Genomic DNA, 115,343 nt, shown 5'->3' on the forward strand with positions numbered 1-115,343 from the left:
ATTTGGTATTATTACAGTCTTTTGTACAGGTTTTTCATTTATGACTTCTGCGTCTGCTTCTTCCGTTGTCTCTGGTGGTAAAGGATTTGCTCCAGAATAAGCCGTTCCTAATTGTTTGGCCGCTAGCTTCGAAGCATAAGAGTCGCGCAAGATACCAGCTAAGTCTTTTCCAACTTCATTACTAAATGTCGCTTCTATGGTCCTATCAGTGGATGTCTCATGTAAACGAAAAGTATTGAAGTTATTAGGGACACTATTTTTAGCAGTATTAATTTTTGGTGTACCGCAATTTGTGCATCCAGCATAATCTACTTCAAGTGGCGCGTCGCATGATTTACATTTAAATTGCGTCAGGCAACCCCCACAGAAATAGCCCGTTAATGGCAATGGATTAGAACAACTTTTACAATTTTCCATTTGATTTTCCTTAGTGTTTGATGAATGAGATGACTATATACTATTGCCAGATATTTGCGGTTCTGGCATTGTATAAGTGAATTTTTTTAACTCTGAATTTGCTTTTTATTTTCTCAATCTGGGCAATGTCCGCATCTGAATATACTCCAATATAAACACTATATAGCCTCTTGTCTTTGGACTGTTTGGCCGCGGCATTAATGGCCTCTATCACGTGGGTATCATAATCACCAAAATTAAATCCAAAAGTTACTAAAGAGCCGCCTATCGAAGATAACGTCTCATAGCAATGTGAGAGATACTTGTTATGCATGATATTAGTAAGTTTCTCATTCCCATTACCCGCAGTAATAAAAATAGGATATTCTCCCCGGTTCATTCTTTCATTTATGTTTTCCATGAGAAGATGTTCACTGTTGTAAACTTCTTTTATAATGTCGACCCCCGTATCAAAAATCGGCAATGCACCATGTAAATAGAAAACATTTTGCCCAGCTTTATTAACTCCCCATATGAGGTCGTTCGAATACTCTCGTTCAGAGTTAAAATCATCTGGGTCGCTTAAAAGTTCACGACCAAATCCATCATTTGGATGGACATCAGCGGCATCCTCTGTGGCACTATTGCGCATTAGTACCCAGTATGGGAGTAAGTCGTAGTTGGTTGAGAAAACAAAGCCATTTTTTGCTAAATACTCTTTTAGGAATCGGTGGCACGCCTTGGATTTGTGTTCTGGGATTGAAAATACATGACCAGGATGTAGAGAGCGAACTGCATCAATAAGACTTGTCTTTAGCTTTTCATTAGTAGCTTTTATTTTTTCAATAATGTATGCGTCAACCTGAAAAACTTCTGCGATTTCTGCGAAACTATCGAGTTGTTGCATGATTGTTTCGAAATTTTTAGTTTTCAATCTCTCAAATAAAAGTTTCAGCAACTCATCATCTATATTTTGAATAAATGAACTGAGTGAATTATAAGAGAAAATGGTTGGATCATAGGACATACTAAAGCCATTCCCAAAAAGAAGATGTTTAACCCGATTCTTTTTGTTCAAGGTTTCAATTATTTGCTCGTAAGTAGGTAAAGAGTTAATATCCATAATTCAGCTTTATGAGGCAATTTTATAAAAATATATTATTAAACCATCAAATTATATACCATAAACCATAGATTGACAATCTGCCGGAGGTTAAGACATTATGACAGATTTGATTTTAATAAGTTCTACAAAAATGCTCTTAGGAAAAAATTCCTTGACAAGGGTTTCCCAATGGAGTATTAGCAAATAGGATCGCCGCTACTCTCTTCATTTCAGCCCTGCCAAAAGCCGCGGAATGTAGACGGCGAACTTTGAGGCCAGTCATTTATTGACTGGCTTTTTTTATGAAAGGAAACGAATGAACACACCTTCTTTACCAGAAGAATTCCTTAGACTACCTGACGTTCTAAGACGAATTAAAATTAGCAAATCCACATTCTATCGCTATATCAAACAAGGCGCTTATCCCAAGCCTGTTTTCATTTCTCCGGGAGCCAAAGGCTGGAAGGTTCAAGAGTTAGAGGCGTGCTTTGAGAAGCTGAACTCTGAAAAATTCATGTAGTCGACTGATACCTAAAAGTCACAACAAAGGGCGGCATTGGTCAGGGGCTTCGGTTTCCTGAGCGATGCTGCCCTTTCTGTATGTATGTCCTTGTTGGTTTCTACAGGTTCATACCAAGGCCGCTCGCGTCACCAAAAGGAATTTTCGCCGCGCTTTGCGCTCCTCGCCCTACCCAAAATTCAATTTGGTTTGCTCGCTTAAACCTTGGTTGTTCATGCCCCTGTAACCAACAACTCCAACAGAAAGGTCAAACAATGGAAACCGTTACAACCCCATCCCAAAAGCAACCAGAAACAACTCGTTTCGATATCCACCAGCATGTTACCGACATCATCATCAAACAGCTTGAAGAAGGCACAATCCCTTGGCAGCGGCCATGGAAAAGCACAGCCGCAAGTTTCAAAATCCCGCAAAACGCCCTCAAAGGGGTTCCGTACCGGGGTGTCAATATCGTTCTGCTTTGGGGAGCGACACTTCAAAAAGATTACGCCAGCAACGAATGGGCAACCCTCAAGGACTGGAACAAGATGGGTGAACGCATCCGTAAAGGCGAAAGCGGCACAACCATAGTCTTTTACAAAGACATCGAAAAAGAAGTTGACGGCGAAATCGTCAAGATCCCGTGCCCGAAGTACAGCAAGGTGTTCAACCGTGCCCAGCTTGATAGCTATCAACCAACACCGGACACACAATTACTTCCTGAAAAGCCGTTATTTGACCGTCTGGCGCATGTTGAGGCCTTTGTCGATAACACCAAGGCTATCATTGAATACTGCCCAAATGAGGCATCCTACAACCGCCTGACCGACAAAATCAAAATGCCTTATCCGCAAACCTTCATTGACCAGGAACATTGCTCTGCCCAGGAAGGCTACTATAGCACCCTGATGCACGAGATGGTCCACCGCTCAGGACACCCTTCACGTCTGAACCGTGAGTTTGGCAAAAAGTTTGGCGATAAAGCCTACGCAGTCGAAGAACTAACTGCGGAACTGGGTGCGGCGTTCCTTTGCGCCGAGCTGGAGATCACGACTCCAGCCCGCAAAGATCATGCCGCCTACATCGCTAATTGGCTGACAGCATTGCGTAATGACAAGCGCTTTGTGTTTTCCGCGGCAAGCGCCGCGAGCAAAGCGGTCGATTACTACCAGTCTTTGCAAAATAAATAACAACCGGAAGGGCTGCATGCAGCCCTTCCTTCAAGGTCAACAGAAAGGAAAAATCACGATGCACCTCTTTACCGAGCAACAACAACAGCAATTATCGTTTAATGGAGCTCCAGAGAACAGGGACAACGATCATACTCCCGTTGTCCGGCTTTTTGTCGCTAATACGTCAATGGTCTGGCTGCTTAATGAGCTGGACCCTGAGAGACCAAGCGAAGCATTTGGGCTTTGTGATTTGGGTATGGGTTTTCCTGAGCTTGGGTATTTGGATTTAGAAGGTGTATCGGAAGTATGCTCGCGCAATCAATTCAGTTTGGAACGCGATCTTCATTTCAATGGCAAATATCCAATGTCTGTTTACGCAGAGGCTGCCCGTCAGCAGCAACGCATTACAACCGATGAGCGTGATCTGATGCTCGCATTGCAGGCCTTATGCAGACCAAAGCCGCGACCATAGTGAATAGGTCAAATCCCTTATTAACTCGGTAACTTTACAGAAAGCAATACAATGAAAATTAATGATGCCAAAGCGATACCTCTTTCCCTCGTAGTCGAAAATTTGGGGGCGCGATTTGCCCGTAAGGGCAGGCGAGGGGAGCTTTGGTATCATTCGCCGTTTCGCCCTGAAGAACGCACGGCTTCTTTCAAAATCGATGAAATAACCAATCGTTGGCATGACTTCGGTCTTACAAATAATGCCAGAAATTCGGGCGGAGACATTATTGATTTATGGTGCGATTACCACAATATCGACAGGAAGAGCGGCGTCAAAGAGGCGCTTACTGATCTCGAACGTTTTTCAAATAGCGTGCAGTCTTCGTATTCCAAAAACACACACCAAGTTACGAGGCTAAAGAAACAGCTTCCATCGCCAACAACCGAACCTCGGTTCAAGATTCTAAAGCTGCACAATGGGCTGTATTTTGATAGCATAAAGACGGAGGTTGCACGTCGCAAAATATCCTTGCCATTGGCGGCAAAATATCTCAAGCAAGTCTATCTTTCAGATGCTGATAAACCAGATCGTAAAATGAACGGCTTTGCTTTTAAAAATGATAAAGGCGGTTATGAGATTTCAATCCCTAATCCGCACACCGGAAAAAGTTTCAAGACTAGCACCACACCGAAATGGTTTACGTCTATCCCCGGAAAGGATGAGAGTGTTGTTTGCGTGTTTGAAGGGTTTTGGGACTTTCTTACTTGGATGGAAATGGAGAAAGTCATTACTCCACCCAATACTGCTTACGTACTGAACTCGGTTTCTTTTGCAGGGCAATTTGCACAAGAAGTATTGGCCCGTGTATCACACCCTAAGACCCTTAAACTTTACATGGACAATGATAATGCCGGAAGAATGGCAGCGGTTCAAATAGCGGAGGCGTTGGATGGCTCTGGCATTACGATTGGAACGATGGAGCAACGGTACAGCGACTACAGAGACCTGAGTGATCTTTGGATGTCTAGATCATAAAGTAGGGTGATAAATTGCCCTTGTTGTAGCAGGTTTGGAAAAGGAAAATTATATCCGATTGTAACCTTTCTATCGAAGGCCTACAATTATATGTGTTTAAAAAAATAAAATGATATTTTGTTAATGTATGGAACGGTTTTTGATGTATATCTGACAAATCCATTATTATGACTCCAGAATTTCACGTTCGCCAACTAGTTACAGCTCACGGCGCCTGGGCACTTTCCGCTGGTTTATTCGCAGGTAGCTTCCTTTTCGCGTTCCTAATAGCTCATTCAAGGCGGTTTTTGTATTTCTCGTATATCGGATTTAGCGCTTACGGATTACTTAACGGAAGGCTATTTTTTACAGATAAATTCCATTTTTCTCAAACATCTACAAGGGCCTCTGCAATTTTTTTTGCCGCGCTTATTGTTGCGTTCTTATTAGGCTTTCCTATTGCTTATTTCCTTTTTTATTTGCCAATAAAAAGGTCATTAGTACTATCTGGTGCAAAGGTTCCAATGTCCTTTGGGCATTACCTAATTGTTGGCCATCATAAATTTTATAAAGAGGCAAATCTTTACATTATTAACAATAAAGACATGCATTCTAACGCGGCTCTACTCGCATATGCATCTAATAGCGAAATTGACCTCGATCAACAACGTACCCATAAAAACTTGATTTCCAAATCAGCTAATTTAGAGCTGGTGAATCAGTTAGCTATTTTTGTTAAAAACTTACGAGAAAGGGCAAGTAAAGAAATTTCAATTAATGCTAGTAAAGAAGAAAAACTAAAGTCATGGAGTTTTTTTTTAATGGATGCATGTCACGGGTTAGTTAAAGATTTTCCGGATAAGTCAGCTTTAGTTGTTATCAGAAAATACGATTCAAAAGAAGATAAGATGTTGACGATAGCCTCCTCAAACAATATCACCACCTTGGTAACACCGAAGGAGGAGGAGCTTATAAAGCAGTCATTTCACCAAAGGTATTCCTTAATAAGGCTCTCTCCGACAAGTAAAGCAAGTTTGCCTCTGCCTTCAGAGGGTGATAAAAGCGAAATAGTCGTAAAATGCATTAATGGAGAAGACGGGCCAAATCTTAGTTTATATATGGCCATCAAGGGAGAAAATGCGGAAGATCTCGTTGATTTAATCTTAAAATTTGAAGTTTTAGATGACTTTTGTATTGCAATTGATGAGAAATATGGTAATGTTCATTTACCAAAGGGAAATAACTCAAAGACGGCAACGACTAATGTGGATTATATGAGAGGATAGCATGTCTAATTTTACTTCATTTATCATCGATGATTTCATAGAAGCTAGAAATTATGTTTGTCAGCCACTAGAGGGATATAGAACACCTGTTATTATTACTAAGTTTTCAACTCGACGAATGACTAGTATTGGTGTAATCGAAGGTGATATTAACGAAAAAAGCAGACTATTTATTGAACTGCTTGAGAAAGCAATTAAGGACCCATCTATCGATGTTATGGAAGAGGTAGATAAAATTAAGGAAAGAGCAAATGTGAAGTACGGAGTAATCAAAAGAGGTGGACATTCTATCGACCCCATTGATCAACTTACATGCAACTGATCCCCGATAATAAAAAGCCCGCATTTTTAGCGGGCATTTTTAATGCTTTGAAAATTTAGATGTAAGGATTAGCCTCATAAACCGCGTGTCCATCCGGATGAAACCTCTCCATCTGGTAATAGGGCAGCTTTGGATATACCAGCGGCGGTTTATCGCCAACGAACGTAATGCTGTCTGCGCCTGATGTCCGTCGCACTTCATCCGGTGCCATAAGGGGCCGCGCAGTTGTTTCGTTTTCGTCCGGGTCGTCCGGCTTTTTCTTGACCTTTGCGAACACGTTCGTTTTCGTGCCCATCGCATCGCTCAGGTATTTGGCCGTAAAGTTGTCGTTTATGCTGAAGAATGTCCGAACGGTTGCATTCGCAACGAAGTTCTCCCAGCTCTTATCGTAGACTGATTTCAACTGGATGAGTGATTGCAGAATAGGCCAAACCGTGATGCCGTATCCCGCATAAGTACCAAGCGCAATCTCAATCTCAGAAAGATACCCGAGCGCAGAAAACTCATCGAGCAGGAAGCACACCTGTTTGTCTTTAACCGGGTTGCGCACCACTGACCGCATAAGGGTCATCACCACCAGTCGCAGCCATCTGGAGTGGCTGGTCAACTTATCGGCAGGAATAACGACGTATAGCACAGCATTACCTTGACGCAGCAACTCGGGGTTAAATTCCGTTTTCATGGCTTCCTGCAAAGCGGGGCTTTTGATAAAGTCTGTTGATTGCAGCATCGTGGTCAGGATAATGCCCCAAGTTTTTTCCCCGGACTTCATCACTTTCCGGATTTCTTGCGCGATCACAGAAATCAGCGTGCCGTTTTCGGTGCCTTCAACCTTGCAGGCGTACATGTCAACAAGCACTTCATCCCAATCCGCTTCTTCCAGACGCAGGTATTTATATAAGGTTATAAGTGTCTTTTCGGATTCATCCTTGGTATAGGCAATATAGGCAATCAGCCCAGCCACAATCGAACGCGCCGTATCAGTAAAGAACTTCTCATGCTCTTTCGGGTCTATCGGGACCAACATTTCTGCGATCACCTGGGCGTCATCTATGAGGTGCAAGCTTTCTTTATCGGCCAGCAATTGAAACGGGTTATAGGCGCTGGATACCGGGATATGCTCAGATAACAAACGCCAAGGATTCAGAACAAAAACATGCTTACCTTGTTTCTGCTGGTAGCGCCCCGCAATGGCCACGGCTTCCCCTTTGGGGTCAACAACTACCCAAGAGCCGGAGTATTGACCTATGCCGAGCATATTGGGGATAACAAGGTTGGTTCCCTTACCGCCGCGCGTTCCGGCAATGGAAAGTAAGTGGCCCTTGTCGTTGAAATATAGCCCGCCGCCAAAGTAGATACCTTTCCCGGACTCATAATACTCCTGCACATCGGCAATCGTGCCCAGCCGAGCCGAACCAAACTTCTGCGCTTCGTTTTTGTCGAGCGCTACCTTATAGCGCTTCCCGTTAAAGGTCAGGACAACGACAATCATACCGATAGTGTTCGCAAACAAATAAACCATCAATGCGCTGGGGCTAACGATATCATATTGCACCAGCGCAACCCCTGTCATGCAAATGACCAGAATAAACACCCAAATCAAAATCCCGCCGATCACGAGCCCGGCTCGAGTATGTCGGCTCAGGGGCGAGAGTAGGGGTGGAATGCCCTTGGGTGCATCGTATCGGTAATAGGCCCGCATAAAGCCCATAAACATCCCTATAAGCGTGATAAAGGTGGTCAGCGTGCCGATCAGGTAGAACAGCATTTTCATCCTGCCCTCGCGGTCACGCCTCGGGGCAATGATGCCCCAGACTTCAAACATTGAGACCCCGCACGCTTTGAAAAAATACGTATCGAAAGTCAATGCCAGTTTTTGTAATCGGCCGTCTTTACGCAGCCATTCCATTGTGCCCATGCGACTAAATTAAAAACAAAAACAATAAATTTGTTTTTAGATAGAATATTTTCATTCATGCGTAATTTACTTTTTTGAAAACTGTGATAGAATGAAACGACAAAACGGCAGCGTCTGATTTATCCCCGGACGACATGATACCGATACAGACCCGAGCGGATAACAACACCAAAACGACACCAAACCCGGAAACGTCGAAACGGCTTCAGTACCCTGAAACCGTCCCTTCGCGTTGCCGATTTTCCAAGGTTGCCTTGCAACTGTTTTCTTCTTTTCTGGCATTACAAGGGAGAACGATGCAGCAGCCGGCAAGGTGAAGAATAGGTCAAAGTTGTGGCCCGCTCCTTAAGTCCAATGGGTGTTCATAAGTCTGGGCTGCAAGACGTGGGCTGTCAGTACAAAAACCCTTTGGGGTTGTTTGTCCCGCCAGCCCGTCTTGCAAAGGAGATGGCTGCGCTCTCCCTTGACCCTCATGCTCTAAAATTGAAAACAATGGCCAGACCACAGAAACCGGATACAGAAAAATCCGGTGGCAAAATCCAGTTCCGGGTAAATGCCGCCGAGAAAGAACGCTTCGAAACGCTTGCTGCAAATGCGGGAGTTTCGATCACGGATTTAATCAAAAAGACAGTTTTGGGCGCGGTGCCCAAAACCCGCAAGCCGACTCCAGACAGAACCCTGTTTTTAAAGGCGCTGGCTGAACTCGGAAAAATTGGCAGCAATTGTAACCAAATTGCCCGCGCGCTGAACCGCCGCGACGGTGAAGGTTTAAACACCTTCCCGAATGAAATTATCGAACACGCCTTGCAGGGCGTTTCGATGATGACCCGGCATTTGAGGCAAGTTTTGGAAAACAACACAACGGATAAATAGCACCATGGTCATTCGCGGCAACACAAGGGGGAACGGTCGGCAATTAGCCTACTATCTGCTTGCGCCCGGTGAGAATGACCATATCCGGATACTGGACGCAGACGGATGGGATGAGATGAGCGAAGTCGAGTTCTCCAATTTGCTTTACGATATGTCGGTAACGGCTGAATTGACCAAAAGCAAAAAAGGGCTTTACCACGCGCAGATCAATCCTGCCATCGGGGAGGATAAGCTTATGGATGATGCCAAATGGTTTCAGGCCGCCGATATTCTAGCTAAGGAGCTGGGACTGGAAAACCAACGCCGTGCCATCGTGCTGCATGAGAAGAAGGGCCGCATACACGCCCATTGTGTCTGGGAGCGCTATGACCATGATAAAGGCAAAATGGTTTCGGACAGCTTTTCAAGGCTTGCTCAAGACCGCGCCCGGATGGAAATGGAGCGCATCCTTGAACAAGAGAAAACTCCTCGTCGCAATAAGAACCGCCCGGAGCTGAAAGCGACCCTTACCGAACTCTGGCAGAACACCAAAACGTCTAAAGAGTTCATGCGGGAAGTGGATAAGGCGGGCTATATGCTGGCTGAGGGAACGTTACGGCATCCGTTTATGGTGGTGGACGAGAACGGTAGGACTTATGACCTGGTTCGTCAGCTTAAGGGGGTACGGATTAAGGAGGTGCGCGAACGGATGAGGGGAGCAAAGCTTATCCATGAAAAGCAGGCAATTGAAATCATGCGTGCCCGGGGCGAACAAGATAAAGGCGATACAGGAGACAAGGGAAGGGAAAAGCAAAAAGCTGATGGTCTGGGAAAGCCAAGCCCTGAGCGCCAGATGGAAAACAAGGCCGACATCACCAAAGACAAACGGGCAATGGAAGAAATTGCCCGCGAGTTTGCTGCCAACAGGAAAGACACCTTCAGGCTGGAAGAAGACCAGATCCGCTATAACGAGGCCAAGGATACCTATGATGGCAATGCAGGAGATATGACCCGCAGAGCGGATGGGAGCGCGAAGGATGCCGCCCGGAAATTCCGGGATAATAAGCGCGACGTTCAGGACGATCTGACAACAGAGCAGATGAAGGTGCTGGAGCGCGAACGCCTGAAACAGGAATTCAGGGAAAAACAGAAACAGGACAAGGAACAAAAGGAACGCAACCGCGGCAGAGACAAAGGCCGCGATTACGAATACTGATTTTCAAACCACTCAATTTATAGTTATGCTTACAAACGAAAAATTGGAGGAAAGACTCTGGGACGAGGACCATCAATTTATTGCAGCCCAATCACAGGCCAGACGGGAATATGAGGCCATATACGACAAGTATTACAAATCAGGGCAGCAAATTACCAATGACCAACGGGCAGAAGTGCGCAAAGCATTTGCCCAGTTTGATGGCAGATATGGCGAAAAGCAGGAAAAGGAAATGCTGGCACGACATCAACGGGAACGCGAGGAATACAACGCCGAAGCTTACATGAAATGGACAAAGCTGGAAGAGAAGCGCAGTGAGTTAATCAATAAATATTTCGGCAAAGACGAAGTGCCAAAAGAACTTTGGGATAAATATAAAGAAGAGGTCCGTGAGTATGATGCTGAATGGGGTCCAAAGGGCAATCAGATGACCGCCATGCTGGAGGAGCAGCAATGGGAACTTAGTGATTACCAAAAGGCAATGTACGAACGCTACGAGAAAACTAAACTGTCGCCGTACCAGCAGACCATCCGCACGCATATGAAAGAACGTATCGAGTTTAATGGCAAGGTCGCTGACAACTGGCGACAAGTTGAAATCTTCCGTGAAGAACTTGTGAAGGAATATAATGACTGGAATAACGTTCCCGATTACCTGAAGGATGCGCATAAAAGGAACAAGCAAGAGTTTGAACGCGTCTGGGGTGAGGACGGTCTACACAAACAGGAAATGCGGAAGCGCCATCACAAAGAAATTTCTGCCCAAATGCGTGTAGAAACCGAGAGATATCGAAGCAAGGATAAGCAAGCTGATCGTGATAGGGAAAAGGAGTAAATTGAATTTAAATTGATGAGTATGACTGAATATTGGGACTTGCTAATTGCTCTTTTGAGAAAGCCGAGCGTTATTGCATTTATGACTGTGGTAATCAGTGCAGTGACTTTTATTGTAACGTGGCGGTATAGAAGAAAAGATTTGTATAATCAGTTATTAAAAGAACAGATAGCCGCAGGGTATTCGATCGTCAACGATATGACCAAGCTAAATAATCTATTTAATGAGGGTTATAAAGAAGTGGTCGGGCAAGAGCTAAGTAAGCATTTGATGTCGGGTAAACCTCTCGAAGCTTTTGAATATGAATTTCTCCAAACCAGCTTACTTGTTAAGCTTCAGCCTGAGTATATGACGTTATATGGGCAAATAAGTTCAAAGGCCTTTATCTTCCCGGAATCAATCCAAGAATATATTGTCGCACCCTTGAAAAAGATTTCTGACCTTTTTGAAAATGACAATGATGAAAATCTAGGTTTGGAACTTATGAAGCTATGGGATAATACGGCGGATTTGGTCGATGCATTGAACCATTATTTCAAAATCGACAAACTCTCAAAGCAATTGAAACGTCATCTTTAGACGAAGCATATTGTAATTAAAAGGCCCCGAAAATTAGGGGCCTTACTGCTTTATGCGGGGGATTATTCGTCCTCGGTTATTTCATAGTTCAACGCTTCGATCTTGCTTAGGAAGTAGTGATAATTGTTCCGGACACGGCCAGTATCCACTTTAATCGGATTCGTGACCCAGCCCAGATAGATAGTGACGCCGCAGCTATCCGGTGAGGCAACAATCCGTTTGTATACCTGTTTGGTACTGTCATTATACACTTCAAAAATTGGCTGCCCTTTCAAACTGTCATTAAGGTAAAAGGTGAAGAATTCACCGCCGAGGGGCCCATCGTCCTTGTAGACCTTTTGGGGGTCGATGAGACGAGCCTTTCCGATATAGCGGATTTTATACGGCCCATTATAGCTCGCTTTAGAAGCCCATAGTAGCATTTTATCTTCTGGCCACATGCCTATACCGTTTATCTCACGCTTTTTGTAAAAGCCCACATCTTTCAGATCATTTGTAGTATCAAATGCGTTCCAAGCCTCAAGGACGACTTCATTTGCTACGCTGTCCAAGCTTTTCGGCTTAATATCAATTTTTTTGTTTTCGGGTTTAGTACAGGAAAACAGCATCGTTGCGGCCATACAGGCCATTAATGTTTTTGTGTGTTGCATTGTATTTTAAATTTGGGATGAATGTTTATTGCTGAATGTATATCGCCCCGCACTTGTTACAGTGCCAGGAGTTCCGCCATTCCTCACGCAGTCCGGGATAAACGTTCTTGTTGTAGCGGTAATCTTTGCGACCTAAAAACACGCCGACACCAGCCGGGAGTAAAAAGAGGATAAGGCTCCCTGATGCCCAACCAATAAGTATCCCTGCTACTATCAGGATAGAAGCGATTTTAAACTTCTTTTTATCCGGAGGAGAAGCTTTGATGGCCAAGTAAGATTGTGCGGTTCCACTGGTATTGGTGGTGGCGATACCTCCACCATACCCGGAACCAATACCTCCGCCATAGGTGTTGCTGGTCGTGTTGATGAGCTGTGTGCCTGACTGATAAATCACGCTCAGGCGTTGCGTGTTGTCGGAATGACATTTAGGACATTGCATTGTATCTGATATTTTAAGGTGAATTATTGTTTGTCAATACGCAGCAGCAGGCGATGAACACTGCTGACGTGCCAATGGCTGTTTTGCTGGTGATAGGTCGGGACATGAAGGCGATTGAGTTCGGCGGTAATGGCGCGAACCGTCTTGATGCCGCGCTGACGCAATCGCTGGATAACGGGCTGCATTTGTTCGGCAAAGACTTTCGCACGTTCCCGGTTTCTTGCGGACAGTACATTGCGGCCAAACTTGCCCAGCACCACCCCACGGGCTTTGGCTGCGGCTAAAGCGGCTATCGTCCGGGCGCGTATATCGGCCAGTTCTTTTTCTGCGACTGCCGCTAGAATATGCAGGGTGAAACGTTCCGCATATGGATTATCCACCACCTTGAAATCCACTTTGGCTTCCATCAATGCCGAGATAAAAGCCACGCTGCGGCTTAGCCTGTCCAGCTTGGCGATCAGCAGGACGGCATCCTGTTTCTTACATTCAGCCATTGCGGCTTTCAGCCCGACACGTCCATTCCTTGCGCCGGAATTGAGTTCGATAAATTCTTCGACCAGCTTGTAACTGTTGACAGCGGCAAAGCTGGCGACAGCTTGTTGCTGCGCTTCCAGACCTAGGCCGCTTTGTCCCTGCCGTTTAGTCGAAGCACGATAATATGCGATTGCTTTTTGCATGGCTTTTCCTGTTGTTTTATGCCCCCGTTGTTCATGGGTAAACGAAGGTTTACCTTTGAACAAATCAAGGCGTGTTTTAAGAATATCACCCTAAAACACTAACAACAAAACCCTTGCAGAACAAGGGTTTTGAAAATGCAATCGCTCAAAAAATGGAAAAAATAAGACGGCTTTTGTTCACACACATACCTTCGTATGTATGTAAACAAGTTTTAGACGATTAATTTACGCTTTCGAGCAATTGCTGAAAATTTCTATATAAAAATGGTGGTTTTAACGTATAACGTTCTGCTTATTCGTTAAAATAGAATGCAAATTAATCTTCGATATCAGTTAAGCTGAAATGCGCATTAAATTTTACAAAATCAAAGTTTTGCGGTATAGTCGTACCCACTTTTAACTCTTAAAGTATAAGTGTGGATTATGGTTTATTTTTACCGCATTTAATAAAGGGAGAATCCGGACCATGCTTACACTAGTTGATAAAAATAGAAAGGAAGCAACAGCTCAGCTTAATGCTTCGACTAGGGGAGCGTTAGGTCAATTTATGACTCCGTCCTCAACCGCAAAATTCCTTGCATCACTTTTTGAAGTTAACTCTAGCCCAATTCATTTGTTAGATGCAGGTGCAGGCGCAGGTTCGTTAACTGCTGCATTTTTGGATAGACTTATCAATCATGAGCCATGGGGAAAAGCCCCTGTAAAAATTAGCGCATTTGAGATAGATCCTGTATTGCTCCCATACTATGATAAAATAATTAATTTGTACAGCAGCGTTTTCAAAGAAATCAATTGCTCTTTAAACTCGATGCTAAATCATGGTGATTTTATAGAGATTGCTGTCAAAATGATAGCTGATAATCAAGTCTGTAATTTTTCACATGCCATTTTGAACCCGCCGTATAAGAAGATAAATAGTCAGTCCAGACATAGGAAGCTATTAAGTTCAATTGGTTTTGAAACCGTAAATTTATATTCGGCTTTTGTTGGCTTAAGTATTCATCTTCTCAAAGAAAAAGGAGAGTTAGTTGCAATTATTCCGAGAAGCTTTTGTAATGGGAATTATTATAAAGGGTTCCGGAAGTTGATTGTTGGTAATACATCGATAAGACAAATTCACTTATTCGACTCTCGTGACAGAGCATTTAAAGATGATGCTGTTCTGCAGGAGAATATTGTTATTCACTTAGTAAAAGGGGCCTCACAGGGGAATGTATTGATTTCGAAATCTACAGATGACACCTTCAATGACTTGAGGTCTTATTCTGTTCCCTTTAATCAGGTTATTAAGTCGAACGACGACGAGATTTTTATTCATATACCTGAGGAAAATCAGTGTGAATTAGAAAGTTCAAAATTAGTTATTCATACACTTGAGGATCTCGGAATATCGATCTCTACAGGACCAGTAGTAGATTTTAGAGTGAGAGATTTTATTTCTCATGAACCTAATAGTGACACGGTGCCATTATTGTACCCCAGTCACTTTAATTGTAAGGAAATTGATTGGCCGAAGAATGGTAAAAAACCTAATGCGATTGTGTTAAACGAAGCAACAAAGAAAATGCTGTATCCATCGGGATATTACACCGTTGTTAAGCGCTTTTCTTCTAAAGAGGAAAAGCAAAGAGTTGTTGCAAGGGTCATTAATCCAGAGATGCTTGATTCATCTTTCGTTGGTATTGAAAATCACCTTAATGTCTTTCATCATAAGAAGTCTGGCATTTCTGAAGATCTTGCTTATGGTTTAGCTGCATATCTAAATTCATCCTTTGTTGATACCTACTTTCGTAGTTTTAACGGTCATACGCAGGTCAATGCAACTGATTTAAAACAAATGCGCTATCCCTCGCTCAATGTTTTGAAAGATCTAGGAAAATGGGCCAAATCTTTACCTTTATTTGATCAGAAGCTTATTGACGAGAAAATTGAGATCATCCTATGAGCAATATAAATAACGCAATTGAAATATTAAAATCGCTCGGGCTTCCCAGAGAGCAGCATAATGAAAGAACTGCGCTTTGCTTATTAGCACTGCTCAATTTACATCCTGATCAAAGCTGGAATGAAAGCCAGTCTCCGTTGATTGGAATTACTCCTATGATGGATTTTGCAAGGGATGTTTATGCGAAAACATATGCGCCTAATACACGCGAGACTTTTCGTCGTTTTTCTATGCACCAAATGGTTGATGCTGGACTTGCACTTCTAAATCCTGATAAACCAGATCGACCCGTTAATAGCCCTAAGACTGTTTATCAGATCGAACCTTCAGTACTTGAACTCTTAAAGTCGTTTGGTACGAAGGAATGGGATAGAATGCTGGAAGTTCATCTAGCTTCCATTGAAACATTAAGAGCTCGATACGCAAATGAGAGAAAAATGTTGCAAATCCCCGTTCACTTGGCAAACGGAAAAGATATAAAGCTTAGTCCTGGCGAACATAGCTTATTGATTAAAGCTATCATAGAGGAGTTTGCTTCGCGTTTCGTGCCGGAAGGGCAACTTGTCTACGCTGGCGATACAGGGGATAAATGGGGATATTTTGACGAGGAATTACTTTCAAGGCTTGGCGTCAATATCGAATCTCATGGTAAAATGCCAGATGTTGTACTGTTTTATCCCGAGAAGAACTGGTTACTATTGATTGAATCTGTTACTAGTCATGGTCCCGTTGACGGTAAGCGTCATGAGGAACTTCGCAAACTATTTAAGCAGTCATCGGCTCCGTTGGTTTATGTGACCGCCTTCCCATCACGTCGTGTAATGGCTCCCTACTTAGGTTCTATAGCTTGGGAAACAGAAGTTTGGTGTGCGGATGCACCAACGCATTTGATACACTTTAATGGTGTTAGATTTCTCGGTCCGTATGAAACATAAATTCGTAACCGCACAGATAAGAAAATGAAAAGACAGCCTACTCCACAGCATATCACATGGTTCTTAGATATGAACCGAAACGGTCAACTTGACCTTGATCCTCCTTATCAACGCAAAAGCGTTTGGACCCCGAAAGATCGAAGATTTTTTTTAGACACGATTTTTAGAAATTATCCTGCACCACCAATTTTTGTACATAGAGAAATCAATGATAGTGGATTTGCCATGTATCATGTTGTGGATGGCAAACAACGCTTAGAGACAATACTATCATTCGCAGATAGCAAAATAGCGATTAGCAGTGATTTTGGTGACGAAAACTTAAATGGCAAAAAGTTTAGAGATCTGGATACCGAACATAAGCGTAAATTTTGGGATTATGTTCTTGTTGTTGATTTCATTGACAGCATCGTAGGTACAAACATAGAAGAGGTATTCGATCGAGTTAATAGAAACTCAAAAAATTTACAGCCACAGGAATTACGTCACGCGAAATATGACGGATGGTTTATCACTGAAGCAGAAACCGAGAGCGATACAAAGTTTTGGTGGGATTTAAAAGTTACCACAAGGGCTAAAGAAAAGCGAATGCGAAACATTCAGTTCGTATCTGAACTGCTTTTAATTGTTATTGAAAATAAGATAGTGGGTTTTAGTCAGGACTACTTGGATGCTATGTATGCCAAATATGACACTATAGATGAATTGGAGGAAGAATATCAATTGGATGAGGGTTTTGATGTCGAATCCTATATCGTGAAAAAGGAAGATATCAAACAGGTCCTAATGGAAATGAATAATTTCAACCAATGTGTAGATGCCTATGGTAAAACAGCAAATAATCTATACACGTTGTGGGCGCTTATTGCATTTAATTTGGATAACCTACCAACAATCGAAGAGTTGGCCGCAAGATATCTGACATTTATGCATGTAGTAGATAATTTTGTAAACGCGAAAGCCCCGGAGGACGTTGAACCAAATGATAATCTCGCTCAGTTTTCGTACTTCAGAAATTCCAAAGGAGCCAGTACGGAGTTGCCTCAAAGGACTGCAAGATTGAGGGCACTGGAAACCATTCTTCAATAGCATGAAGGTAATTCAGTCCATAGAGGCCATTTATGAAGAGCAAAAGGAAATTAACTCGGTTTTAAAAAAGCGAGTTGATGATTTGCTCATTTCATTAAAAAGAGATAATTGGCACTATTTTAGTAGATTAAAGCAGTTGGAGAGCTTCGCTTTAAAGCTTGAGACAGGTCGTTTTGTCAATTCTAAAGCTTTAGAAGATTTTTTTGCTTGTACGATTGTCGTTGATAATTTGGAGCAGATAAATAAGGCAAAAGCTTTAGTTCGCTCTAAATTCAATATTGTTGATCAAAAGCCAAGAAATCCAAAGTTTACCCATAAAGAGCCGTCATCTTTTCAATTTGATGATTTACGGCTTTATTGCACATTAAAGCAACCGGAGAATATGCCAGAGGAACCGATTGCTAAAATACCTTTCGAAATACAGATTAAGACATTTATTCAGCATGCGTGGACACTAGCTACACATGATTTGATTTACAAATCTGATGAAATTAATTGGTCGAAAGAACGGATTGCGTTTCAAATAAAAGCAGTGCTAGAACAGGCTGAGGTAACAATTAGTGGTGTAAATAATTTGATTAATCTGCCTGAGGTTTCTAAAGATAATAAGGACACGAGCGAGTATAAAAAGATTCTCAAGTTTTACCGGGATCTTTTTACAAAAGACGATCTACCATTGGATCTGGTGCGTCTTTGCAAGAATACGAAGGAATTATTGCTCAACCTTGAGATCAAGTTATTCGAAGCCTGAAGTATTATTAACAGTGAAACGACAATGGGGCGAGGGACGAAAATTAAAAATCTCTCACCTTACTTAGTATTGCTTCAATCAATAATTAATCAGAAGAAGGAGGTTGTTGAGAATTATTTGAATAATCCAGAAAGCAAAAAATTTAAGCTAATCCTTCCAAAGGAATTAGATATTTCTTCATTAAGTATCCAAAATTTTGATAACATAGTAAAACTGTAACGAATGCTTTAAGTGCCTTTATTAGCTCTTTCCTTTCTGCGTCTACAGTTTCTCGGGACCACGTCGGGCAGCTCGCCTTCAAAATATTCCAAAACTAAGCGGCCTTGAACAAAAAATGTGATTGAATCGTGTTTGTCCACAATCAATATGAATAACTATTTTTTCTAGATAAGGAGCTGCTGCCTACCTTAGTTCAAAATATAAATCATGGAAGCAAGTAAACTTAGAAAAGTCTTTATAGACGGATTACCTCAAGAATTAGTGTCAAAATTGACTAAAATTCATCATCAAATTATTGATGAAGGAATAGAGAAAGTTTTAGACGGTTCTATAAATTTAAACGGATCGATTCCTAAAACCGATCATGAAATTTTCGTAGCGTTAGGTCTACATTTTGTTACAGCCGCAACATCACTTGAGGGCGTCATAAAAGGAGTACGAGAAGCATTCCCCAATGAACCATTGAATATTAATATCAATTATCGAGATGAAACTCACGAGTTTAAATTCGATAGCCTCAACAGTTAATTTGTTGTATTTATCACCGCATCTAGGGCTTCATCGGCATCTTTGTGGATAAAGTTGGATTGATAACCGATTGTGGTAGAAACATTGGAATGGCGATAAAGTTTCTGTAGCATCTGAATAGGTATTTTATCTCCGGAAAGGTTCCCGAAAGTATGGCGAGCAATATGCATCGTCAATTTGTGTTTAATGCCAGCATCGGCGGCAACACTTCTCAGCGCTTTGTCAATATTTTTTACAGCATAAGAAGTTTTCCGTTGTACGGTGTAAAGATCGTTAAGATCAGGTACAGCTTCTAGATCTGGGAACAATAGATTATGTTCGCTATTTGCAGTCCTGACTGTATATTTTGAAATAATGGCTTGTGCTTTATCGGGGATTTTCAGCGAACCACCTTTGTCATTTTTCTCCATCGCGTAGAATAGGCGATTGTTTTTGAAATCTGACTTCTTGAGCAGTAATACATCAGCGGCACGCATACCAGCAAAATAGAAAGCTAGTAGCCACACATTACGGGCATGATCGAGCCGACCGTTGTCTGAATAGTCAAGCGCCTCGATTGCCCGTACATCTTCGGCACTGAGACCGATCTTGATGGATTCCGGAAACTTTATCGAAACTTTGTCCTTTCCGAAAGGGTAGTACTTAGGGTCAGTTATCCCGTCTTGTATCGCTTGGTTGAATACTGTACGAATAACAACCAGATGGTTGATAATAGTCCGTTCTTTTACTTTACGCTCGCCCTGTAAATAAGCCCGGAACCTTTTTAGCAGTGGGACTGTAATGTCGGAGAATGAAATATCTCTTCCATCAAGAAACTCCCGGAAATGTTTCACTCTTGGAGCGTCCGCGACAAATCGATTGTATTTGCCTGCCGTCTCAAGACTTTTTAAATAAAGGTCAGCTTGACTAAAGAATGTTTTTCCTCCTTTAGGTTTGATTTTTTGCTTTACGGCCACCGAGGTTACTTCATCTTTGTTTGTTTCGACTTCCAAAGATTTTTCCTGAGCCTCCCAATATTTCTTGGCAAGAAAGTGATTTAACTGGGTTGCATTTGGGTGAGATTTCTTGACCTTTCCAGCGATCGCGTCCCAATCCTTGGCAAAAATATTTTTGTCCAAATGTATAAAGGAAGCTTTTCGGTCCTGAGTTATCCGTATTGCAAGCGGCTGTGTGCCGTCTTTATTCGTTCTTGCTCTGAGAACGATTTTTACTGTAGCCATACCGAGGGATTTATAAGGTAAAGTTACAAATTTTGGTACAACAATGGTACAACATTTATCGGTTTTTCATGCTTCAATACGATTTGTAGTTTTTCAATAATGCAGTAAAATAAGCCATTTCAAAACATATTAAGCCATATAAAACCAATAATCGCAGGATTCATAACCCTGAGGTCTCGGGTTCAATTCCCGATCTCGCTACTAAAAGACCACAAAGCCTTTCAGTGAACAGCTGAAAGGCTTTTTTGTTTTAGGCCTGATTTTCATGAACATCAGATAATCTGCGTTTCAATAATTTCCACAAGCAAAATAAAAGCCTCCCGGCATATGCGGAAAGGCTTCTTTATATAAAACCTGCTTCATGCAGGCAGATTATTATGGGTATTGTAATAGCCTTGTCTCCGTTCTGTTTTCAGATTTTGGATTTAATATATCTGCCTCCACGCCTTCAAAAACATCAAAGTCGGTGCTGACAGAATTCACATTATACTTATCGCTTTTCTGCCAGATCATGCAACCTGCTTTTTTCCAGGCATCGGGTATTTGCGGCCGAATGCTCCCGGAGTATTCGGCCAGCCACAAAGGGTACGCTGCATAACGTTCATCGTCAAAATATTTATTCGCGAATGCGTAATCCATGTAAATAATCGGCTTTCGTTTAATCCTGCGCTCTACTTCTGTCAGAAACTGATCTACATCTTCCTGTAGTTTATGTTTGTTGACACCTTCGCGGGGCAGGCTCAGTTCCTCTACATCCAGTACGAGCGGAATATCGTTCTGCTCCAGCGGACCTACGGTGTTGCAGAAATGGATCGCCTGCTCAACAGGGTTGTCTGCATACAGGTAAAAATGATATGCTCCGCGCAAAGCGCCTTTCTGTCTGATCATTGTCCAATTATCTGCAAAGTCGGGGTCCACACCGCTTTTCCCTTGTGTGGCTTTGCAGATCAGAAAGGAAATATGATCCAGCGCGGGAATTTCATTGACAATATCTCCGTCCCAATGCGAAATATCCAACCCGTACAAATGTGATTCCGGAAGATCGGGTGAGGGTTGCCGTCCCGATTCAAACACATTTTTGATATCGTCTAATTTGCCCGTCAGTGTTGCATGCATTGTCTGTTGTGCCCGGAAATTTCGTTCCAGCTTCACAAATAAGACAATCAGAGCGCCCGAAAGGCAGACCAGGAACGCCAATACTGATTTTGATAGAAAGTTCATAATCTGGAGTGTTTACAAATGATTTACAATTTTATCCGGGTATCTGAGCCCGCAATACTTTTTCATATCCTTCAATGATGCTGCGCAGACCTTCCGTACCCTCAGTGGGTTTGAGCACCAATTCCACTTTGGCAAAAGACGACTTGCGCTTTTTTGCAAACAACCCTTTTCCGTCGGCTTCTTCCTCACTGCAAAAGCTCACCAGCAATTCGTCTGCATCCAGTGAGATTTCCAGATTTGTTGTAAACCTCAGTTCGTCTATCCGGGTAGCTGAAATAGGCACTACAGTTATCAGCGGCACTTCCACCCGTGCCGTTTCGATCGTATTGTCTTTGGTTTTTACAGGGTAGTTCAGCGAAACGGTTTTCGCCGTATAACTTCCGTCCTGCTTATTCTGATCGAAATATGTCTGCATGATGTCATTGTGACCGTCTACCAGGCTGGAGTTAGCAATGGTGGTCGCATTATAAATGGCCTCCATTAATTTGTCGAATTGTATCATAGCGCTTAGTTTTTAGCGAGAGCATTCTTTTTCAGTTCAAGATATTTGTCGTAAGAGGCCTTTACATCCGGGGCGCTTGATCCCGCCAGCTTTACATGCGCACTGCAATGAGTACAGGTAAAACTGGCTCCTGCAATCAGCAGCGGTATGGAAAAAAAGATGTCCGAATTACAGGAGGGACAGGCCATTTTTTGTTCAGCGATCATTTTCAGGAAGTTTTAATGTTTTTGGAATAAAAATCTATAAGAGTGGTGAGGCCGGGAGGAAGAGGGATGGTCCCCCCGTTTATTTCTACAGACATTTTTGACTGGCGTCTTTTCGATGCAGCGCCGTTTTCTTTGGAATCATAGCTGATATTGCCATGCAGGGTGCATTTTTCTTTTCCCTGATCATCTTTTTCCGGCGTTGCGTTGCTGCCCGTATACGCAACAATTTCCATATCGAATTTCATCGACATGTCTGTGATGCAAAGCGAATTGAACGGAATAATGGTGATCAGCGGAAGTTCAAATTGTAAAGTATCTTCTTTACCGCCATTGTTTGCAGATGATCTGGTCATCGAGAGGCTTACCATTTTGGGCCGGAACGAATCTCCGTTCTGTTCAAAGCAGGTATCCATCAGAAATTTAGCCTGTTCTCTTGCCATTTTTGCATTAGCATCTGCTGCTGCTATGAAGGGCGCAGCCATCAGCTTTTCAATGGAAAGCGCCTGATGACTATAGTTTTGATTATTATTTTCCATGATCTGATTTTAATGGTTTGGAAAATAGGCTTCGGGACTTTTTACGGCCCCGAAGCTATTATGAGCAAAGCCTGATGCAGACGTTATTTTCCGGAATCTCCTCCTGAATTGCTTGCCGTTACAGGCATTTCAATAGGTGTTACGTTTTTGGCGTAAGCATCGATGATAGTTGTTACTCCCAATGGTAAAGGCAATTGTCCCGCATGCACTTTAATCGTGTATTTCGCAGAATTGCTTCTGGAATAGTGATTGCTGTGAGTGGATGATTCTTTCGAGTCGTAGCTGGCGTTCCCATGGATAGTGACTGAAAACGGCCCCCAGCCGGCTTTTGCTTCAAAGCCTACCTGTGCCGACTTCTCAGTGCTGGAGGTGTCTGTTTGTTCCTCACCAGCGCTGGACTTAACCTCCATTTCAAAATCCACGTCAAGGTTGTCCACCGCAAGAGAGTTCAGCGGCATGATGGTCATCAGCGGGAGGTTGAAAACGGTCGATACACTCTGGATGTTGGTGGACTTAGCTGGGGGAGTGCCGTTAGGGCCGGCAGGTGTTCCCGGTGTAAGCACACCCCTGATCAGCTCCATCTGAATCATAATCGGCGTGTAGTTCGTTACCGTCTTGTCGCCGGAGCCTGTTACGTTTTTGTTGAAGCAGGTGTCCAACAGGAATTGTGTTTGTGTAAAGGCCATATTTGCGTTGGCCTTAGCCGTTGCAAGCAAGGGGCCTGCAATTAATGAATCGATAGGCAGACCTGAAAACTGCTGCGCCATCGACACTAAACCTGGATTTTCCATGATATGTGTTTTAAAAAATAATTCCTACTCTGTTCAGGCTTTTCGGATACCGCCTTTCTGTTGTACATCACGTACCGTTAATGGCACGTTTGCGCTTAGATCTCGCGGTAGTTCGGACCCGGATCAGGAACCCCTTGCTGGTCATTATTGCGATCGACAATAATATTTCCCGCGTAACCGTTATTTCTGATTCTCGTAACGGAATCCTGTACCGCGTCGCCGATCAGTGTATTCAGTTCTACATGTGTGTCCACGTTTCTTCTTTTGTAGTTCTGATGATACCCTGTCGGATCGAAGGTGATCGTAATTGCTCCCCAAGCCATATGAATTGCTTTATGTGGTTATCCCTACTCTTTTTAAGGCTTTTCGGGTTATGCCTCCTGCTTTAAGTGCCTGTGCAGTCAGGAATTTTGCTTCGGAAGCATCGTCGTTCGGAATGCTGCCTCGGCGATCAAATGCGCGCAGTTTGATAGCACAAAAGTTGCACTTAACTGCTTAGCGCAAAAGAGGATAAATATGCGTTTTTGAAAACAGGTATTTATCACCGCTTTTGCGAGGCTCCCAGGTAGAAATACCTGTAATACAGGTGGCCAAAAGCAGATTTTTAAAAAAATCATTTTCTTTTTACCTTTGGTCATCTTCTATATGCACTGAATTCTAATCAAATAATTATCTTGTATTTCAATCTATTAAATAAAAAAATATGAAATTAACTGGTTACTCCATTGTGTGTATTGCAGCGCTCATCACTATTTGTTCGTGTGCGAAAGAGAGGAAACCGGAACATCTTTCCGTAGCCTACGATCCTGAGATCGAAGACGTACTGTATCCGGCTGATTCAGCTTGCAGAGATATTGCAGCATTCGACAGCCTTTGCATGGCACATTTTCATGGTGATGCGCCTCCGGCAAAAGCGTTTACCATTCGTGCCATTGACTTGGTTAGCGCGCTGGGCTTGCCTTATGATTCAAATAGCTGCACTTTTAAGCATGTACGTGTGTACATGGGTTACAATCCGGAACATCAGTTTAAGCTGTTTGTCGTGCCGGTAAAGGGTGCTGAACTGAGTCCGCCCAATATCAATGCGGGTCAGGATTACCTGTTGAATAGTGAAGGACATGGAGTACCGGTGCAGCCGGGTCCAACCGGTATCCGTACGCAATATGTGCTTGACCTGAATACACCCTGTCCCAGCACCTGCGATATGAGCAGTCCGCTGATGCAAAAGCAATAATAAACATCGTGACCGCTCAGCGATTTTTCATCTTATTATCTGATCTGCCTGTTTTGGCTACCGTAATTTGCGCGATAAGTCTGACTCCCCGATGCGGCAGGCCGTTAAAGCAGTTTTGCAACTATATTTTTTTATCCGGATTCGTTCATTTTGTGTCTTTACTATTCTGGATGGCCGGTAAGAACAATATGCCGCTGCTGCATCTTTATGTATTGCTGGGTTTCCCCTGCCTAAGCCGGTTTTACCGGAGCGTACTGGAGGGGCAGATTCGTAGCCGCATCATCCGTTATGTTACCGCGGTTTTTTTGGTATTCACCGTTGTCAATTCTCTTTTTGTTCAGCAAATATTCCGCTTCAACTCATATGCATTGGTGCTGGAATCCATGCTCATCATCCTGTTATCCCTGTACACTTTTGCGTTCTTGCTGAACAATACTGCAAGCGGCATACCTATACCCGACAAAAGCAGCATCAGTTGGATCAATTCAGGACTTTTTATCTACCATGTTTCCTGTCTGCTGATATTTTACTTCGGAGATACGATCCTGTTTTGTTTTCCGCTTGCATTGAGCAGGTTTACCTGGGCTTTCCATGCGCTTTTTTCTATTGTTATGAACTCTTGTTTTTTAGTCGGTTTATGGAAACGATCCGGGATGCTGCATTTGTCCATGCACTGATCACATTTGCAGTGGTCATTTTCGCTGTAGGTATCGGTGTTCTGTTGCTTTATGCCAATTTCCAGAAAAATCTGCTGCAGCAGCAACTCAGAGAGGTAACACTGAATACAGTGCATCAGCGCGAGTTGTTGCGTGGCAATATTGAAGCACAGGAAGAAGAGAGGAAACGTATTGCTCAGGATTTGCACGATGAACTGGGAGCCGTTCTTTCTATTATCCGGATGAATCTCGCAATAATGGAGCGTAGGGTGGGAGATGCGCGTCTGCCTGCGGTTGCGGATGTAGGCAACCTGCGTCATCTGTCGGAAGTGGCATTGAAAAATATGCGCAACATCAGTCACCGCCTTATGCCCCCGCAACTGGAAGCGTTCGGGCTTGTGGAGGCATTGAGGGCAATAACGGATCAGGTGGCGATAACAGGTAATATAAGCATTACGTTATCCGGAGATATACCGCAGCAACGGATTCCGAATGTAGTGGCATTGAGCGTTTACCGCATTGTAATGGAATTGATCAATAATACCCTGAAGCACGCCGGAGCTACTTCGGCATGCATTTGTTTTGATCTTTCCGATGAATCCCTCACCTGTCGCTACATGGATAACGGGAAAGGAATCAGCGGTGCGCAGGACAATCACCGGGGCATTGGTCAGAAGAGCATTGATACCCGTATCCATGCTTTGCGCGGCACTTTCGAAATAGACAAGGCCGCTCCGGGATATGATGCACGGATATGGATACCACTTGCAATAATTTAAAACGATTGTTTCACGATGCAACAAATGATAAAAGTAGGTTTGGTGGAAGACCAAATCCTTTTCCGGGAAGGAATAAAAGCGATTCTGGGCAACTGGCAGGATATCTCCGTGGTATTTGAATCGGCGGACGGCTACAGTGTTCCGGGAAAACTGGAGCAATGTGCTGAACTGCCGGACGTAATGCTCGTAGACCTTTCATTGCCGTCCTCCGGGCATACGGAATATAACGGCCGGCAGCTTACGGAATATTTGATCCGGGTATACCCCGCTATGAAGGTCATCATCCTTTCTGTGCATGATGACGAGAACTTTATCAACCAACTGATAGAATGCGGTGCTCATGCCTATCTTGTAAAAGATACTGATCCCTATGAAGTATATGATGCCATCGTGAGTGTCTTTCACAGAGGTTCTTATATCAATGAGCGCACCCTGAATGCAATTCGCAGAAACATGGGCAAAAAGCATACAGCGAAGAGACCGCTCACGACCATCACCCGTCGTGAAGAAGAGGTGCTGAAGCTGGTATGCCAGCAACATACGGCGGAGGAGATTGCTCAGATACTTTTCCTGAGCGTAAAGACCGTTAATGGCCACAGGAATGCGCTGTTACAGAAAACCGGATCCCGGAACGTTACGGGGCTGGTATTATTTGCGATAAGACATCATATTATAGCGCCTGTGTAAGATCATACGCGTATTTTAATGTCTTACTTTTGAATCGTATTATGTCGCTGATTCTTGAACAATACCTGCATGAAAAAGCTGGCCTGTCCGATGCGGACGTGGCCCGTACGCTCGCCGCTGTACAGGCCCGCAGCCTGCAGCGCGGAACGATGCTGCTGCAGGAAGGCCAGATTTGCCGGTACAAGATATTTGTCGCAGACGGATTACTGCGCAATTACGCGGTGGCTGCAGACGGTTCTGAACATATCCTTCAGTTTTGTCCGGAACTGCACTGGACGCTCGATGTGGAAAGTTACGACCACCAGACGCCTGCGCGGTTCAACATCGACGCGATAGAAGCGTCCGAAGTATATCTCTGGCCAAAAGACGCTTTTCATCAATTGCTCCATGAAATTCCGGCGCTTGAAGCTTTTTCGCGCCAACTGGTTTCCCGTAATATTTACAGTAGCCGACACCGGCTGGTATCCGCCCTCAGTGCCACTCCTGAAGAAAAATACCAGGAGTTTGTCAACAGCTATCCGGGCTTATTGAGCCGCGTTCCGTTGCGTATGATCGCCTCCTACCTCGGTATTTCGCTCAAAACGCTTGGCCGTATCCGCCAGGCATCTGCACGGCATTAGCATTTAAAATGCGTCAAATGACCTCTTTCTTTTATTGCCGACGGCTGAATTTTGTAAGCTCAAAATGAAATCAGCAATGAAAGTATTTGTTACAGGAGCCTCCGGATTTGTAGGCTCGGCAGTTGTTCAGGAGTTATTGCACGCAGGTCACAGCGTAACCGGTATGGTGCGGCGACCGGAAGCGATGGCGGCATTGGAACAAATCGGCGCAGCCGCAGTAATCGGAAACCTCGATGATCCCGAAAGTATCGTGTCTGCAGTAGCTGACAGCGATGTCGTGATCCACACCGCATTCAATCACGACTTCAGCCGCTTTAAAGAAAATTGTGCCACCGACCGTAAAGTAATCGAAGCGTTGGGTAAGGCGCTGGCCGGAACCGGGAGACCGCTTATTATGACATCCGGTATCGGACTTATAAGAAGCGAAAGCATGATCACCGAAGACATGAAAGCAACCCTTTCCGAGTCTATTCCCAGGGCAGCGTCTGAAGAAGCAGCTATGGCGCTGAATGCCGCAGGCGTACCGGTGTACATCGTACGTTTACCGCCAACAGTACATGGTCGCGGAGATCACGGATTTGTGCCGATGCTTATTGCGTTGGCCAGGGAAAAAGGAATTTCCGCGTACATCGGAACAGGTGGCAATCTGTGGCCTGCGGTTCATCGTCTGGATGCAGCACGTCTGTACCGTCTGATCGCGGAGCAACAGCCGGAGCAACGTGTGTTTCATGCTGTAGCCGAAACAGGAATTCCGTTCAGGGCCATTGCGGAAGAGATCAGTGCTGGTCTGGGTGTTCCCGACCGGAGCATAACCGGAGAAGAGGTGGCCGCGCATTTCGGCTGGTTTGCGCACTTTGCGGCGATGGATTGTAAAGCTGATGCCGCTCAGACAATGCGGGCAACAGGCTGGTCGTTTTCGCAGCCCGGACTACTGCAGGATATGCAGGAGGCCTATTTCTGATCATTTCGGTTGCGAAAGGCGGCTGTCGCTGATCATGTCTTTATCTGATAACGTTTTCAGGAATGCGATGATGTCTGCTTTTTCATCGTCCGTCATCGCAATTCCGCCGGTAAGTGAAGTATCCAGCGTCGGAGATACGACGATGCCCGTGCGGTAATGCTCCAGCACGGCATCCAGTGTGCGGATACGTCCGTCATGCATGTACGGACGGCTCAGGTCTATATTACGCAGCGACGGGACCATGAATTTGTACAAGTCATCCGGATTGCGGGTCACCAGTGCCCTGCCGCTGTCGTTGATCGCCGCAGAAGGGCTAAGTCCGTTATTGCGGTAAGAATAGTCGGTAAACAGCGGTTCCTTATGGCAGGAAGCGCATTTTTGCCTGAATGCATTCAAGCCCCTCGTTTCCTGTTCGGTAAAGGTTCCGCCTGCTTCACCGCGTACATGCTTGTCGTACCGGGAAGTTGCGGATATAATTACCACCATGAACTGGGAAAGCGCTTTGTACAATTGTTGTGCCGAAATGGTGTCCGTTCCGAATACAGTTTTAAAGTCTTTTCTGTAGCCGGGATCTGCGTTGAGCCGGGACACGGCGTCTGCAACCGGAAGGTCCATTTCTACCGGGTTTTCTATCGGGTGCATCGGCTGGTCTTCCAGCTTAGTCACATTGCCGTCCCAGAAGAACGCGGGTTTCCAGGCAAGGTTACTGAGTGAAGGAGCATTGCGGGTTCCGAAAAGACCGTAAATGCCGTGACTGAGCGGATGATCCAGGTGGGAGAATGCAGAGAACTGCTCGTGGCAACTGTTGCAGGAGATCGTTTTATCGTAGGAAAGCACCGGGTCATAAAAAAGCTTTCTGCCCAGGCTGATACCTTCCGGAGAAAGTTCATTGCCGGAAAAGGAATAAATGGGTTGCGGCCAGCCTTCAGGAGTGTAAAAACCAAGAGGAGCCTGTGTTTCCGGTGGGTCGAGTGACGGATCGGGATGGCAGGCGGTAAAAGCGATCGATAATGCGATCAGTAATACTCCGGTACTGAAGACAGTTTTGCTCATGTGCTTAAAAAGAGAACGGGTGTAACGATTGATGTTACACCCGTGTTTTAATTATTGTCCTGAAGAGCTCACGTAGAACATGGTCGCATAATTGTCAGCCATTGCTCTGGCTGCTGGGCCGGGCATATGTATTGTCGTTGTGACAGCAAAATCGATCTTGTTCGGAGAACGGAACAGTTGCGCCACATTGGCGGTCAGATTGATTTTAGGAGTGTTGTTGTCTCCTGTGTAGATCGGATTCGGCAACTGAAGTTTCACTGTTTTCAACACGTTGTCTGCCCCCGAAAAGCCGCCGCAATGGAACATGAGCTGACCTGCGGTAGTAGGAGCCTGCGGAGAATTTCCTTCAAACTTCAGCATGATATAGCCGGAAGTCCAGGACCAGAAATTGCCCAATGCAGGATCAAGATCACCGCCCTGTGCGCCGGAAACATTGTGCAGACTGTCTACTCCTATCATAAAGCTGATGCCTTCGTACGTACCGGCAGGCACCGAACCCAGACTGATGCTCATTTTGCTTCCGTCGCTGCTGTGTTCAATGAGGTGATAACTGTCTTTTTCTGCGAAATCCGCTGTATTGTACGCGCCCAGCAGGGTGACGTTTGTAATGTAGTAGTTGAACTTACTTACCGTAAATGAATCGCCGTTAGCATTCTGATACCATTTTGTATCGAGTACCAGGTTGTTGCTGTCGATCTTGTTGGAGAAGTTCAGCGTTACAGGGCCGGGATTCGTAATAGTGGTAGGTTCTTCTTTTTTACAGGAAGACAGGCCTGCAGCTGCAGCCAGCGTAAGCAGGGCGATTGAGTTTTTAAGATTCATTTTTTGCTTTTATTGAGTTAAGATGGATAATTGAATAGCGGACCGGCAACCTGATATTCTTTTTCTATGTTTGGCACAGGTGCCGGTGTTAATCCGAACTGCGAACCGGAACAGGATTTTGCATTCCGCTTTGCATGTATCAGGAAAGTATAGCCGGAATAACGGGCAGTTTACATGCCGGGGACGGCGGATGAAAAAAAGCGCTGATGCTGATCTTATCGAGCAGGCGCCTGACGCGGGGTATTCTCACTGCCGGAGAAGCGTCCGATATGCAGGAGAGCGTTGCCTGCGAAGGAATGAAATACACTAAAAAATCAGGCTTTTCGATTTTCTGTACTCCTTCTTTATCGGCTTGCGGTGCCGGGCTGACCTTTATCATCTGCTTTTGCAGATAGCATTTGCCGCAACAGACATTATCTGCCCGGTCTTTCTGTTCACAAAGGTAGGTGGCAATGTAATCCTTGCGGATTTCAAACAGAGCCAGTACGAAATAGTGTGCCATACACTGGAAAAACAGCGCAGCCATGATCACTATGACACTGGTATGTTTCAATCTTATAGCGGAATGTGTATGGTTATTCACCTGCTGCTGCTTCTGGCCGGAAACACATAAACGCAAAGATTGCACTGTATAAGTGGTTGTCCAGGATGTCTGTTTTCCTTTATTAGCGGCAGTCGGACAACAAAGTTATGCTTTTCTGAAAGAATCCAAAGCAGCCAGTTCGCGCTGGATTTCCTGGCCTTTGTCTTTATTGTACCATTGCTGAATCGCTGTTTTCATCTGCCCAAAGTCGGCATTTGCAGCTTTCAGCTCGTCGTACACCTGCTGGCATCCGGCGGGCCGGGGTCCCCATACGGCAAGATCTTCACCGGCTTCGTTGCGGATGATCAGTTTGGGAATGGATTTCGATCCGTGCGTGAGGTATTGTTCTATACGGAAGGGTTCGCTGTCTCTCAGCTCATAAGAAATGCGGATCAGCGGGTTTTGCGCTGCGGCCATTTCTATAAACGGCACCGAGTGCGCGGCGTCTCCACACCAGGGTTCGGTGATCACGATCCAGTATTGTTTTTCTGCAATTTCTTTGAGCTTGTCTGACAGGGCTTCTTCGATATGCGCTGTTTTCAGCCAGCGGTGCATACGTGCCCAGTTCAGCTTCGTGTATTCAAGGTAATCCGGATTGTTGTACGGGGCGTTTTGCTCTGCTGCGCTTTTGTGCAGCAAGGTCTCGAAATATTGGGTGTATTCCTGAAAGGTCATTGGTAATGATTGGTTGTTTACATCGGCTTAACTGCTGCAAAATTAGCATATCACAAGGTATCTGCGCATACCGGGATCTTCCGGCGACCGGGCTTGGGAAAACTTTAGGAAAAACATTGAAGCGTGTTTATTGCAGGGGTTGCGGCAGCTCCTACTTTTGCATCGTAAATCGTATCAGATGAAAGTCATACTCACAGGGGCCACAGGGATGGTCGGAGAAGGTGTATTGCGCACATGTCTTGCCGATCCGCTGGTAGAAGCGGTTCTGAGCGTATCGCGAAAGCCGCTCGGTATTGTGCACGCGAAGCTTTCAAGCCTCATTGTTCCTGATCTGACTGATGTTTCCGATCAGGAAGAGCTGCTGCGTGGTTATGATGCCTGCTTTTTCTGCGCGGGTGTAAGCTCGGTGGGAATGAAAGAAGATGCTTACACAGCCGTTACTTACGAGCTCACTTTGTCTTTCGCACGCAGTTTGCTGCGACTCAATCCCGGCATGTATTTCACTTATGTATCGGGCGCCGGAACCGACAGCTCGGAGAAAGGACGGATCATGTGGGCCCGCGTAAAAGGACGCACTGAAAATACATTATCACGTATGCCCTTTAAAGCTGCATACCATTTCCGCCCCGGGGTTATTTTACCCTATCCCGGCCAGCAAAACTGGAAAGGCCTGTACCTTTTCATCGGCCGTTTGATGAAGGTCTTTTCGCCTAAATCGGTGCTTCCCGTGGAAAGTATCGGAAAAGCCATGATACATGCGGTAAGCCGCAATGACCCCGGTCGTGTGCTGGAAATAAAAGATATCCGTGCACTGGCAGAAGCCGAACCCCGTCCCTGATTTTTATGATCCAGATAATTTTTATTGCAATTATTTTATTTGCTACACTGGTATACGCTTTTATGCAATTGCCCCGGTTCGGGGCGTTACCACGCGGTGAGCGTTTGCAGCGTGTAGCTGCATCTCCGAATTACCGCAACGGCCGTTTCCGCAACCGTATCGAAAAGCCCGCTATTTCCGAAGGGTACAGCATCCCCGGCGAGATGTACAAAATGTTGTTCCGGAAAAATCCCCGCAGGTATCCTTCCGTGCCGCTTCCTTCCGTGCAAACAGATCTGCGTGCGTTGCCGAAAGAACAGGACCTGATGGTATGGTTCGGGCATTCTTCATTCCTGTTGCAGATGAGCGGTGTGCGTATGCTGGTGGATCCGGTGTTCAGCGGTAAGGCGTCTCCGTTGCCCGGCAGCGTGAAGGCGTTTGCCGGTACCGATGTCTACAATGTGGAAGATATGCCCGATATCGATTACCTCATCCTGTCGCACGATCACTATGATCACCTGGATTACCCCACCATAAAGGCATTGCGCACAAAAGTAGCGCATGTGGTATGCGGATTGGGTGCCGGTGCCCATTTTGAACGCTGGGGATATGACGGAAATATTATTACAGAACTGGATTGGAGTGGCTCGATACAGTTGTCCCCGGAATTACAGCTCACTGCAGAATCTGCGCAGCACGACTCCGGACGTGCTTTTGCGCGCGGGCGCAGTCTGTGGCTTTCATTCCTGTTCCGGAGCGCAGCGCGTAACCTGTATTACAGCGGGGACGGCGGCTACGACGACCGGTTTCGCAATATTGCAGATAAATACGGACCGGTGGATTGGGCCATTAGGGAATGCGGACAATACAACAAAGCCTGGCAGTCGGTACACGAACTGCCGGAAGAGATGGCACTTGCCACGCGCGAACTCGGTGCAGCCGCAATGATACCGGTACACCATTCCAAGTTCACATTGGCACATCATTCCTGGGATGAACCGCTGGAGAAGGTAAGCGAATACGCGGCGGCCGCTCCTTACCGTCTGGTAACCCCCATGATCGGAGAACCGGTGTTTCTTTCCCGTCCCGACCAGACATTCAGCCAATGGTGGAAGGGGCTTTCGTAAAGCGCTTTCCCGACGCGGAAAATCTATACCATGTAGCAGGAAGTTTTTCAGGTTGTACAGCACAAAGCCTAATTTTAGGGGGACGCCTTTACCCGGCACTTGTGTTTTATGCAACAGATATACAGAATTGTAGCCGCGCTGATCGCCAATAAACAATTTGATGAACTGCGCACGCTTCCTGTGTCGCAGCCGGAATATTTCAATTGGGCACAGGAAATATTTGAGGGTATTTACGTGCAGGAGCAGCCGGATGCGTGTGCCCTTTTATGGACAGACGGTGAGCGTGACCTGCGGGTTTCTTACCGGCAGATGGCCGCGCAGGCCAATCAGCTGGTCAATTTCCTGCGTTCCAGAGATGTTGCGGCTCAGGATGTGCTGCTGATGCAGATGGCGCTATTGCCGCTGAACTGGCAAACCATCCTCGCATCCGTTAAAGGAGGCTTTTGCCTGACCCCGGCCGCTACTATTCTTGGGGTACAGGATATTGTATATCGCTTCGGTAAGCTGATGCCCAAGGTGGTGATAGCCGACTCGGAGAATGCCCCCAAAATAGATGAAGCGGAGCAGATATCCGGTAAATCCGTGGCAGTGAAAATAATCGCAGACGGAACACGCGACGGATGGTATTCCCTTGCCGACATTGATAGTCATCCGGTCGAAGCGGTTGCCGCACGCACGAAATCGGATGATCCGTTATTTTTATTTTTCACTTCCGGCACCACCGGCATGCCTAAAGTGGTAACGCACACGCACCTTTCGTATCCGTTCGGGCATCTCACTACTGCATCGTGGATAGGACTGCGTGCAGGAGATATTCATTACAATATATCACAGCCCGGTTGGGCCAAATTTGCGTGGAGCAGCTTCTTTGCTCCCTGGAGCGTAGGCGCCACGATCTTTGCCCATTATCAGCCCGGCCGTTTCCACGCGCCCACCACGCTGCAAATGATGGAACGCTATGGTATCACCACATTCTGTGCTCCGCCTACAGTCTTGCGCCTGCTGATCCTCGAAGATCTCGCCGGTTACCGGTTTCAGTTGCGCGAATGCGTGGCTGCCGGCGAACCCCTGAATCCCGAGGTGATAGAGCAATGGCAGAAAGGCACCGGAATGCTCATCCGCGATGGCTTCGGTCAGACAGAAAGTACCTGTATGGTCGGCAACCTTCCCGGAAGCACCCCTAAATTTGGTTCCATGGGTAAATCCCTGTTCCTCTATGATGTGGTGATTGCGGATGAGGAAGGCCGGATACTGCCCGATTCTGAAGAAGGAAATATCTGTGTACGCATGGACACTGGTAAACCGAACGGTATTTTCTCCGATTATTTCGGTGATCCGGATAAAAAGGCCACAGTGTTTCGGAACGGACTGTATTATACCGGAGACAAAGCTTATAGGGATGAGGACGGATTTATCTGGTTTGTAGGCCGCGACGATGATGTGATCAAAGCCTCAGACTATCGTGTAGGCCCGTTTGAGGTGGAAAGTGTATTGCTCGAACACGATGCTGTTCAGGAATCCGCAGTAGTAGGCAGTCCGCATCCCATTAAAGGTTTTGAAGTAAAAGCCTTTGTGGTATTGCAGCAGGGTTACAGCGCAGACGAAACCACAGCACGTGAATTATTTGCGTTTTCCCGTAAAAACCTCGCTCCGTACAAGATGCCGCGCCTGATCGAATTTGTGAGTGAATTGCCCAAAACCATCAGCGGTAAGATTCGCAGGGTGGAACTGAGGGCCAGGGAAGCGGAGGGCAAGGCGAAAGGCGTGCAACCGTCAGCGGAATTCCGTTATGAAAAGTAGTGCGGTGCCTGTGTGCGGTTATGCCGGCTGAAAACGCAGCAATGCTCCCGGTTCCAGCTCATAAGGTTCCCGGTCTTTGAGGAATATACGTGTGAGGCAAGTGCCTTCGGTAGTGACTGTATCACCCTTTACGCGGATCCAGTTGCCTTCTCTCAGTCCGACCACCGGAATGTCATTCTGCGTATGAAATTCACGGATGCGCGTCTCCCTGGTTTCTCCGTTATGTTTGAGATCAGGGTTGGGATCGAGGTAATGCGGGTTCAGATTGAACGGAACCAGTCCCATAGTCCGGAAATCAGGGGGATACACAATGGGCATGTCGTTTGTTGTCTGCATATTGATGCCGCCGATGTTGCTTCCCGCACTTGCACCCAGGTAGGGAATGCCGCTTTCCACGGCTTCTTTCAGCACAGACATCAATCCGAGTTCATGCAGTTGCTTTACCAGCAGGAACGTATTGCCACCACCTGTAAAGAAGCCTTTTGCATTGCGGATCGCTGATGCAGGATTTGCATAGGTGTGCAGCCCTCTTACTTCGATGCCTGCTTCTGCAAATGCGGCAGCGGCTTTTGCGGTGTACTCGTCATGACTGATGCCGCCGGGGCGTGCGAAAGGGACAAAAATAATTTCGTCCACATCCCGGAACAGATCACGTAATGCCGGCTGCAGATAGGCCAGGTAATTTTCACCGAAAAGGGTAGAGGTGGAAGCAAGCAGGATGTTTTTCATAACGTAAAGCGCGGACGCGAAAATAGCATAATCCTTTTTATGCCGGGGCTGACGAATGTCGTTGATCATAAAGCTGCCAACCTATTCGTTTAAATCACCGTCTGTGCGTATTATTACATACTCCATCCTATGAACAGAATAATTACTTCCTTCATCATCGCTTTCACCTTATGCACCTTCCAGTCTGTAAGGGCACAGAAGCCGGTGAATATACTGCTGATCGGAAACAGCTTTACGGCAGCAAACGACCTGAAATCAATTGTGCAAAACTTTTATACCGCGGGCGGTACGATCGCAAACGCGGTGGCTTATGCACCCGGCGGCATTTCTGTCGGCGATGTCTCTATGGGAAGCGCGGCGCATATGAACAATCCGGAAGTATTTGACCTGATCCGTAATACGGAATGGGATTTTCTGGTGTTGCAGGATAACCAGGGGCGCTTTGCACTGGATTCCGGAAAATTTCCGAACCCCGCACTGAGCAAAGTGGTGGAGGGACATCTGATGATCCGCGACTCGCTGCATTATTATCATCCCTGCGCCAAGATGATCTGGTTTTCCGGCTGGGGATTCAAAGACGAAGACACAAGTATGATCGACAGTATCACTGCGAATTACCGGGTGCTCAACGATTCTGCGAAAGATGTAATTGCACCGATAGGACCGGCCTGGCGCCGTGTGATACTTGAGAGACCTGTATTGGAACTATGGAGCCCCGACGGTGCGCATCCTGCCATGACCGGATCTTTCCTCACGGCTGCGGTAATCTATGGTACCACCAGCGGTAAAGATGTTACGATCAATCCGTTTAACGGAGCGGTACCGCCGCCGGATGCAATGTATCTGAAACTCGCGGCACAGCAAACGCTGGCAGATCCCAGAATCAGGGTCAAAAGCAATGTGGACGGTGTGAAAAGTATACCCGTTACCTGGGTGGATCCCGAACTCATCGGCCCAGCAGGACATAAAGAATATCGCTGGTACCTGGGTAATAAACGCCAGGCGACCACTACTTCCGAGATCTGGCGGCCCTCGAAATCCGGCAATTATACCGTTTGGGTAAAGGATGCGCTGGGTTTTTGGTATAAATCCTGCTCTGTACCGGTAACAGTGACCACAGCTGTTGACGAACAAACTTTACCGGGCAGATCGCTGACCATCCGGCCCAATCCGGCTTCGGCAATGGTTACGGTACTTTTGCCCGAAGGCGACCAACATCAGAAGGTTTCATGTTTCGATTGGAATGGAAGAGAAATTACAGCGCCCGCATCACCGGTGTCGGGTGGACTGCAACTGGACCTGAGTCAGCTTGGTGCAGGAATTTACCTGTTACGCACGGAAGGAGGAGCCAGGCAATTGCTCGAAGTAGTGCATTAAAAACACGAAAAGGATGCGTAAAAAAGGTGGCTGCGGCCGCCTTTTTTTTGAGGTGGGGTATAGGAGAAACAGTGCAGGTTGATACCATTAATTCCATAGGAATAACTGGATGCTTTTGCGATATAATTGTATTTATCTATACTTTTTTTGTCAAAAGCTATGTGAAAATTGGATTAAGTTGTAACTTTCGCCAACCAATAACCAATATACACGAATGATTTATCAGGACACACCAGACTCCCCCCGGAGCAAGGTCCGGTTTCTGATTGCAGAAGACACAGCCATCAACCGCAAGGTGATGGAAATGCTGTTTGTGCAACGCGGGCTGGACGCTGTTTTCGTCGAAAACGGGCGACAAGCCGTAAAGCAGCTCGAATCCGGCAAACACTTTGATATTGTTTTAATGGATATCGAAATGCCTGAGATGAATGGCCATGAGGCCACGCGTTACATACGCAGGCATCTTAAGATGGATATTCCCGTGGTAGCAATGTCCGGTCATTCCGATGAAGAAGAGAAACGTAAAAGTAAAGAAGCGGGCATGAACGATTATGTAACCAAACCGGTAGACATTAACCGTCTGTTTGGCATCGTCGACCGCTTGTGCAACGCGCCTCAGGAATTACCGGCTGCAGAACCGGTTTTCGCGTTTCCTAAGGAGGCTCCCGTTCTGGATCTGTCCTACCTGCAATCCCTGTCCCGCGGCAATTCTGCTTTTGAAAAGCACATGCTGAATATTTTTATGGAGGACATACCACCTCAGATGGAGGAACTGCGTACCGCTGTAGCTCTGGCCAATGCACAGCAGGCTTCAGACGTAAGTCATAAAATGAAATCGTCCTTCAGGATGCTTGGTATCGGGAAGGGGGCGGAACTGTTGCAACAGATAGAGGATGAGACGAAGAACGGAAATATTTCATCCATGACACCCGAGCAGGTGCAGGAGGTTTCGGATATACTGAACCGTTCGCTGGCCGAAATTGATCAATTACTGGGCGTGACCCGATAGTCGGGGAATTTGCATTACCGGATGGTTCCGGATCACCTTTACCTTTTTGTATATGCAAACAGTGCCAACGCGTTTCGTTCGTTTTTTAACTATCCTGCCGGTTGTGATATCCCTGTTGGTGCTGTTTGGATGGCGTAACGATTTCACCATCCTGAAAAGTTTCAATGCAGGATACACCACCATGAAGGCCAACACGGCATTGTGCGTGTTAGGTACTTCCATTGCCTTAATGCTGCTGTCGCTTCAGTCCGCTGAAGCCGTGTTCCGGAGACTGGTCCTGCTCTGCCTTGCGATTCCCGGAATCATTTCGGTGCTCACCTTATCCGAGTTCATTTTTGAAGTTTCTCTTGGTGTCGATCAGTTTTTTATCAGAGATAAGACGCCTCCCTCCGAACATGCGCCATTTCCCGGCCGTATGTCGCAACTCACGGCGCTTTCATTTCTTGTATTTACGCTCAGTATTCTTGGTATGAACCGGAAAGACCGCTGGGGGAGGGTTTCTCAGGTGTTGTTCCATTGTATTACGTTAGTGGCTGCTATCGCCCTCATGGGGTACGCATTACGGGTACCGCGTTTCTACAGTCTCGCGTTTTTCTACTCGATGGCTTTACCCACTTCCATTTGCTTATTGCTGTTGTCGGTCGCTGCAGCTGCTTTACTGCCGGAATACGGTTATGCACGCTTATTCCTGAGTTCCGGAATCGGTAATGTGGTTGCGCGCCGGTTTTTTCCGTTCATGTTCTTTTCGGTACTGGGATTGAGTCTGCTCTGGCTCGAAATGTATCGCCTGCAGGCCGTGAATATCGAAATGGGAGTAGGGATTACCGCACTGTTCTTCCTGCTGGCAACACTGGTGCTGATCGACAGTACCACCGGTAAACTGAACATGATCGACAAACAGCGCTCGGAGGCAGAACAGCGGCTGCGCAACTGGAATACCAATCTGGAGGAAATTGTGGCCGACCGTACGCGCGAGCTCACCGAAAGTAACAGAAGGAACCAGATATTCGTGAACGGAGCTCCCAGCGCCATCGCGATGTTCGATACCGAGATGCGCTATATTGCCGCTTCCGAACGCTGGGTAAAGGATTACAAGCTCGAAGGCCGCAGCCTGATTGGCGTTTCGCATTACGACGTATTTCCCGAAATAGGGGAAGACTGGAAGCAGATTCACAGGGATTGTCTGGCCGGCGAGATCAACCGGAGCAGCAGTTCTCATTTCCTCAGAATGGACGGTACGGAAATGTGGCTGATGTGGGACGTGCGCCCCTGGTTTATTTCGGAAAACAAGATTGGCGGACTGCTGATGTACACCGCCGATATTACGGAGCTGAAGCTTAAAGAGCAGGAAATACAGTCGCTGCTGAATGTAACGCGCGACCAGAACGAACGCCTGCGTAATTTCGCACACATCGTATCACACAATCTGCGCTCGCACGCCGGTAATATTTCGATGCTGCTGGATATCATGACCCAGGAACATCCGGGAGTATCGGATTGGGAGGTAGTGAAACTGCTCTATCAGTCTTCCGAAAACCTGAAAGAGACAATAGGTCACCTGAACGAGGTGGTGACGATCAGTTCGAGTGTTCAAACCAACCTGCGCGGTGTCAATATCCGTCAGCATGTATACCAAGCCATGCAGAGCGTGTCTGCGCTTGCACGCGAACGGAATGTCACAATATATAATGAAGTGGACGCCGAAATGGTGGTGGCCGGATTTGAGGCTTATATCGAAAGTATTATACTGAACATGCTCACCAACGCTATTAAATACAGCGATACCACAAAGGAATCATTCGTGCGCGTATACGGCAGCAAGGAACAGGCTTACTGTAAGATCTGTTTTGAAGACAACGGCATAGGAATGAACCTGCAGGTGGTGGGAGAGCGTTTATTCGGTATGTATAAAACTTTTCACGATCATCCGGATGCCAGGGGAGTAGGGCTGTTCATCACCAAGAATCAGGTGGAAGCGATGGGAGGGAAGATAGGAGTGGACAGTGAGGTAGGAGTCGGAACAACATTTAAAGTCTATCTGAAATGCAACAAAATATGAGTGCTGCCTCTCTGGCCTGTGTGATAGACGACGATCCGATCTTCGTTTTTGCCACGCGCAAACTGATGGAAATGTCCGGTTTTGCGGATCAGATCATTGTGTACCGCAACGGCCAGGAAGCCCTTGACGGACTGGCAGAACGCCTGCGCGAAGGTCGGCCTTTGCCCGATGTGATACTGCTCGACCTGAATATGCCTGTGCTGGACGGTATCCAGTTTCTCGAACGCTTTTCGCAATGGGAATTACCCGTACAAATGCATTTATACCTTGTCACTTCGTCCATTAATCCTGAAGATATCAAAATGGCGAACAGCTTCTCTGTGGTAAGGAATTATATCACCAAACCCCTGTCGCTCGATATTATAGAGGGACTTGCGGAAGAGCTGCGCCAGGCTAAGAAATAGTGTGGCAGTGTGAAGGAATTTACAGTCCCGACAAAGGTTGATTCAATTAGATTTTACTTTATACAATATGTAATTTCTGCAGTATATTAGTGATTTGTTAAAAAAATCTTCCCGGCGTAGCAATATGCTTTGATGTTTCTGCGCTTTTTCTACATTTGTTTACCCGGGTAGAGAACCTGAAACACTCTCTGTGCGGTGATTGCAGCCTGCATTGATTTGTGGTCTGCAATACGACAACCAACCAACCGTATATAAAGTAAATGAAACGAATCCTCATTGGCGGACTAACGTCTGTCTATGCGCTGTATGTACCTACTGCAGGCAGAGACAGATCGGCATTCCTTCGCCCGCTTTTCTGGGCATTGTTAGCTGCTTGCTGGCTGGGTATGAATTATTTGCCCAGCACTTATCTGGACGGTTTTCCCATGGACAGTAATCTGCCCTATGGCCGCCGCGATGCGAAAGTAGAACCCTTTGATCCGTTTGTGGCACAGCGATTCCGCAGCACCGGAGATTTGTACAAGTATGTGGTTGCTCAGAGTAAAACCCATGATAAGCGGGAGATGCTCAACGTGGCGGCAAAACTGCTACGCTTCCGTTTCATACATGCTTATGGCGTGTACACACTGCAGGAAAACTGGATTGCAGTGCTGATGGGACATTATATCTGGCGCGATCTGTCGGCCAAAGTGATCGCGGACGATATTATGAGCGGCGAGGCCGCAGCCTGCAGCCAGGTAAGTCTTGTGTTTATGGACTTTTGCTCGAAGCTCCATGTTCCTACCCGTAAAGTGGCACTGAAAGGGCATTATACAATGGAGGCTCTGGTGGAAGGCAAGTGGTATTTCTTTGACCTGGATATGAAGCCTGATTTTGCTGCGATCGGCGGACGGAAAAGTCTCAGGGAGGTGCTCAGCCATAACGAGCAATACCAGTTGTATGCCAATACGATAGCCGACTCCGCTGATGTACGCCGCATATTCTCTTCCGTACAATACGGAGCGATAGACGAAACGCCGGCTCCGCGTGCCGCAATTTTCCATCAGATCACAAAACATCTTTCTCACTGGGGCTGGATCGTGCCCCTCCTGATTGCACTTACCGGCATTTACCGGATCGTACGTTATCTCTTCTGATACAACAGGATCAGTTACCCCGGAACGGGCATCGACGACAGATCGATGCCCGTTTTTTTTTGCGTGGACTCAAACCCTGCTCTATACATATTACAATACTGATCTCGCAGAAGGAGCGTAGAGAAAATACCAGACATCGACTGACGGGACAATTTTCTTTTTCGACTTTCAGCTAGCAAATGGAAGCGGGGAAAATCGGGTCTTTGGACATATAGCATTTATCACCCCATTTTGCGTTGAAAAACAATATTTTAAGAATTGAATATTTTTAAGGAGATCTGAAAAAGATTTCTGGTGCAGATTCGGGGCGGGCATGGATAGACATTCTGTATTTTTTTCGTGTGACTTATCCTAAAAAGCTCATTATTAGTATTAAATATTTGGGTGGTTTATTTTAATAAAGATTATTTATAAATAAAAATAATTACTTATTCTTGGTTTTTAATTTGTTAGATTTGTATAGAGCACGTGCCACTTCTTTTTATTTACTGATAATCAACTGTTTTTGAATAATGAATTGGCCGGCTTTCAAATAAATTAATTTATAAAACGTGAATTATATGTAATTGTATAGCTACACTCATTAACAAACTCTAAGAAACCAATCCACATATTTATGAAACTACTATACTTCAGGCTGTTCAGCCTGGCGGGGATGCTTTGTGCTTTTTCCAGCCTGTTTGCCCAATCCTCAACGTTAACCTGCAATACCACCGAACGGCTTATCCCTTCGACGCATGCCTCTCTTAGTCAGACCAACAGCGGCGGATCTTCCGTTACCTACGCTGTTCTCGGAGGTGTACTGAATGCCGGTAATGTAATAGATGCAGATACCGCAAATTTTGCCACTCTCGGACAGGTAGTCGCATCCCTGGGCACAAAGTATATCTCTGTAAAAGATGGTGCCGCAGGCTCTTCCGGTTACGCTGCCGGTACGTACGCCGGGTTTGAAGTAAGCTTTTCGTCATTACTCAGTGTGAGCCTGCTGAGCGACATATCGATATCAACTTACCTGGCCGGATCGCTGCAGGAAACCAAAGCAGCCGGTGCGCTACTGGTCTCGTCCTCCTTGCTCAGCGCCGGTACCCGTGGTAAGATCGGCTTTGTGACCACTTTGCCCTTCGATGAAGTACGTTACAGTTCGAGTGGCGTCTCGCTGTTGCCCAGCGAGGCAAGTGTATATAATGTGGTATTGGAAAAATTCTGTGCAGGCCCCTCGTTGAACTGTAATACAGCAACCACCCTGGCAAAGCCCTCTTACCCGCTTACTATCGACAATGCCCGGACGGGGATCAGTGGCGCCGCGTGTGTCGCGTGTGCGGTAAGCAATCCGGAGTATGCCATCGATAACAGTACCGCATCCTATGCAGGTATTTCGCTGACGGTGGGCGTACTCGCCTCGGGTTCTGTTGCTGTTACAGACAATGTAAGCACGTATGCTGCAGGAACATTCGCAGGTTTTGATATTGAGTCTACTTCGTTGCTTACGGCCGGTGTGCTGAACAATCTTACAATTACCACATATAATAATGGGGTAGCCACAGGAGACGTCGCTTCAGGAGCTTCGCTTGTCAGTGCCGGCTCTTCCCTGTTGTCCGGCAGCGGTCGTCAGGTGATTGGCTTCTTTACCACACAGGCTTTTGATGAGGTGAAGATCACCGCTGCAAACACAGTTTCCGTTTCGCTTGGGTTGATCAGGGTATATGGTGCCGTAATGGAGCGTTTCTGTCCGGCAGCTTTACCGGCCTGCAATACCCTGACTGCTCTGACCAATCCCGGATATCCTGTGTATGTGAACGGTCAGCGCACAGGCGTGAATGCTGCGCTGTGCGCGGCCTGTACCATCAGTAATAGCCAGAATATCATCGACAACAACGCGTCAACTTATGCAAGCGTGGATCTCACTGCAGGGGTGGCCGTGGATGCAGATTTCTCTGTGGCGAATGCCCTGGACACCTATCCGGCCGGCACTTTTGCCGGATTCGATCTGGAGACGAATTCGCTGTTGCTGGCTTCCGTAATCAGCACGGCTACCATTAAATTGTACAACAACGGAACATTGGTGCAGACGGGTTCCGGCAATGCACTTATCGTGGGCGCTTCCACAAGCCTCTTGTCGGGCACTTCGCGTCAGACTGCCGGTATTGTGAGCACGGTCAGCTTCGACGAAGTGCAGATCAGCTTTAATCAGTTGGTAGGCGCAGATCTGGGAACCATAAAGTTGTATGGTATGCAGATCGAAAAGACCTGTGCGCCCACATTGCTGTGTAATAAGACGTATTATCTGAATGCTCCGGATTTCCCGGCTGTTATCAATATCGAACGTACAGGTGCTTCGGGAGTCGCTACGGTTGATGTCACGATTGAAAATCCCTGGAACGTGGTAAGCGCCGGTAATACAGACTACGCGCGTATTAATAACACGGCAACCGTCCTTGCCACCGGCAGTATATCCGTTCTCGATCCGACAATTACCTATCCTCAGGGTACTTTTGCCGGTTTCGTGATCCGCACCAGCACCGCACCGCTTGTGCTTGCCGACCTGTTCAGTGCTGTAACGATCCGTACCTATAATAATGGTGTATTGCAGGAAACCCGTTCCGGTGGAAGTCTCGTAAACCTCACCGTACTTGCAACACTTCTGGGTACCACACCATCCGGCGCTGTGTACAATGTAGGTTTTTACACCACGCAGGCGTTTGACGAGATCCGCATTTCCGTCGGCAGCCTGCTGAGTGCGGGTCTGCTCGATAATTATGTGGATGTGTTCGGTGCATTTGTGGACACCCGAACTTCCGTTACCGGTTCTTCCGCCGTTACCTGCTTTTCCACTTACCCGGATGTCAACCAGACCTACCTGGGTCAGAGCGTAAGCGGCAGCCTGAGCACAAACGATGTGATCACGTCCGGTACCCGGTATGGCGCCGCATTTGCAGTTCCGGGAAATCCTTCTGGCAGCGCTCCCGTGGTGAACAGCGATGGTACCTATACCTTCATAAGCTCAGTTTCGGGAACATATCATTTTCTTATCAGCGTATGCGCTACCGATTCCTCTATCAATTGTCCGCAGGAGCGGCTGACGATCGTGGTGCTACCGAGCAGGATCGGCATCGGCAATCCGCCGGTTGCCAACACGGACTATACTGCTACCTCGTACAATACACCGCTGACGGTCTACATGCTGAGCAATGATGCACCCGGCACGCTCACCGCATTCCTGGACAGTACCAGCATCTCGCTTACAGATATGAATGGCGCTGCAGCCGGGAATTCCGCGCGGGGCGGAACAGCTACGGTCAGTCCGTCCACAGGTCTGATCACTTATACGCCGGCAAGCGGGTTCTCCGGAACGGATACGCTTCAATACACGGTCTGTGATAATCAGCCATCACCGCTTTGCGCGTCAGCTTATGTAGTTATTACGGTCTGGGCTTCCGGCGCGTCCAATACCACAATGGCTATGGACGACTATGCGCAATCCCTTTCCGGTGTGCCGTTGAACGGCAATCTGAAAGTGAACGACCACGACCCTGAGGGCGACAACCAGACGGTTACACCACAGAGTATTACCACCGCGAATTATACATTCACGCTGGACAATGCGGGTAATTACACCTTTTCACCGGCGGCATCTTTTGCGGGTCCTGTGGAAATCGCTTATACCAACTGTGACAACGGTACACCATCTGCCTGTAGTCAGGCCACGATACGCTTCCTGGTCGCCATGCCCTGGAAAACAAATGCCGATTTCAATGCGGGATTTGCCAATACGGCTATCTCCGGTAATGTGGCCACTAACGACCAGATAGCTTCCGGTTCGAGCTTCAGCGGCATTGTTGCCGATGGGGCCAATCCTTCCGCCACCGTACCAACGCTCAGCACATCGGGCAGCTACATATTCCTTTCTTCCGTGGCAGGTGTCTATCATTTCTACGTTACTGTCTGTCCGCCTGCGCTGAGCTCCGGATGCCCCGTTGAGCGTCTTACGCTGACCATCATTGATACCTCGGCCACAGCCAGCAACCCGCCGATCGCCAATACAGACCTGGCGACCACAAAATTCAATACACCTGTTCAGGTACGCAGCCTAGCCAACGATGGCGGCGGTATGCCCGGTGTGCTGATCGATACCGCCAGCGTTACGCTCTTCGATCTGAATGGCGCAACTGCCGGAAATACTGCGCGGGGCGGAACCGCTACAGCTGCCGGAAATGGTGTGATCACGTACACACCCGCACTGAACTTTGTGGGACTGGATACGATCCGCTACCAGGTATGCGATAATCAGGCGGTTCCACGCTGTGCGAGCGCATTCCAGGTGATCACCGTATTATCTCCGACAGCAGCGAATACCACAACTGCCTCCGACGACTTTAAAACATTACTGGTCGGAACCACTATTTCCGGAAACGTGCGGCTCAACGATATGGACCCGGAAGGCGACTGGCAGACGATAACACCGCAAACGATCACCACCGCTTCCTATACATTCACCCTGGATACTGCGGGTAACTTCACATTCGCTCCGCTCGGCTCAATGTTCGGGCCACAGGACATCAGCTATCAGACCTGTGACAACGGATTTCCGCAAGCCTGTGCCAATGCCACGATGCACTTCCTTGTTTCCGCTGCAGCATTTGCGCTTCCGCTGGATCTGCTGCGCTTCACCGTTCACGAAGCGGACTGCGAAACGTATGCTGAATGGGTGTACGGATCGGCAGAACAAGCAGGATCTGCCACGCTGTTGCGTAGCCCTGATGGAAAGACATGGGAGAAAATAAATGAGGGCACAAGCATAAACGGCAATACAGAAGCAGTCCGTTTCCCTTCTTTCCCGGGCAAAAGTTATTACCGCTTACGCGCAGGCCATGAGCATTATGAGTATACAGGTGTGCAAAGCATTCAAAGCAATTGCGGTACTGTAAGCACCTCGGTCTATCCGAACCCCGCTGCGGAACTGGTGCAGTTGCGGATAAGTGAAGGATGTGCCGGATGGCGGATCAGCGATATCACGGGTCGTGTGCTCCGCTCAGGCCAGTCATGTGCACCCGGCGAATCAATCAGTCTTTCGGGAATGTCAGACGGAACGTATAGCATCAGCCTGTGTCCCGACGCTGGAAGCGAAACAGTTTTCAGGCTCGTAAAGATCTCCGGACAATAACGCTGTTTCATAGGTGGGAGCTTCCTGCTCCTTTGCCATAAGCCTCCCTCCGGGGAGGCTTATGTGTTATATAGATATATGTTGGCTTTATCCTAACAAACTATATGTTGATGTTGGCGTAACTTGCCGTTCACCCGCTATGAAAAAAAATATACTGTTACCCGTTTTACTCCTGCTCGCAACGCTGAGCGCTTTTGCCCAGAAAGAATGGACGCTGAAGTCCAACAAAGACGGTATTAAAGTATTTACCAGGACGGATCAGAATTCAGGACTGAAAGAGATCAGGGTACAATGCCAGGTACCGGCCACGCTGTCTCAGATGGTGGCACTGGTAATGGATGTGAATGCAGGTAAGGACTGGGTATATGCGACCAAATCGAGCACCTTACTGAAGACTGTAAGTCCATCCGAACTGTACTATTACTCCGAAGTGGATATGCCCTGGCCGCTGAGCAACCGCGATTTTATTGCGCACCTGATCGTTTCTCAGCATCCGCAATCGCATGTGGTGACGATCGACGGGCCCACTGTGGGCAATTACGTGGCCGAAAAAGAAGATATCGTGCGCGTAAAACGTTCCAGCGGTAAATGGACACTTTCACCGGTTGCTGAAAACCTCGTGCATGTGGATTATACGCTGAGCGTGGATCCCGGAGGAAACATCCCGATCTGGCTCGTGAACCTGTTTGCGACCAAAGGCCCTACAGAGACATTTCGTAAGCTGAAAACGCAGATTACGAAACCAGTGTATGCCCGCGTGAAATTGCCGTATATTGTTGACTGATTTGTTAGAAATATTCCAGTAGTATGAAAAAAATTATTGTCGGATTGAGCCTGATGCTTCCCCTGATGGTACAGGCACAGGAAAGACTTAGTACCACGCCCGTGGGAGCAAAGGAAACGCCGCCGGGCCGGGAGATGATCCCGACATTTGTTTATGTAGAGCAGATGCCGGAGTTCCAGGGCGATCTGCAGGCATTTCTCAGGAAAAACCTGGTATACCCGGATTCGGCCTTACACGAGCGTATTGAGGGGACCGTGCATATAAAATTCGTGGTGAAGGATGACGGTTCGATAAGCGATCCACAGATCATGCGCAGCCTGAGTCCGGACTGTGACCGGGAAGCGCTCCGGGTGATCGGCTTAATGCCTAAGTGGAAACCCGGTAAGCAGAACGGCGCTTCCGTAAATGTTTTTTACAATCTTCCTATATCGTTTAAGTTGGAAAACTAAACGACAGTCAATAAAAAAGAGGACTTTAAAATGTCCTCTTTTTTTATCGGTAATTATTTCTGTTCGGTTTCTGCAGGAGCCTTCGCCGGTTCTTTGTCTTCGGTGATCGGATCTGCAATATTACCACCGATCACATGCCAGTTCTGAATGGCAGGCGTCGGATCTTTTTCCTTATAAACGACTTTTTTCGTAGTGCGTTCTTTTTCCAGCAGTGCAGCTAAACTGTCCTTGGCCCTGGATTGCTCGGCCTGCATTTTTGTCTGCGCCTGTGCGAGTCCTTCGGCTATTCCTGCTGCATTACCTGCTGCTTCGCCTTTTTTCGTTCCTTCAGCCATACCTGTATCGTAAGCTTCCTGTTTGATTTTCGGAATGGCAGCTGTGTAACCGATAATGCCCGTTATCACGGCACCGATCACGAGGCCCAGAATGAAGTTTTTCATAGATTGTTGTTTTGTTCCTGACTAAAATACAACAATGCGGTCAGCTGAAAAAAATATTTGTCATAATTAAGACAAGCGGTTCATCTTGTGCGGATCAGACACTTATCTTTGGTCATGCAGCAAGTAAAACATTACCGCATTGTTTTTCTGACGGGTATGCCCGGCAGCGGCAAATCTTATTGGTCGCGACAGCTCGCAGCACATCATGGACTCGCGCACACCGATCTGGATAAAGAGCTCGAACAACGTACGGGTCTCACACCTCCTGTTTTTTTTGAGCAATACGGTGAAGCAGCCTTCCGTGAAGAAGAACGTATGGCGCTGAATGCACTCATTGCGCGGGAACGTCAGGATATTGTTGTTGCCTGCGGAGGAGGCACTCCCTGCTTCTTTGATAATATGCAGCGTATGAAGGACAATGGGGTGGTGGTGTTTGTGCATCCCCCGAGGCACGTGCTCATCCGTCACCTTGAAGAAGAACAGCATCTGCGGCCGCTGTTGCGCGGAGGCGAACTTGAGGCGGTGCTGGACGCATTGTGGGAGCGCCGCGCGGCAGATTACCGCCAGGCGCACTTTCAGATAGAAGGCAGGGAATTGTCGCTGGCTGATTTCGAGCCCGTTATGGCGGCTGCACTTTTATAGGCGTCATGATTTATATTTGTCCCCTCATTTACCGATATGGATTTAACATTCAACAAAAATGACGATGCCATGCGCCTTGCGCTTGGAGCCATGAAACAAAAGGCTGGTCAGATCGCACTCGGCGGCGGAAAAAAGACAATCGAGAAAAACCGTGAGAAAGGCAAGCTCACGCCGCGCGAGCGTATTGAATACCTGATCGACAAGGGCACGGAGTTTACGGAGATAGGCACTTTCACCGGGTACGAAATGTACGCGGAGCATGGCGGTTGCCCGGCGGGCGGCACTGTGGGCGGACTCGGTTATGTAAGCGGTCGTATGTGCATGATCATTGCGAATGACAATACGGTAAAAGCAGGGGCTTGGTTCCCGATCAGCGGCAAGAAAAACCTGCGCCTGCAGGAGATTGCGATGGAGAACAGGCTGCCGGTTGTATATATAGTGGACAGTGCGGGTGTGTACCTGCCGATGCAGGATGAGATCTTCCCGGACAAAGAACACTTCGGGCGCATCTTCCGAAATAACGCGGTGATGAGCGCGATGGGCATTACACAGATCGCTGCCGTAATGGGCTCTTGTGTGGCCGGAGGTGCTTATCTGCCGATCATGAGCGATGAAACGCTGATGGTGGAAGGCAACGGCTCCATCTTCCTCGCGGGTCCTTACCTGGTGAAAGCCGCGATCGGTGAAGACATCGACCTGCAGACGCTGGGAGGCGCGAAAACGCATACGGAGATCAGTGGTATCGCCGATTACAAATTCAAAACAGAACAGGAGTGCCTGGATCAGGTGCGCCGTATCATCGATAAACTGGGCGTAAGCGAGAAAGCCGGTTTCGACCGCGTGAAAGCCGCCGAACCGGCACGCGATGGTAAAGATGTATATGGTATCGTGAGCGTGGACAACAACAAACCATTCGATGTGGTGGATGTGATCAAGTGCATTGTGGACGATGGCAGTTTCGATCAGTTCAAGGAAGATTACGGCAAGACCATCGTATGCGGCTACGCACGCGTGGAGGGATGGGCGGTAGGTATTGTGGCCAACCAGCGTAAGATCGTGAAGAGCGGGAAAGGTGAAATGCAGATGGGGGGAGTGATCTACAATGACAGTGCCGATAAAGCTGCGCGCTTTATTCAGAATTGCAATCAGAAGAAAATTCCGCTGGTATTCCTGCAGGACGTGACCGGCTTTATGGTGGGCTCCCGTTCAGAGCATTCCGGCATTATCAAAGATGGCGCCAAGCTGGTAAATGCGGTTTCCAATTCCGTGGTGCCGAAGATCACGTTTATCATCGGCAACTCATACGGAGCAGGTAATTACGCCATGTGTGGCAAGGCTTACGATCCGCGCTTTATCTACGCTTGGCCGAATGCGCGCATTGCGGTAATGGGTGGGGAGCAGGCAGCCAAAACACTGCTACAGATACAGGTGGCCTCTCTTAAAGCGAAAGGCGAAGAGATCACGCCCGAGAAAGAAGCCGAACTGCTGAAGACGATTACCGACCGGTATAATGCACAATCCACTGCGTATTATGCTGCGGCGCGTTTGTGGGTCGACGAGATCATTGATCCAGCCGATACGCGGAAGCTGATTGCACGCAGTATCGAGGCTGCGAATCATGCACCGATAGAAAAAGAATGGAAGGGTGGGGTATTTCAGGTGTAAAAAATGCAGAAAATAAGCTGAAAACGATTACTTTTGCAACCCCAAACGGTCCGGTAGCTCAGTTGGATAGAGCATCAGCCTTCTAAGCTGAGGGTCATTGGTTCGAATCCAATCCGGATCACAGGCAAAAGCCTTCAGGAAATCTGAAGGCTTTTTTATTTTTTTGAGTAAATGAGCGTTTTTGTGATCATGTAAAAATTCCTTTCAAAAGCATCATTTTGCGACCTTTCCGTTTAATCTGCTTCCTCGGAATTCCACACTGTAACTATTTATAAGACCACGAGTCCAGTAAAGATAGTCTGCAGAGTTGCCAACTGAAAAGGTCTGCGCTCCGTTCTGACGGTTTGCGGTGAAAAAATCCACCCTGCAGGTGGTATTTTAACCTGGAAACCCGCCGGATTGATAGCCTTAACTGATGGGGATTATCAAAAGACAATGGAAGGTTTTGCCTGACAACTTGAAAGGGTACCTTTAAGTTGTTAAAAAATCTGTCTTTTTATTATATTTGCCAAAAAAGGATTATTCATGAATTGGACAGTAGTCGGCGGAGTCACTGCTATAATCTCTATCATTCTTAATATACTTCAGTTGCTACAAAACCAGTCACTGAAGAATAAACTACATGCTCAACAAACGGTTGGCAATAATTCAAACCCAGTTCAGCAAACACATTCCGGACACGGGCATAATGTTAATGCTGGTGGCAATGTTCAGTTGTAATTTTGTTATGACTGTTCAAAATCATTCTGGTGTCGGCCACAATATTATTGGTGATTATTACGATCAGTTAGCAAAACATCCATCGCTGCTTTCTGATGTCATAAACGTACTTTCTTCTTCTATGGACGAGGGAGCAATAGAGCCGCTTGACCAATTAGACGAAATAGTCATTTCTGAAAAAATTGCTTATAATAATCTCGAGTCATTTAAAGAATATATTGATGATTTTAAGATTTTTCAGGGTAAAATCGACATGATATATACTGTTGCGGAAAGCAATGGTTCAAATAAAAAGTCGCTAATTTTGCGCAGCATTCGTGAGAAATATCTCAAGGTTAAAGCCGAGTTATTGCCTAAACATCAAATGGAAGGAGATACTGCTATTGATACCCTCCGACGTTGCGCTGGGGAAATCTTTTTAAAGGTGCAGGAAAAAATTCGGAATCAAATAATTACCTCGAATAATATAGCGGTTCCACAAGAAGCGCTTGATTTAGCATTAGGCATTGTCATCGTCGATGCTTTTATTCGTTGTAAAATAATGGAGGCACCTTTATAATGGTATTATCAAAAGACACTAATCCAGCATTTAGCGTGTACCATATTGGCGCACTTTTGTTACATGTCCTGCAAGGTAGGGATCATAGAGAAGTGGATTTTATTGAAGCGTATAATGACCTGAATTCTATACAGTCAGTGTCCATGCAGCTTTATATGTTTGCTATAGACTGGCTTTATGTATTGGGTATAGTTGACCTCGGCCCGAAATTGTCGATTAGAAAATGTTTTTAAAAAATCTCACAATAGAATGTGATGGTCACATCATTAGGAATATCCCCTTCAAAAAGGGGCTTAATCTTATTGTTGATACTACAGTAAGTTCGGAGAATAAAGAGTCTGGCAATAACGTTGGAAAGACCACAGTTTTGCGCCTTGTCGATTTTTGCTTCAATGGTGACGGGAAAAATATTTACTCAGATACAGAATTTAAAGAAAAACGCAACACTACAGTTGAACAATTTTTGACGCAGAATAATGTCATCGTTACAATTACCTTAAAACAAGACTTAGATGATGAACATTCAGAAGAAGTCGTAATCAGAAGGAATTTTTTAAAACGTTCTGAAAAGATTTTTGAAGTTAACGGCGAAAGCTATAAGGTTCCAGAATATGATAAAGTTCTAAAGGAGCTTATTTTTAACACCGATGTAGATAAGCCGACCTTTAGGCAGATCATTGCGCGAAATATACGGGATGAAAAAAACAAATTAGTAAATACTATACAGGTTTTGCATCCAACTACCACTTTCGAGGAATACGAAGCCCTTTTCTTTTTCTGGTTTGGAATTGAAACTGATGTTGCTGGAAAGAAACAGAAGCTCCAAGAACAAAGAAAAGCGGAAGAAAAATTTCTCACTCGCTTGAAAAAGCAACTTTCTGAATCGGAGATACAACAAGCCTTAGCTGTCATTAACCGCGATATTCAAACTTTGACTCGGTTAAAGGATGATTATATCATTGACGATGATTATCAAGACGATTTAAACGCCATTAACGCAATTAAATCAACAATAAGCAGTATAGCCAGCGCCATTGATAAATTAGCTCTTCGCAAGGAAATCATTGAAGACAGTAAACGTGAGTTGGAAAAAGGTCACGTTAGTATTGATAACGACAGACTTCGCGAAATTTATGCTACAGCCGAGGTTTATCTTCCTGAAATGCATAAACGGTTTGAAGATTTGGTTGCCTTTCATAATAGAATGCAAAATCAAAAAATTGCTTTTGTTACAGAAGAGCTTCCAGCCGTTGATGCAGCATTAAAAATTGAAAATACAAACCTAAATAAAGCTATTAAAGAGGAAAGAAGACTCTCTGAAAAACTGCGTAAATCCACCGCGAATGACGAATATAACAGAATAGTCAAGGAATTGACTAGAATGCATGAGCAGAAAGGACACTACGAAAATCAGGCACTTCAAATCAGTCAGGCTAGAGAAAAAATTGCTCGCCTAAAGTCTGAAATCGAAGGAATTAACAACGGACTATCCTCTAAAGATGATGACTTCAAAGCACAGGTGGAAGAATTTAATAAGTATTTTACAACTTTATCAGAAGCGCTATATGACGAGAAGTTCTTTTTGTATGCCGAAAAGAATGACCGTGCATATCAACTAAAAATATCGAGTATTGACGGGAATCTTGGTACGGGTAAAAAGAAGGGACAGATAGCAGCTTTTGATCTTGCCTATATTCAGTATTGCGACGCAAATGATATTCCTTGCTTGCACTTCTTAATGCAAGATCAAACTGAGAATATTCATGACAATCAGATTACAACACTTGCGGCTTTAACAGAAACAATGCACGTTCAATATATTATACCAATTCTCAGGGATAAAGTACCAGATAGCATTAATATTAGTGATTATGCAGTTCTAGTGCTTTCGCAAGACGATAAGCTATTCAAAATTTAGTTTCTCTTGTTATGTTTCAACAATTGAATAGAAAAACTTCTTTAAAGATCGCAAAGTATCTAACAATCCTGCGACAAGAAAAGTCGTGCATGTGGGAGAATTTCCCGGCAAAAATTTTTTAAATGATTGTAGGACCAAAATAATCTGAGATAAATATTTTTAACGCAATGGAAGCGACAAATGAGCAACCACAAATGGAGCAGGAACCTACAGGGAAATTGTACGGCTATTACAGTGGTATTGAAGATGAAGAGCAATCGGACAACGAACTAGAGGCCGACCCGTTTGATCCCGATGAAATTTCTATCGATCCCAAAGTAATCACGATGGAAACCTATCTTCGACGACTGATACAGCATACTATCAAACTTAATCCAGATTTTCAGCGGGCGGAAGTTTGGGATGCCGTTCGCAAATCACAGCTTATCGAGTCACTAATGTTGAAGATTCCGTTGCCGATGTTTTACGTTTCGGCAGATGAAAAAGGGAATTATACAGTAGTAGATGGTTTGCAGCGGCTTAGCACTATCCGAGATTTTGTATTGGGTGATGCGTATATGTCATCATATAATACCCAAACAGGCATTTATGATGAAAATAAGCGAGGGCTAGGTTTCCGGCTGTCTGGTCTAGAGTTCTGGAAAGACTATAACGGCCGCAATTACGCAGAACTGCCCGTCAATATCCGTAATCGGATCATAGAGTCTGAATTCCGCTTTACTGTTATTAATCCAGGTACGCCTGAATTGGTACGTCGCAATATCTTTAAGCGGATCAATACAGGCGGAATGCCGCTTAGCGGCCAAGAGATTAGAAATGCTCTTTATCTGGGTAGAGCTACTAAACTACTCAACCGCCTAGCCAGTCTCCCTCAGTTCAGGCAAGCCACAGGTGGTTCTATCCATGGAAACCGCATGGAAGACAGAGAACTTATACTTCGTTTTGTTGCCTTCTTAATTCGAGACTATACTACTTACCGAAAGACGGTGACGATTGATAGTTATCTAAGCGACACGATGATCATTCTGAATGCTATGCCGGATTTAGCTTCAAAGGATTTTAAAAAAATTCAAAAAGCAAGCAATATTCAGTTATCTGACATAAAAATCATGGCTGATGATGAAATTGTTGAAAGATTTATTACCGCTATGACTTGGGCCCGTAACATATTTGGAGATCATGCCTTTCGCAAAAGTTTTCAAATTGACCGCAGACGAACACCTATTAATGCCGCATTATTTGAAACTTGGGGAGTGATACTTGGTAACATGAATGCGGCCACCTTTGATCACCTAATTACTAATAAAGGTGCATTCCTCGCAGATTGTAGACAGTTAACCCAAAGCTATTATTTTTTGAACGCAATCTCCCGTGCAAGTATGCTGGTACCGTCCGTCAAAACGCGGTTTGAAGGGTTCAACTTAATTGTCAACAAATATGCATTATGATCACATCTATTGAATTTGAAGGGTTCAAGTCGCTGCTAAGTGCCGGAATATCATTCGGCCAACTTACAATGCTGACTGGTTTAAATAGCAGCGGAAAGAGCAGTGTTATTCAAGCAATTCAGTTGATAGAAAAAGCCGCCACCTTAAATAATGATGCACTTTATCTTCCTGGGCATGGTGCACTAAGAGAAAGCCGAAATCCATATCAAGAAGGGAGCTTTATTATTAGAGGATTATTTAGCGGGGACAGAATGATTGAAATCAATGAAAATAGTGCACGTGACACTGCATCGAACGGCAGTTTTCCAAAGATAATACACATCGCCGCAGACCGCTTTGGTCCTGAAACTTCAGTTTACGCAGATCCGAATAATGTTAACATTGGAAAGCGGGGAGAGAATATTTTTAGAGTAATTAAAGCTTTTGAAGATAAAGAACTTCCTGAAAGTGTAAAACATCCACTTTCTCAAGCCATAACTTTTGAGTTTAATTTAAGAGCTTGGCTCAACATTATATCGCCAAATATTGATTTTAAGAGTGAAGTTGTAGAGCAAAGTGATAGTTCTTACAGCACCTTTAATGGCTATCGAGCTAAAAATGTAGGCTTTGGCTTGAGCTATGCTTTGCCAATTATCACAGCATTGTTGGTAGGGGCAACTAAGCCGGATGATTATTTAGTTATTTTGGAAAATCCTGAAGCGCATTTACATCCGAGAGGCCAAACAGCCATGGCAGAGCTGATATGCCGTTGTGCGGATGCTGGGCTACAAATTCTTATTGAAACTCATAGCGATCATTTGTTTGACGGAGTTCGCCTTTATGCAAAGAATAGTAACGTGGGATTTAACGAGAAAATAAAAGCATACTGGTTTGAGCTGGACGAAAACCGCAATACTGATGTTATTACTGTGGTAATAGATCAGAATGGGCGTATCGACAACTGGCCAGAAGGGATGTTTGATCAGTTTTCTATCAACGCTAGTAATCTGCTTGCTTAATGTCGCACCAGTTTTATCTTAATGACTGCTTTCCATCGCAGGTGTCCGAGGCATCGTTAATTACTAGCCTTATGCTGACTATAAAGGAATTCAGGAAGCTGTGCGAGAAAAGACCACATGACGTGACTAAGCAGATTATCACGCACAAGGTACCAGCAGAATGCAGGCTATATGGTGAATTAACGCTCAATCATGCATTGGATAGACTAGAAAGCCGAGATGATCGGGTTTATGCCTATTCTTTGTTTAACCTGTATCCGATCCATGAGTATTTTAACGATGATAACATCGACTTTTTACGCTACCGCCTTGTTATTGGGGCGGAGAGTATAGAGGCTACTAATCTGGCAATTGCTGGAGGATCGGACGCATTTCTTTTTACAATCGCTGTGCACGATGATCTAAAAAATAATCCATTAGAACTCGCTATTATTGATGGAAGCGAGCCTCCATTGGATAATATGTTATTGCCCAGCCTGTTTGGAGATCCGACGAACACAGATCAAATTTGTGTTGAGATTGATGCTAGAAAACTGGCAGCATCAAGTCTTTACGATCAACTCTTGCAGGTCGTAGGGGAGCATCGTGTATCTAAACAATTTCCTCGTGATTTTAACTCTTTAACGTCTGATGCACAACAACAAATAGTCGAACATTTTTCATTAGCAAAATCACGTACGACAAGTATTACTCCATTTTTCTCTGATGGAGATTTGATTAAAGATGTCACGCCTAATCGGTCAAATTATCCAGTAAGTGAATTACGGGTATTTAAAGGAAAGGCCACACGTACATATTTTTCTGAATATAATGGCATTATGTACTTGGTGAATATTGGCTACAAAAACAGCGGCGATCAAAGCAATGATATCCAAACGGCAAAAGCATCCATTGAAAAACTCATCAAAGTAGGGAAATAATACTTTTTTCGCAGTGTGGGTTAGGGCTGATTAGTGTCTCGAAGCAAGTCTCAATTGTAACCCTCCCCAAAGTAGAACCGGTTTTAAACTAACAATTCAAAGCTAAGCGATTCTTCAAATTGTTTCGGAGTTAACCCGTTTAATGCTTCATGTGATCTTTGGTTATTATAGTCATTGATCCAATCCTCAGTGATCATTCTGACCTCGTGGATACTTTCAAACAGGTAAGCGTCTAGTACGTCTTGTCTGTAAGTCCGGTTAAATCGTTCTATGTATCTTAAGTGCCGAGGCTATCTGGGCCTCGCTGTGTTTGGACTTTTTCATATCGACTATTTAAAGGTAAAAAATCATACTTTTAAATGGTCCGATTTTTAGGAGGGGTTACACAATCTCTAGCAAATCTGCCTCTAAAAAGTTCGAACTTTGCCCTGTCGCCTTCACAGGCAAAAGCCTTCAGGGTCTGAAGGCTTGGCAAAAAGTCGATTAAAAAAGTATTATCCAAAACATCCCCGTTCATCCTACCAATCCGATTTCTGTTTGGCGAGGCCTTTCTCGGCTTTCGCGATAAAAGCCGGGAAGCTTTCGTCAATCTTCTGGTTGATCTTCTTTACCATGCCTTTCTCGTCTTCGTAGGTTTCGAGCGGACTGTTCTTAATACCGAGGTTGGATGAAGTGCCTATTGCCGAATAATTGAAGGCCCCTGCACTGAACCGGGCTTTGTTGTCTTTTACCTGGATCGTGAACTTAAACGAAAGCGTGACGTCCGTATAGAATGTCCACAGATTGCCGAGCGGCAGCGATACATAGGTGATGATTTGCGCCTGATTGGCATCATCGAACTGTGTGTTCTTATCCGCTGTGGGTACATGCGACAATACCCATGTCTTCATGGATTCGTAAATGTCTTTCTGCGGTGTATTGGGCACTTCGATTACTTTCTCGAAACTCCATTCCGCATCCTTCAGCTGTAAAGACGCAGGTGCCAATTTTGTTTTTGCATAGCTCAGGGTAACCGATGAACACAGGATCATCAAAAGCGCAGCGATTCGTTTCATGTATAATACAGGATTTTGATTAAAGGTACAGCTCAGACAGACTCCGACAAAGCGCGGCGGATAGCTCTGATTTCTGTCGTACTGCTTTCCTGCCATTCGTCGGTGAAATGCGGTTTGGTGTAGGATGCGTCTGACGACACTTTGCCTTTTGCGGTGGCATGGATCTCCTGCACTCCGCAATAATCCACGATCATCCGGGCGTTAGCAGCAGTAACGCCGCAGCCTGGCATAATGGTAATGTGTTTGCCGTATTCCTGTTGCAGGGCTCTGATCATTTCCTTGCCCTTATCCACGTTAGCTTCGCCCCCGCTGGTCAGTACGCGGTCGAAACCCATATCGATCAGTTGCCGCAGACTTTCGTGCAGGTTTTCCGCTCTGTCGAATGCTCTGTGAAAGGTGACCTTCATTCCCTTACAGAGGGATAACAGCTCTTTACACCGGGCCGTATCGATGCGTCCCTGCCTGTCCAGTATGCCAAAAACGGCTCCGGGAAACCCCAGTTGCCGGCACATATCTATATCCCGGCGCATGATTTCGAATTCCTCAGCGGAGTAGATAAAGTCGCCTCCGCGCGGGCGGATCATCACATATGCCGGTATGCTCATGCGCTCTTTCACAAGCGACAGCATACCATAAGAGGGGGTGCAACCGCCTTCCGGCAGGTTCTCAAAAAGTTCTATCCTGTCGGCGCCTCCATCCTGTGCCGCGATGCAGGAACGGAATGAGTTTGCGGCTATTTCCAATATCGTGTTCATGGTACTACAGGATGTGTTTACTCATAAATTTCCGGTTGGCATGTTCGTGGCTGTACACGGCATAGTCGAACTGGTCGTGAATTGCATAAGCACCGAAGTCACCGTATTTATTGATCGCAAGGAATCCTACCTGTAAGTCCTTAAGGTCTTTACTGCTCTTTCGCATAATGCGCTCTACAGCCTTTTTGCAGGCTATTTCCGGACTGTAGCCCTGTCGCATAAATTCCACCACGAGGTGCGAGCCGCAGATGCGTATCACTTCCTCGCCGGTACCCGTAGCAGTAGCTGCACCCACCTCATTGTCCACATAGAGGCCGGCGCCGATGATCGGAGAATCACCGATACGCCCTCGCATTTTATACGCCATACCGCTTGTGGTGCAGGCTCCGCTCAGGTTGCCCTGTGCATCCAGTGCGATCATACCGATGGTGTCGTGGTTGAATTCGCCGGATTTTAATACAGGCGGTGCCGCAGCATCTTTGCCATCACCGCGCTCAATGTTCATAACGGGATGATACTTCGATTCTTTGAGCCATTCTTTGTAACGCTTTTCTGCTCCCGGAGATAAATCCAATCCCTGCAAAGCAAATCCGTTTTCCACGGCAAACTTTTGTGCTCCCTGTCCGACCAGCATCACATGCGGCGTTTTTTCCATCACGAGTCGTGCAACGGATATCGGGTGCTCTATCTGTTCGAGCGACGCCACGCTGCCGCAATTGCTGAATTCATCCATGATGCTTGCATCCAGTGTCACAATGCCGTCGCGGTCGGGATTTGCGCCCAATCCCACGCAGCAATTACCGATCTCGCTTTCGGTGACCTTTACGCCCTGTTCGACCGCATCAAGTGCCCTGCCGTTGGCAGAAAGCACTTCCCAGGCTTTTGCATTTGCGCTGGTACCCTGATTGTACCAGGTGCTCAACACAATGGGTTTTCTGACGTTCTTTTTTGAACCGGCCCATACATCACCACGAAGCGCGACGAACGCAGAGCCAAGCGATATCGTTTTAATGAATTTCCGGCGGGAGTTTTGATCCATATTACAGATTGTAGGGGGGAAAGTTAGCATTATTGGCGGTAATGTAAAGACTGGATTTAAAGAAGAATCGCGGTGATCGTGGGTTGCGGCGGGGAGTATGTTTCCATTTTACGGTTCCGTGCATCAGTGGACGCGACAACGTTTATCCGGATCAGATGTGCGACAATTGAAATGGTTTTATCTTCGCGCCTTCCATGAGAAAAATGTCCGCTGCAATCACTCCGCCCTGAAAGGCGACTTGCTGTTCCTGTATATCTGTAATGCGGGAGCGGGACACTATTTTTTTCTGTATTGCATTCTGATCTAAAAAGCCGTTGTTGATGAGGGAAAGCCTGAACCTGTTTCGTTTCAAACAAAAAATAAACTATAAAAATGAAGTGCTGGCCGGACTTACCGTAGCAATGACGATGATACCGGAGTCGCTGTCTTTCGCCATCCTGGCCGGGTTCCCGCCATTGGCAGGCCTGTATGCCGCTTTCATTATGGGTTTGGTAACTTCTATATTGGGAGGACGACCCGGGCTTATTTCGGGCGGCGCCGGCGCCACAGTTGTAGTGTTAATAGCGTTGATGCAATCGCACGGTATAGAGTATGTGTTCGCAGCGGTTGCACTCGCGGGAGTGTTTCAGATTATTGTCGGCATTTTCAGGTTGGGTAAATTTATCCGGCTGGTACCGCAACCGGTGATGTATGGATTTGTCAACGGTCTCGCGGTGATCATTTTTATGGCGCAGCTGGAGCAGTTCAGGCATGTAAACAACGGTATGACATCGTGGCTAACCGGGACACCATTGTGGATTATGGCCGGTCTTGTCGCGCTGACGGTCGCTATTGTGGTAGTGCTGCCGCGGTTCACAAAAGCGTTTCCACCTTCATTGGCAGCTATCATTGTAGTTTCGCTTATTGTATCCGGATTCGGAATCAGCACCAAAGTCGTCGGTGATATAGCTTCCGTAAGCGGGGGCTTTCCGCCGTTTCATGTGCCCGTTGTTCCGATGAACCTGGCGACATTAGGTGTTATTTTACCTTACGCAGCAATTATGGCGGGCGTGGGACTCACGGAAGGCTTACTGACGCTTAATTTAGTTGACGAGATAACGGGAACGAAAGGAAACGGAAACCGGGAGAGCGTGGCACAGGGAACAGCCAATATCCTGAACGGTTTTTTATCCGGAATGGGCGGTTGTCCCATGATCGCGCAAACGCTGGTTAATCTGTCTGCCGGAGCCAGAGCCAGGCTATCCGGAATAATTGCCGCTTTTACGATACTCGCAATTATTCTTTTTGGGGCACCGCTTATCGATCGCCTGCCCATGGCGGCTTTAACCGGCGTAATGATTATGGTTGCCGTTGGTACATTTGAGTGGGCGAGTTTCCGGATTATTAATAAAATGCCCGCACAGGATATTTTTGTAGGAATTGTCGTCGCAGCAATCACCATATACCTGCATAATCTTGCGCTTGCCGTACTGATTGGTGTGATTATTTCCGCGCTTGTATTTGCCTGGGAAAGTGCCAGGCGTATCAGGGCAAGGAAGTATGTGGACGAAAACGGTATTAAATACTATGAGATCTACGGACCTTTGTTCTTCGGTTCCGTTACTGCTTTTACAGAGAAATTCGATGTAGGCCAGGATCCTGAAACAGTAATTGTAGACTTCAAAGATAGCCGGGTGGCAGATATGTCCGGAATCGACGCACTGCATAAGCTTACAGAGCGCTACAGGCAGGTCGGCAAGCAACTGCATCTGAGACATCTCAGTGAAGATTGCAGGCGGCTGTTACAAAACGCGGCTTCAGTCATCGATGTAAATGTAATGGAAGACCCGCATTATACGGTTGCGGCAGATTAAATATCTGCGGGTAAATATCCGTTTGGCAACCGGTTTCAGGCCGCTTTTTCAATCGGTTTATTGCTGCAATAGCAAACGCTTTGTTCCCGACTCTCAGACAAACGAATAGCAGGAATAACAGCTATCTGTTCAGAAACCGCTCCATCAGCGGAACCGCAATATCGCTTTCATCAAAGTCCGCTCCGACCGTAGTCACTTCCCCGATGTAAGTGCCGTGGATACCGGGGAGGATCGCAAGTTCGGAACCTTCAATCCGGCGATGCAGCTCCAGCGCATGTTCCGGCGTGATGATGTCTTTATCGGCTACGATAATCAGCGTTGGTTTTTTGATCGCACCGATCAGTTCGTCCGGAATATCTCGGAAGTGTACCATACGCCGCGCGTCCCTGTCGTGCATTACCTGGAGTCCGGCCGGATCGGGCGCCACTTTCAGGTACCCGGCTTTCAGTAATTCCGGAACCTGCTCCAGTGTGGCCTGCTGCATAAAGTCCCAGAACCAGGAAGGGATGCCGTTGCGCTTTGTGAGCGGCGATCCGAGTATCATTTTACGTACGATGTCTGGATGCCGGATCGCAATTTGCAGTACGGTTGTCGCACCATTACTGAAACCGAGAAAGTCTGCTTTACCGATAGCCAGCTGCAGCAGCAGTGCCGTCACGTCATCTGCATCCTGCTCAAAGCTCGAATCCGCGTTGCGGTCCGAAGTACGGCCATGCGCCTGCAGTTCAAGAGCGATTACTTGCCTGTTGCGTGCAAACGCCGGGATCACGCGCTCAAAGCTGGTTTCTATTGTGGAGCCGCCACCATGCACCAATACCAGCGGCTCGCCCGCGCCGTATATTTCATAATACATGTTGATGCCGTTTACGGCAGCGTATCCTTTTTGCGTAGTTGTAGTCATCCGGGTCCTGTTTAATGCCCTAAGATACAAAACTGCCGCCGCCCGGAGCAAGAGCGGAAACTGCTTTTCAGAAAATGCAGAAAATATTTGGTGAACTAATTTTTTAGTTTAACTTTGAACTAAACTTTTAGTTTAATGAAACAACTTACGAAGGCGGAAGAGCAGATCATGATGGTACTCTGGGAGCTGGGGGGAGGCATGCTGATGGAAATCGTTACAGCAATGCCCGAACCGCAACCGCACAAGAATACGGTGGCCACCATATTAAAAATTCTTGTGGAGAAGGAGTTTGTCCGACTGGAACCGGTAGGGCGTTTTTACCGGTATATGCCCCACGTGTCCAAGGAAGCATACTCCAACCGTACTTTATCCGGTTTTGTTTCTGATTATTTCGGAGGTTCTTTCAGCAGTGCCATTTCCTTTATGGTCGAGAAGAAAAAGCTTTCGGTAAAGGATCTCGAATTATTACTCAAACAACTTAAAAAAGATGCACAATGATATTTTCATTCTTCACCTGGCTGCTTAAGACCGGCATTTGTTCCGGCTTATTCTATGCCTATTACCACGTAATGCTGCGTCAGCGCAGAAGCTTTGTATTCAACCGCATGTACCTGATCGCGGCCACATTGTGTTCTGCCATTATTCCGTTGATGCAGATCCCGTTTTTTTCATCACCTGCTCCGGCGGCGGTTTTCCCGCTGCTGGAACCTGGCGCATCGTCCCTGATGCAGGAGCACGTTGACGCTGCCGCAAAGGGAGTATTTCCCTGGCAGCATTATATCCTGCCGGCATATGCGCTGGTGACTTTCCTGTTACTGATGCGTATCCTGGTCCAGTTGTTCCGTGTGTACCGATGGAAGCAGACGGGGCATTGTGTTTCTTTTCAGGGCGCTGTGCTCGTGAAAACGAAGCATCCCGGTGCTCCGTTCTCCTTTATGCATTTGCTGTTCTGGCCTGAGTCGCTCGACACACAGTCCGCGGAAGCCCGTTGTGTGCTGCTGCATGAACAGGCGCATATCGATCAGAAACATTCGCTGGACAAGCTGTTGATGCAGCTGGTCTGTGCTGTTGCATGGCTCAATCCTTTTTATTGGATCATCGAACGACAATTGCAGTTGCAGCATGAATTTCTTGCCGACGAAGCTGCCGTTGCACCTGCCGATGCCGATGCTTTTGCACGCATGCTGCTGCTGGCCGGCTTCGGCGCACGGCAACAGCACATCGTGCACCATTTTACACAGTCGTCGGTAGCAAAACGACTGCATATGATCCGTAAGTCAGCGGACAAACGTTTATCGTTTATGCACAGGGTCGCTCCCGCTATGCTGGCGCTTCTCACCATTGTGCTGTTCTCTTTTACCTCGTCGCGTGATACGCCACGGGCCGGCAGGAAAGTAACAATCGTATTGGATGCAGGACACGGAGGGGTGCAGGATAAAGGTGCGGTATCTTCCGGCGGACAAAGTGAAAAGGACCTGATGCTGTCGCTGGTGCAGGAACTCAACTCTCTTTCAGCCGAATATAACATCACTGTAGTCAGTACCCGGTCGGCAGATGAATTCGTTCCGCTGGATACGCGTGTGCAGCGTGCCGCAGCGAGCGGAGCGGATATGTTTATATCGCTGCATATGGATAAAACGGAGGGGCAGGGCCAATATGAACTGGGTATAGCGCCCAAAAATGTGCAGTATCAGCAAAGCCGTGTGGCCGCTTCAGCATTGGCCGATCGTTTTCAGAAAGATTTGCAGTTGCCGGTAACGCTTACCGATCAGGGACGTATCCGTGTATTGCGCGACAATAAGCTTCCTGCTGTATTGCTTAGCTGCGGCAACATCGGCAATCCGCAACATGTGACGATGATGAGTGACCCGGCGCAGCGTGAGCGCTTCTGCCGTGCAATTCTTTCGGGTATCGTCAATTATGCGAATAGCCGATAGGCAGGTGTTATCATTGATCGACGCAGCGGTATGAATTTCATGCCGCTGTTTTTTTATCCGATCGTTTCCGGTGAGCAATTGCAGGGTCCTGTGAGATGTAATACCACTGAGTGCTCTTTTTTATCGCTAATGCTTAGCGTGACGCGATAGAACCATTCTTCGTTATTATTCGCATCAGAAGCCTCAAATTCGGCCCTGAGTTCGTACTGATCGCTCACCGCGCGCAATGTTATCCCGTTTTTTTCAATATGCCGCAGCGTATGCCGGAACTCAATTAGCTTTCCGTTAATTTTCATAAAGCAACGGTTGTCGAAATAATTAACCAGCAGAAATTCGCGTCTGCGCAATGCGGAGGAATCGGCTGCAAAATAGCAGGCACAACCCTGGTGCACATCCGGAAGCAGTTGCAGCGGAATCGTATCTACCTGCAATGAGGCGGATGCATAGGTTGCAACAGCCGCAGTAGCAGAAGGTTGTTGCACATTGTCGCCGGAACAGGCCGAGAGCAACTGCACGCCTCCTATGAACAGCGCACTTTGCCGGATATAATGGTTGATGATGTTGGCTGGCATTCGTGGCAAGATAGTGTGATGCCGGTGAATATGTTTATATTTAAGCAGTTTAATGTTGTATGATAGAGCACTTTCCATTTTATTTAGGTCTTTTGATATTGATCGTTTTGCTGATCATGCTCGCCAATACCATCCGGGTTGCTTATCCTGTGATCCTGGTTGTGGCGGGACTGCTGATCTCATTTTTTCCCGGTGTGCCGGTATTGCATATGGACCCGGAGTTGATTTTTGCATTGTTCCTTCCTCCTTTACTGTACGAGGCGGCCTGGGTGATCTCGTGGCGGGAACTGTGGCGCTGGCGGCGCATTATCGGAAGTTTTGCGTTCGTGGTGGTCTTTCTCACCGCGATGTCTGTTGCGTTTGTTGCGAATAAATTCATTCCCGGTTTTTCACTCGCACTCGGTTTTTTGCTGGGCGGGATTGTATCTCCGCCTGACGCGGTGAGTGCCAGTGCCATCCTCAAATTTGTAAAAGTACCGAGACGGATGTCGTCGATACTGGAAGGGGAGAGTTTGCTGAACGACGCATCTTCGCTGATCATTTTCCGTTTTGCATTGATTTCCGTCGGCACCGGGCAATTCATCTGGCATCAGGCTGCGCTGAGTTTTGTATGGATGGTGGTAGGCGGGGTAGGGATCGGACTGCTGGTAGGATGGATGTTTATGATGGCGCATAAGAAGTTGCCTACAGATGCGAATATGGATATTATCATGACGATCATCACCCCTTATTTTATTTATATCGTTGCGGAGGAAGTGCATAGTTCCGGTGTATTGGCCGTAGTGAGCGGCGGTCTGTTCCTGTCACATTTTCAGCACCGGTTTCTCAGCAGTACTTCCCGTTTGCGGGGGGTGAACGTCTGGCAGAGCTTTGTGTTTGTGCTGAACGGGCTTGTTTTCCTGCTGATCGGCCTCGAACTTCCGGAGATCACGGCGGGGTTGCGTGCCGACAATGTCAGTTTTAATGAAGCGATCGGCTACGGATTGCTGATAACGGCTTTGCTGATCCTGGGTCGGATACTATCTGCATATGGCGCTGTAATAGTTACGATAATCGCAAGGAACTTTATTAAGGTGGCAGATCCGAATCCCGGCTTTAAAGGCCCGCTGTTGTTGGGCTGGACGGGTATGCGAGGTGTGGTGTCGCTGGCGGCAGCACTTTCGATCCCGGTACAATTGTCCGACGGTAGCCCATTCCCGCATCGCAACCTGATCCTGTTTATCACTTTTGTGGTTATCCTCACCACACTGTTGCTTCAGGGGCTTACATTACCGCTGATCATACGCCGCATGAAGCTTGGCGCCGACAAGGATTACCTGCCGGAAGAAGAAGCACATGAAACGATACGCAAAGGACTTGCACGTAACGGAATACACCATCTGCAGACAGATTATGCGCAACACCTGCAACGGCACAAGTCGTTGCAGCAAATGGCCATTAAGTGGAATGCAACGCTTACGGAAGAGCCCGACCCCGCTATGTCCGCAGAATGCAAGGCCGTCTGTATAGACCTGCTGGAGCGTCAGCGCGTGTGGCTGCTGCAAATGAACCGTGACGATCAGCATCTCGACGAAGAGATGATACGCGCCTATCTGCGGCAGATCGATATCGAGGAGGAAAAGCTGCGCTTCCTGTAACGCATTAGCTGAATCAGTAAATAATACCATTTTTTCATTGACGCGTACAATACGCTTAACACAGGTGCCGGTATCTTTGCTTATCGATGAAAACGGTAAAAAATACAATTCCGGTATATGACATCTGTTCGCTGAAAGGAGGAGATCCGGGCAGTGCTGATGTAGTAGCCGCCACTTTCACGGATTACCTGCGCGATCACCCGAACCTGCACTGGCCGCACAGGCATTCTTTTTACCATATAGTATTATTTACTGCCGGGGGCGGTTTTCATACAATCGACTTCGAGCGTTTTGATGTGAAAGCCGGACAGATGTACGTTATGGTACCGGGGCAGGTGCACACCTGGGATTTTAAAGGTGCTATAGAGGGATACGTGCTTAATTTCTCAGAGCATTTCTTCGATCAGTTCCTGTTCCGGCATCAGTATTTTGAGCATTTCCCGGTAATGCAGGGCATCGCTTCGGAGAGTGTGCTGCGATTGAACAGGAAAGATCAGGAGCAGGCAATTACGCTGCTGGACCGGATCATATCTGAATTGCAGCAGGGTGCTTATATGGCTCCGGATATGATCCGTACCTGCATCCTGCAATTGCTGATACTGGCCAGTCGCTCATCCCGCCCCCGGAATGAGGCCTCCGTAACACCGCATAACAGGTTGTTGCTGGCGCAGTTCCGCAAACTGATCGAATTGCATTTTGCCGAGAAACGCCTACCGAAAGACTATGCGGAGTTGCTCTATATAACGCCCAACCATCTGAATGCACTGTGTAAAGACACCGTGAATAAAGCAGCGGGCGAGCTGATACGTGATCGCATACTGCTGGAGGCCAAACGCCTGCTGGTGAATGCCGATACGTCTGTCGCGGAGATAGCGGGCGGACTCAGCTTCACCGACAACTCACATTTTACGCGCTTTTTCAAAAAGAACACCGGCTATACTCCTGAAGAGTTCCGCCGCACTTATATCAACAATCATTAAATAATACAAACTATGTGTGCTGTAAAAGATGACGCCCGGCCCAATGCCTTGCTGAGCATCCTGAATAATCGCTGCCCGCGCTGCCGCCGCGGAAAATTGTTCACCCGGTCAAATCCTTACAATTTCGGCTCCGCGATGGAAATGCCGGAGCACTGCCCTGTGTGCGGACAGAAATTTGAATTGCAGACCGGCTTTTATTTCGGTACCGGCTATGTGAGCTACGGTCTTTCTGTTGCAGCTCTGGCCACTGTTTTTGTTGCCTGGGCAGTATTGTTCGGATTGTCCTATACAGATAACAGTATTTTCTGGTGCCTGGGAACGGCTATTGTGCTGTTATTGCTGATACAACCCCTGTTGCAGCGACTATCGCGCTCTATATGGATCGCTTTTTTTGTGCGCTATGATCAGAACTGGAGATCGGAAAAGCACAGTCAGGTGCATCCGGCCTAAGTTTTCAGCTGCTTACTGTTACATTTCTGCGCCGCGCAAAGCGGCGCTTTTTTTATGATAACGCGCTGCACTGTGTGCACCGGAACAGGCTGCAATTCAGGATTTAAGTGCAGTGCAACCATTCAATGCGATATAGCTAATGTTCTGACAATTACTATTTTTTAACAAACGGCAAAGACCATACATATCAAACTTCTGCTAATTTTGACATCGCAATGAAATTGCTTCTGCGTTTTTTACTTTCACTCAGCCTGATATTTTTCGGCAACTCATCTCCCTTAGGTGCGCAACAGCACCCTGACGGGGGCCGCCATATCCTGGTGAATTTACCTGAGCGCATTGACAATACCCGTGTATTCACGATCGTTGATCTCCCGCTTTCCGAATTAAGAACGGTTTTATCCGCAAATCCCAGGGGGCATGAGGAAATAGTTACTTCTGATAATGAGAGCGAGGATGATGAGGATGACGAAGAATTCCAGTCATTCAAAAAGTCTCCCGGCGCCGACAATTACTTCACATCTTTCTTTTACGCATCTCAGCAGCCCTTTACGGCTGATCTTTTCACATCTCCGCTGGCTGGAGATATTGCAGCAGATATAGCTGCTCCCAAAGCTTTTATTCTTTTCCAGGTATTCCGTATCTGATTTCATCCGCCGGATCATTGCAACGCAGTTTTCCGGTAAACGTGTACTCCCCGGTAACCACACCTGCCGGACGGAGCTTTTCTGCGTATGTTTTGTACGCGTCTCTTTGTTCATTAACAATCACCCCCAAATATCTGCCTTAAGGCAATTATTATGAAAAGAATGCTCGTGCTTATGGGCTTATGTGGCTTGTTGGGCCAGGTAAGCTGCCGCTCCGGAAATGAAGGAGAAAAAGAAGAAGTAAAGTACCTTGTTACCACCCCTGCCCGCATGGATACTGCGATCTCCAAAGACTATGTTTGTCAGATCCATGCTATCAGTCACATCGAACTGCGTGCCCAGGAACGCGGTTACCTCCAGGAAATATTTGTAGACGAAGGTCAGTTTGTAAAGCAGGGACAATTATTGTTCCGTATCATGCCCCGGCTGTACGAGGCAGAACTGCAGAAAGCAAAGGCCGAAGCCAATTTTGCTGAAATCGAATACCAGAACACCAAACGCCTTGCCGACAGTAATATCGTTGCTCCGAATGAGCTGGCTATGTCGCGGGCAAAACTCAATAAAGCCAAAGCCGAACTGTCCCTGGCAGATGTACATCTTCAGTTTACAGAGATCCGTGCTCCTTTTGACGGTATCATCGACCGTTTTCACGTGCGGCTCGGAAGCCTCGTGGACGAAGGCGAGCTGCTGACCACACTTTCTGACAACCGTCAGATGTGGGTTTATTTCAATGTTCCGGAAGCAGAATACCTGAGCTATAAATCCAGCACTAAAAAAGACAGTGTGATGAATGTACAGCTCCGTATGGCGAACAACCAGATGTTCGATCATTCCGGAGTGGTAAAAACAATTGAAGCTGATTTCGATAACGAGACCGGGAACATCGCTTTCCGGGCAACTTTCCCGAATCCTGACGGACTGTTGCGTCACGGAGAGACCGGCAGCATCCTGATCCCTATCCCGCTCAGAGGTGCGCTGGTGATCCCTCAGAAGGCCACTTTCGAGGTACTTGAGAAAAAATATGTGTATGTAATCGACAAAGAGAACCGCGTAAGATCGCGTGAGATCGAGATCGCAGCGGAACTGCCGCACATATTTGTAATCAAAAGCGGACTGGCTGCGGATGATAAGATCCTGCTGGAAGGTCTGCGCCTCGTAAAAGAAAATCAGAAAATAGCATATAAAGTGGAAAAGGCTGACTCCGTAATGGCGCACCTGAACCTGTATGCTGAATAATTGGGCCTTTAAAAAGAAGAAGCTATGTTTAGTAAATTCATCCACAGGCCCGTACTGGCGATCGTCATATCGATCATTATCGTCTTTATGGGTACGCTGTCCATCGTACAGCTGCCTACGGCGCAGTTCCCGGAAATTGCGCCCACTACAGTAAATATATTTATCGCATACCCCGGTGCAAGTGCCGATGTATTGGTAAAGTCTACCCTGATCACACTCGAAAATGCGATCAACGGGGTTCAGGATGCCCGTTATGTGGCCACCGATGCCACGAGTGCGGGTGAGGCTACGATCCGCGTTATTTTTGAACCGGGTGTGGATCCGAACCAGGCCGTTATCCGTGTGAAGACGAGGGTCGACCAGGTAATGCCGCTGCTGCCGGAACTCGTGCAGCGCGAAGGGGTGGTGATCACACCCATCCAGCCCAGTATGTTGATGTATGTAAACCTGTACGCCACAGGGAAGAACATGGACGAAAAGTTCCTGTACAACTACGCCAACGTAAAAATGATCCCCGAGATCAACCGTATCAAAGGGGTGGGTCGTACGCAGATCCTGGGTAGCCGTACTTACGCGATGCGTATCTGGCTGAACCCCGATCGTATGCGTGCCTACAATGTTTCTGTCGATGAGGTAATGAAAGCCCTGGGCGAACAGAGCATCGTGGGCCGTCCCGGTCGTATCGGTCAGAGCTCCGGTATCCAGGCGCAGGCACTGGAATATGTACTGACGTATAAAGGTCGTTTCAGTGAGCCTTCGGAATATGAGAATGTGATCATCCGTGCAAATCCGGAAGGGGAAGCCATCCGCCTGAAAGACATTGGTCGTGCAGAGCTGGGCAGTGAGTTCTTCGATATCTATTCGAACCTCGACGGTCACCCTTCTGCTTCTATTGTATTGAAACAAAACTACGGTAGTAATGCGAGTGATGTAATCCGTGATGTAAAGGCGAAGCTGGCCGAAATGAAGGAAAGTTTCCCGCCCGGTCTTGATTATAAGATCAGCTACGACGTATCCCAGTTCCTGGATGCATCTATTGAACAGGTAGTGCACACACTGAGGGACGCGTTCATTCTCGTGGCTATTGTGGTATTCATCTTCCTGGGCGACTGGCGATCGACGCTGATCCCGATCCTCGCGGTACCGGTATCGCTCGTAGGGGCGTTCTTTATCATGCAGTTGCTCGGGCTTTCGATCAACCTCGTAACATTGTTCGCGCTGGTACTTGCGATCGGTATTGTGGTGGATGATGCGATCGTCGTCGTGGAGGCGGTGCACGCCAAATTCGAAGAATATCCCAAGATAACGCCGTACCAGGCCGTGAAGATGGTATTGGGTGAGATCAGCGGTGCGATTATCGCGATCACGGCGGTAATGGTGTCCGTATTCCTCCCGATCTCTTTCATGTCAGGCCCCGTGGGTACCTTCTACCGTCAGTTCTCTATTACCATGGCAAGCTCCATCGTGATCTCCGCGATTGTGGCACTTACGCTTACTCCGGTACTTTGTGCGATGCTGCTGCGTAACCATCACGGACATGAGAAGAAAAAGAATTTCCTGACGAAAGGTCTCGATAAGTTCAACAAAGGCTTTGATAAGATGACCGGCCGTTATGTAGGCCTGTTGCGCCTGATCGTGAACCGGAGACTCGTAACTTTTCTGGTATTGGCCGGATTCTGCGTAGGTACGTTCTTCATCAATAAAGTGCTGCCTTCCGGGTTTATTCCGAGTGAAGACCAGGGTACTATTTATGCGATCATCCAGACACCTCCGGGTTCTACACTGGAAACAACCAACGCAGTATCCCGTCGCCTGCAGGCCATATGTGAACATATCGATGGGGTGGAATCCGTGTCTTCTCTTGCAGGGTACGAGATTATGACGGAAGGCCGCGGTTCCAACGCCGGTACCTGTCTGATCAACCTGAAGCCATGGCACGACCGCGATCACAATGTGCGGGAGATCATGGAAGAGATGGAACATAAAACAAGGGATCTCGGTGCGAAAATTGAGTTCTTCGAGCCGCCTGCCATCCCCGGTTTCGGTTCCTCCGGCGGTTTCTCCCTGCGTTTGCTGGATAAGAACACCACTACGGATTACCGTGACTTTGATAAGATAAACAAGCAATTTATGGACGATCTCGGAAAGCGCAAGGAGCTTGCAGGTCTGTTCACATTCTTCGCTGCCAACTATCCGCAGTATGAGCTGCAGATCGACAACAACCTTGCGATGCAGAAAGGCGTTTCTATCGGGGAAGCGATGGAGAACCTGAATATCATGGTAGGTAGTACCTACGAGCAGGGCTTTATCAAGTTCAACCGTTTCTTTAAAGTATATGTGCAGTCGGATCCGAAATTCCGCCGTCTTCCTTCAGACATCCTGAACATGTTCGTGAAGAACGATAAAGGAGAGATGGTGCCTTACTCGGCATTTATGAAGCTGGTGAAAGGGCAGGGACCGAACGAGATCACGCGTTACAACATGTATAACTCGGCTGCCATTCAGGGTCTGCCTGCCAAAGGATACACCACGGCAGATGCGATCCAGGCTGTGCGTGAAGTGGCTAAGGAGCTCCCGAAAGGATACGATATCGCCTGGGAAGGTTTGTCTTTTGACGAATCACGCCGCGGTAATGAATCGATCTACATCTTCCTGGTCGTGCTGGCATTCGTGTACTTCGTTCTTTCTGCGCAGTATGAAAGCTTCATCATACCGTTGGCGGTAATCCTGTCGCTTCCTGTGGGTGTGTTCGGTACATTCTTCATGCTGAAAGTAATGGGATTGGAGAACAACATCTATGCGCAGATCGGACTGATCATGCTCGTGGGTCTGTTGGGTAAGAATGCGGTACTGATCGTTGAGTTTGCGGTGCAGAAGCGGCATGAAGGAGCGACGATCCTGGAAGCAGCCATTGAGGGGGCTAAAGTGCGTTTCCGCCCGATCCTGATGACCTCTTTCGCGTTTATCGCGGGTCTGATACCGCTGATTGTTGCGAGCGGAGCGGGTGCGATCGGTAATAAGACACTGGGAGGCGCCGCCCTCGGTGGTATGTTGTTTGGTACTGTTTTTGGTGTGATCATTGTGCCCGGCCTTTACTACATATTCGGCTCTCTTGCCGATGGCAGAAAACTGATCCGTTACGAAGACGACAATTCTTTGTCCGAATCGCTGGTGCACCAGATCGATGATTTTTCACATTCTGAAGAACCCAATATTCCCCACTAAAACACAGACAGAACAACATGAACAAGCAAATAGTTTATAGAAGTCTTGCGGTTGCAATAGTGGCCTTAAGCTTCACCAGATGTAAAATACCGGCAGCAGTGAAACCGCGCGAGGAAAAACGCACGGTGCCTGCTTCCTACAGTGGTACATCCGAAAGTGATACCAGTAATATGGCGACGCTGCAATGGCGGAATTATTTTTCCGATCCTTACCTCGTCGCTCTGATCGATACTGCTTTGAAGAACAACCAGGAGCTGAACATCACCGTTCAGGAACTGGAAATCGCACGCAACGAGATCCGGGCGCGCAAAGGAGAATACCTTCCTTTCCTCGGATTACGGGGCGGTGCCGGCGTAGACAAGGTAGCGCGCTATACGAATATCGGCGCGATGGAAGCCAATACTCAGATCAAGCCGGGCAAAGAAATGCCGGAACCTCTTCCGGATTACATGTTCTCGGCTTATGCAAGCTGGGAAATCGATATCTGGCGGAAACTGCGTAATGCCAAGAAGGCTGCGTCGCTGCGCTACATCGCATCCATGGAAGGCCGGAACTTTACGATCACAAACCTGATCGCGGAGATTGCAGATAACTACTACGAACTGCTCGCACTCGACAACCAGCTGGAGATCGTGAAGCGTAACGTGGAGATCCAGAGCAATGTATTGCGCATCGTAAAACTGCAGAAGGAAGCCGCGAAAGTGACGGAGCTGGCTGTGCGCCGGTTCCAGGCTCAGGTACTGAACACGCAGAGCCTGCAATATGGTATTCAGCAGCGTATTGTGGAGACAGAGAATGAAATCAACTTCCTGCTGGGTCGCTTTCCGCAGCATGTGGATCGTGACGTGGCTGGATTTGAACGCCTTACTCCGGCGGCGGTGCGGGCAGGATTGCCGGTGCAGCTGCTCGACAATCGCCCGGATATCCGTCGTGCAGAGCAGGAACTGGCTGCGGCGAAGCTGGACGTGAAGGTGGCAAAAGCCCGCTTTTATCCTTCGCTTGGACTCAATGCTCAGATCGGCTACCAGGCTTTCGATCCGGCTTATCTGCTGAAAACGCCTGAGTCTTTATTGTATTCGATTGCAGGCGACCTGGCTGCGCCTATTGTAAACCGGAACGGAATCAAAGCGGCATACTACAGTGCAAATGCGCGCCAGATGCAGGCGGTGTACAATTATGAACGTACGGTCCTGAACGCCTACATCGAAGTGGCAAACCAGGTGTCGAACATGAAGAATCTGGACAGTGCTTATTCGATAAAATCCAACCAGGTGGAAACGCTCGCACAGTCAGTAACAATCTCCAACGACCTGTTCCGTTCTGCCCGTGCAGATTACATGGAAGTGCTGATGACACAACGTGACGCGCTGGAAGCCCGTTTCGATCTGATCGAAACAAAAATGAAACAAATGAATGCTACCGTGAACATCTATCGTGCGCTCGGTGGCGGCTGGAAATAATTAGGTGGTGGTGAACAAAGAGGGATGGCTGTCTTCCGCGAGGGGGCAGCCTCCTTCGATTTAAGGCCTTCCCGTCACTTTATTTCTTCCGGCATGGCAACATGTTTGTAATTTAGTCGTGTCCCCAAACGGCAGTTTATGTTTTCCGGATTTCATCAATATATCTCGCAGGTCGTATCCTTCACCGATAAGGAAAAGGAGCAACTGGAAAGCGCCTTCAGTTTCAGACAGGTGCCGAAGAAGTTTAAACTCGCAGAAGAAGGAAAAGTGGCGCGTGAACTTTTTTTCATCGTCAGAGGCCTTGTGCGATTGTATTACACCAAGGACGGACAGGAGATCACCGGTTTCATTTTTCGTGAAAACCTGTTTGCCGCGGGATATGACAGCTTTCTGCGTCAGGCTTCCGGTATTCAGACGCTCGAAACAATGGAAGACTGCGATCTGCTGGTCATCAGTTATCAGCAAATGCAGGATCTGTATGCAACAATGCCGCGCATGCAGGAGCTCGGCCGGAAGATAGCCGAGCAGCGTTTTATCAATGCCCAGATGATCCTTTCTTCTTTTGTACTAGACACTCCTGAAGAGCGCTATCGCAGATTCGAAGCGCAACACGGCGATTTACTGCTGCGCGTCCCGCATCATATGATTGCTTCTTTTCTGGGTATGACACCTGTGTCGATGAGCCGTATACGCAAACGGCTTGCGAAGTAGACATTCGCTTCATTTCTTTACAATTGTTAACGCACGACAGCCTGCGTAGCCGGTATTTTTGTGCAGTTAAACAAACGTAATTATGAGCCGGCAGATTCAAACCGAAATTATTATCAACGCCAGTGCAGCAAAAGTCTGGGATATCCTTACCGATTTTCCCGCATATCCTGCCTGGAATCCGTTTATCGTGAGAATAGACGGACGGGCTGAAGCCGGTACTATATTGCGGAATACAATGCTGAACGGAGGTAAGGAATATGTGTTTCGGCCGCGCATCACCCGTTGCGAACCTCTTAAGCATTTTGCCTGGCTGGGCAGCCTTTTCGTAAAGGGCATTTTCGACGGACACCATTATTTTGAGATAGAGGCACTTTCCGGAAACAGCGTTAAACTCACCCAGGGAGAGTCCTTTTCGGGAATACTCAGTTCTATGATCCTGCGTAAGATCGGCGATGATACACGCAACAATTTCATTCGTATGAATCAGGCTCTGAAACAGCGGGCCGAATCTTTTTAACGATCTCTTCCTGCCTGCATCAGGAGGCTTTACGTATTTTTGCCGTGCAGGCGCATGTCTGCATATAATCAGGCATAATCATGAACATAGAGATCTGGTCCGACGTATTCTGTCCTTTCTGTTATATCGGGAAACGCAATTTTGAAACTGCCCTTGCGCAACTGCCCTGGAAAGACGAGGTGAATGTTCAGTGGCGTAGTTTTCAGTTAATGCCGCATGCTCAGTATGTACCCGGTCGTGATGCACACGAAGCGCTCGCACAGCATCTGAAAGTGAGTTATGAGGAAGCGAAGGCAATGAACGCGCGCGTCAGTGATATGGCCGCAGCTGCGGGTATTCGCTTCAATCTGGACAGCATGATCTGGTGCAACAGCTTCGACGCGCACAGGTTGATTCAGTACGCAGGCACATTGCAGAAAGGCGCAGCTATGGAAGAAGTGCTGTTCCGGTCGGTTTTTACAGACGGGAAAAATATATCTGATCCTGCAGTTCTTGCCACACTTGCTGCTGAAGTGGGCCTGCCCGCAAATACCGTGCAGGAATTACTTGATTCGGCATTGTTTGCGGAAGAGGTACGTCAGGATATCGCAATTGCGCAAACAATAGGTCTGCGTGGTGTTCCGAGCTTTCTCGCCGAAAAACAGATCCTGTTCAGCGGCGCACTGCCTGTTGCCGATTTTCAGCGTGCACTGGAACAGATCCGGACTCAGTTGGGTAACAGCAATGCTTCGGAAGAAGGTTACACAGCCGGAGGTGCCTGCAGCACCGATGGTTGCGATTGTCATTAATCTTGCGCCGGTAGGGGTTCGCCTGCTGGTTTCGCCTGCAATTCCTGCTCCGGTTGTGTACGGTAGGTCATCAAACCAAACATCATAATCAGCGCATTCAGGATGATCACCTGGATGATGAGCGATTTATTCGCCAACGGGATCATTTGTCCGGCGGGAATAGACAGGAACAGCAATATCGTAATCAGACCGCGGGGTGCAAGGAACAGCAGTGGCTTGCCCGGCATACGGAATAGTTTCAGGAACACAAACCGGATCACATAAATTCCGGCACAGATAGCCAGCGCCCATACAATCGTATCGGGATTCAGCAGTTCCCGTGTTTCGATCAGGAAGCCAAACAAAAGGAAGAACAGCGCACGGATCAGGAATGCAATTTCCGTCGTGAGTTCTTTGAATTTATCCACCTCCCTGTCCAGGGTCTCCGGATGCAGGCGATGAATAAACGGAACGGATTGCCAGTGATTCAGGTTACCCAGGAAAAGTCCGAACAGCAGAATAAAAAGAAGAGAGGGCAGGTGATAGGTTTTGGCGATCGTGTAGATGAGTACCACTGCCAGTATGATGGGTACGAACTTTACATGGTGTTTGATCTTATTCAGCAGGAATGCGAGTCCGGCGGTTGCAAGCGCACTGACGATCAGCATTACCACCAGCTCCCAGGTAAATTCAACGAAGGAATGTACTCCGATTGTTTCGTTCAATGTGATAAAGTTGAACAGGATCACACCGATAATATCCGATATGCTGCTTTCATACGTGACGAATTCTTTTTCACGTGCAGGAAGATGGTGAGCGCTCGGAATAGCAATAGCACTGCTGATGATCGCGAGAGGAATTGCACTGGCCAGCGCAATTTTCATAGACACCAGTCCGTAATAGCTGAAAGCCCAGGCAAGACCAAAGCTGAACAGGATCATCGGTACTGTGGCAATGATTGTAGCCTTACCTACGAGCGGCAGCTTTTCCCGGTTCAGCTCAAGTTCCAGTGATCCTTCCATAACAATCAGGATGAGCCCCACGGTTCCGAGTATCGGTAAAATGGAGTTAAGGTTCGGAATGGGAATTTCCAGAAGCATGGTCCCCTGACGGAAAATCCATCCCAGCGCGAGCAGCAGGATCACAGAAGGGATTTTGGTTTTTGCCGCGCTGAGATCGAAGATATAGGCGAGCAGCAGCAATACACATATAGTGATGATTACGGGATTAGTCATTGTCTCTTTTTTTAATGGTGCAGACCGGCAATGGATCTCGTTACGACCGAAACTACAATTTTTTATGCATACATGGTGCGTATATGCATCGCGCGAAGATAAACCTACGTCCGGCTGAAAAGCCCACGTGTATACCTTTTAAGATATTCTTGCGATGCACTTATCTTTGAAAGACTAAATGCAGAACAATGAGCATTGAATCATTAGGCTTTATCGGCCTGGGCAATATGGGCCGCCCGATGGCCGCAAATCTCGAGCAGGCAGGCGTTCCGCTGTCCGTTTATAACCGGAGTCCTGATAAGGCGGCCGGCTTTTCAGCTCGTACGAAGGTCTGTACTTCTGTCGGCGAACTGCTTGCAAACAGTTCGGTGATCTTTACCATGCTAACCGACGACACCGCGTTGGAAGCAGTATATGCAGCATTGATGCAGCACTCGGTTGCGGGAAAATTATTTGTGGACATGAGCACCGTCTCTATCGAAGCTTCTCGGTCTGTGGCCGGGAGGCTGGCGCAGGCCGGTGCTTCTTTCCTGGATGCGCCCGTAGCCGGGAGTACGAAGCCTGCTACTGAGGGTACTTTACTGATCATGGCCGGAGGCACAGATCAGGATGTACAACGCGCCATGCCTTACCTTCTGAAAATGGGGAAGCAGGTGAAGCATCTCGGTCCGCAGGGTTCCGGTCTTGCGGCGAAGATCAGTGTGAATTATTTTCTTTCTGTATTGTACCAGGGACTCGCCGAAACGGTATTGCTGGGCGACCGGCTTGGAGTGGCGAGGTCTGAGCTGCTCGATATTATCAACGAAAGCGCCTGTGGCAGCGGTGCCACAAAAGTGAAGACTCCTTTACTCCTTGCTGACGCGTATCCGCCTGCGTTTGCTCTGGACCTGATGCTGAAAGACATCAACATTGCCTTCGCTGCGGGAGCCGGTTTCCCCCTGGGCATTGCTGCGCAGAAATCCTATACAAAGGCGCAGGAACAAGGATGGGGTAAAGAGGATGTGATCGGACTGATCCGGTCTCTTGCGCCTTCCGAATAATTATCGCTTTATGCAACAGCAAACATTTGAAAGCAACAACCGGAAACTGGTGTTTACACCGATTGTTCCCGATGCGTTTGGCACACTGTTCCGCGAATCGATGAATTCTTTCATCAAAGTCTTATGGCTGCCGGCGGGCTATGAATTATCGGTAGACTTCCAACGGTATACGACCCGTCGCGACAGCTTGTTTTTTATCAACAGCCACCAGCATATAGAACCCATATCCGCTTCAGGCGAGGCGGGTGTATTGTTGTGCTATAACCGTGACTTCTACTGTATACAGATCCACGATGCGGAAGTGGCATGCGACGGACTCTTGTTCAATAACCTGAACGGTATGCCGCTTACGGAAATTCCCAATCCGATGCAGCCGCGCATCAGGGCGTTGCTCCGCGATATGGAGCAGGAGTTTGCCCAGACAGATACGGTGGGGGAGGAAATGTTGCGTACCTACCTAAAGCAGCTGATCATCCATGCCACGCGCATGTGGAAAGACCAGCGCTTACCGGCCACGCTTGTTGCTGCGCAACCGGAACTCGAGTTTTTCCGTCAGTTCAGCATGCTGGTGGAAAAGCATTTCCGTGAGAAGCACAGTGTGTCGGAGTATGCTCCCTTACTGAACCTTGCAGCCAAGACGCTGAGCAATAAACTCAGGCGCCTGAACCTGCCGCAGCCGAATGAGGTGATCAAAGACCGTATTATGCTGGAAGCCAAGCGCCTGCTGATTTACACACCTATGAGCGCCAAAGAGATAGCTTATGATCTCGGTTACGATGATCCGGCATACTTCAACCGTCTTTTCGTCCGGAAAACGGGGAATACGCCGACGGCCTTCCGCAAATCTTACGCGTAGGGAAAAAAGTACCAGTATTTTAGGATAAAATCCATCTTCGGAACCTTAACCGGATAGTAGCTTTGCATCATTAAACAATCAAACTCAAAATATAGCTATTATGAAACGCAGAGCAACCGCCGTATGGAACGGTAACATCAAAGAAGGAAGAGGTCATTTGTCTACAGGCAGTACCACCCTGAACCAGACACAGTATTCTTTTAACAGTCGTTTTGCGGACGGAGTGGGAACCAATCCTGAAGAATTGCTTGCAGCTGCGCATGCCGGCTGTTTTACTATGAAGCTGAGCCTCGATCTTACGGAAGCCGGATATACCCCCGGTGCATTGAAAACACAGTCTACCGTAACATTGCAGGATGGAAAGATCACTCAGTCTCTGTTGCAGCTGGAAGGGGATGTTCCCGGTATCAGCGCAGAGGAATTCGAAAAAATTGCGCGCAATGCGGAGAAGACCTGTCCGGTAAGTCAGGCTTTCAGTTTTGAGATCGTTCTCGAAGCAAAGCTTGTTGGATAATCTCCATTCCCCGTTTTGAAAAATATGCGAAGTGTTGCCACGGCCTGAAAAGCTTTACTGGCAACACTTTTTCTTTTTTTTGGAAAAAATATTTGGCAGGAACAAAAAAGTTCCGCTAGTTTTGTGCAGCAAAAAGCAATTTATTTTATGTCATTCATACAGCTGCATCAGCATCATTGTCATACCACGCGCAGGCGGGGATGAGATGATATGCTGTAAGCTGAAATCTTTTCACAACCGTCTGAGTCCTTCAGGCGGTTGTTTTTTTTAGGCATATCGGCTACCGGACTCGGACAATAAAAATCGAAACCGGAACAATGCTGAAAATTGCCATTCAGAAAAGCGGACGACTCAGTGAGCAGTCGTTGCGCCTGATTGAAGAATGCGGGATACGACTCGCAACAACCGACAGAAAACTAAAGGCCGACGCGGCGAACTTCCCTATACAGGTACTTTTTCTGAGAGACGATGATATACCTCAATACGTCGAAGACGGCGTTGCAGATATTGGCATCGTCGGAGAGAATGAGGTATGGGAAAAGGGTAAAGATGTGCGAGTGATACGACAGCTCGGGTTCGCCCGTTGCCGCCTTTCACTGGCCATCGCGAAAGATGAGTCGTACGAGGGGCTTTCTTACTTCAACGGCAAAAAGATTGCGACCAGTTATCCGCGTATCCTGCGGAAGCAACTTGCGCAGCTTAACATCGAAGCCCGCATTGAGGAAGTCGGTGGCAGCGTGGAGATTGCTCCCGGAGTAGGTCTTGCGCAAGGAATCTTCGACATTGTCGGTACCGGTAGTACGCTGCTGATGAACGGTCTGAAGGAAGTGTGCACACTCGTACACAGCGAAGCTGTACTGATTGCCAACAACGACTTGTCCGCAGAGGCGCAGTCCGTGCTAAGCCAGTTGCTATTCCGCATCAGCGCGGTCCGCAATGCCGGCTGCAACAAATACATTCTCCTGAATGCACCCAATGAACGGCTCGAAGAGATCGTCGCGTTGCTGCCCGGTATGAAAAGCCCGACGGTACTGCCGTTGGCGCTGAGCGGTTGGAGCAGCGTACATACCGTAATCAGAGAACAGGCTTTCTGGGAGGTGATCAGTCAGTTACGCAGTCTCGGAGCGGAAGGAATTCTTGTTGTGGATATTGAAAAAATGATCTTGTAAGCTATGTTATCTGTTCAGTTATTCCCGGAGCCTGCTGCCTGGAAATCCTTGTCCCGCAGGCCATTCAGCGATACCCCCGTCGCGCCCGTTCTGGTACGTAAAGTATTTGAAACGGTTGCCGCAAAAGGCGACGACGCCTTACGGCATTACACCCTTCAGTTTGACAACGTCTCATTGGGCGAGCTGCGTGTGTCAGACAAAGAGTTGTCCGCCGCGGCTGCACAAATAAGTGAAGAGCTGAAAAGTGCGATACACACTGCAGCACAGAATATACGATGCTTTCATGAGGCACAGCAACTCACCGAGCCTGTTGTGGAGACGATGCCCGGTGTACGCTGCTGGCGAAAATCTGTTCCGGTTGATCGTGTTGGCTGCTATGTTCCCGGGGGCTCTGCGCCCTTGTTTTCCACCGTTCTGATGCTCGGAATACCGGCACAGATCGCCGGTTGTACCCGACGTATTGTCTGCACGCCGCCTGACCGCTCCGGAGGCGTACATCCCGCAATATTGTATGCTGCCTCGATCGCAGGTATCACCGATGTTTTTAAGGTAGGCGGGATACAGGCGATAGCCGCGATGAGTTGCGGTACTGCAACTATTCCCGCTGTCGATAAGATATTCGGTCCTGGAAACCGCTATGTTACGGCAGCCAAGCAATATGCACAGCAATCCGGTATCGCTGTGGATATGCCCGCCGGACCGAGCGAGGTATTGGTGATCGCCGACAGTAGCGCCGTGCCCGCATTTGTGGCTGCAGACCTCTTGTCGCAGGCGGAGCACGGACCGGACAGTCAGGTGATGCTGCTCACCGACAGCGGGGAATTACTGGTTGCGGTGCAGGCTGAACTGCGGCAACAGCTGGAATTATTACCGCGTAAGGACATTGCGCTTCAGGCATTGCAGGGGAGTCGTGGCGTAGTGCTATCCGATATAGATACCTGTATCGCGTTCAGCAACGTGTATGCGCCGGAGCATTTGATCCTGGCCGTGGAACATCCGGTTCGCATGTCGGCCGGCATACGCAATGCGGGTTCTGTATTCCTTGGTAACTATACCTGCGAGAGTGCAGGGGACTATGCGAGCGGCACTAACCACACACTCCCCACCGCCGGCTACGCACGTGCTTATTCAGGCGTCTCACTTGAAAGCTTCACCAAGAAGATCAGTTTTCAGTCGATTACCCCTTCAGGCCTGGAATTGATCGGACCCGTTATTGAGACAATGGCGTCGGCAGAAGGACTCGACGCACATAAGGCTGCTGTGCGCATTCGCTTATCCCGGATACAATCCGACAAACTGTAAATCATGTTCTCTGTACAATCTTTAGTCAGACCCAATATCCTGCAGATGGAAGCCTATTCCAGCGCAAGGGATGAATACCAGGGTCCCCCGGCCATTTTTCTGGATGCCAATGAAAGTCCTTTCGGAACGTACAACCGCTATCCCGATGCCAGGCAAACCGTATTAAAAAGCATATGGGCGGAACAGAACAACATTCATCCGGACCAGGTGTTTGTCGGTAACGGAAGCGATGAAATTATTGATCTGTGCTACCGTGTTTTTTGCAGGCCCGGAATTGATGTCGCATACCAGTTCTCTCCGACGTATGGCATGTACGCAGTGCTGGCACAGCTGAATGACGTACACTTGCAGGATATGCCACTGGACAGGTCGTTTCGGATATGCTCCGCTGCACTGCCGGCATTTCCCGCCGGTACTGCGAAATTGTTGTTTGTCTGTTCCCCCAATAATCCCACAGGTAATGATCCCGGGGATATTATTCCGGTAATAGAATCTTTTCCCGGAATAGTGGTCGTCGATGAAGCATACATCGACTTTTCAAATCAGAATACATCCGTCAGACTGTTGCAACAGTACCCGAACCTGCTCGTAATGCGTACCCTGAGTAAAGCCAGAGGCCTCGCCGCTGCCCGTATCGGGATAGCAATGGCAGATGAAACTATTATTTCGCTGCTGAATAAAGTAAAGCCTCCGTACAATATTAGCAGACTGAACCAGGAAGCTGCGATAGCAGCGTTGAAAAATACTGCCGCTTCCGATGCATTTACAGCCATCGTAATTGCTGAAAGGGAACGCGTAAGAAAAGCTTTAAGCATTCTGACCTGTATACTTGAAGTATACCCTTCGGACGCCAACTTTCTGCTTTGCCGCGTAAAAGATCCTGCCGGTCTGTACGATTACCTGGTCAACCGCGGAATTATCGTACGTAACCGCGACAGACAGGTTCCGGGCTGTCTGCGCATCAGCATCGGCACACCACTTGAGAACGAACAATTGATACAGGCGTTAAACAATTATCAGATACCATGAAAAAGAAAGTACTTTTTATAGACAGAGACGGGACGCTGATATGCGAACCGGAAGATTTTCAGATCGACAGCCTCGAAAAGCTCCGCTATTATCCCGGCGTATTCCGCTACCTGTCGCGCATTGCCGCCGAACTGGACTATGAGTTGGTGATGGTGAGCAACCAGGACGGACTTGGCACGCCTTCGTTCCCGGAGGAACAATTCTGGCCGGCGCACAACAAAATGCTGGAAGCACTCGAGGGTGAAGGCATCCGCTTTAATGAAATATTTATAGACCGGAGTTTTCCGGAAGCACACCTTCCTACGCGCAAGCCCGGAACCGGAATGCTCACCCGGTATTTTTCCGGAGATTACGACCTGAGCCGGTCTTTTGTGATTGGGGACAGGATCACCGATCTTACGCTTGCGCAAAACCTGGGTGCAGGCGGTATACTGATCGGCGGGGTAACAGCTCCTGATGCGGTGCTGTGCACTTCTGAGTGGGCGGAGATATACCGGTTTCTGCGAGCAGCACAGCGCCAGGTTTCGCTCAGGAGAACTACGTGCGAGACTGACATCAATGTACGTATCAGTCTGGACGGAACGGGTAACGGTGATATTCAGACCGGTATCGGATTTTTCGATCATATGCTGCAGCAACTGGCGTTTCACAGTGGTGTGGATCTGTATCTGCGTGTAGAAGGAGACTTGCATGTTGATGAACATCACCTGATAGAAGATACCGGTATCGTATTGGGGCAAGCATATCTGCAGGCGCTGGGAAATACAGCCGGGATAGGGCGATACGGATTTGTACTTCCGATGGATGATTGTGAGTGTTCGGTTTCTGTAGATATGGGAGGTCGACCCTGGCTGGTTTGGAACGCTTCTTTTAACAGAGAGATGATCGGTGCAATGCCCACCGAAATGTTCCCGCATTTTTTCAAATCTTTTTCGGATGCCGCACGCTGTACCCTGCACGTTAATGCTAACGGAACCAACGAGCACCATAAGATAGAGGGGATATTCAAAGCCTTTGCAAGAGCACTGGCGCAGGCGATCCGGCTTGATGGCAATACAGGACAATTACCGTCCACAAAAGGTTTATTATGATAGCCATTATAGCCTATGGCGCAGGGAATACAGGTTCTGTAAGCAATGCGCTTTCCCGTCTTTCCTGCCAGCATGTGATCACAGCTGATCCTGAAGTTATCCGGAAAGCAGATAAAGTTATTATCCCTGGCGTGGGTGCCGCAGCACCGGCAATGCTGCGTCTGAAAGAGCTGGGACTCGACCGGTTGATCGTCTCCCTGCAGCAACCTGTTCTGGGCATCTGTCTGGGTATGCAGCTGTTGTGCCGATCATCCGAGGAAGGCGCAACTGAGTGTCTCGGTATTTTCGATACAGAAGTGCGTCGTTTCCGCGGAGCGCAGCCGGTGCCGCATATGGGCTGGAATAGCCTCGAGCAATGCCGCGGACCTTTATTCGCTAATGTTCCGGATAAACAGGGTGATGTGTATTTCGTGCACAGCTTCTATGCTGCTGTATGCAGACAAACGATCGCTGTCTGCAACTATATGCAGCCTTTCAGCGCAGCACTGCAGCAGGATAATTTTTTCGCTACCCAGTTCCATCCGGAAAAGTCCGGCAACACAGGCGCGCTTATACTTAAAAACTTTACCGAATTATGATCATCATTCCCGCTATAGATCTGATGGATGGACGCTGTGTGCGTTTATCGCAGGGAGACTTTTCCCGGCAATCGGTTTACCGCCAGAGCCCGCTCGAACAGGCACTGTTGTTTGAATCGGCCGGCATACAACATCTGCATCTCGTGGATCTGGATGGTGCGCGCGCAGGTGAGGTACAGCAATGGAATGTGCTGGAGCAGATTGCGTCACGGACGTCGCTTTGCATCGATTTCAGCGGGGGAATACGAGATGCGCTGCAGGTGCGCCGTGCATTGGATTCCGGTGCGCAAAAGGTCGTGTTGGGCAGTCTTGCCCTGCGCGCACCGGAAACGTTTCTGGATTTGCTGGAGCAATTCGGGCCGGAGCGCATCGTGCTGGGTGCGGACGCAAAGGATGGACTCCTGGCGACGCTTGGCTGGCAGGAGCAGAGTGCAGTACCGCTTGTCCCGTTTTTGCAGCATTGGTACACACGGGGTGTGCGACAGGTATTGTGCACCGATATATCGAGGGACGGAATGCTTGAAGGTCCGGCATTTGAACTGTATCGTGGCATAAGCGAATCTGTGCCGGTGCAATTGATTGCGAGCGGCGGAGTAGGTGCCATTGCCGATTTGAAGCGGCTGCAGGCCGATGGCTGTTACGCTGCGGTGATCGGAAAAGCCCTGTATGAGGGAACCATTTCACTCAGTCAATTAAGTGATCTATGTTGAAGAAGCGAATTATTCCCTGCCTCGATATCAAAGACGGACGTACGGTAAAGGGAGTCAGCTTTATGGCACTGAAAGATGCCGGAGATCCCCTTGAGCTTGCTGAGCGTTATGAAGCTTCGGGTGCGGACGAACTGGTATTCCTCGATATCTCCGCTACGGAAGAGCGACGCCGTACGCTTGTTCCGCTTGTGCGTGCCGTTTCGGAACGGCTTTCCATCCCGTTTACCGTAGGTGGTGGCGTAAACAGTGTGGCAGCAGCTGCAGCATTGCTTGAAGCCGGTGCCGATAAGATAAGTGTGAATACGGCCGCCGTGTTGCGGCCGGAGCTGATCGGCGAGTTGTCGCAACGATTTGGTGCGCAATGTGTGGTACTGGCGATCGACACTGCGCTTGTGAACGGTCGCCGGGAGGTGTTTACACATGGAGGAAAGCAGGCGACGGGAATTTTACTGAAGGAATGGGCAAAAAAGGCTGAGGCGCTTGGCGCCGGCGAGATATTGCTTACATCGATGATGCATGACGGTAGCAGGTCTGGCTTTGCACTCGAACTTATAAACGCCGTAACTAACGTGGTATCCATTCCCGTGATCGCTTCGGGAGGAGCAGGATCAAAAGAAGATTTCCGTGAACTGTTCCGGCAGACAACAGCCGGGGCGGCGCTTGCAGCAAGCTTGTTCCACTTTGGTGAACTAAGTATTCCCGAACTGAAATCATTTCTGAAACAATGTGAAATTCCAATAAGATGAAGCCGGATTTTTCTAAGTCGGGAGGATTGATTCCCGCAATTATACAGGATGCCGATACGGCACAGGTGCTGATGCTCGGTTACATGAATGAAGCGGCATTGCAGCAAACCAGAGATACCGGTTGGGTTACTTTTTTCAGTCGCAGCCGCAACAGCCTCTGGGTGAAAGGCGCCACATCCGGAAACCGGCTACGTGTGGTTGCTATGTGTGTTGACTGTGACGGAGATACTTTGCTTGTAAAGGCGCGTCCCTCCGGTCCGGTCTGTCATACCGGTCAATACAGCTGTTTCGGCGCTGCAGAATCGAAAGGTTTTCTGTATCGCCTGGAGGCATTGATCGCTGAAAGACTGGAACTGGCCCCGGAGACATCCTACACAAGCAGGCTTGCAGCCCGCGGCGTTAATAAAGTGGCCCAGAAAGTAGGGGAAGAGGCAGTAGAACTGGTTATCGAGGCAATAGACGATAACAGGGAACTGTTCATAAATGAAGCCGCCGATTTGTTGTATCACCTTTTACTGTTGTTGCAGGTAAAAAGCGTATCGCTGGCAGAAGTGGAAGCGGAGCTGATGCGCCGCAATGAGCAGAAGTCGCGCCCATAAACAATCTGCGCGTTTATCCACACGCTGTTGAAACGTAATTGCGGTCAAACCCGCTTCGCCTTCTATTTTTGTGCTGTTAATCGGTTCGCGTACAGTCCTGCTGTATACGATTAAAAGGGAAGCCGGTGTGAATCCGGCGCTATCCCCGTAGCTGTAATCCTGATGTAGCGATACATAAGTTTTTTCAGAGTCATCAACCACTGTCTGCGGATGGGAAGGTTTCTGAAATACAGGAAAGCCAGAAGACCTGCCGCATAACGTTAAAAAGCTACTGCTTTCGGAGGAAAGGCCTGGCTGGTCCGGTATCATTTGTTTACGCAGATATCCTTGTCCTGCCGTCTCCCTCCGTCGCTAAGCTCCAAAGCGAAAACTTACTTTTTATACTATGCAGGAGGAAATATTATTACAGGAAAATAAAGAGCGCTTCGTACTGTTGCCCATCAACTATCCCCGTATCTGGGAGATGTACAAGAAGCACGAAGCGAGCTTCTGGACCGCAGAGGAAATAGATCTCAGCGCCGACCTCAAAGATTGGGCTGCGCTCAACGATGGGGAACGTCATTTCATAGCACACGTACTCGCATTCTTTGCTGCGAGCGATGGTATCGTAAACGAAAACCTTGCTGTGAACTTCATGAGTGAGGTGCAGCTGCCCGAGGCCCGCTGTTTCTACGGTTTTCAGATCATGATGGAGAATATTCACTCCGAAACCTATGCGCTGCTGATCGATACTTATATCAAAGACGCTGCGGAAAAGCATCGCCTGTTCCATGCGATCGATACCGTGCCTGCGGTGAAACAGAAAGCGGAATGGGCGCTACGCTGGATCGCGCAGGGCTCTTTCGCGGAGCGCCTCGTTGCGTTTGCAGCCGTAGAGGGCATTTTCTTCAGCGGCAGCTTCTGCTCCATATTCTGGTTGAAAAAGCGCGGGCTCATGCCGGGACTGACTTTCAGCAATGAGCTGATCAGCCGCGATGAGGGCCTGCATTGCGAATTTGCCTGTCTGCTGTACGGAATGCTGCAACAGAAGCTGAGCCAGGAAGAAGTGTACCGTATTATAGGAGATGCCGTGGCAATCGAGAAGCAATTTGTTACTGATGCGCTTCCCGTTGACCTGATTGGTATGAACGCGCGCCTGATGCAGCAATACATTGAGTTTGTTGCCGATCGCTGGCTGTCCGAACTCGGATATCCCAAAATGTTCCATGCCGTTAATCCGTTCGATTTTATGGAGATGATCTCCCTGCAGGGTAAAACGAATTTCTTCGAGAAGCGGGTTGGCGATTACCAGAAGGCCGGAGTGATGGCACAAAAAGACACACAACAGTTTTCCCTCGACGAGGATTTTTAATTTATCAGTGAACCGTAAAAGCACAGCAATATGTTTGTTATAAAAAGAAACGGAAAAAAGGAAAGCGTGAAGTTTGATAAGATCACGGCGCGCATCGAAAAGCTTTCCTACAGCCTCAGCCCGATGGTCGATGCGATCGAGGTGGCCAAGAAAGTAATTGAAGGTATATACGACGGTGTCACCACAACAGAGCTGGACAGTCTTGCTGCGGAGACTGCGGCGTCGCTGACCACGCGTCACCCGGACTATGCCTTGCTGGCAAGCCGTATCGCCGTGAGCAACCTGCATAAGAATACCCTGAAATCTTTCTCGCAAACCATGCAGCAATTGCACGCGTATTGCGATCCCAAGACAGGTCGTTCCATGCCCATGGTTGCGGATGACGTTATGGCGCTGATTGCAGAGCATGCCGAATTGCTGGACAGTGCGATCATTTACGATCGTGACTTCAGCTTCGATTATTTCGGGTTCAAGACGCTGGAAAAATCTTACCTGCTGCGTATCGACGGCAAGATCGCCGAGCGTCCGCAGCATATGTACATGCGTGTTGCGATCGGTATTCACAAGGAGGATATAGACAGTGCGATCAAAACCTACAACCTGATGAGCGAGCGCTGGTGTACGCATGCGACTCCTACGCTGTTCAATTCCGGTACTCCGAAACCACAGATGTCTTCCTGCTTTCTGCTCACGATGAAAGACGACAGTATCGACGGCATCTACGATACGCTGAAGCAAACTGCGAAGATCTCGCAAAGCGCGGGGGGGATCGGTCTGGCAGTACATAATGTACGCGCGACGGGTAGCTATATCGGCGGTACAAACGGAACCAGCAACGGACTTGTTCCGATGTTGCGCGTATTCAACGATACAGCGCGTTATGTCGATCAGGGCGGCGGTAAACGAAAAGGCGCTTTCGCGATTTACCTGGAACCCTGGCACGCGGACGTTTTTGAATTCCTCGACCTGCGCAAAAATCACGGGAAGGAAGAGCTGCGCGCCCGGGACCTGTTCTATGCGCTCTGGATTCCGGATCTGTTTATGAAACGTGTGGAGGCGAACGGTACATGGAGCCTTTTCTGTCCGAATGAAGCACCTGGCCTGCACGAGTGTTTCGGCGCGGATTTTGAAGCCTTATACGAGCGATATGAGGAAGAAGGTCGTGCGCGTAAGACGATTAAAGCGCAGGATCTATGGTTTGCCATACTCGATGCCCAGATTGAAACCGGAACGCCCTACCTTTTGTACAAGGATGCAGCGAATGCGAAAAGCAATCAGCAGAATCTCGGAACCATCAAGAGCAGTAACCTCTGCACCGAAATCATTGAATACACGAGCGAGGATGAGGTTGCCGTTTGTAACCTGGCATCCCTGGCACTGCCACGCTTTGTACAGAACGGCGGCTTTGATTTCGATAAGTTCTACGAAGTTACCTATCAGGTTACGCGCAACCTGAATAAGATCATCGATCATAATTACTATCCTGTTGAGGAAGCACGTCGTTCGAACATGCGCCACCGGCCGATCGGGCTGGGTGTACAGGGACTGGCGGACGTATTTATTCTGCTGCGTCTGCCGTTTGAGAGCGATGCGGCCCGCGCTCTGAACCGTGATATTTTCGAGACGATGTACTTTGCGGCAATGACCGCCAGCAAAGACCTGGCGAAAACGGAAGGTGCTTACGAAACTTTCGCCGGCTCGCCTTTGTCTCAGGGTAAATTCCAGTTCGATCTCTGGGGGCAGGAGTCGTCCGGGCGACACGATTGGGAAAGCCTGCGCAAAGAGGTAATGCAATATGGCGTGCGCAACTCTCTGCTGGTTGCTCCGATGCCCACTGCATCCACTTCCCAGATATTGGGTAATAACGAATGTTTCGAGCCATACACTTCCAATATCTACACTCGACGTGTACTGTCCGGAGAATTCATTATCGTAAATAAACATTTGCTTAAGGACCTGGTACAGCTGGGCCTCTGGAGCAATACGATGAAAAATAAGATCATTGCGGCAAACGGCTCTATCCAGCATATCGATGAAATCCCGTCTTCATTGAAGGAACTGTATAAAACGGTTTGGGAGATCAGGCAGCGCACGATCATCGACATGGCAGCCGATCGCGGAGCGTTTATTTGCCAGTCACAGTCTTTAAACCTTTTTGTGGATAGTCCCACTGCCGCCAAGCTTACCTCGATGCATTTCTATGCATGGAAGAAAGGTCTGAAAACAGGCATGTATTACCTTCGTACACAAGCCGCGACGCAGGCTGTGCAATTCACCATCGAAAAGCAGGGTGGTCATGAGATGGATCCTGTAATCCCTGTATTACCGGCCGAAGCGCTTGCCGCAGCATCCGATATTGAAGCGGATTTTGTTGCACCGGCCTGTACGATGGAGGAAGGATGCATTACCTGCAGTGCATAATCAATTTTTCAAATGACATTAGAACAGAAAATAGCTGCATCTGAAACACGCATATTCAAGGCGGTGTTTCCGAATACAACGAACCACTACGATACCCTGTTTGGCGGAACTGCCATGCAGTTGATGGATGAGGTCGCCTTTATTACCGCAACCCGTTTCAGCCGGAAACGCATGGTGACGGTTTCTTCCGATCGCATCGACTTTACTAAGCCTATTCCCGCCGGTACAATCATTGAACTGATCGGAAAGGTGACGCAGGTAGGCCGGACCAGTCTTAAAGTTTCGGTTGAGATCGTGATAGAGGAAATGTATTCATTTGAGCGGAACACCGCTATTACGGGTACGTTTACTTTCGTGGCGGTAGATGCGGATAAGAGGCCTGTACCGGTAGTGTAAAGCACTTTTTTTAAGTTTGCAGCATGAGTACAGCTGAAGAAATGACGTATGTGGAGACCGGCGGGATACAATTAGCCTGCCGGAGTAAGATGGTCTATCCGGGTCGGCCGGTGATTATCTTTCTCCACGACTCGCTGGGTTGTACAGCATTATGGCGTGATTTCCCGGATCGGCTGGCCGAGCGTTGCCGCTGCAACTTTTTTGTGTACGACCGGCAGGGCTATGGTGCTTCCGATCCTTTTTCCATCCGCGAGCGGGAGCCGGACTATATGCACCGGGAAGCGGCTGTTTTATCCGACCTGATAAAGCACTTTGATTTTAAGCAGGTCTGGCTGTTCGGACACAGCGATGGCGGCTCCATAGCACTGATCGCAGCTGCCCTGTATCCCCAGCTCCTGGCGGGCATTATTACGGAAGGCGCACATATCTTCGTGGAAGAGCTTACGCTGCAGGGTATACGCGAAGCCGTTAACGCATATAATCATACAGATCTGCCGCAAAAGCTCGAGCGGTACCATGGTGTGCGCACCGCCGAAGTATTCAGGCTCTGGGCGGAAACCTGGCTTACGGAATCATTCCGCCACTGGAATATCAGCACAATATTGCCGGAGATTATCTGTCCCGTACTAGTGATACAGGGGGAGGAAGATGCGTACGGAACAGAAGCGCAGGTGCAGGGCATCGTGCAGTCGGTTAAGGGGCCTGCAGCGGCTTATATAGTCCCTCAGGCGGGTCATTCCCCGCATAAAGAAGCGTCCGGCAGCACGCTGACAATCAGCGCAGACTTTATCCTCAGGTATAGTTAATACCCGGAAATCCCGGTGGACGTTTGCATGCAATTACTTATTGAATAACTTTGTTATGCACGAGCCACCCATGAAACAGATTCCCGTAAACAACCTGCCCAAAGGCGATGAAGAGCTGAAAGTGCTACCCCTTGGGCACTTCACGCCTTACGACTTTCAACGCCCGCACCGGCATTCCTACTTCGAATTCTTCCTGTTCGAGAAAGGCGGAGGCTCGCACTTTATCGACTTCGCGGAACATCCGATCCGCGATTATTCTGTGCACGTTGTATTCCCGCAGCAGATACATCTGGTGAAGCGACGGGAGCAATCAACAGGCTCCATTGTACTGTGCAGCCGCAATTATATGAACCTGATCGGCACGTTCTTTTTCCCGCAATTGCTGCGCAACAATTATCATGCACCCTGCCTGCAATTCGATAAGAAAGATTTCGCCGGTATGATGGACATCATCGTACAGTTGTATGAAGAACTGCAGCAGCATTCGGTTTTATCGTATAATCTGGCTCAGAATTATACTTCTATTTTTCTGACACGCTGTATTCGCCATACTGCCGACCAGTTGCAGGATGAAGGCGGCATGCAGGGCTACAGTCAGCACGACTGGGAAGTATACAAGAAATTCAGCGAGTTGCTGGAGGGATGTTTTATGGAGAAACCCAACGTGGCTTACTACGCGAAGGAGCTGGCGATGACGCCCAAAGTGCTGAATAACTGTCTGGACCGTGTTGTGGGAAAAACCGCTATCGAACTGCTGCAGGAACGCACCTGGGTAGAAGCAAAGCGCCTGCTCCTGCATACTGGGGACGCGGTTAAGGAGATTGCTTACAAGCTCAATTTTAAAGACAGTTCTTATTTCACACGTTTTTTTACACGCCAGGAGGGTCAGACCCCGAAAGAGTTCCGCAGCTACTGGGAAGAAAAGTACCATTCTTAAGCTGTTTATCATAAGCCGGAATGCGTGAGGCCGCCGAACTTTGCAGGTAACACTTAAAACCTGAAACAATGAAAAAGCTACTCTCAATCTTATGTACGCTGATTGCACCCCTGACCGTATGCGCAAGTGGTTATTGGCTCAAAGTTCCCGTTCCGACAACAAAGCACCTGCTTACCGTGTCGTTTGGTTCACCGGAAACCGGTTATATCGGCGGTACCGACAGCACACTACTGAAGACAAGCGATGGCGGAAAAACCTGGAGCGCTGTCCATCCTTCCGGAATGAGCTTTTCCGCAAGTTCACCGGATATCATTGATCTGAAATTTGTTTCTGCCACAACCGGTTTTGCGATTGTCAGCAACCGTATGAACCCTGTTTTCCGGGGCGATGTGTATAAAACTACAGACGGCGGACTGACCTGGAATGCGGAGTCAGCCATGATTGCCAGCTTCCGGATGTTCCTCTTCGACGCTGATAACGGTCTCGCTGTCGGCTCCGGTTTTTTCAGCGGAGATAACGTGACACGTTTGTCGGCAGGGACATGGCAATCTCCGCAATACCTCAGCAATATATCCGGTTCGTTCCTGCGGACCGTGGATTTCCTGGATCGTAACACCGGCATTGCAGGTGGCGACAGCGGCAGGGTGTACCGTACCTTCAATGGCGGCATTACCTGGGATACCGTAAAAACAAATATCGATACTGCAATAAACGGGTTGAAATTTATCTCAGCAGACACCATCCTGGGCGTAACGGCAAATAATGGAGCCGCAGTTATTATCAGCACCGACAAAGGAAAAACCTGGACCTTCGATATGGCTTCTGCCACTTTTTATTATCCCGATATGAGAGCCGTGACACGCTCCGTCAAAGACTCGCTGATCATGGTTGGGCACTCGGTTACCACAGGCTCAGGAATCATCTATTATTACGACGAGACTTCATTCATGAACATATTCACGGCAGACCAGGATCTGAACGATGTGCGTATGGCCAACGACTCTGTGGCATTTATCGCGGGTGACAGCGGTCTCCTGTTATCGAACATACATATTGCCACATCAGTACAGGAAAATATATTGTCCGCAGCCACGGTACATCTGTTCCCGAACCCCGCACAAAGCACGTTTACGGTACGTTCGGAAGTCCCTGCCTCCGTAACGGTTTGGGACATGCAGGGCAGATGTCTGCTGACAGATAAGCGCAGGATACAGGAACATAAAATCGATATGCGTGGCTACACTTCAGGTGTTTATTTTGTCGAGGTGAAAGCCGCTGACGGTTCTGCGTTCCGCGATAAACTTACCTTAGAATAACCATCTGTAAATCGTTTTTCAAACAGGATCGGAGCCTTCCCGGAAAGGGAGGCTCCGATTTTTTTGTACATCATGCTGGCTGTTTGCGTTTGTTACGGTTTTCTGTTATAAACGGTGCAGGAAATAAATCCTTAAAAATTTTGCGATATCGGCAAGTATTTAGATATTTGTCTAAATATTTAAAGAACGGATGAATGTGCTCTTTAAAGCCCTCAACGATGCCACGCGAAGGGAAATACTTGAGCTGCTGAAGCAGCGGGATATGACCGCAGGGGAAATCGCGGATCATTTTTCCATTTCCAAACCCAGCATTTCCCATCACCTGGATCTGCTGAAGCAGGCCGGACTGATAGAGGCGGAAAAACAAGGGCAGTTTATCAGTTATTCATTAAACACCACGGTGTTCGATGAGCTTCTCAAATGGTTTATTCAGTTTAAAAAATAGTGTATGAACAAAACGCTTAAAAACACATTAATGGTGGCAGCTGCACTGTTGCCTGTTGCATGGCTGGCCTTTATTTTTCCTGATGTCCCGGAGGTGGTACCGACGCATTTCGGTGTTGACGGGCCGGACGCATGGGGCAATAAGCGTGAGCTGTTTGTATTCTCGGGTATCCTGGCTGCCGTCAGCATCGGGGTGTACTTCCTGCTGCAGAATATTCACCGTCTCGATCCGAAACGTGCGCATAAAGATACTTCCGCCACTTTTGGCAAAATGGCTGTAGGCACGGTTATTTTCATTGCGGTTCTGAATTTCATCTGCCTCGGCATGAGTGCCCGGAATATGCACCTGGAGCCGGTAATGATGTCCCTGATCGGACTGATGTTCGCGTTCCTCGGGAATATCATGCATAATATCAAGCCCAACTATTTTGCCGGTATCCGCATACCCTGGACGTTGAGCAGCGATGAAAACTGGCGTCTGACGCACAGGCTGGCAAGCAAGATATGGGTGGCCGGCGGATTGCTGCTTGCTCTGATTGCGCTCACCTGTCCCGTTCCGGTAACGGCCGTCGCAATGCCCGTTTTGCTTGGTATCATGGTAGTGATCCCGATCGCATATTCTTTCAGCCTGTACCGCAAAGGGGTAGGGCGCAGTTCCTGATCTTACTGCCGCCTCAGAAGCGTCATTGTCCGTCTGTATGTTTTCAGGCGGACTTTTCTTTTTTTATCTCTTCCTGAGCAGACACCTGAAGGCAAATTACGCTCCGGAATTGTATCAGAAAAGGCGTACTTCCTTATCTTTGCCACCCTGTGTGGCGGGTTTTTATTTATCTTCCGCACAATAATCAATCAGCATCAGATCTTATGGAATTAGCCAAGAATTTTCAGCACTCGGAATCAGAGCAAAAGTGGTATGAACACTGGATGGGTAAAGGATACTTTTATTCTACCCCGGACGAACGTCCCGCCTATACAATAGTCATGCCGCCACCTAACGTTACCGGCGTATTGCACATGGGTCACGCCCTCAACAATACCGTCCAGGACGTACTGATCCGCCGTGCGAAAATGCAGGGCTTTAATACCTGCTGGGTGCCCGGTACCGACCATGCTTCAATTGCTACGGAAGCCAAGGTGGTAGCCATGCTCCGCGAACGCGGGATTGAAAAGAATTCCCTCAGCCGTGATGAGTTCCTGAAATATGCATGGGAATGGAAAGAAAAATATGGTGGCATTATCCTGCAACAACTGAAAAAGCTCGGTTGTTCGCTGGACTGGAACCGTACCTCGTTCACCATGGACCCTGCCTATTACGCTGCTGTAATGCGCGTATTTGTGGAGTTGTATGAGAAAGGGTACATCTATCGCGGTGTGAAGATGATCAACTGGGACCCTAAAGCAAAAACGGCCCTGAGTGATGAAGAAGTGATCCACAAGCAGACAAATTCAAAACTGTACCATGTCCGTTACCGCATAGAAGGCGACGCGGAAGAATATATTACCATCGCAACCGTACGTCCCGAAACAATTCTCGGAGATACTGCCGTTTGTGTGCACCCGGACGATCCGCGTTACGCGCATCTGAAAGGTAAGTACTGCTTCGTGCCGCTCATCAACCGCCGTATCCCCATTATTTTTGACGAATATATTGATCAGGAATTTGGTACTGGTGCGCTGAAGGTTACCCCCGCACATGATATCAATGACTATAACCTCGGGCTGAAGCACAAGCTGGAAGTGATCGATACCCTGAACGAGGACGGTACGATGAGCGTCGCATCCGGCATGTATGTAGGTCAGGATCGTTTTGCTGTACGCAAACAGATCATTGAAGACCTGAAAGCTTCCGGAAATTATGTGAAGGAAGAAGATTATGCGAACCAGGTAGGTTTCTCAGAGCGTACAGATGTAGTGATCGAGCCGCGCCTGAGCATGCAGTGGTGGTGCAATATGGGAGAACTGGCAAAGCCTGCGCTCGAAGCGGTTTTATCGGATGAGATCGCATTCTTCCCGCCCAAATTCAAGAATCTGTACCGTCACTGGATGGAGAATATCAAGGACTGGTGTATCAGCCGCCAGCTCTGGTGGGGACAGCGTATTCCTGCATGGTACGATGCTAAAGGCAATATGTATATCGCGGAGACCGCCGAAGCGGCACTTGCGAAATACCAGGCAGCAAATCCCGGAGGTAAGGCCGAAGACCTGCGCCAGGATGAGGATTGCCTCGATACATGGTTCTCCAGCTGGCTCTGGCCGATGGAGGTGTTTAACTGGAATGCCGCTCCGGACAACAAGGAACTGGCCTATTATTACCCTACTGCTACGCTGGTTACCGCACCTGAGATCATTTTCTTCTGGGTGGCACGTATGATCATGGCGGGCGAATATTTCCTCGATCAGAAACCGTTTGACAAAGTATACTTCACCGGTATCGTACGGGATAAGCTCGGCCGTAAAATGAGCAAATCACTGGGCAATTCGCCGGATCTGCTTGCTCTGATCGACCAGTACGGTGCAGATGCGGTACGCTTCAGCGTAATGATCTCGTCCCCCGCCGGTAACGATCTGCTGTACGACGAAAGCATGCTCGAACAGGGCCGCAACTTCTGCAATAAAATGTGGAATGCCCTGAAGCTCGTGCGCATGTGGGACGGTCGCCAGGACCCCGGTATGGCTTATGTGGATACTTTCCCCACTTTATGGATGCGGGAGCGTATCGCACAGGTACAGCTGCACCTGGAAGAACTGATGAAAGATTTCCGCCTGAGCGAATCGCTGAAGACAATTTATTCCCTGATCTGGGACGACTTCTGCTCCTGGTATCTCGAATGGATCAAGCCGGCCCAGGAAGCTTCCATGCCCGCCGCACTGTACGAAGAGACATTGTCCATCTTCGAATCGTTGCTGCAATTGCTGCATCCGTTCATGCCGTTCGTTACCGAGGAAATCTATCATCAATTGCGTGCCGACCGAAACGACGATCTGATGGCAAAACCGCTGCACAGCGCAAATGATATCAACGCTGCGCTGCTCGCACAAGGCAAATTCCTGCAGGATGTAATCACTGCAGTAAGGGATGCGCGCGTAAAAAACAACCTGAAACCCAAAACACCCGTTAGAATAGCGGTGGATGCACGCTCCGAAGACATGTATCTCGGTATCTCCGGTATCGTGTGCAAACAGGTGAACGCTGAATCACTGAGCTTTACCAGAGAAGCGGTACAGGGCTCCGTCTCTTTGGTAGTAGGCGCCGACAAACTGTATGTAAGCAGCGATGAATCCGTGGATACAGGAGCGCAGAAACAACAATTGCAGAAAGACCTCGATTATCTGAAAGGTTTTCTGCAAAGCGTCGACAAAAAGCTCAGCAACGAAAAGTTTGTATCTAATGCCAAACCTGAGGTTATCGACGCCGAGCGCAAGAAACAGGCCGATGCACAGGCAAAAATAAAAGCTATTGAAGAAAGTCTGAGTTTATTGTAACTTTAAGGCTATGACCCAACGAATCGTACGTATAAGCTTGTTGCTGGCCGGACTCGGTGCTTTTTCAGTTTCCGCGCAGAAAAAAGTAAATGGAAAAACGGAGGTGCCCGCGCAGACCGCTTCCAAAAGACGCTACGCGATGGCTAACGCATACCTCGGCCCTTCCGACCGTTCGGGGGGACTGATTTCCAAGCGCGCGTTCGATTCGTTGGTTACACTTGGCCTCACAGCGAAAGACTCGTCAGGTCAGCCGGGCCGTGTTACGGAGTTCCGCGTATACTATAAAGAGCGCAATCTTTATGAAGATTCCGTGGGCAATATGTATGTGAACGTGGACGTCATGACCGATCTGTCTAAAAGCAATAAGCTGAATTCCTACATGGGCTCGTCGCTTACCGACCGCACCAAGAAAGGGGATACGGCGATCTTCGATGATATTATCGTGATCTTCCCGGATAGTTCCACTGCCCGGGCGCATGAGATGAAATTCATCCTCGGCAAATAGTATTCTCAGCCTTTGATTTGCTGCTTATCCCGTTCATTGGCCTGTATGCTGGCATGATCCGTCTCCAGTTCCACTTTCTGAATCGTAGTGGCGTATTTATTCGGTTCAATAGCCTTACCGTAACGTACAGCATACACCTTGGTGAAAGCGGCTCCGAGGTATAGGATCACCGAAGAATAGTACACCCATACCAGTAATACAACAAGTGATCCGGCGGCACCGAAAGTGCTGCCTATTTTTGCCTGCGAAATGTATACCGATATGGCAAATTTCCCGATCAGGAATAATATGGCTGTTGTAATCGCCCCTGCCATCACATCTCTCCAGCGGATACGCGCATCCGGCAATACCCGGAAGATCGTCGCAAAAATGAGTGTGCTGATACCGATCGTCAATATCAGGTTGATGATGTAGAACACGGCAACCGTGGCTCCCGGTATCATGCGTTGCAGACGACTGTTGATCATCTCTATCACCGCGGAGAGCGCGAGCGACACCAGCAGCAGGAAGCCCAGGCTGATGATCACCGAAAAGGATAAGACCCGGTTTTTCAGATACTGCAGCCAGCCCTGGCTCGGCTTCGGCTTCAGTCCCCAGATCTGGTTGATCGAATCCTGTATTTCGGCGAAAACCGTGGTGGCTCCCACCAGCAAAGTGATAATCCCTATGAGGGCCGCTAGTTTACTTTTGCCCTGCACCGAGGCATTACGGATAATCTCCTGCAGCTGATTGGCGGTGTCCGATCCTACAAAATTCACGAGTACCTGATACACTTGCCCCTCTATCGCTTCACGCGACAGGAAAATACCGCATAGCGATATGATCACCACAAGAAGAGGACCCATGGAAAATACGGTAAAATAGGCCAGCGATCCGCTTAGTTTACTGATATGGCCGTCTGAATAAAGTCGGAATGTATCGGCAATCATCTGCCATATAGCTTTAAATCGCTTTTTCATAGAGAGCATTTTGTACTTAGGGCTATATTAAGCTTATCGCTTTGCCGGTATGCTAGAAACTATGTTAAAGCCACAAAATAAAAAGGGCCGGCATAAAGCCGGCCCCCTGGAAGATTCACTAACTACTGATTACTGAATCACCAATTTTTGCGTGTTTGTCTGCTCGCTCTGCGTAAGCGTTACGAGGTATACACCGGCAGCAGGGAAAATGCTTCTGTCGATGTCTTCGGTCACAAAAGAATTTGCGGAGCCGGTAATGTTTTTCCGGAAGATCACTTTGCCGGCGATATCACGGATCGCATAGTTTGCTTCTCCGGACTGGCTGAGTGTAAAATACAGTTTTGTAGATCCGTTGGAAGGATTCGGGTACAGTTTCACATCACTCGCATTGGCGGCTACTTCTTTGATCTCGGTTGTCCATGGGGAAATCGTGAAGTTATCCATGTACATGTTATTACCGCCCACGGCAGGCCAGTAGCGGAAACGGAAGAACGTTTTGTTCGTGCGTTGTGCAGCCGGGATTGCAACAGTTTGTGCTTTCCAGTTGCTTGCCTTTGTAGGAGCGAACTCAGCTGTCTGCACTCCGTTGTTGATGATGTCTGCATATTTCAATACAGCAATACGCACCCAGGTGTCACCGCAGTTGGAGCTTGCAAATACCTGCATCGAATCACCTGATGCAATTCCCGAAGTTGCCGCACCCGCTGTAAAGAAGTTCAGGTTCAGCGTAGAACTGCCCGGAGCAAAGGTGGTAAGGTCGAAAGCAGGTGTATAGATATCGTCGAAATCACCTGTTGCGATACCGGAATAACGCTCCGGATTCACACGTGTATCAAACGACCGGAAACGGATACAGCCATCGCCGGAAGGATAACCGTTGGTGGAAGAGTATTCCCACTTGAAGTTATTTCCGTAATAGTTGAACATAGGCCAGTTCGCAAAATCAGACTCTGCAGTGAAATACTGAGCATAAGTGTTTGTAACCGCCGTATTGGAAGCGATGTACACTGCTTTACGCGAAATAGTGGAAGTGCCGGTATTGTTGCCGGTTGCAGTCATGTCCACAGTTACCCAACCCGGAGTGCTGAAGGTATTCTGGATCGTTCCGGTAGACGTAGAGCTTGCAACGGAAGCACCATTGGAGAATGCCCAGGTTACACCGGTGATTGTATCATTCCAGCTGCGGTTGGTAAAACGGAATTTGGTTGTGCTGCCTTCGCAGGAGAACACCATACGGTCTGTTGTGGAACCTCCCCAGGTAAACAAGCCTTTATCTATAGAGAAATCAGGAATAGGCTTCAGATCGGGACGTGCCGCCAATGCGCCGGTAGCCGCGAGGTTGGATGCGGAATACAGGTTGTTGCGTCCGGCAACGGAACTGGTAAGCGCCGCTCTCATACGGGCTGCCTGTCCTATCGTGAACATTTTGGAACAATAAGAATAGTCCATGATGTTCTGTGTATTCACAGTATCCGCCGCTGCTGCGGAATTCGGGTGGTAAATTCCCGATCCGTCTGTATACCCTGTTGCACAACGCGTGTCGTACAGGTCAGAGGTCAGACAGCTTGTATGACCATAGGTAGGCGGAGTATCATCCACGTCATCGTCTCCGCAGGCTACACCTGGGTTATTGGTGCTGCCCCAGGTATGGGCGAGGTTCATGGTATGACCGATCTCATGCGGGATCGTTTTGTCCGTATTTACGTAAGACGCCAGCGCAATAACACCGTCGTACTGAGGGAAATAAACGGCAGAAGACGGGTAGTAGGCATAAGCCGCCGCACCCGAATGGTCGCTGCTCATCTTCGCAATAAACCAGATGTTCAGGTACTTGGTACTGGGCCAGTAATCCATTTTGGCCAGATCTGATCCGTTGTTCGCGAAATACGACTGACGGCGTGTGATCCCGATTGTCGGGTTGCCGTTCGGGTCAATTGTCGCCAGGTGCAGGTTGATCTGCGGATTACCTATATATTGTTTCAGATTAGAGAGTACATCTACTGTATCCTCATTCTCTTTGTTATACACTTTATTCCAGTATGCAGCAGCATTGAAAATCACTGTGTCAGGAAGATAATCGGTACCGTAATCATGGATTACGTGCACAACGATCGGTACGTCCAGGGAAACCGCAGTAGTTTTGAAAAGGGAGCCGTATTTTTTTTCGGCCTCGATAGCATTCTTTATCGCTTCATTCAGCGCAAGTTCCGTTGTCGAAATTGCCGGGTTCTCCTTTATCAGGCGACGATACAAATCGTCCGTGCCGCAGCTTATCTGTGCTTTGGCAGCCCAACCCATCAGTAATGCCGACCCCAGCAGGCAAATAGATTTTTTCATTAAGGCTTGTTTAATTGTCCGAAGTTACCCCTATTAAACGGAAAAGTCGGCGAATCATTGCTTTTTTGGGGTAAAAGCCGCCTTTTAGACGGTTAAAATGACAATGCCATGTTTATTTGTTACTCAGGTACTTACCTATAAAAGGCAGCTGACTCAGCGTGCTACGTTCGCGGTATAAAACAGTCATGCCAAATGCAAAAAATAACAGGCTGCTGTAAACAATACGCAACAGGAAATTATCTATTAGCGGAATGCTTAAATAGTGAATAAAAAACAGGCAAAGCATCAGTCCCAGGTAGAAGCCGATCGTTCTGACCGGGTAGGGGACGGCAAATAATCGCTGCGCACGCCAATAAGCTACAACCATCATGCTGAAATAGCAGATGCAGGTGGCCCAGGCGCATGCTTCCATGCCATACTCCGGGATGAATCGGAAGTTGATGATCAGCGTGATCGCTGCGCCCATGAGCGTGATCATCGTCGCCTGCCGCATATGATCCGTAACCTTGAATATCGCAGTGAGATTATAATAGACACCCAGGCAAAGATTGGCAAACAGCAGTACGGGCACCACATGCAGCCCTTTCCGGTAAGACGGGGAAATGATGTATTGCCAGATATCCATATACAGTGAGGTAAACAGGAATGCAATACACAACGTGATCACAAACCATTTCATTACCTGTGCATAAGCCGAGGGTGCATTGCGGTCTTCGGCCTGACTGAAAAAGAACGGTTCCGCGCTCATACGGAAAGCCTGAATGAACAAAGTGACAAAAATAGAGATACGGTAAGCTGCACCATAAATAGCCACCTGTATCTTGGCCGCTTCCTGGTCGCCGGGGAATAATTTCAGCAGCATCATGCGATCCATCGTCTCGTTGATCATACCCCCTAATCCGATAATGATCATAGGTGAACCAAAACGCCAGAGTCTGCCCAGCAATTCTTTGTCAACCGATAAGCGGAAGCCTTTCCATTCCCCGGACAATAACAGCAGCGTAAGCGCCGATTGGGCGACATTGGGCAGCAGCAGCAATCCCGATTTGCTATGGCTCTGATACCAGCCGGCATAAGCCGAATCCGGGTGCGCTGTAATATAGCGGGCAGAAAAATACAGGAAGAATACGGTAAGCAGCAGGTTCAGCAGGATACCCGCTATCTTGATCGCTGCATACATGCGGGGGCGCCCCTGCTGGCGCAGTCTTGCAAAAGGAATTGCCGATAAAGTATCGAAAGCGATGATCAGGATGGCCCAGGTAACATACTCCGGATGACCGGGTTGCTCGATAAAGCGGGCAATAGGAGCGCGGAAGGCAATAAACAGCAGACTGAGGCAGATGGTACTGAATAAAAGCGTGCTTACACTGGTATTGAACAACTTCTCCGGGTCCTCTTTTTTAGCCGCAAAGCGGAAGTAAGCGGTTTCCATGCCATAGGTAAACAGGATATTCAGCAGGGATATACCGGAATACAGAATGGTAAACTCTCCATAGGCCTGCTGCCCCTTCGCATCCGGAAGCAGATACGTGACGATGGGCGTTTGCAGAAAGAAAATAAAGCGGGCGGCAATATTGCTCAGTCCGTACCAGACAGTTTGGGAAGCTAACTTTTTGAGTTGTGACATTGATTGTCCAAAAATAATGTATTCTCAGTTTTCGGGAGAATGCGCTGCGGCACTAACTTTGTAACTGTTCAGCGTTAAAAAACTATCAGGTGTCACATCCCATCGGCGTATTTGATTCCGGCTTCGGCGGTCTCACGGTTTTCCGTTCCATAGTGAACGAACTAAGCGGGTACGATTTTATCTACCTGGGGGACAATGCACGTGCACCCTATGGCAACCGTTCTTTCGAGACCGTTTACGAATATACGCTGGAATGTGTGCAATGGCTGTTTGATAAAGGATGTCCGCTCGTGATCCTTGCCTGCAACACAGCGTCGGCAAAGGCACTGCGTACCATTCAGCAAAAAGATCTGCCTCATATCGATGCCCGTAAACGCGTACTGGGAGTGATACGGCCGACCGCCGAGATCATTGGTAAGTACTCAAAAAGCGGTTCGGTAGGTGTTTTGGGTACACAGGGAACGGTCAGTTCGGGATCGTACCTGCTGGAGATCGAACATTTTTCGCCGGAATTGAAAGTGAGTCAGCAGGCTTGCCCGATGTGGGTCTCTTTTATTGAGGCCGGGGAACATGAATCTGAAGGTGCCGCATATTTCTACAAAAAAGATATTACCGAGTTGCTGGATAAAGATCCGGAAATAGATACGGTGCTGCTGGCGTGTACGCATTATCCGATTATTGAGCAGCAGATCAAAGCCCTGTTACCGGCGGGTATTACCGTACTGAGTCAGGGGAGTATCGTTGCCGCAAGTCTCCGGGATTACCTGCAACGGCATCCGGAAATGGATAAACGTTTATCGAAACAGGGCGTAAGAACTTTTTACACAACCGATGATCCGGCCCTGTTTGAGCAGCGGGGTTCGCTCTTTTACGGATCGCCCATCAGCGCGCATTTTGCAGATGTGGTCGATTAGGTTTTTCTGGGTTTCTTTTTAGCTGCAGGAAACAGCACGTTGTTCAGGATGAGCCTGTAGCCGGGTGAGGTAGGATGAAGGCTGAGGTCTGTATGCGGATTCCCCACCAGGTGCTGGTAGTCCTCCGGATCGTGTCCGCCATAGAAAGTCCAGGTGCCTTTCCCGTATTCTCCGTGAATATACCGCGCTTCGTTCGCTGCTTTGCATTCTCCCATCACCAGCACACTGGATTTCATCACATCTTTGCGAAACGCAGTGGTCTGCCCCATAAATCCTTTTACGATATCGGTATGGTTCTGACAGAGCATGCTGGGTACCGGATCGAATTTGGCGGAAAATTCAAACAGCGTGAAATAATCATCTTCCATCGGCACACGACGGTAATGCGTATTATCGATGTTCGAGTATTCATACTCTGAGGCATTTTGCGAAATAATAAAATTGCGGAACGCGAAACACTTGCTGAAGTCGAGCTTCTGCTGGGCATCGGGAGCTATCGGATCGCCGTCAAACGGAACGTCGCAGATGTCCGTGTTTTCTGCCGCAAGTGCAATATCATAACTATCCGTGGCCGAACACATCGCAAAAAGGTAGCCGCCACCCGCCACAAAATCCCTTATTTTTTTCGCCACCGACAGCTTCAGTTTCGATACTTTGCTGTAGTGATTGCGGTGGGCAATCTCCTCCATTACTTTTACATCCTCCTGGTACCAGTTGGCAAAGCGGTACATACCCCAGAATTTTCCGTACTGTCCCGTAAAATCCTCATGGTGCAGGTGCAGCCAGTCGTATTCCGGTAACTTGCCTTCCAGCACCTCATCGTCATACAATTTGTCGAACGGGATTTCTGCATATTCCAGCACAAGCGTCACGGCATCATCCCAGGGATGCTTCCCTTTGGGTGTATACACCGCAATTTTCGGTGCTTTTTCGAGTTTGATGATATCCCCGTTATTATCAGGATCGGCAATTTTCTCCATGATCCCCAGATATTCCGCATCGGCAATCACCTGGTAACTGACGCCCCGGATCTTGCAGAGCCGTTCCACAGCTTCATGCTGGTCGATCGCAAAGCTGCCTCCTTTATAGTTCAGCAGCCAGTCTACAGGCACATTCAGCTTCAGACACGCATACGCAACACCATAGGCTTTCAGGTGATTGGTCTGGCCTTCGGCATCCATCGGGATCAGTATTTTGGAGGCAAATGCCTGCGACAGTACCAGGCTGCAACACAGGAGCAGGATCAGCTTTCTTTTCACGGCAGAGTATCTACTTTCAAATGGTAAAGTAAGACAAATACTTTTTACAAAATTATAAAGTTGTTCGTCCTACATTTGCCGGAATTCGTTCAGATTCCCTCCAATGGCTTCTTACAGTAATTTCAGAGCTCTGAAAGCCCTCACAAAGGCCAGTCTCCAGAGCATAATGAAAAGTCCGTCCGCGGTCGTTTTCAGCATCGCATTTCCGCTGGTATTTATTATTGCGTTCGGTTTCCTCGGCGGCAGCAAAGCGTTCAGTATCCGGCTTACAATGGCCAAAGATGCGGATACCACCAATGCGCTCTATCAGGCGCTTCACGAGAACCAGTCTATCAAATGGGTGCCTTACCCCGGCGATAAGGAACTGGAAAATGCCCTGAAGAAAGGGGTGGTGGATGCGGTACTGGATATTCAGACGCAAAAAATGCTGTTCCCTGCCTATAAGATCGCTCTGAACGGATCTGAAGCGCAGGCGGGCAAATTGTACCAGTTGCGCGCGATCATCAATGAGACTGTCTATAATCTGAATCCGGAACTCGCCGCGAAGATGGCCAAGGAGGTAAACATCGCGATCAGCACCGAGAAGATCCGCGATTTTAAAACAATTGATTTTATTCTGCCGGGCCAATTGGGTTTTTCACTGCTGGCCGGAAGTGTTTTCGGAACGGCATTCATTTTCTTTAATATGCGTCAGACCCTGGTGCTGAAGCGCTTTTTCGCCACACCCGTGCGCCGGGAAATCATTGTGCTGAGTGAAGGTTTCGCACGCTTATTGTTCCAGCTGGTGACCGCTGCCGTGATTATCGGAGTAGGGTATTTCGCATTCGATTACCACCTGATCCATGGCGGAGCCACCGTACTGCAGATGTTGCTGCTGTGCGTTTTGGGCGTAATGGTGTTTATGGGATTTGGTTTTGCGGTGAGCGGACTCGTAAAAAGTGAAGCAAGCATTCCGCCGCTGGCCAATATGATCACGATGCCGCAGTTTTTGCTGGCCGGTACTTTTTTCTCTATTGAGAGTTTTCCCAAATGGCTGCAGCCGATCAGCCGCGCCATGCCGTTAACTTATCTGAACGATGCGCTGCGCCGCACGGCTTTTGAAGGAGCCGGACTCTGGGAGCTGCGCACAGACATACTGATACTGCTGATATGGGGGATAGTCGTCTACATTGTTGCAGGTAAAGTTTTTAAATGGGAATAGCTTCCTATTATTGTAATTCCTAACACTATCTGATGATCCGATTTGCACTGGCCGGCCTGGGAAACATTGGTAAACGGCATGCCGAACATATTTTAAACCATCCGCAGGCACAGCTGGTGGCGGTTTGTGATATTGACCCTTCGAAGGCATCCGTTGCGGATGTTCCGTTTTTTGAGCATATCGGAGACATGTTGCGTGAAACTGACGCGGATGTTGTTTGTGTTTGTACACCCAATTACCTGCATGAGCCGCATGCTGTCGCTGCTTTGCGCTCCGGACGGCATGTAGTGGTGGAAAAGCCTATGGCATTGAGTGTTGCGGAATGTGACCGCATGATCGCAGCTTCCGAAGACAGTGATAAACTCATCTTTGCGGTAAAGCAGAACCGGTATAATCCGCCCGTAGCTGCCGTAAAGGAACTGATCGACAGCGGCCGGCTCGGTAAGGTTTTTCTCGTGCAGGTAAATTGTTTCTGGAACCGCGGCGACAGCTATTATGCGCAGAGCGACTGGCGGGGACGCAAAGAAAAGGACGGGGGATGCCTGTTCACACAATTCAGCCATTTTGTTGATATTTTATATTACCTGAACGGTACGATCGTTTCTGCCCGGGGTATGACCGCTAATTTCGCACACCAGCATAACACGGAATTCGAAGATTCGGGGAGCTTCGTGATGCAGGGCGCCAACGGGTCCATGATCAATTTCAACTTTACCACCGCGGCCTTTGAAAAGAACATGGAGGGTGCCATTACTGTTTTTGCCGAGCACGGAACGGTGAAGATAGGCGGACAGTACCTCAATACAATTGAATACCAGCAACTCGAAGGAGCAGCCCTGCCCTCGATCAATATCAGCGCCAAGAATAATGATTATGGACTGTACCAGGGTTCGATGAGTAACCACGACAAACTCATAGACAACGTGGTACGTGTATTGGAACACGGTGATAAAATGACTACTACAGCCGCAGAAGGCAGGGAAGTGGTACGCATGATTGAGCTGATGTACAGATCGGTTTAAAAAATATCTGTTTTCATTCTAACATTCGGTGTCGGTCTGTCGTCCATACAATTGGCGCACTCCGCTTACACCCTATTTAACGTGGAGATCTTGGACGAGCAAAAAGCAATTACTGTAGATTCAATCGCCGGCAACGCATTGTTGTCGGAAGATCTGCTGTTGCTTATAGAAGGCTGCCGCAAAAAAGACCGCAGGAGTCAGAAGGCTCTTTACGATCGCTTTGCGCCCATGCTGTACTCCCGGATCCGGCGTTACGTTACGGAACAAAGCGAAGTAAACGAACTATTAAATGAAACTTTTTTCAAGATCCTGACTCACCTGGATTCTTATTCGTTTTCCGGGGCATTTGAGGGGTGGATGCACCGTATCGCGATGAACACAATCACCGATTTCCTGCGCCGTCATATTAAACACAAGCAAAGAATTGTAGCGGATACAGAGGATATACACAGTACCGTTCCTGAGAATGTGCTTGCCGGAATCGGTTATAAAGAATTGTTATTATTGATTCATGGCTTGCCGGAGGTACACCGGGGAGTCTTCAACTTATTTGTTTTTGATAATTGCAGTCATAAGGAAATAGCAGAACATCTGGGAATAACGGAGGCCAACAGTCGCTGGCATCTGAACGACGCCCGGAGACGGTTAAAGGAAAAACTGGACGCTTTACGTTAACGCTTAAACAGGCAATGGAGCCAAACGAAAAACATATCGATGATTTGTTCCGGCAGGAAATGGAGGGTTTCAGAGAAACCCCTCCGGATGCAGTCTGGGAATCATTGGAGCAGAGATTAGACGCACACGTCGCTACGGGTAAGAGCCCGGGTGGCGGAGGTATGAGCGGCTGGCTTTGGGGTGTACTGACGTTAGCGGTGGTTACCGCTGCCATTTTCGGATACCGGCAATTTCATAAAGAAGATAAAGCAACTCCGGATGAGCAGGTAGCTTTTTCCGAAAACGTACCTTCCGGAAATACAACAGCCGAAGATGAGCCGGATGTATTGTCTATCGCAGAACCTGAATCCCCTGTAGCAGTTCCGGGAAATACAGTGCCGGACGGAAACGGTACAGAGCAACCTTTACCCGAAAATGTCACACCGGCTGGTTCTGCAGCAATTGATAAAAGTGAACCAAAACCGGCGAGCACTCCGGATAAGCAGACGCAGGCAAAACAAGCGCATGTTCAGGACGGCAGTCACCCATCTGATACAGACCACACAACTCCATCAGGAAAAGCAACACCACACGCGAGCGCGTCCACCAACGGAGCCGCAGCCGGAAGCAGCGCCGGAACAGCTGCCGTTAAGCAGCCTGCTACCCCGGGAAATGTGGCATCAACAGTTTCCGGGAAGGTAAAGGCTCGTCCCAAAACATCTGAGGGTAAAGCAGCACCCGACGCAGTTGAGCACACAAAGCAGGAAACTGCGGCAGTTGCCCCGGATAAAACGAATAAAAGTACACGTGAAGCTATAAGTCCCTCACCGGCAACCGGCGATAAACGTGCAGTCCGGGAAACAGCTGCTTCGTCTGCTGTAAAGGTAACGGACAGTGCTGCCCGGGATGGCAATGCAACCAGACCGGCGGGTATCAGGAACAGGACAGAGAATGCTGCGGTCGCGCAAAAAGAGACCAGGCAGGCATCATCAGCCGTTAAAGACAGTGCTGCGCGGGAACTTACCCGGAACGGCAAAACTGTTGGGAAAGCAATGGTTGAAAGTCCTTCTGTAAAAACCAAGGAACAAGCTACACCGCACAAGACAGCTGAAATGGGATCCGGTATCGCTGCAACTTCGGATAAAGCAGTTGTCGGAGCGAATAAAGAAGCCATTCAGGCTACAGCATCTAAAGATGCAAAAGCACCGACTGTGAACGGAAAACCTGCAAAGCAAAAAGCGGTCGCAGATTCGTCTGCAGTTGCCGAAAGGCAATTACTGTCATCTGTCGGAAATAAGGCCGGCGGCAACGTGCGGCAAAGTAAATCGGCAGTTGTAACGCCGGAGAAGTCAGCCGCACCGGCAACGAAGAAGGACAGGACCACCGCATCGGTTACGCCGGATGCAGCTGCAAAAAGTGGGAGCGGATCAGCAGAAAAGATTGCAGGCCGCAAAACAAAGGCAACGGATAAAGCGGTAACAGAAGACTCCTCCGGGACTAACCGGAGCACTGCAACCGCAGATGCCCAAAAGACGGAACGCATCGGAGCACAGTCGGAAGAGAAACAACCTGCCGCCGTTAAAAGGGCGGTTAAACAAAATAGTAAACCTCAGGCTTCGGTTGGTACGGGTGCCCTGGCGGGTGGCGCCGGTACAAAGCCGAAGCCGGGGTTTGTTGCTGCTGATAAGGCAAAACGCAGCGCTGCAAAGCCGGAAGGTGCGCCTGCAACACAGGAACCGCATGACGCTGCTGTTTGGTTGTCGTACGTTGGTACTTACCGCGATTTCCGGGCTGCCCGCCCTTCGGCTGATCTGCTTACCGGATCAGCGTTCCCTCAACCTGAACCGGCAGGCACGAAAAGCAGCAGGCGCAGGAAGAAAAAAGAAGATCTGTCAACTGCAAAAGCAATACAGCAGGATAACAATTCTCCACAGTCAGGCAAATCTGCCACCGGCGTCAAACGAAGCAATAGCGCTACGGTTGCCGCAACGGGAAATACATTGAAGCAAAATCAACCGGCTGACAATCCGGGAAATAAAACAGCAAAGGATGATCATACCGCAGGTTCTGCCGGCAGCTCAGGTGCATCTGCACCCGCCGCTGCCGGATCGTCTGCACCGCACGCGCCACGGGGCTTTGCTTTTCAGGCCGGAATACTCGGAGGTGTGGAAAAGGGCTTTGCGCAATTCAGTGCCCAGAAAACGGCACTGTCGGCATTCTTCGAGTGGACGGTCGGGGCAAAATGGGGTATAGGCATATCTCCCGCCTATAAATGGGCCAGAACGAGCCAGGACTATAGCTTGTCCGATGGCAGCTACGTCTCTCCGGGTGCTACGGATGTTACAGTTTTCGACCAGACCCGGGATTCCTTCGGAACGTATACCGGTTACGGATCTTATGCATTCGCACAGAAGTACGATTCAATGGTCGCAACACGTCAGCTGCAACGTAATTACCGTGAGTTTGAACTGCCGTTGTGGGTGTCTTATCACGTGACGAAGAACTGGACTGTTCTTGCCGGCGTACAACTCACCTGGGGAAGTATACCTGTCTTTCAGGGATCCGTACAGACTTTTACAGGCTTATCACTCACCGATACCGTGCGCCGCTATTACGATACTGCGTACATCGGACCTGCGGCACCGGATAAGTTTGCTCACAAAGGAGTGGATTCTTTCTCTTCGTATAAAAGTCCTTCTTCAGATCCGGTCTTGAAGCCGGTGCGCGGAGGTTATATCCTTGGTCTGCGTTATACACATCGGTATGGTATTTCCGCAGAGGCCACCATACGTCAGAATATAAGCGGACTGAGCGGCGTTGCCGATCCTACACTGAAACAGCTGATGTCTCAGCCGTACATCCGTATCAGTATCGGGTACCAGATCGGCAGATCCGGAAAATCCCGAAAATAATTTCCCCGGACGCTAACATTTCAAATGCACGCTTCGTCATATTCTTATGACATCTGTTTCTTAACCTAACAAAACTCATTTGTATGAAAACTAAAAGTTTTTTGTCCATGGCCGCATTGGCCCTCGTTTGTCTGGCAGCTTCCTGTAAAAAAGATTCGGTAGCAGTGCCGCAGAACAACAACAATAATAACAACAACGGCGGTGGTGGAACCACTACTTACCAATCGTTCTCCCGCGAGTTCGAACAGCTGGCGCCAAGGAAGATGACCAAAAGTATCGATGCGGCTGCAGGAGCCAGCTTTTACGGTTACAGCGGTACGCGCTATGTATTCCCTGCAAATGCATTTCAGACTGCCAGCGGCGCTGTGGTGACGGGCATGGTTGATCTGCAGGTAATGGAGTGCGTAAAGAATTCCGATATGCTTTTCGCGCGGATGCTCACTTCCAGCGGCGGAAGCCCACTGTTTTCTGCGGGTTCTGTAATGGTAAAAGCGACTAAAGACGGCGCAGATGTATATCTCCGCCCGGGTATGAGATTTACGGTGAAAATGCCAACGGCTAAAGGCCCTTCCGCAGGCGATATGAGCGTATTCCGCGGTATCCTTACACCGGCTGATTCTTTGTCATCGATCGACTGGGCACCGGACAGAGACTCCCTGTATGGTGTGATCTATAATGGCGATACCATTTCTATGACACCGGATTCATTCGGTTTCTTCAACCTGGATAAATTCGCAGCGGGCGATATCGTTGAAGTGGATATTAAAGTAGACGGTGCGGCAGCAACCCTTGCTTCCAAAGATGTAATGGGCTATTATATTGTCGATGGTACAACATCCGTTATGCCTTTGAGAGGTGTAAGCTTTATCTCAAATACGTACACCGGAGTAAGAATGCTGAAAAGCAAATCTGATATTGTAATTGCAGTGATCAGCGGAGGCGATTTCTACGGAGGAATCCTGACCGGTGTGACCGCCAGTTCCGGTTCGACATACACTGTCACGGTAAGTAAAATGACGCCGTCTGCATTCAAGGCAATGGTAGATGCGCTGTAGTCAAAAAAAATAAACAGGAGAAAATTAAAAAAGGTTGTTTCATCCCGAAACAACCTTTTTTATGAACGGCCGCTTAGTCGCAGCAGGATCGTCTCCCTTTCGCCTTGAATCGGGTAAACCGGTATGTCTCGTGAGAGAGGATTTTGAGTAATACAGCCATCACAAGCAGTGTATGTACAACGCGCACATACAACGGCTGATGCGCAATAAATGGTTTGGGACTGATCAAATACACAAAAGCCAATGCAAACGAAACCATTAGGAACAGCGATGGACGATATTGCGACTTACTGATGCATTTCAGCATATTCCAGAAAGTTGTTCTCTTTTTGGTAATGCTGCGTTTTACATAATGCAGCAAGCCGTCGCCCGATATGTCTACTAGCTTTGACATTGGTGCAAAGATTGATTAAATAATGTTTTGATATTGTTAAGGTGAATACGCCAATATGTTTGTTTACAAAATATTAGCTTCCCGCAGCACATCCTCGATCGTTCCGAAAGAATGGCTGATCAGAGCAGGGATTTCGGATTTCGGCACCCATCGTACTTCTTCAATCATTTCCTCTTTCTGAGGCAGCACCGGCTGGGTCGACGAAGCCTGCATCCGGTACCAGGCGGTATACTTAAGAATGTATTGCTGCTGCATCTGGTATATATGCATCGAGTTACATATTTTATTGCCGAGCTGTAATTCTTTCAGTCCTGTTTCTTCCGTTACTTCCCGAAGTGCGCATTCTTCCAGCGATTCTCCCTCGTCCAGTTTCCCTTTGGGCAGATCCCATTTGCCGCGGCGGTAGATCATCAGAATTTCCTGCTTTTCATTTACTACCACGCCGCCGGCAGAGTGCATCGGGTAAAAATTCCAGAGCAGTTCTTTTTCGATCAGCGATTTGTCGGCATCATACAGTACCACGCCGCTGGTGGACGATTGTTCCAGCAGGCGCAGCGCTTCATCGAAGTTTGCGGCATTCGCGCCGGTAAGCTGACTGTAATGAGGAAAATCTTTAAAGCATTCCGGTGAAGAGGCGAGTATGAGCGGCCTGTTGGAGAAGTAGATTTTTTGGAAGAAACTCATTACGGCCCTTTTTGATTAATTTATAGAATGGGCGTAGCTTTGGCACATGAGCACACAAAAACAATTCGCCGAAAAACTTTTGCAAATTAAAGCATTACAAATAAATACACAAACACCTTTTAAATGGGCTTCCGGCTGGAATTCCCCTGTTTATTGCGACAATCGCAAGGTGCTGAGTTACCCGTTTGTACGCGATTTTGTGAAAAGTGAACTGGCGAATATGATTTTGGAGCATTTCCCTGATGCTGATGCAATTGCGGGCGTGGCCACGGCGGGAATCGCACACGGAGTGCTTGCGGCAGATCTCATGAAACTGCCATTCCTGTATGTGCGCAGCAAGCCTAAAGAACACGGCATGGGTAACCAGATTGAAGGCGTATTGCAGCCGGGTGCCAGGGTAGTGGTGGTGGAAGATCTGATTTCTACCGGCAAAAGCAGTCTGGAAGTGGTGGAAGTGCTTCGTGCAAAC

The 115,343-nt window shown here is 47.9% G+C and carries 113 protein-coding genes, 2 tRNA genes and 1 riboswitch (2 of these 116 cut by a window edge); of the genes, 83 read left to right on the top strand and 32 right to left on the bottom strand.

From position 1 onward, the window contains the following. Together ABD846_RS12975 and ABD846_RS12980 are read right to left on the bottom strand one after the other, a co-directional pair. Positions 1–417, bottom strand: the 5' portion of a protein-coding gene (locus ABD846_RS12975) for a zinc ribbon domain-containing protein (RefSeq protein WP_344827789.1). It extends 735 nt beyond the left edge of the window; the window shows 417 of its 1,152 coding nt (coding positions 1–417); it begins with the start codon at positions 415–417; its stop codon lies off the left edge, out of view. Positions 418–457: 40 nt separating this feature from the next. After that, positions 458–1,519 (bottom strand): DUF4917 family protein, encoded by a 1,062-nt coding sequence (locus ABD846_RS12980; protein WP_344827792.1) that lies wholly within the window; start codon positions 1,517–1,519, stop codon positions 458–460. Positions 1,520–1,817: 298 nt separating this feature from the next. On the opposite strand from ABD846_RS12980, the gene ABD846_RS14785 reads away from it, so the two are divergent. The 6 genes from ABD846_RS14785 (at position 1,818) to ABD846_RS13005 (ending at position 6,245) form a co-directional block, all read left to right on the top strand. Continuing rightward, entirely contained in the window at positions 1,818–2,021 is a 204-nt protein-coding gene (locus ABD846_RS14785) for a helix-turn-helix transcriptional regulator (RefSeq protein WP_425568041.1), read from the top strand. A gap of 254 nt (positions 2,022–2,275) precedes the next feature. Continuing rightward, entirely contained in the window at positions 2,276–3,190 is a 915-nt protein-coding gene (locus tag ABD846_RS12985) for an ArdC family protein (RefSeq protein WP_344827795.1), read from the top strand. 16 nt (positions 3,191–3,206) lie between these two features. After that, a complete protein-coding gene (locus tag ABD846_RS12990; protein ID WP_344827798.1) occupies positions 3,207–3,644 on the top strand; it encodes a DUF2958 domain-containing protein in 438 nt (145 codons plus the stop codon). Positions 3,645–3,695: 51 nt separating this feature from the next. Then, entirely contained in the window at positions 3,696–4,658 is a 963-nt protein-coding gene (locus ABD846_RS12995; RefSeq protein WP_344827801.1) for a toprim domain-containing protein, read from the top strand. Between the two features lie 167 nt (positions 4,659–4,825). Next, entirely contained in the window at positions 4,826–5,923 is a 1,098-nt protein-coding gene (locus ABD846_RS13000) for a hypothetical protein (protein ID WP_344827804.1), read from the top strand. Position 5,924: 1 nt separating this feature from the next. Continuing rightward, entirely contained in the window at positions 5,925–6,245 is a 321-nt protein-coding gene (locus ABD846_RS13005) for a hypothetical protein (protein ID WP_344827807.1), read from the top strand. A 55-nt stretch (positions 6,246–6,300) separates the two neighbouring features. Here the strand turns inward: ABD846_RS13005 and ABD846_RS13010 are convergent, their stop codons facing one another. Continuing rightward, entirely contained in the window at positions 6,301–8,163 is a 1,863-nt protein-coding gene (locus ABD846_RS13010; RefSeq protein WP_344827810.1) for a type IV secretory system conjugative DNA transfer family protein, read from the bottom strand. A gap of 492 nt (positions 8,164–8,655) precedes the next feature. Here ABD846_RS13010 and ABD846_RS13015 point away from each other — a divergent pair, with 492 nt between their 5' ends. The 4 genes from ABD846_RS13015 to ABD846_RS13030 are packed head-to-tail and all read left to right on the top strand — an operon-like array spanning position 8,656 to position 11,645. Then, on the top strand, positions 8,656–9,036 hold the full coding sequence (locus ABD846_RS13015) for a plasmid mobilization protein (RefSeq protein ID WP_344827812.1): 381 nt from the start codon (positions 8,656–8,658) through the stop codon (positions 9,034–9,036). A gap of 4 nt (positions 9,037–9,040) precedes the next feature. Next, positions 9,041–10,231: a relaxase/mobilization nuclease domain-containing protein gene (locus ABD846_RS13020; protein WP_344827815.1), complete on the top strand. Its 1,191-nt coding sequence runs from the start codon at positions 9,041–9,043 to the stop codon at positions 10,229–10,231. Between the two features lie 25 nt (positions 10,232–10,256). Beyond that, complete coding sequence (locus ABD846_RS13025; protein WP_344827818.1) at positions 10,257–11,066, top strand: hypothetical protein; 810 nt, start codon at positions 10,257–10,259, stop codon at positions 11,064–11,066. Between the two features lie 21 nt (positions 11,067–11,087). Further along, positions 11,088–11,645, top strand: a complete 558-nt coding sequence (locus ABD846_RS13030; RefSeq protein WP_344827821.1) for a hypothetical protein — start codon at positions 11,088–11,090, stop codon at positions 11,643–11,645. Positions 11,646–11,707: 62 nt separating this feature from the next. Here ABD846_RS13030 and ABD846_RS13035 read toward each other — a convergent pair whose 3' ends face one another. Genes ABD846_RS13035 through ABD846_RS13045 form a run of 3 tightly spaced genes read right to left on the bottom strand, consistent with a single transcriptional unit; the run spans position 11,708 to position 13,474 of the window. Continuing rightward, positions 11,708–12,295: a hypothetical protein gene (locus ABD846_RS13035; protein ID WP_344827823.1), complete on the bottom strand. Its 588-nt coding sequence runs from the start codon at positions 12,293–12,295 to the stop codon at positions 11,708–11,710. Between the two features lie 25 nt (positions 12,296–12,320). Continuing rightward, positions 12,321–12,734 (bottom strand): hypothetical protein, encoded by a 414-nt coding sequence (locus ABD846_RS13040; RefSeq protein WP_344827826.1) that lies wholly within the window; start codon positions 12,732–12,734, stop codon positions 12,321–12,323. Between the two features lie 23 nt (positions 12,735–12,757). Next, positions 12,758–13,474 carry a recombinase family protein gene (locus tag ABD846_RS13045; protein WP_344827829.1) on the bottom strand — a complete coding sequence of 239 codons (717 nt, stop codon included), beginning with the start codon at positions 13,472–13,474 and terminating at the stop codon, positions 12,758–12,760. 403 nt (positions 13,475–13,877) lie between these two features. Between ABD846_RS13045 and ABD846_RS13050 the strand changes: the two genes are divergently transcribed. The 5 genes from ABD846_RS13050 (at position 13,878) to ABD846_RS13070 (ending at position 18,878) form a co-directional block, all read left to right on the top strand. Continuing rightward, the gene (locus tag ABD846_RS13050; RefSeq protein ID WP_344827832.1) at positions 13,878–15,356 is read left to right on the top strand and encodes an Eco57I restriction-modification methylase domain-containing protein; all 1,479 of its coding nucleotides are present in this window, start codon (positions 13,878–13,880) and stop codon (positions 15,354–15,356) included. After that, positions 15,353–16,291 carry a BsuBI/PstI family type II restriction endonuclease gene (locus tag ABD846_RS13055; protein WP_344827835.1) on the top strand — a complete coding sequence of 313 codons (939 nt, stop codon included), beginning with the start codon at positions 15,353–15,355 and terminating at the stop codon, positions 16,289–16,291. The genes ABD846_RS13050 and ABD846_RS13055 overlap by 4 nt, the downstream gene beginning before the upstream one ends. A gap of 24 nt (positions 16,292–16,315) precedes the next feature. Next, a complete protein-coding gene (locus ABD846_RS13060) occupies positions 16,316–17,380 on the top strand; it encodes a GmrSD restriction endonuclease domain-containing protein (protein ID WP_344827838.1) in 1,065 nt (354 codons plus the stop codon). Between the two features lies 1 nt (position 17,381). Next, positions 17,382–18,131 carry a nucleotidyltransferase family protein gene (locus ABD846_RS13065; RefSeq protein ID WP_344827839.1) on the top strand — a complete coding sequence of 250 codons (750 nt, stop codon included), beginning with the start codon at positions 17,382–17,384 and terminating at the stop codon, positions 18,129–18,131. 426 nt (positions 18,132–18,557) lie between these two features. Further along, positions 18,558–18,878 (top strand): hypothetical protein, encoded by a 321-nt coding sequence (locus tag ABD846_RS13070; RefSeq protein ID WP_344827841.1) that lies wholly within the window; start codon positions 18,558–18,560, stop codon positions 18,876–18,878. On the opposite strand, the gene ABD846_RS13075 is transcribed toward ABD846_RS13070, so the two are convergent. Then, positions 18,875–20,098 (bottom strand): phage integrase SAM-like domain-containing protein, encoded by a 1,224-nt coding sequence (locus ABD846_RS13075; RefSeq protein WP_344827844.1) that lies wholly within the window; start codon positions 20,096–20,098, stop codon positions 18,875–18,877. The genes ABD846_RS13070 and ABD846_RS13075 overlap by 4 nt on opposite strands. Positions 20,099–20,230: 132 nt before the next feature. Here ABD846_RS13075 and ABD846_RS13080 point away from each other — a divergent pair. Continuing rightward, a tRNA-Leu gene (locus ABD846_RS13080) sits at positions 20,231–20,299 on the top strand. Positions 20,300–20,473: 174 nt separating this feature from the next. On the opposite strand, the gene ABD846_RS13085 is transcribed toward ABD846_RS13080, so the two are convergent. The 6 genes from ABD846_RS13085 to ABD846_RS13110 form a co-directional block, all read right to left on the bottom strand. Further along, complete coding sequence (locus ABD846_RS13085; protein WP_344827847.1) at positions 20,474–21,319, bottom strand: GH25 family lysozyme; 846 nt, start codon at positions 21,317–21,319, stop codon at positions 20,474–20,476. Positions 21,320–21,350: 31 nt separating this feature from the next. Beyond that, positions 21,351–21,821: a DUF2589 domain-containing protein gene (locus ABD846_RS13090; RefSeq protein ID WP_344827850.1), complete on the bottom strand. Its 471-nt coding sequence runs from the start codon at positions 21,819–21,821 to the stop codon at positions 21,351–21,353. A gap of 5 nt (positions 21,822–21,826) precedes the next feature. Then, positions 21,827–22,027, bottom strand: coding sequence for a hypothetical protein (locus ABD846_RS13095; protein WP_344827853.1), 201 nt, complete (start codon positions 22,025–22,027; stop codon positions 21,827–21,829). 2 nt (positions 22,028–22,029) lie between these two features. Next, positions 22,030–22,563, bottom strand: a complete 534-nt coding sequence (locus ABD846_RS13100) for a DUF2589 domain-containing protein (protein ID WP_344827856.1) — start codon at positions 22,561–22,563, stop codon at positions 22,030–22,032. An 83-nt stretch (positions 22,564–22,646) separates the two neighbouring features. Next, the gene (locus ABD846_RS13105) at positions 22,647–23,354 is read right to left on the bottom strand and encodes a DUF2589 domain-containing protein (RefSeq protein ID WP_344827859.1); all 708 of its coding nucleotides are present in this window, start codon (positions 23,352–23,354) and stop codon (positions 22,647–22,649) included. A gap of 95 nt (positions 23,355–23,449) precedes the next feature. Continuing rightward, entirely contained in the window at positions 23,450–23,677 is a 228-nt protein-coding gene (locus ABD846_RS13110) for a hypothetical protein (RefSeq protein ID WP_344827862.1), read from the bottom strand. Positions 23,678–24,057: 380 nt separating this feature from the next. On the opposite strand from ABD846_RS13110, the gene ABD846_RS13115 reads away from it, so the two are divergent. From ABD846_RS13115 to ABD846_RS13140, 6 genes are all read left to right on the top strand, one after another. Beyond that, complete coding sequence (locus tag ABD846_RS13115; RefSeq protein WP_344827865.1) at positions 24,058–24,588, top strand: hypothetical protein; 531 nt, start codon at positions 24,058–24,060, stop codon at positions 24,586–24,588. A gap of 152 nt (positions 24,589–24,740) precedes the next feature. After that, positions 24,741–25,265 (top strand): hypothetical protein, encoded by a 525-nt coding sequence (locus tag ABD846_RS13120; protein WP_344827867.1) that lies wholly within the window; start codon positions 24,741–24,743, stop codon positions 25,263–25,265. Next, positions 25,226–26,023, top strand: a complete 798-nt coding sequence (locus ABD846_RS13125) for a sensor histidine kinase (RefSeq protein WP_344827870.1) — start codon at positions 25,226–25,228, stop codon at positions 26,021–26,023. The genes ABD846_RS13120 and ABD846_RS13125 overlap by 40 nt, the downstream gene beginning before the upstream one ends. A 15-nt stretch (positions 26,024–26,038) precedes the next feature. Beyond that, complete coding sequence (locus ABD846_RS13130) at positions 26,039–26,710, top strand: response regulator (protein ID WP_344827872.1); 672 nt, start codon at positions 26,039–26,041, stop codon at positions 26,708–26,710. Between the two features lie 41 nt (positions 26,711–26,751). After that, on the top strand, positions 26,752–27,330 hold the full coding sequence (locus ABD846_RS13135) for a Crp/Fnr family transcriptional regulator (protein WP_344827875.1): 579 nt from the start codon (positions 26,752–26,754) through the stop codon (positions 27,328–27,330). Positions 27,331–27,406: 76 nt separating this feature from the next. Beyond that, positions 27,407–28,291 (top strand): SDR family oxidoreductase, encoded by an 885-nt coding sequence (locus ABD846_RS13140; protein WP_344827878.1) that lies wholly within the window; start codon positions 27,407–27,409, stop codon positions 28,289–28,291. On the opposite strand, the gene ABD846_RS13145 is transcribed toward ABD846_RS13140, so the two are convergent. The 4 genes from ABD846_RS13145 to ABD846_RS13160 form a co-directional block, all read right to left on the bottom strand. Continuing rightward, entirely contained in the window at positions 28,292–29,344 is a 1,053-nt protein-coding gene (locus ABD846_RS13145; RefSeq protein ID WP_344827880.1) for a cytochrome-c peroxidase, read from the bottom strand. It abuts the gene before it with no gap. 51 nt (positions 29,345–29,395) lie between these two features. Further along, on the bottom strand, positions 29,396–30,166 hold the full coding sequence (locus ABD846_RS13150) for an MbnP family protein (protein WP_344827883.1): 771 nt from the start codon (positions 30,164–30,166) through the stop codon (positions 29,396–29,398). A gap of 139 nt (positions 30,167–30,305) precedes the next feature. Further along, positions 30,306–30,785, bottom strand: coding sequence for a hypothetical protein (locus tag ABD846_RS13155; RefSeq protein WP_344827886.1), 480 nt, complete (start codon positions 30,783–30,785; stop codon positions 30,306–30,308). Between the two features lie 69 nt (positions 30,786–30,854). Then, the gene (locus ABD846_RS13160; protein WP_344827888.1) at positions 30,855–31,424 is read right to left on the bottom strand and encodes a thioredoxin family protein; all 570 of its coding nucleotides are present in this window, start codon (positions 31,422–31,424) and stop codon (positions 30,855–30,857) included. A gap of 178 nt (positions 31,425–31,602) precedes the next feature. Here ABD846_RS13160 and ABD846_RS13165 point away from each other — a divergent pair, with 178 nt between their 5' ends. From ABD846_RS13165 to ABD846_RS13175, 3 genes are all read left to right on the top strand, one after another. Further along, positions 31,603–32,262, top strand: coding sequence for an NAD-dependent epimerase/dehydratase family protein (locus tag ABD846_RS13165; protein ID WP_344827891.1), 660 nt, complete (start codon positions 31,603–31,605; stop codon positions 32,260–32,262). Between the two features lie 5 nt (positions 32,263–32,267). Then, positions 32,268–33,368, top strand: a complete 1,101-nt coding sequence (locus ABD846_RS13170) for an MBL fold metallo-hydrolase (RefSeq protein WP_344827894.1) — start codon at positions 32,268–32,270, stop codon at positions 33,366–33,368. A gap of 108 nt (positions 33,369–33,476) precedes the next feature. Then, positions 33,477–35,168, top strand: a complete 1,692-nt coding sequence (locus ABD846_RS13175) for an acetate--CoA ligase (RefSeq protein ID WP_344827896.1) — start codon at positions 33,477–33,479, stop codon at positions 35,166–35,168. 18 nt (positions 35,169–35,186) lie between these two features. On the opposite strand, the gene pepE is transcribed toward ABD846_RS13175, so the two are convergent. Further along, on the bottom strand, positions 35,187–35,966 hold the full coding sequence (gene pepE / locus ABD846_RS13180; protein ID WP_344827899.1) for a dipeptidase PepE: 780 nt from the start codon (positions 35,964–35,966) through the stop codon (positions 35,187–35,189). Positions 35,967–36,026: 60 nt separating this feature from the next. On the opposite strand from pepE, the gene ABD846_RS13185 reads away from it, so the two are divergent. The 8 genes from ABD846_RS13185 (at position 36,027) to ABD846_RS13220 (ending at position 48,276) form a co-directional block, all read left to right on the top strand. Beyond that, positions 36,027–37,274, top strand: a complete 1,248-nt coding sequence (locus ABD846_RS13185; RefSeq protein ID WP_344827901.1) for a T9SS type A sorting domain-containing protein — start codon at positions 36,027–36,029, stop codon at positions 37,272–37,274. A 214-nt stretch (positions 37,275–37,488) separates the two neighbouring features. Further along, complete coding sequence (locus ABD846_RS13190; protein ID WP_344827904.1) at positions 37,489–38,283, top strand: response regulator; 795 nt, start codon at positions 37,489–37,491, stop codon at positions 38,281–38,283. A 52-nt stretch (positions 38,284–38,335) separates the two neighbouring features. Beyond that, the gene (locus ABD846_RS13195) at positions 38,336–40,342 is read left to right on the top strand and encodes a sensor histidine kinase (RefSeq protein WP_344827906.1); all 2,007 of its coding nucleotides are present in this window, start codon (positions 38,336–38,338) and stop codon (positions 40,340–40,342) included. After that, positions 40,327–40,746, top strand: coding sequence for a response regulator (locus tag ABD846_RS13200; RefSeq protein ID WP_344827909.1), 420 nt, complete (start codon positions 40,327–40,329; stop codon positions 40,744–40,746). Before ABD846_RS13195 ends, ABD846_RS13200 begins: the two co-directional genes overlap by 16 nt. Positions 40,747–41,006: 260 nt before the next feature. After that, on the top strand, positions 41,007–41,882 hold the full coding sequence (locus ABD846_RS13205; protein WP_344827912.1) for a hypothetical protein: 876 nt from the start codon (positions 41,007–41,009) through the stop codon (positions 41,880–41,882). 616 nt (positions 41,883–42,498) lie between these two features. Next, complete coding sequence (locus ABD846_RS13210; RefSeq protein ID WP_344827915.1) at positions 42,499–47,043, top strand: Ig-like domain-containing protein; 4,545 nt, start codon at positions 42,499–42,501, stop codon at positions 47,041–47,043. Positions 47,044–47,182: 139 nt separating this feature from the next. Continuing rightward, positions 47,183–47,827, top strand: coding sequence for an START domain-containing protein (locus ABD846_RS13215; protein ID WP_344827918.1), 645 nt, complete (start codon positions 47,183–47,185; stop codon positions 47,825–47,827). Between the two features lie 23 nt (positions 47,828–47,850). Next, the gene (locus tag ABD846_RS13220; RefSeq protein ID WP_344827921.1) at positions 47,851–48,276 is read left to right on the top strand and encodes an energy transducer TonB; all 426 of its coding nucleotides are present in this window, start codon (positions 47,851–47,853) and stop codon (positions 48,274–48,276) included. A gap of 53 nt (positions 48,277–48,329) precedes the next feature. Here the strand turns inward: ABD846_RS13220 and ABD846_RS13225 are convergent, their stop codons facing one another. Further along, complete coding sequence (locus ABD846_RS13225; protein ID WP_344827923.1) at positions 48,330–48,716, bottom strand: FliH/SctL family protein; 387 nt, start codon at positions 48,714–48,716, stop codon at positions 48,330–48,332. A 114-nt stretch (positions 48,717–48,830) separates the two neighbouring features. On the opposite strand from ABD846_RS13225, the gene ABD846_RS13230 reads away from it, so the two are divergent. From ABD846_RS13230 to ABD846_RS13265, 9 genes are all read left to right on the top strand, one after another. Continuing rightward, complete coding sequence (locus ABD846_RS13230; protein ID WP_344827926.1) at positions 48,831–49,358, top strand: shikimate kinase; 528 nt, start codon at positions 48,831–48,833, stop codon at positions 49,356–49,358. Between the two features lie 36 nt (positions 49,359–49,394). After that, positions 49,395–51,023, top strand: coding sequence for an acyl-CoA carboxylase subunit beta (locus tag ABD846_RS13235; protein WP_344827929.1), 1,629 nt, complete (start codon positions 49,395–49,397; stop codon positions 51,021–51,023). 47 nt (positions 51,024–51,070) lie between these two features. Continuing rightward, positions 51,071–51,144, top strand: a tRNA-Arg gene (locus tag ABD846_RS13240). A gap of 501 nt (positions 51,145–51,645) precedes the next feature. Next, positions 51,646–52,302 (top strand): ABC-three component system protein, encoded by a 657-nt coding sequence (locus ABD846_RS13245; RefSeq protein ID WP_344827932.1) that lies wholly within the window; start codon positions 51,646–51,648, stop codon positions 52,300–52,302. Further along, a complete protein-coding gene (locus ABD846_RS14790) occupies positions 52,302–52,535 on the top strand; it encodes an ABC-three component system middle component 6 (protein ID WP_425568042.1) in 234 nt (77 codons plus the stop codon). The genes ABD846_RS13245 and ABD846_RS14790 overlap by 1 nt, the downstream gene beginning before the upstream one ends. Then, on the top strand, positions 52,526–54,220 hold the full coding sequence (locus ABD846_RS13250) for a DUF2326 domain-containing protein (RefSeq protein ID WP_344827935.1): 1,695 nt from the start codon (positions 52,526–52,528) through the stop codon (positions 54,218–54,220). The genes ABD846_RS14790 and ABD846_RS13250 overlap by 10 nt, the downstream gene beginning before the upstream one ends. A gap of 167 nt (positions 54,221–54,387) precedes the next feature. Next, the gene (locus ABD846_RS13255; protein WP_344827938.1) at positions 54,388–55,668 is read left to right on the top strand and encodes a GmrSD restriction endonuclease domain-containing protein; all 1,281 of its coding nucleotides are present in this window, start codon (positions 54,388–54,390) and stop codon (positions 55,666–55,668) included. Next, the gene (locus tag ABD846_RS13260) at positions 55,665–56,666 is read left to right on the top strand and encodes an AAA family ATPase (RefSeq protein WP_344827941.1); all 1,002 of its coding nucleotides are present in this window, start codon (positions 55,665–55,667) and stop codon (positions 56,664–56,666) included. The genes ABD846_RS13255 and ABD846_RS13260 overlap by 4 nt, the downstream gene beginning before the upstream one ends. 122 nt (positions 56,667–56,788) lie before the next feature. Continuing rightward, a complete protein-coding gene (locus ABD846_RS13265; RefSeq protein ID WP_344827943.1) occupies positions 56,789–57,586 on the top strand; it encodes a type II toxin-antitoxin system RelE/ParE family toxin in 798 nt (265 codons plus the stop codon). A gap of 83 nt (positions 57,587–57,669) precedes the next feature. On the opposite strand, the gene ABD846_RS13270 is transcribed toward ABD846_RS13265, so the two are convergent. The 4 genes from ABD846_RS13270 to ABD846_RS13285 form a co-directional block, all read right to left on the bottom strand. Continuing rightward, a complete protein-coding gene (locus ABD846_RS13270; protein WP_425568053.1) occupies positions 57,670–57,858 on the bottom strand; it encodes an integrase core domain-containing protein in 189 nt (62 codons plus the stop codon). Positions 57,859–58,104: 246 nt separating this feature from the next. Continuing rightward, a complete protein-coding gene (locus ABD846_RS13275; protein ID WP_344827946.1) occupies positions 58,105–58,641 on the bottom strand; it encodes a DUF4468 domain-containing protein in 537 nt (178 codons plus the stop codon). Positions 58,642–58,673: 32 nt separating this feature from the next. Beyond that, positions 58,674–59,396 (bottom strand): copper homeostasis protein CutC, encoded by a 723-nt coding sequence (locus ABD846_RS13280; protein WP_344827949.1) that lies wholly within the window; start codon positions 59,394–59,396, stop codon positions 58,674–58,676. Positions 59,397–59,400: 4 nt separating this feature from the next. Next, on the bottom strand, positions 59,401–60,435 hold the full coding sequence (locus ABD846_RS13285; protein WP_344827953.1) for a glycosylasparaginase: 1,035 nt from the start codon (positions 60,433–60,435) through the stop codon (positions 59,401–59,403). A gap of 320 nt (positions 60,436–60,755) precedes the next feature. Here ABD846_RS13285 and ABD846_RS13290 point away from each other — a divergent pair, with 320 nt between their 5' ends. After that, positions 60,756–62,288, top strand: coding sequence for a SulP family inorganic anion transporter (locus ABD846_RS13290; protein WP_344827956.1), 1,533 nt, complete (start codon positions 60,756–60,758; stop codon positions 62,286–62,288). A gap of 121 nt (positions 62,289–62,409) precedes the next feature. Here the strand turns inward: ABD846_RS13290 and ABD846_RS13295 are convergent, their stop codons facing one another. Beyond that, a complete protein-coding gene (locus tag ABD846_RS13295; RefSeq protein WP_344827958.1) occupies positions 62,410–63,189 on the bottom strand; it encodes an alpha/beta fold hydrolase in 780 nt (259 codons plus the stop codon). A 135-nt stretch (positions 63,190–63,324) separates the two neighbouring features. Between ABD846_RS13295 and ABD846_RS13300 the strand changes: the two genes are divergently transcribed. Together ABD846_RS13300 and ABD846_RS13305 are read left to right on the top strand one after the other, a co-directional pair. Continuing rightward, positions 63,325–63,687: a BlaI/MecI/CopY family transcriptional regulator gene (locus ABD846_RS13300; protein ID WP_344827961.1), complete on the top strand. Its 363-nt coding sequence runs from the start codon at positions 63,325–63,327 to the stop codon at positions 63,685–63,687. Then, positions 63,684–65,126 carry an N-acetylmuramoyl-L-alanine amidase gene (locus ABD846_RS13305; RefSeq protein ID WP_344827964.1) on the top strand — a complete coding sequence of 481 codons (1,443 nt, stop codon included), beginning with the start codon at positions 63,684–63,686 and terminating at the stop codon, positions 65,124–65,126. Before ABD846_RS13300 ends, ABD846_RS13305 begins: the two co-directional genes overlap by 4 nt. A gap of 53 nt (positions 65,127–65,179) precedes the next feature. On the opposite strand, the gene ABD846_RS13310 is transcribed toward ABD846_RS13305, so the two are convergent. Beyond that, a complete protein-coding gene (locus tag ABD846_RS13310; protein ID WP_344827967.1) occupies positions 65,180–65,698 on the bottom strand; it encodes a hypothetical protein in 519 nt (172 codons plus the stop codon). 92 nt (positions 65,699–65,790) lie between these two features. Here ABD846_RS13310 and ABD846_RS13315 point away from each other — a divergent pair, with 92 nt between their 5' ends. From ABD846_RS13315 to ABD846_RS13360, 10 genes are all read left to right on the top strand, one after another. After that, positions 65,791–67,335: a Na+/H+ antiporter gene (locus ABD846_RS13315; protein WP_344827971.1), complete on the top strand. Its 1,545-nt coding sequence runs from the start codon at positions 65,791–65,793 to the stop codon at positions 67,333–67,335. Between the two features lie 86 nt (positions 67,336–67,421). Further along, positions 67,422–68,315: a helix-turn-helix domain-containing protein gene (locus ABD846_RS13320; protein WP_344827973.1), complete on the top strand. Its 894-nt coding sequence runs from the start codon at positions 67,422–67,424 to the stop codon at positions 68,313–68,315. A gap of 12 nt (positions 68,316–68,327) precedes the next feature. After that, on the top strand, positions 68,328–68,765 hold the full coding sequence (locus ABD846_RS13325) for a DUF983 domain-containing protein (RefSeq protein ID WP_344827976.1): 438 nt from the start codon (positions 68,328–68,330) through the stop codon (positions 68,763–68,765). A gap of 215 nt (positions 68,766–68,980) precedes the next feature. After that, complete coding sequence (locus ABD846_RS13330; RefSeq protein ID WP_344827979.1) at positions 68,981–69,412, top strand: hypothetical protein; 432 nt, start codon at positions 68,981–68,983, stop codon at positions 69,410–69,412. Positions 69,413–69,565: 153 nt separating this feature from the next. Continuing rightward, positions 69,566–70,648 carry an efflux RND transporter periplasmic adaptor subunit gene (locus ABD846_RS13335; protein ID WP_344827981.1) on the top strand — a complete coding sequence of 361 codons (1,083 nt, stop codon included), beginning with the start codon at positions 69,566–69,568 and terminating at the stop codon, positions 70,646–70,648. A gap of 24 nt (positions 70,649–70,672) precedes the next feature. Continuing rightward, positions 70,673–73,873, top strand: a complete 3,201-nt coding sequence (locus tag ABD846_RS13340; protein ID WP_344827984.1) for an efflux RND transporter permease subunit — start codon at positions 70,673–70,675, stop codon at positions 73,871–73,873. 17 nt (positions 73,874–73,890) lie between these two features. Further along, positions 73,891–75,333, top strand: coding sequence for a TolC family protein (locus ABD846_RS13345; protein ID WP_344827986.1), 1,443 nt, complete (start codon positions 73,891–73,893; stop codon positions 75,331–75,333). A gap of 138 nt (positions 75,334–75,471) precedes the next feature. After that, positions 75,472–76,044, top strand: a complete 573-nt coding sequence (locus tag ABD846_RS13350; RefSeq protein ID WP_344827989.1) for a Crp/Fnr family transcriptional regulator — start codon at positions 75,472–75,474, stop codon at positions 76,042–76,044. An 82-nt stretch (positions 76,045–76,126) separates the two neighbouring features. After that, the gene (locus ABD846_RS13355) at positions 76,127–76,561 is read left to right on the top strand and encodes an SRPBCC family protein (RefSeq protein ID WP_344827992.1); all 435 of its coding nucleotides are present in this window, start codon (positions 76,127–76,129) and stop codon (positions 76,559–76,561) included. A gap of 80 nt (positions 76,562–76,641) precedes the next feature. Next, a complete protein-coding gene (locus ABD846_RS13360; protein WP_344827994.1) occupies positions 76,642–77,349 on the top strand; it encodes a DsbA family oxidoreductase in 708 nt (235 codons plus the stop codon). Here the strand turns inward: ABD846_RS13360 and ABD846_RS13365 are convergent. Continuing rightward, positions 77,346–78,563, bottom strand: coding sequence for a cation:proton antiporter (locus ABD846_RS13365; RefSeq protein ID WP_344827997.1), 1,218 nt, complete (start codon positions 78,561–78,563; stop codon positions 77,346–77,348). The genes ABD846_RS13360 and ABD846_RS13365 overlap by 4 nt on opposite strands. A 188-nt stretch (positions 78,564–78,751) precedes the next feature. Here ABD846_RS13365 and ABD846_RS13370 point away from each other — a divergent pair, with 188 nt between their 5' ends. The 21 genes from ABD846_RS13370 (at position 78,752) to ABD846_RS13470 (ending at position 99,856) form a co-directional block, all read left to right on the top strand. Further along, complete coding sequence (locus tag ABD846_RS13370; RefSeq protein WP_344828001.1) at positions 78,752–79,603, top strand: NAD(P)-dependent oxidoreductase; 852 nt, start codon at positions 78,752–78,754, stop codon at positions 79,601–79,603. Between the two features lie 10 nt (positions 79,604–79,613). Beyond that, the gene (locus tag ABD846_RS13375) at positions 79,614–80,459 is read left to right on the top strand and encodes a helix-turn-helix domain-containing protein (RefSeq protein WP_344828004.1); all 846 of its coding nucleotides are present in this window, start codon (positions 79,614–79,616) and stop codon (positions 80,457–80,459) included. Between the two features lie 100 nt (positions 80,460–80,559). Continuing rightward, on the top strand, positions 80,560–80,973 hold the full coding sequence (locus tag ABD846_RS13380) for an OsmC family protein (protein WP_344828007.1): 414 nt from the start codon (positions 80,560–80,562) through the stop codon (positions 80,971–80,973). Between the two features lie 317 nt (positions 80,974–81,290). Then, positions 81,291–82,142: an ATP phosphoribosyltransferase gene (gene hisG, locus ABD846_RS13385; protein ID WP_344828009.1), complete on the top strand. Its 852-nt coding sequence runs from the start codon at positions 81,291–81,293 to the stop codon at positions 82,140–82,142. A 3-nt stretch (positions 82,143–82,145) separates the two neighbouring features. Next, positions 82,146–83,444 carry a histidinol dehydrogenase gene (gene hisD, locus ABD846_RS13390; protein WP_344828011.1) on the top strand — a complete coding sequence of 433 codons (1,299 nt, stop codon included), beginning with the start codon at positions 82,146–82,148 and terminating at the stop codon, positions 83,442–83,444. Positions 83,445–83,447: 3 nt separating this feature from the next. After that, positions 83,448–84,473: a histidinol-phosphate transaminase gene (hisC, locus tag ABD846_RS13395; RefSeq protein ID WP_344828014.1), complete on the top strand. Its 1,026-nt coding sequence runs from the start codon at positions 83,448–83,450 to the stop codon at positions 84,471–84,473. After that, complete coding sequence (hisB, locus tag ABD846_RS13400; RefSeq protein WP_344828016.1) at positions 84,470–85,564, top strand: bifunctional histidinol-phosphatase/imidazoleglycerol-phosphate dehydratase HisB; 1,095 nt, start codon at positions 84,470–84,472, stop codon at positions 85,562–85,564. Before hisC ends, hisB begins: the two co-directional genes overlap by 4 nt. Next, positions 85,561–86,142, top strand: coding sequence for an imidazole glycerol phosphate synthase subunit HisH (gene hisH, locus ABD846_RS13405; RefSeq protein ID WP_344828019.1), 582 nt, complete (start codon positions 85,561–85,563; stop codon positions 86,140–86,142). The genes hisB and hisH overlap by 4 nt, the downstream gene beginning before the upstream one ends. Then, positions 86,139–86,852, top strand: coding sequence for a 1-(5-phosphoribosyl)-5-[(5-phosphoribosylamino)methylideneamino]imidazole-4-carboxamide isomerase (gene hisA / locus ABD846_RS13410; RefSeq protein WP_344828023.1), 714 nt, complete (start codon positions 86,139–86,141; stop codon positions 86,850–86,852). The genes hisH and hisA overlap by 4 nt, the downstream gene beginning before the upstream one ends. Further along, positions 86,846–87,598: an imidazole glycerol phosphate synthase subunit HisF gene (gene hisF, locus ABD846_RS13415; RefSeq protein WP_344828027.1), complete on the top strand. Its 753-nt coding sequence runs from the start codon at positions 86,846–86,848 to the stop codon at positions 87,596–87,598. Before hisA ends, hisF begins: the two co-directional genes overlap by 7 nt. Beyond that, on the top strand, positions 87,595–88,197 hold the full coding sequence (gene hisIE / locus ABD846_RS13420) for a bifunctional phosphoribosyl-AMP cyclohydrolase/phosphoribosyl-ATP diphosphatase HisIE (RefSeq protein WP_344828032.1): 603 nt from the start codon (positions 87,595–87,597) through the stop codon (positions 88,195–88,197). Before hisF ends, hisIE begins: the two co-directional genes overlap by 4 nt. 64 nt (positions 88,198–88,261) lie before the next feature. After that, a riboswitch (cobalamin riboswitch) is annotated at positions 88,262–88,466 on the top strand. Between the two features lie 116 nt (positions 88,467–88,582). Beyond that, on the top strand, positions 88,583–89,548 hold the full coding sequence (locus ABD846_RS13425) for a ribonucleoside-diphosphate reductase small subunit (RefSeq protein WP_344828037.1): 966 nt from the start codon (positions 88,583–88,585) through the stop codon (positions 89,546–89,548). A 30-nt stretch (positions 89,549–89,578) separates the two neighbouring features. After that, positions 89,579–91,969: a ribonucleoside-diphosphate reductase subunit alpha gene (locus ABD846_RS13430; RefSeq protein ID WP_344828040.1), complete on the top strand. Its 2,391-nt coding sequence runs from the start codon at positions 89,579–89,581 to the stop codon at positions 91,967–91,969. A gap of 12 nt (positions 91,970–91,981) precedes the next feature. Beyond that, the gene (locus ABD846_RS13435) at positions 91,982–92,365 is read left to right on the top strand and encodes an acyl-CoA thioesterase (protein WP_344828045.1); all 384 of its coding nucleotides are present in this window, start codon (positions 91,982–91,984) and stop codon (positions 92,363–92,365) included. Between the two features lie 23 nt (positions 92,366–92,388). Then, positions 92,389–93,171: an alpha/beta fold hydrolase gene (locus ABD846_RS13440; protein ID WP_344828049.1), complete on the top strand. Its 783-nt coding sequence runs from the start codon at positions 92,389–92,391 to the stop codon at positions 93,169–93,171. A gap of 70 nt (positions 93,172–93,241) precedes the next feature. After that, positions 93,242–94,108: an AraC family transcriptional regulator gene (locus ABD846_RS13445; protein ID WP_344828051.1), complete on the top strand. Its 867-nt coding sequence runs from the start codon at positions 93,242–93,244 to the stop codon at positions 94,106–94,108. A 68-nt stretch (positions 94,109–94,176) separates the two neighbouring features. Further along, positions 94,177–95,424 (top strand): YCF48-related protein, encoded by a 1,248-nt coding sequence (locus ABD846_RS13450; RefSeq protein WP_344828055.1) that lies wholly within the window; start codon positions 94,177–94,179, stop codon positions 95,422–95,424. A gap of 190 nt (positions 95,425–95,614) precedes the next feature. Then, positions 95,615–95,869 carry an autorepressor SdpR family transcription factor gene (locus tag ABD846_RS13455; RefSeq protein WP_344828058.1) on the top strand — a complete coding sequence of 85 codons (255 nt, stop codon included), beginning with the start codon at positions 95,615–95,617 and terminating at the stop codon, positions 95,867–95,869. 3 nt (positions 95,870–95,872) lie between these two features. Continuing rightward, positions 95,873–96,529 (top strand): SdpI family protein, encoded by a 657-nt coding sequence (locus ABD846_RS13460; RefSeq protein WP_344828061.1) that lies wholly within the window; start codon positions 95,873–95,875, stop codon positions 96,527–96,529. 203 nt (positions 96,530–96,732) lie between these two features. Further along, entirely contained in the window at positions 96,733–99,351 is a 2,619-nt protein-coding gene (locus ABD846_RS13465; protein WP_344828064.1) for a valine--tRNA ligase, read from the top strand. A 10-nt stretch (positions 99,352–99,361) separates the two neighbouring features. Beyond that, complete coding sequence (locus ABD846_RS13470; protein ID WP_344828067.1) at positions 99,362–99,856, top strand: hypothetical protein; 495 nt, start codon at positions 99,362–99,364, stop codon at positions 99,854–99,856. Between the two features lie 5 nt (positions 99,857–99,861). Here the strand turns inward: ABD846_RS13470 and ABD846_RS13475 are convergent, their stop codons facing one another. The 3 genes from ABD846_RS13475 to ABD846_RS13485 form a co-directional block, all read right to left on the bottom strand. After that, positions 99,862–100,815: a YihY/virulence factor BrkB family protein gene (locus tag ABD846_RS13475; protein WP_344828070.1), complete on the bottom strand. Its 954-nt coding sequence runs from the start codon at positions 100,813–100,815 to the stop codon at positions 99,862–99,864. 129 nt (positions 100,816–100,944) lie between these two features. Next, complete coding sequence (locus ABD846_RS13480) at positions 100,945–103,152, bottom strand: zinc-dependent metalloprotease (RefSeq protein ID WP_344828073.1); 2,208 nt, start codon at positions 103,150–103,152, stop codon at positions 100,945–100,947. A 112-nt stretch (positions 103,153–103,264) separates the two neighbouring features. Continuing rightward, positions 103,265–104,779 (bottom strand): lipopolysaccharide biosynthesis protein, encoded by a 1,515-nt coding sequence (locus ABD846_RS13485; protein ID WP_344828075.1) that lies wholly within the window; start codon positions 104,777–104,779, stop codon positions 103,265–103,267. An 89-nt stretch (positions 104,780–104,868) separates the two neighbouring features. Between ABD846_RS13485 and murI the strand changes: the two genes are divergently transcribed. Further along, on the top strand, positions 104,869–105,693 hold the full coding sequence (gene murI / locus ABD846_RS13490; protein ID WP_344828078.1) for a glutamate racemase: 825 nt from the start codon (positions 104,869–104,871) through the stop codon (positions 105,691–105,693). On the opposite strand, the gene ABD846_RS13495 is transcribed toward murI, so the two are convergent. Then, complete coding sequence (locus ABD846_RS13495; protein WP_344828081.1) at positions 105,690–106,952, bottom strand: hypothetical protein; 1,263 nt, start codon at positions 106,950–106,952, stop codon at positions 105,690–105,692. The two genes, murI and ABD846_RS13495, sit on opposite strands and share 4 nt — an antisense overlap. A gap of 166 nt (positions 106,953–107,118) precedes the next feature. Between ABD846_RS13495 and ABD846_RS13500 the strand changes: the two genes are divergently transcribed. From ABD846_RS13500 to ABD846_RS13520, 5 genes are all read left to right on the top strand, one after another. Further along, entirely contained in the window at positions 107,119–108,153 is a 1,035-nt protein-coding gene (locus ABD846_RS13500; RefSeq protein WP_344828083.1) for an ABC transporter permease, read from the top strand. Between the two features lie 32 nt (positions 108,154–108,185). Beyond that, positions 108,186–109,175, top strand: coding sequence for a Gfo/Idh/MocA family protein (locus tag ABD846_RS13505; protein ID WP_344828086.1), 990 nt, complete (start codon positions 108,186–108,188; stop codon positions 109,173–109,175). A gap of 90 nt (positions 109,176–109,265) precedes the next feature. Further along, complete coding sequence (locus tag ABD846_RS13510) at positions 109,266–109,850, top strand: RNA polymerase sigma factor (RefSeq protein ID WP_344828089.1); 585 nt, start codon at positions 109,266–109,268, stop codon at positions 109,848–109,850. Positions 109,851–109,864: 14 nt separating this feature from the next. Then, the gene (locus ABD846_RS13515) at positions 109,865–112,741 is read left to right on the top strand and encodes a hypothetical protein (RefSeq protein WP_344828092.1); all 2,877 of its coding nucleotides are present in this window, start codon (positions 109,865–109,867) and stop codon (positions 112,739–112,741) included. Positions 112,742–112,824: 83 nt separating this feature from the next. Beyond that, positions 112,825–113,796: a hypothetical protein gene (locus ABD846_RS13520; protein ID WP_344828094.1), complete on the top strand. Its 972-nt coding sequence runs from the start codon at positions 112,825–112,827 to the stop codon at positions 113,794–113,796. Between the two features lie 73 nt (positions 113,797–113,869). Here the strand turns inward: ABD846_RS13520 and ABD846_RS13525 are convergent, their stop codons facing one another. Next, positions 113,870–114,190 carry a hypothetical protein gene (locus tag ABD846_RS13525; RefSeq protein WP_344828097.1) on the bottom strand — a complete coding sequence of 107 codons (321 nt, stop codon included), beginning with the start codon at positions 114,188–114,190 and terminating at the stop codon, positions 113,870–113,872. Positions 114,191–114,253: 63 nt separating this feature from the next. Next, the gene (locus ABD846_RS13530) at positions 114,254–114,874 is read right to left on the bottom strand and encodes an NUDIX hydrolase (protein WP_344828099.1); all 621 of its coding nucleotides are present in this window, start codon (positions 114,872–114,874) and stop codon (positions 114,254–114,256) included. 46 nt (positions 114,875–114,920) lie between these two features. Between ABD846_RS13530 and pyrE the strand changes: the two genes are divergently transcribed. Continuing rightward, on the top strand, positions 114,921–115,343 hold the 5' portion of the coding sequence (pyrE, locus tag ABD846_RS13535; protein ID WP_344828102.1) for an orotate phosphoribosyltransferase. It continues 207 nt past the right edge of the window; the window shows 423 of its 630 coding nt (coding positions 1–423); its start codon is at positions 114,921–114,923; its stop codon lies off the right edge, out of view.

This window comes from Rurimicrobium arvi (genome assembly GCF_039540495.1).
In the GTDB taxonomy this organism is placed as follows: Bacteria; Bacteroidota; Bacteroidia; order Chitinophagales; family Chitinophagaceae; genus Rurimicrobium; species Rurimicrobium arvi.

What these genes read in the sequence shown, in the direction of transcription:
- ABD846_RS12980 (WP_344827792.1), bottom strand. Translation starts at nt 1,519, where the DNA reads ATGGATATTAACTCTTTACCTACTTACGAGCAAATAATTGAAACCTTG.
- ABD846_RS14785 (WP_425568041.1), top strand. Translation starts at nt 1,818, where the DNA reads ATGAACACACCTTCTTTACCAGAAGAATTCCTTAGACTACCTGACGTT.
- ABD846_RS12985 (WP_344827795.1), top strand. Translation starts at nt 2,276, where the DNA reads ATGGAAACCGTTACAACCCCATCCCAAAAGCAACCAGAAACAACTCGT.
- ABD846_RS12990 (WP_344827798.1), top strand. Translation starts at nt 3,207, where the DNA reads ATGCAGCCCTTCCTTCAAGGTCAACAGAAAGGAAAAATCACGATGCAC.
- ABD846_RS12995 (WP_344827801.1), top strand. Translation starts at nt 3,696, where the DNA reads ATGAAAATTAATGATGCCAAAGCGATACCTCTTTCCCTCGTAGTCGAA.
- ABD846_RS13000 (WP_344827804.1), top strand. Translation starts at nt 4,826, where the DNA reads ATGACTCCAGAATTTCACGTTCGCCAACTAGTTACAGCTCACGGCGCC.
- ABD846_RS13005 (WP_344827807.1), top strand. Translation starts at nt 5,925, where the DNA reads ATGTCTAATTTTACTTCATTTATCATCGATGATTTCATAGAAGCTAGA.
- ABD846_RS13010 (WP_344827810.1), bottom strand. Translation starts at nt 8,163, where the DNA reads ATGGGCACAATGGAATGGCTGCGTAAAGACGGCCGATTACAAAAACTG.
- ABD846_RS13015 (WP_344827812.1), top strand. Translation starts at nt 8,656, where the DNA reads ATGGCCAGACCACAGAAACCGGATACAGAAAAATCCGGTGGCAAAATC.
- ABD846_RS13020 (WP_344827815.1), top strand. Translation starts at nt 9,041, where the DNA reads ATGGTCATTCGCGGCAACACAAGGGGGAACGGTCGGCAATTAGCCTAC.
- ABD846_RS13025 (WP_344827818.1), top strand. Translation starts at nt 10,257, where the DNA reads ATGCTTACAAACGAAAAATTGGAGGAAAGACTCTGGGACGAGGACCAT.
- ABD846_RS13030 (WP_344827821.1), top strand. Translation starts at nt 11,088, where the DNA reads ATGACTGAATATTGGGACTTGCTAATTGCTCTTTTGAGAAAGCCGAGC.
- ABD846_RS13035 (WP_344827823.1), bottom strand. Translation starts at nt 12,295, where the DNA reads ATGCAACACACAAAAACATTAATGGCCTGTATGGCCGCAACGATGCTG.
- ABD846_RS13040 (WP_344827826.1), bottom strand. Translation starts at nt 12,734, where the DNA reads ATGCAATGTCCTAAATGTCATTCCGACAACACGCAACGCCTGAGCGTG.
- ABD846_RS13050 (WP_344827832.1), top strand. Translation starts at nt 13,878, where the DNA reads ATGCTTACACTAGTTGATAAAAATAGAAAGGAAGCAACAGCTCAGCTT.
- ABD846_RS13055 (WP_344827835.1), top strand. Translation starts at nt 15,353, where the DNA reads ATGAGCAATATAAATAACGCAATTGAAATATTAAAATCGCTCGGGCTT.
- ABD846_RS13060 (WP_344827838.1), top strand. Translation starts at nt 16,316, where the DNA reads ATGAAAAGACAGCCTACTCCACAGCATATCACATGGTTCTTAGATATG.
- ABD846_RS13065 (WP_344827839.1), top strand. Translation starts at nt 17,382, where the DNA reads ATGAAGGTAATTCAGTCCATAGAGGCCATTTATGAAGAGCAAAAGGAA.
- ABD846_RS13070 (WP_344827841.1), top strand. Translation starts at nt 18,558, where the DNA reads ATGGAAGCAAGTAAACTTAGAAAAGTCTTTATAGACGGATTACCTCAA.
- ABD846_RS13075 (WP_344827844.1), bottom strand. Translation starts at nt 20,098, where the DNA reads ATGGCTACAGTAAAAATCGTTCTCAGAGCAAGAACGAATAAAGACGGC.
- ABD846_RS13085 (WP_344827847.1), bottom strand. Translation starts at nt 21,319, where the DNA reads ATGAACTTTCTATCAAAATCAGTATTGGCGTTCCTGGTCTGCCTTTCG.
- ABD846_RS13090 (WP_344827850.1), bottom strand. Translation starts at nt 21,821, where the DNA reads ATGATACAATTCGACAAATTAATGGAGGCCATTTATAATGCGACCACC.
- ABD846_RS13095 (WP_344827853.1), bottom strand. Translation starts at nt 22,027, where the DNA reads ATGATCGCTGAACAAAAAATGGCCTGTCCCTCCTGTAATTCGGACATC.
- ABD846_RS13100 (WP_344827856.1), bottom strand. Translation starts at nt 22,563, where the DNA reads ATGGAAAATAATAATCAAAACTATAGTCATCAGGCGCTTTCCATTGAA.
- ABD846_RS13105 (WP_344827859.1), bottom strand. Translation starts at nt 23,354, where the DNA reads ATGGAAAATCCAGGTTTAGTGTCGATGGCGCAGCAGTTTTCAGGTCTG.
- ABD846_RS13110 (WP_344827862.1), bottom strand. Translation starts at nt 23,677, where the DNA reads ATGGCTTGGGGAGCAATTACGATCACCTTCGATCCGACAGGGTATCAT.
- ABD846_RS13115 (WP_344827865.1), top strand. Translation starts at nt 24,058, where the DNA reads ATGAAATTAACTGGTTACTCCATTGTGTGTATTGCAGCGCTCATCACT.
- ABD846_RS13125 (WP_344827870.1), top strand. Translation starts at nt 25,226, where the DNA reads ATGGAAACGATCCGGGATGCTGCATTTGTCCATGCACTGATCACATTT.
- ABD846_RS13130 (WP_344827872.1), top strand. Translation starts at nt 26,039, where the DNA reads ATGCAACAAATGATAAAAGTAGGTTTGGTGGAAGACCAAATCCTTTTC.
- ABD846_RS13135 (WP_344827875.1), top strand. Translation starts at nt 26,752, where the DNA reads ATGTCGCTGATTCTTGAACAATACCTGCATGAAAAAGCTGGCCTGTCC.
- ABD846_RS13140 (WP_344827878.1), top strand. Translation starts at nt 27,407, where the DNA reads ATGAAAGTATTTGTTACAGGAGCCTCCGGATTTGTAGGCTCGGCAGTT.
- ABD846_RS13145 (WP_344827880.1), bottom strand. Translation starts at nt 29,344, where the DNA reads ATGAGCAAAACTGTCTTCAGTACCGGAGTATTACTGATCGCATTATCG.
- ABD846_RS13150 (WP_344827883.1), bottom strand. Translation starts at nt 30,166, where the DNA reads ATGAATCTTAAAAACTCAATCGCCCTGCTTACGCTGGCTGCAGCTGCA.
- ABD846_RS13160 (WP_344827888.1), bottom strand. Translation starts at nt 31,424, where the DNA reads ATGACCTTTCAGGAATACACCCAATATTTCGAGACCTTGCTGCACAAA.
- ABD846_RS13165 (WP_344827891.1), top strand. Translation starts at nt 31,603, where the DNA reads ATGAAAGTCATACTCACAGGGGCCACAGGGATGGTCGGAGAAGGTGTA.
- ABD846_RS13170 (WP_344827894.1), top strand. Translation starts at nt 32,268, where the DNA reads ATGATCCAGATAATTTTTATTGCAATTATTTTATTTGCTACACTGGTA.
- ABD846_RS13175 (WP_344827896.1), top strand. Translation starts at nt 33,477, where the DNA reads ATGCAACAGATATACAGAATTGTAGCCGCGCTGATCGCCAATAAACAA.
- pepE (WP_344827899.1), bottom strand. Translation starts at nt 35,966, where the DNA reads ATGATCAACGACATTCGTCAGCCCCGGCATAAAAAGGATTATGCTATT.
- ABD846_RS13185 (WP_344827901.1), top strand. Translation starts at nt 36,027, where the DNA reads ATGAACAGAATAATTACTTCCTTCATCATCGCTTTCACCTTATGCACC.
- ABD846_RS13190 (WP_344827904.1), top strand. Translation starts at nt 37,489, where the DNA reads ATGATTTATCAGGACACACCAGACTCCCCCCGGAGCAAGGTCCGGTTT.
- ABD846_RS13195 (WP_344827906.1), top strand. Translation starts at nt 38,336, where the DNA reads ATGCAAACAGTGCCAACGCGTTTCGTTCGTTTTTTAACTATCCTGCCG.
- ABD846_RS13200 (WP_344827909.1), top strand. Translation starts at nt 40,327, where the DNA reads ATGCAACAAAATATGAGTGCTGCCTCTCTGGCCTGTGTGATAGACGAC.
- ABD846_RS13205 (WP_344827912.1), top strand. Translation starts at nt 41,007, where the DNA reads ATGAAACGAATCCTCATTGGCGGACTAACGTCTGTCTATGCGCTGTAT.
- ABD846_RS13210 (WP_344827915.1), top strand. Translation starts at nt 42,499, where the DNA reads ATGAAACTACTATACTTCAGGCTGTTCAGCCTGGCGGGGATGCTTTGT.
- ABD846_RS13215 (WP_344827918.1), top strand. Translation starts at nt 47,183, where the DNA reads ATGAAAAAAAATATACTGTTACCCGTTTTACTCCTGCTCGCAACGCTG.
- ABD846_RS13220 (WP_344827921.1), top strand. Translation starts at nt 47,851, where the DNA reads ATGAAAAAAATTATTGTCGGATTGAGCCTGATGCTTCCCCTGATGGTA.
- ABD846_RS13225 (WP_344827923.1), bottom strand. Translation starts at nt 48,716, where the DNA reads ATGAAAAACTTCATTCTGGGCCTCGTGATCGGTGCCGTGATAACGGGC.
- ABD846_RS13230 (WP_344827926.1), top strand. Translation starts at nt 48,831, where the DNA reads ATGCAGCAAGTAAAACATTACCGCATTGTTTTTCTGACGGGTATGCCC.
- ABD846_RS13235 (WP_344827929.1), top strand. Translation starts at nt 49,395, where the DNA reads ATGGATTTAACATTCAACAAAAATGACGATGCCATGCGCCTTGCGCTT.
- ABD846_RS13245 (WP_344827932.1), top strand. Translation starts at nt 51,646, where the DNA reads ATGCTCAACAAACGGTTGGCAATAATTCAAACCCAGTTCAGCAAACAC.
- ABD846_RS14790 (WP_425568042.1), top strand. Translation starts at nt 52,302, where the DNA reads ATGGTATTATCAAAAGACACTAATCCAGCATTTAGCGTGTACCATATT.
- ABD846_RS13250 (WP_344827935.1), top strand. Translation starts at nt 52,526, where the DNA reads ATGTTTTTAAAAAATCTCACAATAGAATGTGATGGTCACATCATTAGG.
- ABD846_RS13255 (WP_344827938.1), top strand. Translation starts at nt 54,388, where the DNA reads ATGGAAGCGACAAATGAGCAACCACAAATGGAGCAGGAACCTACAGGG.
- ABD846_RS13260 (WP_344827941.1), top strand. Translation starts at nt 55,665, where the DNA reads ATGATCACATCTATTGAATTTGAAGGGTTCAAGTCGCTGCTAAGTGCC.
- ABD846_RS13275 (WP_344827946.1), bottom strand. Translation starts at nt 58,641, where the DNA reads ATGAAACGAATCGCTGCGCTTTTGATGATCCTGTGTTCATCGGTTACC.
- ABD846_RS13280 (WP_344827949.1), bottom strand. Translation starts at nt 59,396, where the DNA reads ATGAACACGATATTGGAAATAGCCGCAAACTCATTCCGTTCCTGCATC.
- ABD846_RS13285 (WP_344827953.1), bottom strand. Translation starts at nt 60,435, where the DNA reads ATGGATCAAAACTCCCGCCGGAAATTCATTAAAACGATATCGCTTGGC.
- ABD846_RS13290 (WP_344827956.1), top strand. Translation starts at nt 60,756, where the DNA reads ATGAGGGAAAGCCTGAACCTGTTTCGTTTCAAACAAAAAATAAACTAT.
- ABD846_RS13295 (WP_344827958.1), bottom strand. Translation starts at nt 63,189, where the DNA reads ATGACTACAACTACGCAAAAAGGATACGCTGCCGTAAACGGCATCAAC.
- ABD846_RS13300 (WP_344827961.1), top strand. Translation starts at nt 63,325, where the DNA reads ATGAAACAACTTACGAAGGCGGAAGAGCAGATCATGATGGTACTCTGG.
- ABD846_RS13305 (WP_344827964.1), top strand. Translation starts at nt 63,684, where the DNA reads ATGATATTTTCATTCTTCACCTGGCTGCTTAAGACCGGCATTTGTTCC.
- ABD846_RS13310 (WP_344827967.1), bottom strand. Translation starts at nt 65,698, where the DNA reads ATGCCAGCCAACATCATCAACCATTATATCCGGCAAAGTGCGCTGTTC.
- ABD846_RS13320 (WP_344827973.1), top strand. Translation starts at nt 67,422, where the DNA reads ATGAAAACGGTAAAAAATACAATTCCGGTATATGACATCTGTTCGCTG.
- ABD846_RS13325 (WP_344827976.1), top strand. Translation starts at nt 68,328, where the DNA reads ATGTGTGCTGTAAAAGATGACGCCCGGCCCAATGCCTTGCTGAGCATC.
- ABD846_RS13330 (WP_344827979.1), top strand. Translation starts at nt 68,981, where the DNA reads ATGAAATTGCTTCTGCGTTTTTTACTTTCACTCAGCCTGATATTTTTC.
- ABD846_RS13335 (WP_344827981.1), top strand. Translation starts at nt 69,566, where the DNA reads ATGAAAAGAATGCTCGTGCTTATGGGCTTATGTGGCTTGTTGGGCCAG.
- ABD846_RS13340 (WP_344827984.1), top strand. Translation starts at nt 70,673, where the DNA reads ATGTTTAGTAAATTCATCCACAGGCCCGTACTGGCGATCGTCATATCG.
- ABD846_RS13345 (WP_344827986.1), top strand. Translation starts at nt 73,891, where the DNA reads ATGAACAAGCAAATAGTTTATAGAAGTCTTGCGGTTGCAATAGTGGCC.
- ABD846_RS13350 (WP_344827989.1), top strand. Translation starts at nt 75,472, where the DNA reads ATGTTTTCCGGATTTCATCAATATATCTCGCAGGTCGTATCCTTCACC.
- ABD846_RS13355 (WP_344827992.1), top strand. Translation starts at nt 76,127, where the DNA reads ATGAGCCGGCAGATTCAAACCGAAATTATTATCAACGCCAGTGCAGCA.
- ABD846_RS13360 (WP_344827994.1), top strand. Translation starts at nt 76,642, where the DNA reads ATGAACATAGAGATCTGGTCCGACGTATTCTGTCCTTTCTGTTATATC.
- ABD846_RS13365 (WP_344827997.1), bottom strand. Translation starts at nt 78,563, where the DNA reads ATGACTAATCCCGTAATCATCACTATATGTGTATTGCTGCTGCTCGCC.
- ABD846_RS13370 (WP_344828001.1), top strand. Translation starts at nt 78,752, where the DNA reads ATGAGCATTGAATCATTAGGCTTTATCGGCCTGGGCAATATGGGCCGC.
- ABD846_RS13375 (WP_344828004.1), top strand. Translation starts at nt 79,614, where the DNA reads ATGCAACAGCAAACATTTGAAAGCAACAACCGGAAACTGGTGTTTACA.
- ABD846_RS13380 (WP_344828007.1), top strand. Translation starts at nt 80,560, where the DNA reads ATGAAACGCAGAGCAACCGCCGTATGGAACGGTAACATCAAAGAAGGA.
- hisG (WP_344828009.1), top strand. Translation starts at nt 81,291, where the DNA reads ATGCTGAAAATTGCCATTCAGAAAAGCGGACGACTCAGTGAGCAGTCG.
- hisD (WP_344828011.1), top strand. Translation starts at nt 82,146, where the DNA reads ATGTTATCTGTTCAGTTATTCCCGGAGCCTGCTGCCTGGAAATCCTTG.
- hisC (WP_344828014.1), top strand. Translation starts at nt 83,448, where the DNA reads ATGTTCTCTGTACAATCTTTAGTCAGACCCAATATCCTGCAGATGGAA.
- hisB (WP_344828016.1), top strand. Translation starts at nt 84,470, where the DNA reads ATGAAAAAGAAAGTACTTTTTATAGACAGAGACGGGACGCTGATATGC.
- hisH (WP_344828019.1), top strand. Translation starts at nt 85,561, where the DNA reads ATGATAGCCATTATAGCCTATGGCGCAGGGAATACAGGTTCTGTAAGC.
- hisA (WP_344828023.1), top strand. Translation starts at nt 86,139, where the DNA reads ATGATCATCATTCCCGCTATAGATCTGATGGATGGACGCTGTGTGCGT.
- hisF (WP_344828027.1), top strand. Translation starts at nt 86,846, where the DNA reads ATGTTGAAGAAGCGAATTATTCCCTGCCTCGATATCAAAGACGGACGT.
- hisIE (WP_344828032.1), top strand. Translation starts at nt 87,595, where the DNA reads ATGAAGCCGGATTTTTCTAAGTCGGGAGGATTGATTCCCGCAATTATA.
- ABD846_RS13425 (WP_344828037.1), top strand. Translation starts at nt 88,583, where the DNA reads ATGCAGGAGGAAATATTATTACAGGAAAATAAAGAGCGCTTCGTACTG.
- ABD846_RS13430 (WP_344828040.1), top strand. Translation starts at nt 89,579, where the DNA reads ATGTTTGTTATAAAAAGAAACGGAAAAAAGGAAAGCGTGAAGTTTGAT.
- ABD846_RS13435 (WP_344828045.1), top strand. Translation starts at nt 91,982, where the DNA reads ATGACATTAGAACAGAAAATAGCTGCATCTGAAACACGCATATTCAAG.
- ABD846_RS13440 (WP_344828049.1), top strand. Translation starts at nt 92,389, where the DNA reads ATGAGTACAGCTGAAGAAATGACGTATGTGGAGACCGGCGGGATACAA.
- ABD846_RS13445 (WP_344828051.1), top strand. Translation starts at nt 93,242, where the DNA reads ATGAAACAGATTCCCGTAAACAACCTGCCCAAAGGCGATGAAGAGCTG.
- ABD846_RS13450 (WP_344828055.1), top strand. Translation starts at nt 94,177, where the DNA reads ATGAAAAAGCTACTCTCAATCTTATGTACGCTGATTGCACCCCTGACC.
- ABD846_RS13455 (WP_344828058.1), top strand. Translation starts at nt 95,615, where the DNA reads ATGAATGTGCTCTTTAAAGCCCTCAACGATGCCACGCGAAGGGAAATA.
- ABD846_RS13460 (WP_344828061.1), top strand. Translation starts at nt 95,873, where the DNA reads ATGAACAAAACGCTTAAAAACACATTAATGGTGGCAGCTGCACTGTTG.
- ABD846_RS13465 (WP_344828064.1), top strand. Translation starts at nt 96,733, where the DNA reads ATGGAATTAGCCAAGAATTTTCAGCACTCGGAATCAGAGCAAAAGTGG.
- ABD846_RS13470 (WP_344828067.1), top strand. Translation starts at nt 99,362, where the DNA reads ATGACCCAACGAATCGTACGTATAAGCTTGTTGCTGGCCGGACTCGGT.
- ABD846_RS13475 (WP_344828070.1), bottom strand. Translation starts at nt 100,815, where the DNA reads ATGAAAAAGCGATTTAAAGCTATATGGCAGATGATTGCCGATACATTC.
- ABD846_RS13480 (WP_344828073.1), bottom strand. Translation starts at nt 103,152, where the DNA reads ATGAAAAAATCTATTTGCCTGCTGGGGTCGGCATTACTGATGGGTTGG.
- ABD846_RS13485 (WP_344828075.1), bottom strand. Translation starts at nt 104,779, where the DNA reads ATGTCACAACTCAAAAAGTTAGCTTCCCAAACTGTCTGGTACGGACTG.
- ABD846_RS13500 (WP_344828083.1), top strand. Translation starts at nt 107,119, where the DNA reads ATGAAAAGTCCGTCCGCGGTCGTTTTCAGCATCGCATTTCCGCTGGTA.
- ABD846_RS13505 (WP_344828086.1), top strand. Translation starts at nt 108,186, where the DNA reads ATGATCCGATTTGCACTGGCCGGCCTGGGAAACATTGGTAAACGGCAT.
- ABD846_RS13515 (WP_344828092.1), top strand. Translation starts at nt 109,865, where the DNA reads ATGGAGCCAAACGAAAAACATATCGATGATTTGTTCCGGCAGGAAATG.
- ABD846_RS13520 (WP_344828094.1), top strand. Translation starts at nt 112,825, where the DNA reads ATGAAAACTAAAAGTTTTTTGTCCATGGCCGCATTGGCCCTCGTTTGT.
- ABD846_RS13525 (WP_344828097.1), bottom strand. Translation starts at nt 114,190, where the DNA reads ATGTCAAAGCTAGTAGACATATCGGGCGACGGCTTGCTGCATTATGTA.
- ABD846_RS13530 (WP_344828099.1), bottom strand. Translation starts at nt 114,874, where the DNA reads ATGAGTTTCTTCCAAAAAATCTACTTCTCCAACAGGCCGCTCATACTC.